A 115,343-nucleotide genomic window follows, 5' to 3' on the forward strand; every position below is an offset into this window, starting at 1 on the left:
AAATGACTATACTGATGGTTTAGCATTAAAAGCAATTGATCTCGTATTTAAATATTTACCGAGAGCATATAAAAATGGAAATGATGAAGAAGCACGAGAAAAAATGCATAACGCTTCCGCGATTGCAGGGATGGCATTTGCTAATGCTTTCCTTGGTATTAATCACAGTTTAGCGCATAAAATTGGACCGGAATTCCATATTCCGCATGGACGTGCGAATGCAATTCTTATGCCGCACGTAGTTCGCTATAATGCTATTAAGCCAAGAAAACACGCATTGTTCCCAAAATATGAGCACTTTGTGGCTGATGAACGCTATGCACATATTGCGAGAATGCTCGGGCTTCCAGCAAGCTCAACAGCGGAAGGTCTGGAATCACTCGTCCAAGCAATTATTGAGCTTGGAAAAAGCTTAAATATAAATATGAGTATTGCAGGACAAGGGGTTGCTAAAGACCAATTTGAAGGGGTTGTTGGATTATTAGCAGAAAGAGCTTTTGAAGATCAATGTACAACAGCTAATCCAAAATTACCGCTCATTTCAGAGCTGAAAGAAATCTATATGGAAGCATATAAAGGCGTATAATAGATAAAAAAGAGCCGCGAGTAAGCGGCTCTTTTTTACTTTGGAAAACATCTCCCAGATTGGTTCTATTTACTTGTCTTTAAGCTTGATAGAATGTGATAAAGTGAGGATGGGAGTGATAAGCAGATGAAAGAATTACAAGAAAAAATAGCAGATTATACCCGGTTTACACAAGTACTTTTAGCTATAAGTACGTTTTTAATGATCGGTTTATTAATTCCAAGTGGAATAAAAAGTATGGTACAGTCTTTTGTTATGATGGGGAGTATTATTGTATTTTTAGTTCTTGCTTTTTTCTTCTTTAAGCGTGTTAGAACGATGCGTGATCAATTAGAGGAGAGCGAATATGAAGAAAATTGTTAAATAGGGCGCTACGAAAAGAAGAAATCTTTTTGTAGCGTTTTTTCATTTTTGTAGAAAATGTATGCGTTTCATATTGACAATGATAATCCTTATCAATTAGAGGTGAAAGAATGAACAAATCTATTACGCTGTTCACAGCGATCTTATCTATTTTTTTCTTATTAATAGGTTGCAGTGCAAAAGAAAACGAAAAAGCATCCGCAACAAAAACAGACAAAGGAACAGACAAAATCGAAATTACCGATCTCTCAGACAGAAAGATAACATTCAATAAAGTTCCTGAAAGTTTTGCTACGTTGAGTATGGGAGACATGGGTATTATTCATGCTTTAGGTGGAAAAATAGTAGGTCGTCCTGATACAAAATTAACTCTCCCAGAGGAATTAAAGAAAGCACAAGTAATCGGGAATGCACATCAACCGAATTTTGAGCAAATTGCTAGTTTAAAACCGGATGTACTTGTTGCTAACAATGGATTCCAAAAGAACATTCCAACGGTCGAAGGACAAGGAACAAAAGTAATCATTTCTTCAGCCAACTCTGTAAAAGATATTCAAAAGGGTATTGAAATGTATGGAACAGTAATGAAGAAAGAAGATAAAGCAAAAGAGCTTAACCAAAAAATTAATAATCAAATGAAGAAATATGAGAAAAAGAGTGACGTTAAAGCGTTGCTAGTTTATGGAGCACCAGGCACTTATTTAGCAGCATTACCAACATCTCTATCAGGGGATATTTTAGAAAAAACAGGCGGGAAAAATATCGCAGCTAGTTTTCCAGAAATGAAAGAGTATCCGCAATATGCACAGCTAAGTGTAGAACGTATTATTGAAGCAAATCCAGATGTGATTTATTTAATTACACATGGAGATCCCAATAGTGTGAAAAAAGCATTTGAAGGCGAAATGATGAAAAATGAAGCATGGAAAAATTTAGATGCAGTAAAACAAAATCGTGTAGTTATTTTACCACCAGATTTATTTGGATCAAATCCTGGGACAAAAGTTACAGAAGCGATGGACTTTATGTATAAAAGTATACAAGATGTAAGGAAATGATAAGTATGGAGAGTAGTGAAATAGTAAGAGAAAAGGAACATCCTTTTGCGAGAAAAAGGTGGATAATAACAGTTACTTTAGTCGTATTAACTGTTCTAGGTCTTTTTTATGGCCTTTTTGCAGGGAGCTTATCTTTTTCTTTACGAGACATTATAGAAGGTATACAAGATGAAGGTTCGACAGTTCATCGAATTGTATGGGATCTTCGTATACCGAGAGTGCTCGTTGGTTTTATAGTAGGAACGTGTTTAGCTGCATCAGGAGCATTATTGCAAGGGGTTATGAGAAATCCTCTTGCAGATCCTGGAATTATCGGAGTTTCATCAGGAGCAGGTCTTGTAGCAATTATAATCATGATTTTATTTCCTCAACATATGGCATTCTTGCCACTAGGAGCGTTTTTAGGAGCTTTTATTACAGCAATGGTCATTTACGCACTATCATGGCAAAAGGGGGCGCCACCTTCACGAATTGTATTAGTAGGTGTTTCAATAAACGCCTTAATTGGTGCAGCGACTTCAGCGCTAATGTTATTACATAGCGACAAAGTACAATCAGTTTTACCGTGGTTAGCTGGTGGTATTGGTGGTGTTAGTTGGGCACATTTAAATATGATTATTTACTATGCGATATTCGCTATTATATTAGCTTTCTTCGGTATTAAACATATTCGAGTATTAATGCTTGGGGATGAAATGGCAAAACTATTAGGATATAACGTGGAAAGAAGTCGGTTTTATTTAATAGTAGTAAGTACAATGTTAGCTGGAATAGCAGTTAGTGTTTCTGGTCTTATTGGATTTGTCGGTCTTGTTGTACCGCATATGTTACGTTTATTAGTTGGAAATGACTATAAATATTTACTGCCATTATCATGCCTTGGCGGTGGGATATTACTTGTTTTTGCGGATGCGATAGCTCGAAGTTGGTTCGATCCAATCGAATTGCCTGTTGGTATTTTATTGTCCTTCTTAGGTGGTCCGTTCTTCTTATATTTAATCCATAGAGGAGGAAAACAACGTGATTTCCGTTAACAAAGTGTTTTACGCACATTCTGAAAGATTTCAAATGCAAAATATGAATGTACATATTAAAGCTGGAGAAATCGTTAGTTTAATCGGTCCGAATGGATCGGGGAAATCTACTTTGCTTCGTTTAATAGCACGGCTACTTAAACAAAGCGAAGGAGACATCATTTTAGATGGGGAAAATATTTATACGATGAAGAGTGCAGATGTAGCGAAGCAATTAGCGATGTTACCACAAATGCACGATCATCAATTAGATTTAACAGTGAAAGAACTAATAGAGTTCGGAAGAGGTCCTCATAAATCATGGAGTAGTCGCTTAAATAAAGAAGATGAAGAAATTGTTGATTGGGCATTGTCTGTTACAAAGCTTGAAGGGTATGAATATCGTCTTTTACAATCCTTATCAGGAGGAGAAAGGCAACGTGCTTGGATTGCAATGACGCTTGCACAACGCACAAATGTCTTACTATTAGATGAACCAACAACCTTTTTAGATATCGTTCATCAGTTAGAAGTAATGGAACTTGTTAAACGATTAAACGAAGAGTTTGGTATGACGATTGTAATGGTTTTACATGATATTAATCAAGCGGCTCAATATAGCGATCGTTTACTCGTATTAAGACAAGGGAAGATTCAGTATGATGGCGTACCAGAAGAAGTACTATGTCATCAAATGTTTCAGCGTGTATTTGGAATTGAAGTTGATATATTCCAAGGGAGTGACAAGCCATTTTTTACACCGAAACGAATTTGTGAAAAGGGAGAAGAGAGATGCAAACAGAAGAGCGTATTACCACTGAGTTAGTAAGGGAATTTGTTATGGCAGCTCACGGAGATCTAGAAAGAGTACAGGAGCTTTTGGCCGAATCACCAAGCTTACTTCATGCTTCTTATAATTGGGGTGGCTCAGATTGGGAAAGTGCCTTAGGAGCAGCGGCCCATGTAGGCCGTAAAGATATTGCTCTTTATTTACTGGAAAAGGGAGCTCGGATGGATATTTTTGCAGCAGCTATGCTGGGTGAACTTGAAGTCGTACAAGCCATTTTAGTAGCACAACCAGAAGCATTACGTGCATCTGGCCCACATGGCATCTCTCTTCTTCAACATGCACGAATGGGTGGAGAAAAAGCTCAGTGTGTATTTGAGTACTTAACAGTGCTTTCTTAATGACCGCAAAGTTCTTATGTGCGGTAAACTTTCCACTCAAAGGATTGGAAGGTTTACCGCCCGTTAGAACGGGATAAGTATCTAGTATATTTGAAAATCCTACACCCCCTCAATTGTAGTTTTCTTTATACTAGTTATGATATGGATGCAGTAGACACTCTTTTGTCTACTGCTTTTTTTTGATATAATACACTTTTATAAGATTGAATTTTCGTTCTTTTTGGTAACTTTCTTGATATGAATTATTCAACACTTACGTAGTTTGAAATATGTTGTTATGTAATGAGGTTCAAAATGATGGGAGTGAATAAAAGAGTGTTCCATACAGATCGCTTACAATTTCGCAAATATACAATGGACGATTTACCATTTTATGCTTCTTTATGGGGGGATGAGAAGGTAATGCACTATATTGGAAATGGAACGTTAAAAACATTTATGCAATGTAAAAAAAGTTTGGAGGAGAGGGTACTTCCAAATTATAAAAACGGTCTCGGTTTATTTGTAATGATTGAAAAGGAAACAGGGATAAGAATTGGTCATGCAGGACTTGTCAAGCAGAAGGTAGATGGAAAAGAGGAAATTGAGATTGGCTATTGGCTACTTCCTAAGTATTGGGGGAAAGGGTATGCGAAAGAGGCTGCGGCGGCATTTCGAGACTATGGTTTTCAAGCATTACAAATGAATAAATTAATTTCACTTATTAATCCGAACCACCCAGCTTCAATATTTGTTGCTAGAAAAACAGGGCTTAGTTATGAGAAAACAACTTCATTTCATGAGATGGATGTTCTCGTTTATTCCATTAAGCGGGTTGGATGAAAAAAGGTGAATTGCATTTTTTGGAGAATGGTATATAAAAAATAAAGGGAGGGATTACATGTATATTTATCATAATGGACTAATTATTCGTGAAGGAACGAATGGAGTGCCAGCATATGCGATTAAGACATTATTTGAAGATGCTGGCTGGAGTAATGATAATATCCCTTCTTGGCAAATTGAAAAGTTTACGATTGCATTTGAAAATTCAACATGGGCTTTCACAATTTGGGATGAAGAAGAAATGGTCGCGATGGTTAGAGTGATTTCTGATCAAATCATGGTTGCTAACATAGTAAATTTAGTTGTGAAGTGTGAGTATAGGGGGAAAGGGTTAGGTAAGAAACTTGTAGCTCTTTGTTTACAAAAGCTTCCGCATGGCGATTGGTTTGCGCATACGTCCGCTAACAATTTTGATTTTTATAGAAGTTGTGATTTTGAAGTAAGAGAGTTATCAAGAAATGGAACCTGTGCGTACTATGGGTATCAAGTGGCAAAAAAGGAAGGGCATCGATAACTTATAAGGTAATAAAGAAAAAGGATTGCTATTTTAATAATATAAACTGAACTGAGACTCATTTTGTGATAAAATAAAAGAAAATTCAGTTTATTAAACGGGGGATAAAAATGAATGTAAAAGTTGGGGATATATTTAAATACGAAAGAAGATTTACCGAGGAAGAAGTTTTTGAATTTGCAAATATTACAGGCGATAAAGGTAGACATCATATGGAATATGATGAGAATGGACGATTAATGGTCCATGGTTTATTGACTGCTAGCATTGGGACGAAAGTAGGCGAAGAGTTACATTACATAGCGAGGGAATTAGTAAGTGAGTTTATTAGACCAGTTTTTACAGGGGATACGGTTACTTGTGAATTAACTTTAACAAATATTGAGCAAATGGAAGGATATAAAAAAGTTTCAATTGAGTCAGTTTATCGCAATCAACATGAAAAGACCGTACTAGTTGGGACGAGTTATGGAATTATAAGGGAATAAAAAAGAAGCCTGTTACGAAACAGGCTTCTTTTTTATCGTTTAGTAAACACGTTTTCGATTTTCCGCATGACTAGAGATAAGTAATAATGCAGATTCTTCACCTATATTGCGAACAATATGAGGAACGCATGCATTCCAAGAGAAAGAATCACCTTCTTCTACAATCGCAATATCTTCTCCATGTTGAACTTCTAGTTTTCCGCGTAATACAAGATGACACTCTTCACCTTCATGAGCATTTGGTGAGTTTTCTTTCGGGAATCCGGCAGAAATTTCTACTAGAGATAGGCGGAGACCACCTTGCTCCGCAACATGCTCAATTCTTTGTTCATCTTTTCCATACACACTGTATTTACGCTCTTCTTTTTTTACAATTTTTAAACGATCTTTTTGTTCTAACAATAAATATGGAAGGGGAACATTTAAAAAATTAGCGATCATTTCTAAAGTTGAGATAGATGGTGATGTTTTATTATTTTCAACCTGACTCATAAAGCCTTTAGAAAGACCTGTTCCTTCACAAATTTGGGCAATCGTAATTCCTCTACGTTGACGAATTTCACGAATCGCAGAACCGATATTCATAAAATCATGCTCCTTTTTGTAAACAACTATTTGTATCATAGCAAAAAAAAAATATTTTTTCTCATGAAAAATGAATTGACGAATAAAAATAATTAGTGTATGTTTTGTAATGTGAATAAAAGTTTTGTATAACAAAACTATAAAGGAGAGAAAGAAATGAATCAACATATTGGTAACTTAATTATTCGTATCGTGTTAGGGGTAACGTTCTTTATGCACGGTTTAACAAAATTCCAATCAGGAATTGACAATATTGCAGGGTGGTTTACAAGCATTGGTTTACCAGGAGGACTTGCATACGGTGTAGCAACAGTTGAATTAGTTGGAGGTCTATTGTTAATTCTAGGTTTAGGCGTAAGGTATATTGGCTTATTATTTGCACTTGTTATGGTTGGAGCGATTGTGAAAGTAAAATGGTCAGCTGGTTTGTTAGGAGACGGGAAAAATCCTGGATTTGAGTTAGAACTTGCATTATTAGCGATGGGTGCTTACTTATTTGTTGCGAAAGCTAATGGTTTTGTAGATAATTTCTTAAAAGAGAAAATGTTAAAGAAGAATTAATTAAAATGGGGGTATAACAAAATGGGCTTTCCACTTCATCCCGAAACAACACTTGGGGTTGTTCATTTATATGTATCAAATTTAAAGAAATCGCTAGAGTTTTATACAGAAGTATTGCGTATGAAGGTACTGGAAGAAAAAAGTACAATCGTTACGTTTGGTAATGAGGACAATGAGCCACTTCTCATAATAGAAGAAAAGGAAGACGCTCTTCCGAAGCAAAGAGGTCGAACTGGTTTATATCACTATGCAATTTTATTACCAAACAGACAAGACTTAGCAAATATTCTTCGTCATTTTGTTGAGAGAGTACACCCATTACATGGTGGGGCTGACCATTACTTTAGTGAAGCTCTTTATTTAGCTGATCCAGATGGAAACGGGATAGAAATTTATCATGATCGCCAAAAAGAAGTTTGGCATGATGAAAATGGAGAGTTACCATTTGTTAGTAACCCGTTAGACGGCGAAGGATTATTACAGCAAGGAAGTACATGGAATGGGTTCCCGGCTGGTACTGTGATGGGGCACATTCATTTACATGTAGCTGACTTAGAAAAAGCGAAACGTTTCTATGTTGATGGCCTTGGTTTTGATGTAACGATTCCAGCTCGTAATGGAGCGTTGTTCGTATCAGCAGGTGGTTATCATCACCATATCGGTTTAAATACATGGCAGGGTGAAGGTATACCACCACAAATGCCAAATTCCGTTGGTTTGAAATATTTCACAATTGTACTAGCAGATGAAAAACAAAAAGAGCAAGTGTGTGAAAGTTTAAAATATATTGGCGTAGTTGCTACGTATAAAGATGGAATATTACAGGCCAAGGATCCGTTTGGACATTGTATACATTTTAAAGTGAAAGGAGAAGCCTAAAAAGGCTTCTCTTTTTTCACTTTCTTATAATAGCTTTTTCATTTTGTAAAAATAGGTCATCAAATTGCTTTGCAAGGTCAAAATCTAGTTTCGTTAAACCTTTTGCATTCCATGATGACAAAGTAATAATGACTGCTTTATACTGGATAAGGATAAATGGGTGGTGATTATGTTCTTCTGATAGTTTGGCGGCTTCAGAGACAAATTCGACTCCTTTTAAGTAGTCGGAAAACATATATTTTCTTTCAATCCATTTTTCATCTTTCAATACCCATTTATCTAACTTCGCTAATTCCTCATGTACTTCTTCGTCAGCTAATCGTAGCATCATTTTTCACATCCTTTATTGGAAGTAATGCAAGCCCGTTAGTAATAAGGCGTGTTACAGCTTTGTCAGTAGTGAAAGTAGAAAGTTGTTTTAATAAAACTGTTGATGTTTCGTGTCCTTTGTTATGTTGTAAAAGTAATTCTAAAATTTCAAGACGAAGCAACCATTCTTTCGGATAGAATGTATTTAACACTTCTTGAATGGCTATTAGTTGATCGACATGAGCGTCTTGTAATGTACCTTGATTACGAATGTCGCGAACTGTTTGATACATACGTTCAACCTCAGTTAATACAAGCGGAGCAGGAGTTTCATGTACTTCTTCATCCATCGGGAAAAATGCAGCCGCATCTGCCGCTCCTGGGAATACAGAAGTAATTGTTGAACCAACAGCCATATCAAAAGTTCCCCATGAAGGATCGAATAATAAACAATCTTTATGAGTAACTGTGCAACCTGCAAATGAGATAAGGACGATTTTTTTATCGTTCTTTACAATGTCTGTTACTGTTCCTTTTACATGGACTCCACTTGTGAAGGAAAGCTCGACGAGATTGCCAATTATAATGCCTAATGACTGTAGCTTTTCTTCTGTGCAATCTTCTAATGCGATATTACCATCTAGTAATCCGACCGGTGTACCAAATCCATCTTTGTGTACAGATGTAGAGTGATTCACCAATTGTTTATGATTAATTGCTAATGCAGTTGGTGTATTTGTTCTCATATAAATGACTTCACCAGTATCATTTTTAATTGTCTCTGTAAATGTGCCGGTAATTTGTAATCCACTACTTAGCTCAGTTGTAGCATGATTTTCGGAGCGAATTGCTTTTTCTAATCCTTCTGTGCCACCTGTTTTGAATGCCATCGTTTCAGAGAACTTCTCAAGTTCCTCAGTCAACTCTTCAAATGATTCACAAACAAATAGCTGTGGCTGCATTTTTGTCACGTCATAAGTTGTTCCTGTGCAAGCTTCAATTGAGAATGGAACTTTTTCTACAGCATCTGTTAAGCAATGCTTGCTTTCACCAACAGAAGAAAGGAGACCAGCACCGTAGATTTTAGGATCGTCTATATTTCCAATCAATCCGTATTCCACTGTCCACCAGAAAAGACGTGAAATTTGTTCTGCTTCTGATAAACCAGAAACTAAGTTTTGTTTTTCGATTACAGTATTTTCAGCAACTGCAACTTCTTCAGGTGTAGAAGTCGGGCTTTCTTTTACAATCGTTAATGTACGAACAGCTTCAAAAGCCTCATGTTCTTCTTTTGTTGAGAAAGCTTTCGCTCCAATTTGCCCAAAGCGCTTCACATATTTTGCATATGTAGAATCGAGTAAAATCGGTGCGTGTCCTGCTGCTTCATGAACGATATCAGGAGCCGGTGTATACTCGATATTTTCTACTTTACGAATATCTGTTGCGATTGGTAGTAATCCGTGCCCCTGAAAATCGAAGAATGCTACGCCGGGAATAAGTCCGTCAATCGTTACAGCTCCCCAGCCGCTTGGTGCTAAGCAGTCATTCATTTCTTCTACTTTGGGAATTGCATCTATATTAATACCAGATGATTGTAGTCCGTTAACATAGGATGGATGAGCAACATCTTTTAAAAAGCTATGGTTTTGTCTCATAATGTAACGCCAAACAGCGTGATTCACCGGCGTGTATTGATCATAATGCTGTGTAGATACGAATGGTTTTAAATGTGATGGAATTTCTGTTTTCTTTGTCATTTAGACATCCTCCTTTTTCTCTATAAAAATGAATACCTGTTTCGTCTTGTACCACCTCCCTTTATAATTGTAAGCGCTTATAAAATTTTATCATAAGATTCGGAATTATTTAACATTTGTTTGTGTGAGAAATAGAAAAAGCCCCTATCGGAAGATCCGATAGGGGCGAAAAAATCGCGGTACCACCCTATTTGTAAGTGGAAATATACTTACATCTCAACTAATGATAACGGAAAAACTCCGTCTTTTCCTTCATGCATAAAAGCACTACGAAAAAGAAGCTCCAGAATTGTAATTCGTACTTATATATGTGCTAATTTCCACCGACCATCAGCTCTCTGAAACAGGGATATAAGATACTACTGCGATTCTTTCAACGCATAATATATGAATTTATTTAAAAGGGGAAGGCGCAAAAAAGCCCCTATCGGAAAATCCGATAGGGACGATAAAAATCGCGGTACCACCCTATTTGTAAACAATTAATTGTTTACCACTTACTTTAAGATAACGGAAAGATCCGTCTTTCTCTTCATGCATAAAAAGCATTACGGGAAAGAAGCTCCAGAATTGTAATTCACGCTTGTATACGTACTGATTCACACCAACCATCAGTTCTCTGAGACAGGGATATAAGTCGCTACTAGTATTCCTTCAAAGCCGATATATAATTCGTTCAACTAAACTATGTTTTGTATTATAAAACTATATTTAAAAGCTTGTCAACAATAATTTTATTATTTCACTTCTAAATCGACGTTCAAATTAGATTTATTTCCAGCTGCATCGGTTGCTACAATGTGGATTGTATTTTTCCCTTGTTGTAATTGATTGCGATCGAAATAAATTTCAAAGTTTTTCTCCCAATGGTTCAAGAAGGCATTTTCCCATACACCATTTCCATTAATTTCATACTGTATCGTTACTGGATGTCCTGGAGCAACCCATCCAGATTCTGTCATCCAGTCTAAAAGTATATCATCTACTTTCCCTCTAATTACAAGGTTTTCTTGATCTACTTCAGGTGATAATTTCGGTGCAGTGCGATCGACGAACACAGCTCCTGTCTGTTTCGTTTCTCCACCAGAGTTAGAAGCAACAGCTTCGATTTGGTATAAGCCATCAGGTAGAGGAGATCCGTCAGTTTTCGTACCATTCCATTTGAAAGATTTATAACCAGGTGTTTCGTTTTTACCTTGATGTATCATGCCTTGATATGTTACACGGTCTTTCGTAATTAAATTAGCGTGAAATGTTACATCCTCCACTGGTGTAACTAAATAGTAATTGATCAGGTTGTCATCTAGTATTCCATCATTATTTGGACTAAAAGTAGAATTAACGATTTCAAGACCATCAATACGTTTGTATTCTTTCGGATCAATGCTAAACGTAAATGGAATACGTATTTCTTCAGTATTCCCTTGCTCTTTCACATATAGATTTCCTGTATATACACCCTGTGGTAAGGAGCTATCTACAGTAATAGTAAAAGGCTTTTCGATGTTACTATTAGGTTTCACACTAATAGAAGAAGAGAAAGAAGTCTGGACTTTTGTTTTTGTATCTAGTAATTCAATGCGAGTTGAAAAGTTTTTCTTTTTGTTAGAAAGATTTTGTAACGTAATATTTTGTGTTAACTTCACTTTGCCGCTATTAGGTTTAATAAGACCGAAACTTACATTGTTAGGTTTCACTAATGCATCTGTTTGGGCTGCTTTTGGAATGTTAATTAAACCAGATCCTTGTGCCATGACAGGATATGTATTTTCATTGACATCCTTTAATGTTTTTGCAGTGTTGGCAAGAGCTGCTTTCAATTGTTCTGTCGTCCAATCAGGATGCATTTGACGCAGCAGGGCAACGGCTCCCGCCACTTGTGGCGCAGCCATACTTGTTCCGTTGTGAGATTCATAGCCACCTCTTGGGACAGTACTAGTAATTTGTACTCCAGGTGCAACAACATCAGGTTTTATGAGCCAACTTCCTTGTGATGGTCCTCTTGAACTGAAGTTACCAATAAGTTCGGTTTGCTTTGGTTGTCCAATTTTTATATTTTTCTTTCGTTTTGTAATTAAAGTTTTTAACTCTTCGCCATTTGTATTTGATAGTTGCATAACTGGAAGAGCTACATCTTCACGTGCAAAATATTCGGGCATAAGATTAATTTCTTTTTCGTTAGAAATTAGTAGCACGCCAAGAGCGCCAGCTTGTTTCGCTTGTTCTGCTTTTACTAACGTGCTTGAAGTTCCTTGTAAAACAAGGGCGAACTTACCTTTCACATCTTGTTTAGCGTAATCACTTGAATTACCGTAGCCAACATATACAAGCTGAGCATCGTTGCCTACTTGGAAATCTGATTTTGATAACGGTAATCCTTGGTAAGATTTATTGGAACCAGCTACTTGGAATGTTGGAAATGGAATAGAAACAGTAGATGCACCAACAGAGATGACACTACTTGCGTTACCAGGAGCGTCAACAGACCAAGGTTTTGGTCCATCATTTCCATTTGAGACGACTGCAGTAACACCAAGTTTTGCTGCGCGTTCTAACGTCATTGTTACAGGTTGATCAGGTACATTCAAATCTTGACCAAGAGATAGATTTAAAACATCGGCACCATCTTGAATAGCTCGCTCAATACCTTGAATAATATCATCGGTCGTACCGGTACCACCATCATTCATGACACGGTAAGCGAGTATAGAAGCATTCGGAGCAATCCCCTTTATTTTTCCGTTACCAGCAATAATTCCAGCAACATGGGTACCGTGGACATTTCCATCCATCGGATCATTATCTTCATCGACTGTATCATAGCCACCGATATAATTTGCTTGTAAATCAGGATGGGTATAGTCGACACCTGAATCGATAATAGCGACTTTCATCCCTTTCCCATCAAGGGGTTTGCCAGTCGGATCTTTTAAATTCCAAGCTTCAGGTGCACCAACTGTAGGGCCTCCAACGTTTGGTGTTTCTTGATCTGCTAGGCTTTTTGACGTTTCATGTAATTTATATGTTAAGTTCGGATAAATTGCTTTTACTTCAGGTAAAGAAGCTAGAGAGGCAATTTGATCCCCTGGGATAGAAATAGAAAATCCAGAAAATAACGTACTATACGTTTCTTTTATGGTTGCTTTCGGTGCTTTTTCTTTTATTTTCTTTGTTGTATCCTCTTGTGCTTTTTTTAGTTGTGCATGGTATGATTGCACATTGCTATTTTGTAGGTCCGGAGCATGTTGAATGTTACTTTGTGAAGCGAGTGGAGCATGTTGCAATTCTACAATAACTGAAATTTTTTTTGATGTTTTTGTTTCAACATTTTGCGCGATTTTGTTTTCTCCCCATTGTTCAATATTTGCTTTTAACTGTGGGCTAAATTGCTTCTCTTTTTGCAGTGATTCAGCATGGGCGCTTAATGCTCCAAAGCTCGAAAAGACGAGCGCCATACTTAATAGTGTTGATGTAGTTTTCTTCATTGAAACTCCCCCTAATAAAAAGTTCCAATTTTCCGAAAATAAATATTACATTTTTATCGTTAATTATAGGAACGGATGTTGGCTAAACTATACATTCGACATAATTCATACTAAACCTCTTTGAATTGAAAATTTCTTGGGGAATTTTTTGGAATTATGTCGAATGGATAATATTTGCATATAGTAAGCGGAATATGAGGAATGCTAAAGGGGGAAATGGGGGTGCTATATGAAAAGGTTTATAGTAAGTGGAATCGTGATTTTGTTCCTTTTTTTCTGTTCAAGTTCTATTACTAGCGCAGAAAACAATGGAGTAAAAGTTGCCTTTATTCGTAATCATAATCTATGGATTAAAGTCGGTGAAAAAGAAAAACAAATTACAAAAGGAGAGTACATAACAGGGCCGAAATGGTCACACAATGGAGAATGGCTTGCATATGCAAAAGGAAAGAAGCGAAATCACTTTGAACTGTATCGGCTGAAAGATGGAAAGAAAGTTACACCATCTCAATCAGAAGCATCGAATTATCAATGGTCACCAACAGAGAATATAATTGCATTTGTATTTGCACGCACATTAAATACATTTGATGCTGAAAAAAAGAAAGCAGATTTTGAAAACGTAGCTAATGGTGTCGGTGACTATGCATGGTATCCTGATGGTAAGAAGTTCCTTGTATCATCAGAAGCGTACTTGCTTCCAACAGGATGGACAGGTGCTCAGTTATATGAAATACAAAAGGATGCAAATATGAATCCTCATAAGATGAAACATTTATATGCACTACCGAATGAGCATGATGATTTTTTAGCATTAGTTGGAAGTGGATTTAAGTGGTCGCCAGATCAAAAATGGATTTCGTTTTTGGCAGTACCAACAGCTTCTTTGTCAGCTGATAGTAATACCCTTTGCTTAATTCGATCAGACGGCAGTCGTTTTGAAACAGTAGATCAAATGTTATTAAACACACAATGGTTCAAATGGGCGCCATCAAAAAATATATTAGCCTATATTGAAGGAAGCGGGAGAGTTGCTTTAGAGAATAAGCATTTAAAAATAAAAGAATTGCCGGCTCTCCAGCAAAATACATTTACTCCAAAAGGCTATGTTGATTGGGATTTCACATGGAAGAACGAGAATGTAATTATCGTTTCAAGGGCAAAGGAAGCAGAGCTATCGGTCCCTCTAGAAAAAAGACCACTACCATCTTTATATGAAATAAATAGTACAACAGATGAACAACATCAAATTACAAAGCCATCCAATAGCCAAGGCGATTATAACCCTATTTTTAGTAAGAAAAGCAACCAATTAATGTGGCTCCGTTCAAATCGTAAGAAAGCTGATGTATGGCTTGCTCATAACGATGGAAAACATGAGAAGAAGTGGATTGAAAATATAGATGTACCAGAGTGGTATTATGAGAAATGGAATTGGGAAGATGTCGTTTCGGTTAAAGACGAGTAAAAAAACCTGCCTGAAATATAATTTTCAGGTAGGTTTTTCAATGTTATTTATGTGTTTTATTTGGCTTTTTTTTCGCAGGGTTTCCGTTCCCTTGGCGCTTTCTATTTTGTTCATCTTTTGCTTGTTTTTCATGTAATGTATCTAAAAATTCATTTGAGTTACTCATTTGTATATCTCTCCTTTTTTCATTGCGTCCTAGTTACTATAACCATTTAGGAGGATAATCATGAGATAAAAGTTAAGCGCTTAATTTTTGTTTCCCGTTCATCATCTGTAATCCAAGGGTTAGCAGTTTTATCACTATTAAAAAAGCCATTTATGTATCCCCATAGGATCACTCCGATAAAGGCAATAATCCATTTCATATTTGTATTCCTCCTCTTATTGTAAAAAGTATTTTACATGTATAATTGTAATATTTTCCAGATATTTGTGTCAAATACTTTTTACATTCTGCTGCTTAAAATAGCAGGAGTAAAGAAAACAATAGGGAAGATATATGTGAGACTATTTCCTAGTGAGAGGAAGAGGAGAATGAAACTTGTCTTTGTTCGGCATGGTGAGGGTAAGCATACAAAAGATTTACCATTAAGTTTACAAGCAGTGAATCCGCCATTGACGGGCGAGGGAAAGAAGCAGGCAAAATTGCTTCAGTACGATGTACCATTACAAGAAAAGGATATATTAATCGCTAGTCCTACACTTCGAGCCTTACAAACTGCGACAATATGGAGTGCGGAAGTTGCTTGTCAAAAAATTGTTCACCCATATATATCCCCGCGTATTTTTCCTTATCGGGAAGCCGCCAAAACATTACCGTGCGATCAATTGTTAGATCGAAAGATAATAAAAAAATTATTTCCACATTTTTCATTAGAAGAAAGTACAAATGAATTGTTATGGAATGAGGGAATCAATATCATATCAGAGAAGGAATTTCAGCAAATAGTAGATGAATTTCTGCACTGGTGCTATCAGTTAAAAGCAGAAAAAATTTGTATCGTTTCACATGATGGAACAATTACAGCCTTTAGGCAATATTTGCAGAAAGTCGCTTTAACTAGAGCTGATTTTTTGAAAGAAACGGGTATGTATGAAATGGACTTATAGGAGGGGAAATTTGTAATGGAAGAGTTAGGGGAATGTGTGTACGACTTAAATGAGCCGAGAGTATACTTTAGCGTAGCGGAAATTAAGTAATATGCAAAATTGCATATTACACATATTTTAAATGGTTGGTATAAGTTTTGGGGAGTTGAAACTAGTAGAATCTTTTTTACATAGTGATGTAAAATCATATGTCGGATTGATAGATTATGTAGATGGAAATGTAGCGCTTATGTTTATAATACGCTTATTTTACGGGCTTATTAACCATAAAAAACGTTAGAAGAGGCTTTTCAAGAAGCGAGATTAACCGATGAGGGGACACATACATTTCGATTATATAAATAGTGTGAAACACGTTTATTCTATATTCGAATAAACGCGTTTCACATTTAACTCACAGTTTTTTTACATTTTCTTCAATGAAAATGATTATCACCTGTGGTATGATATGTTCAAGTTTTTACAGGTAATAAAAGTTACTATATAAACGTTAGTATTTAATGTTTTTTATGTGTGTCACAAATTATTCACGATTAACGTTTTAAAAGTAAGTAACTAATGTTATTATATTATCTGTAACTGACTTAATTACAACTTTAGGAGGAAGATATGATTATTCAATTTTTAAGAGAAAACAAAGCAGTTTCTTTTGTATTAGCGATAATTCGAGTGTATCTTGGTTACACATGGGTAATGGCTGGAATCGGTAAACTACAAGGGAAAGGCTTCGATGCAACTGGTTATTTACAAGGTGCAATTGAAAAATCTAAAGGAGCACAACCAGCTGTTCAATCTTGGTGGGCATCATTCTTACAAGATTTTGCAATTCCAAACGTTGATTTATTTAATACACTTGTGACGTGGGGAGAAATTTTAGTCGGAATTGGTTTAATTGTAGGCTGTTTAACAAAAACAGCGGTCTTTTTCGGTCTTGTAATGAACTTTTCCTATATGTTTAGTGGGTCAATTGGTGTAAACCCTGAAATGGTTATCTTATCCATGTTCGTTCTTGTTTCTGGTATAAATGCTGGAAAACTTGGAATTGATGGCTTAGTTATTCCAAAAGTACTAGGATCGAAAATTCAAAAACGCCAAAAGCAAGCTGCTTAATATATGAAACGGGTATCTCAAAATGAGATACCCGTTTATTTTTCAGCACTTATAGGATTTTTCTCGAAGAAATCTTTTACATACCCTACAAATTCTTGTGGCTCTTGACGAAATGGAGCATGATAACCTTTTTCAATAATATGGAAAGTGCTATTTTTTAAGAATTGATGATAAGTTTCTCCTTCTTTCCAAGAAACGCTATTATCATTTCTTCCCCATATAATTAAAGTTGGTTGCTTGATTTCAGTTGCGTTGATTTGAAGACGCCTAGGCCATAATTTCATTTTATTATAATGCTCTTCATCATTACGCTTGAATTTAACTTTGCTCTCATCATAATCTGCAATAGAAGAAACGGCACTTAAATCAGTCGACAACTTTGGTTTTGGTGAACCTTGTTTATTAACGAACGTATGAGGCCCGCCTGTAGCATCAGTTAAAATAAGGTGGGTAACCGCTTCAGGGTATAAATATGTTAAATTAAGAGAAATTTCTCCGCCCATAGAATGTCCCAGTATTGCGAATGAGTCATACCCTAGTTTTTTCATTAACTTATAATACAAATTTGCATGAGTTGGGAAAGAATAATAAAAATCCATCGGTTTAGAGGAACGTCCGAATCCTAAAGCATCAACAGAAATAATCGTATGATCTTTTGCTAAATCTGAGTAAACCTTTTGAAAACCATCGGATGATCCTCCAAATCCATGGATCATAAGTAAAGGTGGTTTTTCATCACCAATCTTTTTAAAGTAAATCGTTTGACCATCTATCTCTACCATTTTTTCCTCGGTAGCCAGTTTCGCTGTAATTGTATTTTTAACTTGTTTTACTTGTTCTACTGGCTTTTCTGCTGCACTACATCCTACTAATAGTGTAAGAGTAAGACAACCTACTATAAAATAGCTAAATCGCTTCAATTAGGTGTCCCCTTTCTAACATAACGCTGCATCTATCATAGCAAATAGTATATTACGATTTCCAGGAAGTTGATTACCATTCTTTATCATAAGAGGTGAAAGGAGCGTTTCATGGAAATTTGCTGTTTGAAGAAATTGGCGGAATATGAATTGTGAGTGCGGAACATCAATGCGTATCGTCCCATTCCACGATTTATAAATCATTTTTAATAACTGAATAGCGTCTTTTTCTTTTTTTGAAATAAGCGGAGTGACACATAGTACATTTCCTTTTTGTATGCATAAAGCAAAAGCATCTATTTGATTATCCCGCTCTATTTTAAAGGAGTAAGTTGCTCTCGATAGTAGTGATAAATAAAGATTAGAACGATCTGCACCAGTCGCAGTCTGATCAAGAAAAATGAGAGATTGAAGATCGGCTTGCTGAATTTGTTTTATGGGAAAAGAATTTGTACTTATATGAGCCGCTTGTTTTTCGAAACGATGAATTGTTGTTATTGATTGAAATCCATAAGATTCATATAAGGATTCACCAGCTTTTGTTGCAATGAGCGTAATAGGGAGCGATGGATAAGTTACTTTTAAGCTATTGTTTAACAAAATACGGCCAATTCCTTTTCTTTGAAAATCAGGATGCACGATTAACATACCGATAGAAGAAAATCCAGGGGCAAACGAAAAGACCCCGCCCGCTGCAATAAGTTTATTCTCATGTACATAGCCAAAAATTGTGCCAATGGAAAGGTACATATGGAATTGCTCTTTCATAAAACTCTCATGCTGTAACCACCCGACTGATTTGCAAAGAGAGAGTAAATCTGGAATGGAAGATGCGTCTAGTTTTACTGTTTTCATAAAGTTCACCATATTTCTATTTAAATTAGAAAAAATAAGAATAATATTACGAAATGTAAAATAATAGGTTCGTATTAAAAGAAATCCAACATGTTTATATTTATCTTTGTAAAGGGGAGTATGCTTGATATGAAAAGACAAACTTATACAAATTATAACTTAAATTTACATAAGTTAACAAAAAATTTACATATAACTCATTTTCTCTTAACAGTCTTCTATTAAATTTGATAGTGGGAAATGAATAACCTAATTAGGGGGACAAGACAGTGAAAAAGTTTGTAAAAAAAGCATGGCCATTTGCAGTTGTGGCGTCGTTAGCAGTTACTTCGGTAGCAACATGGAATTTTACGCGTTCTAGTGAGGTTAATGCAGATGAGAACGGAAACAATGCAAAAATTAAAAATGTCATTGTATTAATTGGGGACGGTATGGGGCCTTCATATATGACAGCTCATCGTTATATGAAAGATAATCCAAAAACATTTGAGATGGAATCTACAGAATTTGATAAGCATCTTGTAGGAACACAAAAAACATATCCAGAAGATGAACATGAAAATATTACAGACTCTGCATCGGCAGCTACTGCGATGTCAGCAGGTATAAAAACATATAACGCAGCTATTGCAGTAGATAATGATAAAGCTGAAGTGAAAACAGTATTGGAGCAAGCGAAAGAAAAAGGGAAGTCAACGGGACTCGTTGCAACTTCTGAAATTACGCATGCAACACCAGCTGCATTCGGTGCACATGATATTAGTCGTAAAAATATGGACGCAATTGCAAATGATTACTTTGATGAGAAAATTAAAGGTAAGCATAAAATAGATGTTATGCTTGGCGGGGGCGTAAATAACTTTGTTAGAAAAGACCGCAATCTTACAGAAGAATTTAAGAAGTCTGGTTATAGTTATGTAACAGATCGTAATCAATTATTAAATGATAAAAGCGATCAAGTTCTTGGCTTATTTGCACCAGGTGGTTTAGACAAAATGATTGACCGTACTGACAAAACACCTTCATTAGAAGAGATGACAAATACCGCGATTGAGCGCTTGAACAAAAATAAAGACGGTTTCTTCTTAATGGTCGAAGGTAGTCAAATTGATTGGGCTGGACATGATAATGATATTGTCGGTGCAATGAGTGAAATGGAAGACTTCGAAAAAGCGTTTAAAGCAGCAATTGAGTTTGCGAAAAAAGATAAGAACACATTAGTTGTTGCAACTGCAGACCATGCTACTGGCGGATTATCTTTAGGTGCGAATGGTGAGTATAACTTTAAAGTAGATCCGATTAAAGCTGCGAAACGTACGCCAGACTTTATGGCAAATGAGATTGTAAAAGGTGCAAATGTAGAAGAAACATTGAAAAAGTATATTGATCTACAATTAACACCAGAAGAAATTAAAGCTGTAAATGATATAGCTCCATCAAAAGATGTAACAAAGATTGATAATGCAATTGAAGATATCTTCAATAAGCGTTCGGTTACAGGTTGGACAACGGGTGGACATACAGGTGAAGATGTGAACGTATATGCATTCGGACCAGGAAAATACTTATTCTCTGGCGTTCAAGAGAATACAAATATAGCTAAACGTGTCTTTGACATCGTTGGCGGCGGCGATCCGAATAAAGGAAGACGCTAATTATAAATGAAAGTGAGGCGAAATGCCTCACTTTTCTTTTTAGGGGATGGAAAGATGAGCGTTTTTTTAGGGAAATTAAGATTCCTTCTAGTATTCGTATTATTGCTAGTTGGATGTCAATCTCAAGAGAATAATATAGAACAAAAATCTGCTGGGAAAACTGAGGAAAAGGTACATATAACGAAAGAAGAAGAGAAATCCATTCAAGATGTTATTGAGGCATTTGTACGGACGACGAATGAAAAAAATCTTGCTGAACATATGGAGTTATTTTCAAAGAAGATGCCTAGTGCTGAAGACTTAAAAACACAAAAGGAAGCGGCATTTCAAAAGGGAAATAAGAAAATAGAGTTAGAACATATGAATATGAAAGCTCTTAAAGGTGGGCTTGTTATTGTTGAAACGGAGGAAAAAGAAGTAGATGGAGAGGTTACTCTTCAGAAGAAAATGCAGTACGCACTTGGAAAAGAAGAAGAAGGGTGGAAGATTGAAGAGGTTCGTATGATAGAGAAGAAATAAAAAGGTTCTCATAGGAGAGAACCTTTTTATAGTGGTAATAAAATTTGATTTGAACATGCTTCAATGTCATCAATATCTTGACGGATTGTTGCCATCTTATTATCGAGGTCTTCAGCTTTCATAGCAGCGTCATGTAGTTCATCTTTCAAATAGTCAGGTATATTTCCTTCATATTTGTAGTAAAGCTTATGTTCTAAACTTGCCCAAAAGTCCATGGCAAGTGTACGTAATTGAATTTCTGCAAAGACATCTTTCGTACCAGAATTTAGTGACAATGGATATTTAATAATCATATGCAAACTTTTATAGCCATTTCCTTTTGGATTAGCAATATAATCTTTTACTTCTACAATTTCCATGTCTCCACGATTTTCAATAACTCCTTTTAAATGATAAATATCTTCTACAAAGCAACATGTAATACGGATGCCAATAATATCTTGTAATTGTGTTTGAGCATTTTCAACTGTTGGTGATAAGTTTTTACGCTCAAGCTTCCTAATGATACTTTCGGGTTGTTTAAGTCTTGTTTTTATATGTTCAAACGGGTTGTAGTCTTCTAAAAATTGAGCTTCCCGGTTCATAATTTCAAATTTAGTTTTTAACTCTTCTAAAGCGAATGTATAAGGTAATACAAAAGCTTTCCAGTAGTTAACTGTTGATTGGTTATATTCCATTTCTATACACACCTTTTCTTATTTACAAGTGAAGTTGTTATTATACTAAACACCAAATCATGTAGGCGCAAGCAGCAAATGATGAGATCATAAAGCGATATTTAGTTTTCATCTTTTCAACCCCTTTCAAATGAAATTATATATGAATAAACGTCATTGTTAGTAATTTCACTATGTACAATTCTTATAGTAATAGATTCATGTGAAATTCGTATGAACTAATTGTTTCAGCTTTTTGTCTTTTTGCTAATGACTTTTGGTTTTGTTTGTTATAATTACCTTAAATTGTAATAAAGGAGAGGGTATGATGAATCCAAAAGATAAAAAAAGAAAAGAGCAAGTGGCCCATATTATTGAAATTCCAGATGAATATAGGCTTGTTGTAGATGATCAAGAAGGAGTGGATGATCCGTATCATCTATTATGGTGGGGGCATAAAGAGGATGAGGAGAAAAAGATACAAATTACATTAAATAGGCATACTGGTAATTTATTTGAATTCAGGATAGATGATGAAAATTATTTTTCGAGTGATAAAGAAGTGATAGAGGAGAATAAGGCAAGAGAGATTGCAAATGTATTTATAAAAAAATATGTGGAAGAAGAATTAGAATTTTATACATATGTGTCAGTTAAGGATGACTGGCGTGGTTGGAAAGAAATAAATTATATGCAGGAAGTGAATGGATATCCATTGCCGAATACAGGATGTGTTGTGCGAATTCATCCTTCAGGTAATGTTGTGCATTTTCATTACAATGGACAAAAAGCTATAGAGAAAAAACCGTTATGGCCAATTGAAATTGTTGAGGAGAACGTCGTTTTAGAAACTTTGAGAGCTAGACAAGATATGAGACTTGTATTTGTGGATTTAACACATTCTTCATGTAAATATGAAAATGGTGAGGAAGTAAAAGGCTATCATCTTGTATATGAACCAGAACCTAGTCATGCGTTTATTGATGCAAGTACAGGTAAAGATTTATTTGACCCAGATCATTATAAATTGTCTCCAACTGTAGCTGTTGAAAAACCGAAAAAAGTTAGTCAACAAGATGATATATTCGATTTATTTGACTGGGATAAAGAAAGTTTTACAAAAGTGGCTGAGACAGAAAATGAAGATGGAATAAGGATGAAATTTGTTTCGAAAGAGGAATTACAAAAACAGAAAGAAGAAAAGAATCCATATTTAATGAATGAATTCTTTAAAAAGCATTTACCGATGTTAAAATATAATAATTTAGTTGGCATTACGATTGATAAATCAACCAATGAATTAATTGGTTTTATAAAACTGGCAGACGATAAAGAAGTAAAACAAATACTGTCTAGAGAGGAATGTTTACAAAAAGCACTTCAATTTTTAGAACATGTTATTCCAGATGTTACACAATATCTTCGCCTTTGGGATGAACGTGACGAAGATGAAGGGATTGAAAGATTTGTCTTTTCAGTATATGTGAATGAAATTCCGATAGAGTATAGGGAATTCATGGTCAACATTAATACAGAAAATGGTGCTGTGATGCACTACTCGGGAAAACCTAGCAATATAATAGAAGAGTTACTTGCACATGAAACAGCACCAAAAGTAACAAAAGAAAAAGCGTTAGAAATATATAAAGAGGTCATTCGAGTAAAATTAGAATGGTGTATAGATCATGATGCAGAGGAAATGAAATATAAACTGCTGTATAAACAAACGAGGAGTGAAAATCATAAAGAATCCGTCGATTGTAGTCGGAAAATTCGTTACATAGATGCGCATACTGGAGAGAAAATTTGGAGTGAATATTAGTAAAAGCCAATCGATACGTTTCGATTGGCTTTTACTATGTTTATAGAAAAATTTAATGATTAGCGTTGAGTGGTTTAAGAATGCCATTAAGTTAAGAGTTCCATATTTACATCGTACAGACACAAACAACCTCATGCCCACATACACATAGTAAAGACCACTATTTTGGCGGAGGTGAAAGGTTTGAGTCTATTCGCCGCAATTGGATATATGGTTCGAGAAGTGTTTGTATTTGTTTCTTATGTGAAGAACAATGCGTTCCCGCAGCCGTTATCATCAGATGATGAGAGAAAGTACTTAGAGTTAATGGAGCAAGGTGATGCTCAAGCGAGAAATCTTTTAATTGAACATAATTTACGGCTTGTAGCTCATATTGTTAAGAAATTCGAAAACACCGGTGAAGATGCAGAAGATTTAATTTCAATTGGTACCATTGGGCTTATTAAAGCGATTGAAAGCTATTCAGCAGGGAAAGGAACTAAGCTTGCAACATATGCAGCACGCTGTATCGAAAATGAAATTTTGATGCATTTACGTGTGCTGAAGAAAACGAAAAAAGACGTTTCACTTCATGATCCGATTGGGCAAGATAAAGAGGGTAATGAAATATCGCTTATTGATATATTAAAATCAGAATCTGAAGATGTAATTGATATGATTCAGCTTAGTATGGAGTTAGAAAAAATTAAAGAGTATATCGATATTTTGGACGAACGAGAGAAAGAAGTAATTGTGAAGCGTTTTGGACTTGGGCTTGATAAAGAGAAAACACAGAGGGAGATTGCGAAGGCACTCGGTATTTCAAGAAGCTACGTATCGCGAATTGAAAAGCGTGCTTTAATGAAAATGTTCCATGAATTTGTGCGGGCTGAGAAAGAGAAAAAAGCAAAAGAATAATGTGTATTGTAAGCAGCTACACTTTAAAAGTGGCTGCTTTTCTTTCGGGAAAACGGAAAGAAAACGAGCTGTTCTAAGAAGAAATACATGTTCACTGTTGAAAATGGCGGGTTCTATCTGTAATATTAGAAGGTGCTAAACAATTTAAGAATAAAAATTATACTTAGTTTTTCTTCGTGTATAACGAGACGGCTCCATTCTATATGTGGGAATAAGAACCAATTTTACATATGATATAGAGAGAAAAGAAGGGGAAACTAAAGTTATAGGCTGATTAGGAGGTTTCGTAATTTGCGACGGACATTATATCGACTTATGATCGAACTTACAAATGGTCGTTTTACTTCTTATATATTACGTAAATTTGCACAATCTCGTTTGAGCTCTATCATTATTCCATCGTATGTGAAAGTTTTTCAAATTAATCAAGATGAGATGGAAAAGGGTTTGAAGGAATATGGAACATTGCATGATTTATTTACACGTAGGCTAAAAGAAGGAAAGCGTAGTATTGATACTGATGCATCGAGTATCGTTAGTCCTGTTGATGGTGTTTTTGCTGATCAAGGTCCTATTGAGGATACAAAAACATTCGATATAAAAGGAAAGCGTTATTCAATTGTGGATATGCTAGGTAATGAAGAGCGTGCAAAGCGATATGCAGGCGGTACATATATGGTGATTTATTTGAGTCCAAGTCATTATCATCGTATTCATAGCCCGCTTTCTGGCTCTGTGACTGAAAGATTTGTACTCGGTAGAAAATCATATCCGGTAAATGCAGCGGGTATGGAGTATGGGAAAGAACCATTGTCAAAAAATTATCGCTCTGTTACAGAAGTAAATAGTGACGGCGAACATATGGCACTTGTAAAAGTAGGTGCTATGTTTGTTAATAGTATCGAGCTCCTTCATGAAAGAAGTACTGTTCAAAAAGGTGAAGAGATGGCATACTTTACATTTGGCTCAACAGTTGTTTTATTATTTGAAAAAGATATGATTAAAGCAGTGCAGGAATTGACAAGTGGGCAAGAGCTGCGTCTTGGTGAAAAAATTGCAACCCGAGTATCTCATAAGTAAAGAAAAGGTTTTATAATATACTTATGAAGCTCTAATTAAGAAATGTGGACAAAGATGCTTAATGAAGAAATCCCCTAGATGGGAGTACTTGTTTATTCGAGAGCCATCGCAGGATGGCTCTTTTTACAGGTCAATCAGCAATCTATATGTACTCAAGAAGATTTGACGAGCTTGTCCTCTAACGAGCGTCTAATAATTTCTTGTTTTATAAGTAAAATGAAGTCGGGATTTAATTTTAGTTCTTTTGCTTTATAATAAGACTCAGTGAGTAAATCAGTAGATAACTGTTCCATGTGTTTTGTTTTCAAGGTGAGTCACCTCCTAATAATATAAGGATTGATTCGTTGTTGCATTTAATGTACCAAAAAAACATGACAGTCACAAACAAGAGGTTATCCACATAACTCAGTGGATAAAATGTGAATAGATTGTTAGTAAATTCCAAATTGACTGAAAAATTAACGTGGAAAGTGTGTACAAGTTTATCCACAGGTTATCTATCGAAAAATGTTGTCGAAAAATTTTATGGAAAATCCTCAAAGAGGTGAAAGAAATTGAAGTTATTTTTACCAAATGAATATGTGAAAAATATATATCATATTCAACCAGAAGATTTGAAAAAACGTGGAATTAAAGGAGTTATTACTGATTTAGATAACACTTTAATTGAATGGGATCGTCCAAACGCAACGCCACAGCTTGAAGAGTGGTTTTTGAAAATGAAAGAAAATGATATTCAAGTAACGGTCGTTTCAAATAACAACGAGCAACGCGTTAAAGACTTCGCTGACCCATTAGGTATTCCGTTTATTCATAGTGCGCGCAAACCGTTTGTTCGCGCATTTAAGCGTGCTATACATGAGATGCACCTGCAGCCAGATGAAGTTGTAGTAATTGGAGATCAGTTACTAACGGATGTGCTCGGCGGGAATCGTGTGGGACTTCATACAATTTTAGTTGTACCGGTAGCGCAAACGGATGGATTGGTGACACGATTTAATCGGAAAATTGAACGAAGAATTATGAGAAACATGAAGAAAAAAGGCTTAATTAACTGGGAGGAATAAAGTTTGACTGAAACAATTAAATGTATTGGTTGCGGTGTAGAAATTCAAACAGAAAATAAAAATGAAGTAGGATACGCTCCTGTATCATCTTTAGAAAAAGAACAAGTAATTTGCCAACGTTGTTTTCGTTTGAAACATTATAACGAAATTCAAGATGTATCTTTAACAGATGATGATTTCCTTCGTATTTTGAACGGAATTGGACAATCAGACGCACTAGTGGTTAAAATCGTAGATATTTTCGATTTCAATGGTAGCTGGTTACCGGGCTTACATCGTTTTGTAGGGAACAATAAAGTATTACTTGTAGGGAATAAGGCTGACTTAATTCCAAAGTCAGTTAAGCATGATAAAGTAAAACATTGGATGCGCTATAGTGCAAAGCAACTTGGTTTAAAACCAGAAGATGTCTTTTTAATTAGTGCAGCTAAAGGACAAGGAATCGCTGAACTTGCTGATGCAATTGAGCATTACCGCGAAGGTAAAGATGTTTATGTTGTTGGATGTACGAATGTTGGTAAATCAACATTTATTAATCGTATGATTAAAGAGTTTAGTGATGAGACTGAGAATGTAATTACAACATCACATTTCCCAGGAACAACGCTTGATTTAATTGATATCCCATTAGACGAAACGTCATCTTTATACGATACACCAGGTATTATTAATCATCATCAAATGGCGCATTATGTTGGGAAACAAAGCTTAAAGCTTATTACACCGACTACAGAAGTTAAGCCAATGGTATTCCAATTAAATGAAGAACAAACATTATTCTTTGGTGGATTAGCACGATTTGATTATGTAAGTGGGGGCCGTCGTGCATTCACTTGTCATTTCTCAAACCGTTTAACAATCCATCGTACAAAGCTTGAAAAGGCTGATGAATTGTACGAAAAACACGCTGGAGAATTATTGAATCCACCGACACCAGAAGAATTAGAAAATATACCTAAGTTTGTGAAATATGAATTTAATATTCGTGAGCCGAAAACGGATGTTGTATTCTCTGGATTGGGCTGGGTTACTGTAAATGAATCAGGAGCGAAAATTGTTGCTCATGTACCAAAAGGAGTAAGTGTTTCATTACGTAAATCTTTAATTTAATATGGAGAGGGATTTATGAAACAATTATATGGTGTAATCGGAAATCCAATTGGACATTCATTATCACCCGTTATGCATAACGATGCATTTGAACACTTGAATATGGATGCCCATTATCATGCGTTTCTTGTAGAAGAAGAAGCGCTAGGGGAAGCAGTAAAAGGTTTGAAAGCATTAGGTATTTCAGGATTTAATGTAACGACTCCGCACAAAGTTGCAATTATGGAGTACTTGGATGAGATTGCCCCGTTAGCAAGGCAAATCGGTGCGGTAAATACAGTAGTTCATCGAGATGGAAAATTGATTGGGTATAATACAGATGGAATTGGTTTTGTTCGTGCCCTGCAGTCAATTAGTGAAGATCCACTTCAAGAGAAACGTATTTTATTAATCGGTGCAGGTGGTGCTAGCCGAGCTATTTACTTCTCGCTTGCCGATGTAGGTGTGAAAGAAATTGATATTGCTAATCGTACGAGAGATAAGGCGAAAAACCTTATCTCTGGGTGCATGGCAAATGTTAATTCGTATGCTCTATCGTTAGAATGTGCAGCAGAAAATCAAGGGGAATATGATATTATCATCCAAACAACAACGATAGGTATGCATCCACATGTTGAGTATACGCCGCTGGAAATTCGTTCATTGAAACAAGGAACGATTGTTTCTGATATTATTTATAATCCATTTGAGACGAAAATTTTAGGCGATGCGAAAGAACAAGGTGCAATAATTCAAAATGGAATCGATATGTTCGTTTATCAAGGTGCACTTGCGTTTGAAATGTGGACAGGGTGTGTGCCGAATATTGATAGAATGAAACAATTAGTAATGAGAGAGCTTGGAGGCTAATTATATGTTAACAGGAAAACAAAAAAGATTTTTACGTGCAAAGGCACATCATTTAACACCGATTTTTCAAGTTGGAAAAGGTGGCGTGAATGAAAATATGGTGAAACAAATTGGAGAAGCATTAGAAGTTCGTGAACTATTTAAAGTGAGCGTATTACAAAACTGTGAATTTGATCGTAGTGAAGTTGCAGAAGAGCTTGCACAAGGTGCACGAGCTGAAATCGTTCAAGTAATCGGAAGCACAATTGTTTTATACAAAGAATCAAGAGAAAATAAGCAGATTAAGCTTCCTCGATAAAAGATATACGTGAGTTATTTCGTAATGGACGCTTGATATGTAGAAAGCGAAACCAATTGAACTTTTATTAACAGTGGGCTCTCTTCGAATTTGTATGGGGAGAGTTGCTGTATGTAAAAGGAAGGGGCGTTTCTTTTGAGAAAAATTGGCATTATTGGTGGCACGTTTGATCCACCTCATAATGGACATTTGTTAATTGCAAATGAAGTGTATCATGCTTTAGGGTTGGAAGAGGTATGGTTTTTGCCGAATCAAATTCCACCGCACAAGCAAGGACGTAACATTACGAGTGTGAAAAGTCGATTAAACATGCTGCAAATAGCGATTGAGGAAGAAGCATACTTTTCAATTTGTTTAGAAGAGCTAGACAGAGAAGGCCCATCTTATACGTACGATACTATGGTACAATTAACGGAGAAGTATCCGGATGTGCAGTTTCACTTTATTATTGGCGGAGACATGGTTGAGTATTTGCCGAAGTGGTATAACATTGAAAAGTTACTTAAGCTTGTGACTTTCGTTGGAGTTGCAAGACCAGGTTATACATTACATACGCCTTATGATATCGTAAAAGTGGAAATTCCAGAGTTTGCAGTTTCTTCTTCTCTGTTACGTGAGAGATATATGACGAAGAAAACGTGCAAATATTTACTCCCCGAAAAAGTACAGGTATATATCGAGAGGAATGGGTTGTATGAATCGTGAGGAAGCACTTAGTATTGTCAAACAACAAATGCATGAAAAACGTTATATACACACGGTTGGTGTAATGGAAACAGCGATTGAACTTGCCCGATTATATGGTGTAGATGAGAAAAAGGCAGAGACGGCTGCTATATTTCACGATTATGCAAAATGTAGAGCGATTCCAGAAATGGAAGAGATTATTAAGAGAGAAGCTTTGCCAAAGGATCTACTGCACTATAACAAAGAGTTATGGCATGCACCTGTTGGGGCATACTTAGTAGAAAAAGAAGTAGGCATTACTGATCCTGAAATTCTACAAGCTATTACATATCATACAAGTGGTCATGAAAAAATGACAATGTTAGATAAAGTTATTTATGTAGCAGATTACATTGAACCAGGACGTAAGTTTCCTGGTGTGGAAGAAGCGAGGAAACTCGCATATAAAGATATAAATCAAGCTTTACTGTTTGCTTTAAAGCGAACAATTCAATTTTTAATGGAAAAAGATCAAACGATTTATCCATTAACATTCCAAACATACAATGAAGTTATCAAGGAGGAAATTAATAAATGAAAGATAAAGAGTTATTAGTATTAGCGGCAAAAGCAGCTGATGATAAGAGAGCAGAAGATATGGTTGTACTAAATATGCAAGGTATTTCACCGATTGCAGACTATTTTATTATTTGTCACGGAAATTCAGACAAGCAAGTACAAGCAATTGCACGTGAAATTAAAGCGAAGGCACATGAGTTCGAAATTAACGTACAACGTATGGAAGGCTTTGATGAAGCACGTTGGGTTTTAGTAGACCTTGGTGATGTGGTTGCTCATGTATTCCATAAAGATGAGCGTAATCACTATAATTTAGAGCGTCTATGGGGCGATGTGCCGCGTGAAGATATTGCAGATGAGCTAGATCAATGAAATACGAACAATTTGCTTTGCTGTATGACGAACTGATGAATGATGTCCCTTATGATAAATGGGTGGAATTCACAGAGGAAAGTTTACAACAGGCATCTATGAAAGAGGCAAGAATCCTTGACGTAGCATGTGGAACTGGTAACGTAACACTTCCGCTTGTGCGAAAAGGTTATGACTTAATTGGTGTAGATCTTTCGGAAGAAATGTTAACTGTCGCGCAGCAAAAATTGGGGGGAGAAGGCTATTTTATTCCTTTTTACCAACAAGACATGAGAGAGCTCGATGTTCCTGGTGAATTTGATTGTGTGACAATCTTTTGTGACTCATTAAATTACGTATTGCAAGAAGATGGAGTGCAAGAAACATTTAGAAGAGTTTTCCACCATTTACGTCAGGATGGCTTGTTTTTATTCGATGTACACTCTTTATATAAAATACATCACGTATTTCAAAATGAAACATATACAGTGAACGGCGAAGAAATATCACTTATTTGGAACTGCTTCCCTGGAGAAGAATCAGATAGTGTGGAACATGATTTGACATTCTTTGTACAAGATTCAGAAGAAGATGTGTATCATCGTTTTGACGAATGTCACGTGCAACGTGCGTATTCGGTTGAAGTGTTAACAAAATGGCTTGAAGAAGCTGGGTTTACAGTGCTTCGCGTCACAGGTGACTTTGAACGAATTGAAGTGACAGAACAAACAGAGCGCATCTTTTTTATGGCGAAGAAGAATGGATAAAAGAAAAGCAACCGATAAGGTTGCTTTTGTTTTATAGAAAAGATGTAGTTTTAGTTCTAGAAAAATAAAAAGATGATATGTGTAAAGTGTAAAAATGCTAGTTTTAGTGAAAATGTAGCATGAAAAAGATAAGTATTAATAAAAAGGGTTTGGGATTACGATGGCGTATTTATTATGTGTGTTTATTGAATTGCTGCTCAACGCATTTTAAATCTTCATCAAATTTCTCATGTGTCCGTTCGATTAATTTATGAAACATATCCCCAACGTGCTCTTCTAAAATACGAATACCTTCTCCTGTAACACCGCCTTTAACGCATACCTTTTCTTGTAAAGTAGGTAATGTGAAAATTTCTTTTTCGAGTAATTTCCCCATTCCAATGACCATTTCACTTACTAAAGTAGTGGCTTCTTCATGTGTAATATTTGTTTTATCTACAGCAGCGTTAATGAAACATTGTAATAAATAACTAAAAAAAGCAGGGCCGCAGCTTGCTATATCAGATGAAACGCGCGTTATATCTTCTTCTATAACAAGGGGAGTAGAAATGTTTTTGAATAGACGAAGTAGTTTTTGTTGCCATTCTTCAGAGCAGTTATTTCCAAATGTAAATAGTGATGCGCCGGATAAGGCGCGGTTTGTGATGCTTGGAATGATACGAGCGACGTGGCAAGGTATAAGTGTTTCTAATTGTGATGGAGATATGGGGCTTGTGATAGAAACTAAGCAATCTTCGTCTGAAAAATGGTCAGCGTATTTTTTTAGAATAGGGTATATGTCTATCGGTTTTACGCAAATGAAAATAAGCTGGGATTGTTCGATTACCTCTTGGATTGTTTTGGCTATATGAACAGAAGGGTATTTTTCTTTTATATGATATGCTTTGGCAGGCGTCCGATTAATAATAGTAAGGCACGAAGGTTTGACAGCACGGGTTTCTAAAAATGCATCGATTAGTATACTCCCCATGTTCCCTGTCCCTATAATTCCTATGTTCAATGTTTCATCCCTCCTTCGTAACAGCTTTCTCCTAAACAATATGAATGATGTTATAAATTTATGATTAGAGGTGTAAAATGATCTGGGATTTTCCGAAAAAATGGTTGGGATTAGTGGTTATTATTGGCACTTTGATTTTTCTTTTTTTCTGGAAAACGAATCAGCAAACAGAGCGATCGCTCATTACAACGGAAGTTCAAGTAAAAGATGTGGAGAAAAAAAGTAAACCGAAAGTATTGGATACAAAGGAGCAGAAAAAAATAATTATAATTGATGTGAAAGGGGCGGTTTTTAAAGAGGGTGTGTATGAAATGAAGGAAGGGGACCGGGTGAAGGAGGCGGTTGAAAAAGCTGGTGGTTTGTTGCCGGATGCAGATGTGAAGAAAGTGAATTTGGCGCAAATGGTCCAAGACCAAATGCTTCTGTATGTTCCTAACAAGAATGAGCCAGTGCAAGAAGGGGCTACTTTTTCAAAAAGCGAGGGTAAAGTGCAAATAAATACAGCTTCTAAAGAGCAACTTGAAAAAATAACAGGCATTGGTTCTCGGAAAGCGGAAAGTATTTTGAAATACCGAGAAGAACATGGTCCGTTTCAGAAAATAGAAGATTTATTAGAAATTGATGGGATTGGTGCGAAGTCTTTAGAGAAAATAAAAGATCAAATTATTATTCCATAAAAGATTGACGAAGTTTTTCTTTTTTCGCTACACTACAAGTAGACAAAAAAGAAGGTGAAAAATATGGAACGAATTTCATGGGATCAATATTTTATGACGCAAAGCCATCTACTATCTTTACGTAGTACATGTACAAGGCTTGCGGTAGGAGCGACAATCGTTCGTGATAAACGAATTATTGCTGGTGGATATAACGGTTCAATTAAAGGTGGTGTGCATTGTATAGACGATGGTTGCTATGTCATTGATAATCATTGCGTTCGTACAATTCATGCTGAAATGAATGCTTTATTGCAATGTGCGAAATTTGGTGCAAAAACAGAGGAAGCGGAAATTTATGTCACACATTTTCCTTGTTTGCAGTGCTGTAAGGCGATTATTCAAAGTGGTGTTACAGCGGTTTATTATGCACAGGACTATAAAAATCATCCGTATGCCGTAGAGTTATTTGAACAAGCGAGTGTAACAGTAAAGCACGTTCCGCTAGAATACGATATTACATCGCTAGAGGAAAAAGAGCGTCATTTACAGCTAAAGGAATTATTCGCAGCTTTAGAAAAAGATAATTTATCAATGGAAGAATTACAGCGTGTATTCACTAAAGCGAAAATGATGCTATAAGGAGTGAGTATGAGTTGAATGGGCAATGGGGCTATGTTGCAATCTCGTTTATAATTGGGATTGCAATTACCTTTTCCGCATCGCATTTGTTGGCTGCTTGTTGTTTCGTTTGTTATGTTTTATTTTGTTTATATCGTACTTCGCGTAAAACCTTCATATTTTGTATAATAGCGTGTTTTAGTGGCGTTATGTACACCACGTATGTTCAGAGTCTAAATAAGCCGCTAGGGGATTCCTATGAAGTTACACGAGGGGTCGTGCAAAATACACCTCTAATTAATGGGGATCGTCTCTCTTTTCAAATTGAAGATCAGAATAAAAACTTAGTGCAGTTAAATTATAAAATACAATCTGCTTCGGAAAAGAAGCAGTTGCAACAATTACATGCAGGTATATCGTGTACATTTAAAGGGGAGGTGAAAGAACCACAAACTGCCCGGAATTTTCATGTTTTTGATTATCGTAATTATTTATATCAGCAAAAAATACATTTTATATTTGATGTGACATACATTTCTGAATGTCACAAAACATCGTTGTCACTCGTGCAATGGATTTTCCTTCTCAGGCAACAAACAATCTCGAAAGTTACAGAAATGTTCCCGGAACAATCAGGTGCATTTATGAACGCATTATTATTTGGAGATCGACAACAAATGACGTTTGAAGTAGAAGAGCAATATCAACAATTTGGTCTTATACATTTGTTAGCAATTTCAGGATCGCATATCGTATTATTAATGGTTATAATGTATTTTGTTTTGCTAAGAAGTGGTGTGACGAAAGAGATAGCAACAGTATGTCTTATAGTTTGCATTCCTCTGTATATGATCATAGCTGGGGCGTCGCCATCTGTTGTGAGGGCTTCTATAACAGGAGTTTTATTATTGGTAGCTTTCATATGCTCTGTTCGCTTATCTAGTCTAGACGCCTTAAGTATAACGGCTATATGTATGCTTATATACGATCCGTATCTTATTTTCAACATTGGATTTCAATTTTCATTTGTAGGTAGTTTTTCTTTACTACTATCTGCGCCGATATTATTAGGGCGTAGTAATGAGATAGTTCGAAATTCTATTTACATTTCTATAATTTCACAGCTCGCTAGTACCCCCATCTTGTTATATCATTTTGGTTATTTTTCTCCTTATAGCATTTTCCTCAATCTTATATATGTTCCTTTTCTATCCATTATTGTATTGCCGTGTAGCATCATTATTCTTATATGTATGCCGGTTATTCCATTTTTCGCAAAAGGAATTGCATATGTACTTTCACTATGTTTAACCATTTCTAATGATTTTCTAAGTTACTGTGAAAGTTTCCCTTTCATCCGACTTACTTTTGGTAAAACTCCTTTATTTCTTGTGGCTATATATTGTTTTAGTATCGTTAGTATATTTGTGATTTGGGAAAGGGTAATAACGAAAAAAATTTTGTGCATAGTTGTGGGTGTGTTTCTTTTTATTAGTACTTGTCATTATGTATATCCATATTTTCGCGAAAGTGGGAGTGTTACATTTCTTGATGTTGGACAGGGAGATGCGATATTAATTCGTCTTCCATACGATAAAGAGGTTTATCTTATTGATACAGGAGGAGCCCTTTCTGTCAAGAAGGAAGCGTGGCAACAGAAAAAGCATGAATTTTCTGTTGGGCATGATATTCTTGTTCCTTTTTTACAAAAAGAAGGTATAAAAACGATTGATAAATTAATTGTAACGCACGGAGATGCGGATCATATAGGTGCTGCGCTGGATTTGCTGTCATCTATTATTGTAAAAGAAGTTGTATTTGGGAGAAAGGAACAAGATGCTGTATTGGAAAAAAGTGGTGAAGAAAAAGGCGTTAGAAAAGAGCATGAAGATAAGTGTAGTAGGAGAAGGGGAAGGTTGGAGGGTAAATGAAGCGGAATTTTTCGTATTAGCTCCAAAGGGGAAAGAAAAGGGAGAAAATGACTCTTCGATTGTACTATGGGCCAGACTAGGGGGACTAACATGGCTATTTACGGGTGATCTAGAAGAAGAAGGAGAAAAGTTTATAGTATCAACATATCCTGATTTGCGGGCTAATATTTTAAAAGTTGCCCACCATGGGAGTAAAACATCGTCTACAGATCCATTTTTAAGCCTTGTACAGCCTGCTGTAGCGATTATTTCTGTGGGGGAGCGTAATAGGTATGGGCACCCGCATAAGGAAGTTATAGAGCGTTTTAAGAAGATGGGTATTGATATATGGCGTACGGATAAGCAAGGTGCTATTTCCTATGTTTTTAATGGAGAAAAAGGAACCTTTCAAAGTAAAATCACATATGATGAAACACATAGAAGATGAAAAAAAGAAGACTGCCGTTAAGCAGCAGCCTTTAAGAACCGATGAATTTAATAACAGTTGCAATAATGAAAAGTGTTGCGAAAAAACCAAATGAGACGATAAATCCTACCCCTGAATCAATAGCGTCATTGCGTTTACTTTGAACGTTTTGTTCAAAATCATTCATTTAGAATCCCTCCCCAACATTCCATTTTAGTATAAAATATTGTCAGAAAAAAATCTACAATTTCCATATGAAGTGAAATAGAGTATTTGTATACTTTTTCTAGTTAGTTAAGTAGCGTGAATTTTTCATTTCCAATCATGTTAACAGTTGGCACTTATACTAAGATTATTATTGTAAATAATAAAGGGAAGGTGATTACCGCACACCAATAAGAAATCCGGGGCTTATTGCGTGGCGTTTTATATAAATAAAGGGGCGGGTTATAAAGACCGTCCCTTTGTACTTGTAAAACAAAAGCTAGGGCATTAGTATAAATATATATTGCCAAGTTAGGGAGTAGGAAAAAATATGAGTGATATACATAAGAAGATTAAAAAGAAACAGTTCGCTCCGTTGTATGTACTGTATGGAACGGAAGCCTATTTTATAAATGAAACGATAAAGCTTATTACAACGGAAGCGCTTGAAGAGGAAGATCGAGAGTTTAATGTTGTGACATACGATTTGGAAGAAGCGTATTTAGAAGATGTAGTTGAGGATGCGCATACGCTTCCTTTTTTTGGAGAGCGTAAAGTTATATTAATAAAATCACCACTATTTTTAACGGCACAAAAAGAAAAATTAGAACAAAATATAAAAATTTTAGAAGAATATATTGGGGAGCCATCTCCTTTTTCTATTCTTGTTTTTGTTGCGCCTTATGAAAAATTAGACGAACGAAAAAAAATTACAAAACTATTAAAGAAAACAGCGGATGTAATAGAAGCAAATGCGATGCAAGTGCAGGATGTTCAGAAGTGGATTGTTTCTCGTGCGGATGAGGTGCATGTGCATATTGATAATGCAGCTGTTAGTTTATTGTTAGAGCTTGTGGGAAGTAATGTAACAATGTTGGCGAAGGAAATGGACAAGTTAACGTTATACGTCGGTATGGGCGGAGAAATTACGCCAAAACTTGTCACGGAACTTGTGCCGAAATCTGTTGAGCAAAACGTGTTTGCTTTAACAGAAAAAGTGGTGAAAAAAGATATCGCTGGTGCGATGCAAATTTTAGACGGATTATTTACACAGCAGGAAGAACCGATTAAACTGCTCGCTTTATTAGTAAGTCAGTTCCGCTTGCTACATCAAGTGAAAGAGTTGCAACAGCGTGGTTACGGACAAAATCAAATCGCGTCCCATATTGGTGTACATCCGTACCGGGTAAAGTTGGCGATGAATCAAACGAAGTTTTTCTCTTTTGAAGAATTAAAAAAAGTTATTATAGAATTGGCGGAAGCTGATTATAGTATGAAGACTGGAAAGATGGATAAGAAACTTGTGCTTGAGTTTTTCTTAATGCGGTTAAATCATATGTAGTGACACAAAAAAGTTCACGTACTTAGTACGTGAACTTTTTTGTGTATATAAAAAACGATCCGAATGGATCGTTTTTTAAACGCCTTACGCGTTTACTTGTTTCGCTAAGCGAGATTTTTGACGAGCTGCAGCGTTTTGGTGGATAAGACCTTTACGAGCTGCTTTGTCAAGTTTTTTAGAAGCAGTTTTGAAAGCTTCTTTAGCATTTTCAAGATCGTTATTAGTAACTAAAGTTTCTACAGTTTTAACAGCAGTACGCATGTCAGACTTGATAGAAGCGTTATGTGAACGACGCTCTTCGCTAAGTTTAGCGCGTTTGATAGCAGATTTGATGTTTGCCATACTTTTCACCTCCCTGGTGCAATCGAATGACTCGATTCTTACATAGAACAAGTGATATTTTATCAAACGGTGAAGAGAATTGCAATAGTATATCAATGAAATTTCACGTAAAGGAAAGAATGACCTAATATAACTTGGGGAAATCTAACGATATTTACTATGAATTACGGAGGAGATACGATGAAAGAACCATTAGATTTAAGTAAATATAGTGTTAGAACTGACCTTGCTGTAGAGGCGCACCAAATGCTACAAGAGCGCCAAGAAGAACAAAAAGGGATACAGGGAGTTATTGTAAAAGAGAGGGAAGAAGAGGGAGTTACAATTACAAAAGTAACTATTGATGAAATTGCATCTGAGTCGATGGGGAAAAAACCTGGAAGTTATTTAACTCTTGAGGTGCAAGGCATACGACAACAAGATACGGAACTTCAGCAAAAGGTAGAGCGTATTTTTGCAAAAGAATTTTCTTATTTCTTAGAAGAGGTTGGAGTTTCAAAAGAAGCGAGTTGTTTAATCGTAGGTCTTGGGAATTGGAATGTAACGCCGGATGCACTCGGACCGATAGTTGTAGAGAACGTACTGGTGACGAGACATTTGTTTAAATTGCAGCCTGAAAGTGTGGAAGAAGGGTTTAGACCTGTTAGTGCCATTCGTCCAGGGGTAATGGGAATTACAGGGATTGAAACGAGCGATGTCATTTACGGAATTATTGAGAAGACAAAACCAGACTTTGTCATCGCAATTGATGCATTAGCTGCGCGTTCTATTGAACGAGTAAATAGTACGATACAAATTTCTGATACAGGAATTCATCCAGGATCTGGTGTTGGGAATAAGCGTAAGGAACTAAGTAAAGAAACATTAGGTATTCCTGTTATCGCAATTGGTGTGCCAACTGTGGTAGATGCTGTTTCGATTACGAGTGATACAATTGATTTTATTTTGAAACATTTTGGCCGGGAACTGAAAGAAGGAAACAAACCGTCACGCTCTTTATTGCCAGCAGGTTTTACATTTGGAGAAAAGAAAAAATTAACAGAAGAAGATATGCCAGATGAAAAGAGTCGAAATATGTTTTTAGGAGCTATTGGTACGTTAGAAGAAGAAGAAAAGAGAAAGTTAATTTATGAAGTGTTATCTCCTCTTGGTCATAATTTAATGGTAACTCCAAAAGAAGTAGATGCGTTTATTGAGGATATGGCAAATGTAATAGCCAGCGGTTTAAATGCAGCGCTGCATCATCAGATTGATCAGGATAATACAGGGGCATATACACATTGATGGAAAGAGGCAGAAATAGCTTGAGTCAATTTACGCTGTTATGTATATGCGGTACAGTCTTATGTTTGCTTATGATGATAGCTGGAGTGGGACTCGCTAATCATGGTCTAAAAAGTATGAAGGGATATCGTCAGCTGTCATATGAACAAATTGCTCATATGACAGGAACAGAAGGCGCTGGGGCTGAATCGGAAATTTCGGGAGAGACGTTTTCGGCTATTGAAAAACAAAAACAGTTAGAAAGCTTAAGAAGTTTTAATGTTGTAGAAGGTATCGGTATGGCGATAGCAAGTGTTGCTCGTGATATGACAAAGTTTGGAACGGATATAGTTGTTGGGGCAATAAAAGGAATTTTTAGTTAAGGGTAGCGGGAAGGATGGTTGTCTTATGTTTGTAAGAGAGCTGTCTTTTAATTTGAAAAAGGTTTGTCTCTTATGGTTTGTTCGCATAAGATATAGATAGAGTGATTTGTATTGTAAGCAGCACGAGTTTTCATTGAATCTTTGCTGCTCTATTGATATAATCAGTGCTAGTGTATATTGGCGAGACTATTAGGAGTTGAGAACATAGATGAATAAAGAAGAAAGAGCAAAAAGACAGTCCAAAATTCGTAACTTCTCCATCATTGCTCACATTGACCACGGGAAATCAACGTTGGCAGATCGTATTTTGGAGAAAACAAACGCGTTGGCACAGCGCGAAATGAAGGCGCAATTGCTTGACTCTATGGAGTTGGAGCGTGAGCGTGGTATTACAATTAAATTAAATGCAGTACAACTAACGTATAAAGCGAAAGACGGTGAAGAGTATATTCTTCACTTAATCGATACTCCAGGACACGTCGATTTTACGTACGAAGTATCTCGTAGTTTAGCGGCTTGTGAAGGTGCAATTCTTGTAGTGGATGCAGCGCAAGGAATTGAGGCGCAAACATTAGCGAACGTATATTTAGCGCTTGATAATAATTTAGAAATCTTACCAGTTATTAATAAAATCGACTTACCAAGTGCAGACCCAGAACGCGTACGTCAAGAGGTAGAAGATGTAATTGGTTTAGATGCATCGGAAGCTGTACTTGCTTCAGCGAAAGCTGGCATTGGTATTGAAGATATTTTAGAACAAATCGTTGAAAAGGTACCAGCTCCAACAGGTGATTCAGAAGAGCCGTTACAATGTATGATTTTCGATTCTTTATATGATCCGTACCGTGGTGTAATTGCATATATCCGTGTTGTAAATGGAACGGTAAAAGTTGGCGATAAAGTACGTATGATGGCAACTGGAAAAGAATTTGAAGTAACAGAAGTAGGTGTGTTTACACCGAAAACGACGCAACGTGACGAGTTAACAGTAGGTGATGTAGGTTTCTTAGCGGCATCTATTAAAAACGTAGGTGATACACGCGTAGGTGATACGATCACACATGCGAAACGTCCGGCTGCAGAGCCGTTAAAAGGGTATCGAAAATTAAACCCAATGGTATTCTGTGGTTTATATCCAATCGATTCTGCACGTTATAACGACTTACGTGATGCGTTAGAAAAACTAGAATTGAATGATTCTGCTCTTGAATTTGAGCCTGAAACATCTCAAGCTTTAGGTTTTGGTTTCCGTTGTGGTTTCTTAGGGCTTCTTCACATGGAGATTATTCAAGAACGTATTGAACGTGAATTCAAGATTGACTTAATTACAACAGCGCCAAGTGTTATTTATAAAGTGTATTTAACAAACGGTGAAGATTTTATTGTTGATAATCCATCTAATATGCCAGATCCACAGACTATCGATCGTGTAGAAGAGCCGTTTGTGAAGGCTGCAATTATGGTTCCGAATGACTATGTTGGAGCTGTAATGGAAATTTGCCAAGGGAAACGTGGAACGTTTATTGATATGCAATATTTAGATGAAACACGTGTTACATTGACATATGAAATCCCGTTATCAGAAATCGTATATGATTTCTTCGATCAATTGAAATCAAATACGAAAGGATATGCATCATTTGACTACGAGTTAATTGGTTATAAACCATCTAAACTTGTGAAAATGGATATTCTTTTAAATAATGAACAAGTGGATGCTTTATCATTTATTGTACATCGTGATTCAGCGTATGACCGTGGTAAAGTAATTGTAGAGAAATTAAAGAAATTAATTCCAAGACAACAGTTTGAAGTGCCAATTCAGGCGACTATCGGAAATAAAGTTGTATCTCGTTCTACAATTAAGGCGATGCGTAAAAACGTACTTGCAAAATGTTACGGTGGTGACATTTCTCGTAAGCGTAAACTTCTTGATAAGCAAAAAGAAGGTAAAAAACGTATGAAGTCTGTTGGTTCTGTAGAAGTGCCGCAAGAAGCATTCATGGCTGTACTGAAAATGGATGATAACTAATGGAGTGAACTATAATTAGTGGAGATTTTTCTATTCTTCGCTAATTATTAGCCCGCACCAATCGTGATAAAAGTAGAAGCCGTTCGTTCGGCTTCTTTTTTATATGCTACTTTTTAGACATCTTATCATCTCTCATTTACAATAGTGAGAGAGCTTTTTAGTGATTGATATAGAGTTAGGAGACTATTAATGTCCGAAAATATTCGAAAAGATATTCGAGAGAAAATACAAAAAGGTAATTTTAATTGCGAAAAGGAACTGACGCTTTCTATAATTAGTGGGAAGTGGAAAGTTGTGATATTGTGGCACTTAGGTGTGGAAGGTCCGCATCGTTTTAGTGAATTGCAACGTCTGTTCCCGAGCATTTCTCATAAAGTGTTGTCAAATCAATTGAAAGAGTTAATGGAGGACGGGATTGTTGATCGAACGGTATGCCCGGAAATTCCTCCGCGTGTTGAGTACTATATGACGGAATTAGGTATGTCGCTTTTACCGATCGTTGAAATGATGTATGATTGGGGAAAAATGCGAATGGAACAAATCCGTAATACAGTAGAGAAGTAAAGAATCCTCCGGAGTGCGGAGGTTTTCTTTTTAGAAAGGTAGGAGTTATATTTGGTACAAGCTGCATATATTCATATTCCATTTTGTCAGCATATTTGTCACTATTGTGATTTTAATAAAGTATTTATTGAACGCCAACCGGTTGATCAATACTTACAATATTTAGAGAAAGAAATAATAAATACGGTTCAAAAAGTACCGTTTGAAAGTATGAAAACGATTTTTGTTGGCGGAGGAACTCCGACAGCTTTAAATATGGAGCAAACAAAAAAACTACTCGACATCATTAACCGTCGTTTGCGTCCATTTGCGCCGAATTGTGAATTAACATTTGAAGCGAATCCAGGTGATTTACCGAAAGAGAAGTTGAACGTATTGCTAGAAGGTGGAGTAAACCGAATTAGTTTTGGTGTGCAAACGTTTCGTGATGAGCTACTTGAGAAGATTGGACGCAGGCATACGAGAGAAGATGCATTCGTAGCAATTCGAGAAGCGCAGGAAGTCGGTTTTACAAATATTAATGTAGATTTAATTTATGCTCTGCCAGGACAGACGATAGAAGATGTAAAGGAAACATTAGACATTGCCTTTACGCTTGGTGTACAACATTTCTCGGCATATTCATTAATTGTGGAACCGAAAACTGTATTTTATAACTTAATGAATAAAGGGAAATTAAGACTACCAGGTGAAGATCATGAAGCGAAAATGTACGAAATGGTAATGGATGAAATGGAGAAACATGGTTATAACCAGTATGAGATTAGTAACTTCTCAAAAGGTGATAATGAAAGTAGACATAATCTCACATACTGGAATAATGAAGAGTATTATGGATTTGGAGCTGGAGCGCATAGCTATGTGAACGGGGAACGAATTCAAAATGTAGGTCCGCTCAAGCAATATTTCACTAAAATTGATGAGACAGGATTTCCATATTTAGATGTTCACACAGTGACAGAGAAAGAAAAAATGGAAGAAGAGTTGTTCTTAGGACTTCGAAAAACAAAAGGTGTTTCTAAGTTAGAATTCCAAAAGAAATTTAATGTGGAGATGGACCATGTTTTTGCAAAGCAGTTACAAAGTAATCAAGAACAAGGATTACTTGAAAACAGAGATGGACATGTTTGTTTAACGAGGAAAGGGAAACTATTAGGGAATGAAGTATTCCAGTCATTTTTGATTGATTAATTAAATGTGCCATAAGCGTGAAAAATTTTTGTTATTTCGTGACGTTTCCGTTGACAATTGAATGTCAATTTTGGTAAGTTATTAATAGATTTAGCACTCGAAGACAAAGAGTGCTAACAGAGGTGATGATGAGATGCTTACGGAACGTCAGCTCTTAATTTTACAAACAATTGTTGATGACTTTATTGGATCAGCGCAACCAGTTGGTTCGAGGACGTTGGCTAAGAAAGATGAAATTACGTTTAGTTCAGCTACTATTCGAAATGAAATGGCTGATTTAGAAGAATTAGGATTTATTGAAAAAACGCATAGTTCTTCTGGGCGTGTTCCTTCTGAAAAAGGATACCGATTTTATGTAGACCATCTTTTAGCGCCGCAAAACTTACCGACCGATGAAATTGTACAAATTAAAGATTTATTTGCTGAAAGAATTTTTGAAGCAGAAAAAATTGCACAACAATCAGCTCAAATTTTATCAGAGCTTACGAATTATACGGCCATTGTTCTTGGTCCCAAATTGAGCACAAATAAACTTAAAAATGTACAAATTGTACCGCTTGATCGTCAAACAGCAGTCGCTATTATTGTAACAGATACAGGGCATGTGCAAAGTAAAACGATTACCGTTCCGGAATCTGTTGATTTATCAGATTTAGAAAAAATGGTTAATATTTTAAATGAAAAGCTATCTGGTATACCTATGGCAGAACTTCATAATAAAATCTTTAAAGAGATTGTTACAGTCTTGCGTGGGTATGTTCATAATTACGATAGTGCAATAAAAATGTTAGATGGTACATTTCAAGTCCCTTTATCGGAAAAGATATACTTTGGAGGAAAAGCAAATATGCTTTCGCAACCAGAGTTCCATGACATTCACAAAGTAAGATCTTTGCTGACGATGATTGATAATGAGGCTGCGTTTTATGACATTTTGCGTCATAAACAAGTCGGAATTCAAGTGAAAATTGGTAGAGAAAATTCTTCTACGGCAATGGAGGATTGCAGTTTGATTTCTGCAACGTATTCGATTGGAGAAGAGCAACTTGGAACAATTGCAATTTTAGGTCCGACGAGAATGCAATACTCTCGTGTAATTAGTTTACTGCAGTTATTTACAAGACAATTTACAGACGGACTTAAAAAGTAAATGAGAGTAATACATTCGCTCAAGTGATGGAATTTTCATTGCTGTGTGTAATATATAATGCTTAGGTAATCGTGCTAAGCATGATACCTAATACCTTTTAAGGAGGTGAAAATTGTGGAAGAGCGTAACGAACAAGTGGTAGAAGAAGTGAAAGAAGCGCAAGTTGAAGAAGCTGTCACGCCAGAAAACAGTGAAAAAACTGTAGAAGAAAAAAGTGAGGCTGCTCTTTTACAAGAAAAAGTAGATGAGTTACAAGCGAAACTAACGGAAACGGAAGGTCGCACATTACGTCTACAAGCTGATTTTGAAAATTATAAGCGCCGTGTCCAAATGGATAAACAGGCTGCTGATAAATATAGAGCACAAAGTCTAGTTTCAGATATTTTGCCAGCTCTTGATAATTTTGAAAGAGCGATGCAAGTGGAAGCGACTGACGAGCAAACGAAATCCTTGTTACAAGGTATGGAAATGGTGCATCGTCAATTGCTAGAAGCGTTGACTAAAGAAGGTGTTGAAGCGATTGAAGCTGTTGGTAAACAGTTTGATCCGAATGAACACCAAGCTATTATGCAAGTGGAAGACAGTGAATTTGAATCAAACGCGGTAGTTGAAGAATTCCAAAAAGGTTATAAACTAAAAGACCGTGTGATTCGCCCATCAATGGTAAAAGTAAATCAATAATTTACATAAAAGTAGGAGGATTCGCCATGAGTAAAATTATCGGTATTGACTTAGGTACAACAAACTCTTGTGTAGCTGTTATGGAAGGTGGAGAACCAAAGGTTATCCCAAATCCAGAAGGAAACCGTACAACACCTTCTGTTGTAGCTTTCAAAAATGAAGAGCGTCAAGTTGGGGAAGTTGCGAAGCGTCAAGCAATTACAAACCCAAATACAATCATGTCTGTTAAACGTCATATGGGTACAGACTATAAAGTAGAAGTTGAAGGTAAAGATTATACACCTCAAGAAATTTCTGCAATCATTTTACAAAACTTAAAAGCTTCTGCTGAAGCGTACTTAGGTGAAACAGTAACGAAAGCTGTTATTACAGTACCTGCATACTTCAACGATGCAGAGCGCCAAGCAACGAAAGATGCTGGTCGTATCGCTGGTTTAGAAGTTGAGCGTATTATTAACGAACCAACAGCAGCAGCACTTGCTTACGGTTTAGAAAAACAAGATGAAGAGCAAAAAATCTTAGTATATGACTTAGGTGGCGGTACATTTGATGTATCTATCCTTGAGTTAGCAGACGGCACATTCGAAGTTATTTCAACTGCTGGTGACAACCGTCTTGGTGGAGATGACTTTGACCAAGTTATCATCGATCATTTAGTAGCTGAATTCAAAAAAGAAAATAGCATTGATTTAAGCCAAGATAAAATGGCACTTCAACGTCTGAAAGATGCAGCTGAAAAAGCGAAGAAAGATCTTTCTGGTGTAACACAAACACAAATTTCATTACCATTCATTAGTGCTGGAGCTGCTGGCCCATTACACTTAGAATTAACGTTAACAAGAGCTAAATTCGAAGAAATTTCAGCTGGTCTTGTTGAAAGAACATTAGAGCCAACTCGTCGTGCATTAAAAGACGCTGGTTTTGCTCCAAGCGAATTAGATAAAGTTATCCTTGTTGGTGGATCTACTCGTATCCCAGCTGTACAAGAAGCAATTAAACGTGAAACTGGTAAAGAGCCATACAAAGGTGTAAACCCAGATGAAGTTGTAGCATTAGGTGCTGCAGTTCAAGGTGGCGTACTTACTGGTGATGTAGAGGGCGTTCTATTATTAGACGTAACTCCACTTTCTTTAGGTATCGAAACTATGGGCGGTGTGTTCACGAAACTAATCGAGCGTAACACTACAATTCCGACAAGTAAGTCACAAGTATTCTCAACAGCTGCTGATAACCAACCAGCGGTAGACATTCACGTACTACAAGGTGAGCGTCCAATGTCAGCTGACAACAAAACGTTAGGTCGTTTCCAATTAACAGACCTTCCGCCAGCACCACGTGGAATTCCACAAATCGAAGTAACATTCGATATTGATGCGAACGGTATCGTTAACGTACGTGCAAAAGACTTAGGAACAAGCAAAGAGCAAACTATTACAATCCAATCTTCTTCAGGTCTTTCTGATGAAGAAGTAGATCGTATGGTACAAGAAGCTGAATCAAATGCTGATGCTGACCAAAAACGTAAGGAAGAAGTTGAACTTCGTAACGAAGCTGACCAACTTGTATTCCAAACAGACAAAGTTGTAAAAGATTTAGAAGGTAAAGTAGATGCAGCTGAAGTAGCGAAAGCAACGGAAGCGAAAGAAGCATTACAAGCGGCAATCGAGAAAAACGAACTTGAAGAAATCCGTGTGAAAAAAGATGCTCTTCAAGAAATCGTACAACAATTAACTGTTAAATTATACGAGCAAGCTCAAGCGGCTGCAGGGCAAGCAGAAGGTGCACAAGGAGCACAAGACGCTGGCGCGAAAAAAGATAATGTAGTAGACGCTGAGTTTGAAGAAGTAAAAGAAGACAAGTAATACAGTGAAATAAAATAAGTAAGATGACAAAAAGTCAAAGTCAAGCGTGCCTTGGCTTTGGCTTTTTTCACGAATAAGAAGAAATGTGTGAGGATCTTAAGTTTTTTATTTTGCATACTGTAAGTGAGGAAACTTTGTTGCAAAGCACTTTCTTTCGGTGTTAAAATTACGTTTATGTGAAAGATTCGGGGGTTGCAAATTTATGAATAAACGAGATTATTATGAGGTCCTTGGACTTAGCCAGGGCGCTTCAAAAGATGAAATTAAAAAAGCGTATCGTCGTTTGGCTAAAAAATATCATCCAGACGTAAGTAAAGAAGAAAATGCAATTGAAAAGTTTAAAGAAGTACAAGAGGCATACGAAGTATTGAGCGATGATCAAAAGCGTGCGCAGTATGATCAATTTGGTCACGCTGGTTCGAATCAAGGTTTCGGTGGCGGAGGAGACTTCGGCGGTGGCTTCGGTTTCGAAGATATCTTTAGTTCATTCTTTGGCGGTGGCGGCAGACGTCGTGATCCAAATGCTCCACGTCAAGGTGCTGATTTACAATATCAAGTTACTTTAGAGTTTGAAGAAGCTATTTTTGGTAAAGAATTAAACGTTGAGATTCCAGTGGAGGATCCATGTGATACTTGTAAGGGTAGTGGAGCAAAACCAGGGACTTCAAAAGAAACATGTAAACATTGTTCAGGATCAGGGCAAGTAAGTGTAGAACAAAATACACCATTTGGGCGTATTGTAAACCGTCAAGCTTGTGGACATTGTTCAGGAACAGGTCAAATGATTAAAGAGAAATGTACGACATGCCATGGTTCTGGTAAAGTTCGTAAACGTAAAAAAATCAATGTTAAAATTCCGGCGGGTATCGATAATGGTCAACAAATTCGTGTATCTGGAAAAGGTGAAGCAGGCGTAAATGGCGGACCGGCAGGTGACTTATATGTTGTTGTTCATGTGAGAAATCATGAATTCTTTGAACGCGAAGGGGATCACATTATTTGCGAAATGCCAATAACATTTGCGCAAATGGCACTTGGTGCGGAAGTAGAAGTTCCTACCGTTCATGGCAAAGTGAAGCTGAAAATTCCAGCAGGAACACAAACAGGAACAGAATTCCGCTTAAAAGGAAAAGGTGCTCCGAACGTACGTGGATATGGTCAAGGAGATCAATATGTAGTCGTTCGTGTTGTTGTGCCGACGAAATTAACTTCACATCAAAAAGATTTATTGCGTGAATTTGCAGGGCAAGAAGAGCAGGATGATAGCTTATTCAGAAAGCTTAAACGTGCTTTCAAAGGGGAATAATGGAAATAAAAAATGGAGTTGGTAAATTGTGAAATGGTCAGAAATTAGTATTCATACAACAGAAGAAGCAGTAGAAGCTGTCTCTCATATTTTGCATGAAGCAGGCGCTAGCGGGGTTGCGATTGAGGACCCAGCGGAGTTGACGAAAGAGCGCAAGCAACAATACGGTGAGATTTATGCACTTAACCCAGATGAATATCCAAGTGAGGGTGTTTTGGTAAAAGCATATTTCCCACAAACGGATTCTTTACACGAAACGGTTGCAGGTGTAAAATCATCTATTGATGCACTACCATCTTTCGACATCGAAATTGGTAAAGGAACTATTACAATTAATGAAGTCGATGAGGAAGATTGGGCTACTGCTTGGAAGAAGTATTATCATCCAGTTCAAATTTCTGATACATTCACAATTGTGCCGACGTGGGAAGAGTATACACCGTCTTCTCCAGATGAAAAAATTATTGAATTAGATCCAGGTATGGCGTTTGGTACAGGGACACATCCAACAACGACGATGTGTATTCGTGCTTTAGAAAAAACGGTTCAGCCAGGTGATACTGTGATTGATGTGGGGACAGGTTCGGGGGTACTTAGTATTGCTGCGGCAAAATTAGGTGCGGCTTCTGTTCAAGCGTATGATTTAGACCCAGTTGCAGTTGAAAGTGCAGAAATGAATGTGCGCTTAAATAAAACAGATGACATTGTCAATGTTGGACAGAATAGTCTATTAGAAGGTATTGAAGGCCCAGTTGATTTAATCGTAGCAAATTTACTAGCGGAAATTATTCTTCTATTCCCTGAAGATGCAGCGAGAGTTGTGAAGCCAGGTGGATTATTTATTACATCTGGTATTATTGGGGCGAAAGAAAAAGTAATTTCTGAAGCGTTAGAAACAGCTGGATTTTCAATTGAAGAAGTACTTCGAATGGAAGATTGGGTAGCAATTATTGCACGAAATGCGTAATATAGATTTTAGTCTATAAAGAACAGGGGAGTCTCTCACCGTATAAGGTGAGGGACTTGCCGTTTGTTATATGAAAATGATAACGTTTCGTTCTTTTCGTAAGTGTTGACTTACGAAAGGAACGAAACTCTACTAAGGTGATTATATGCAACGTTATTTTGTAGAAGAGAAATATGTAAATGAGACAAGTATTCGCATAATGGGTGATGATGTCCATCACATCGCAAGAGTGATGCGTATGTCAGCTGGTGACCACATTTATTGCTGTGTAAATGGTAAAACAGCAGAGTGTTCAATTGCTGAAATTACCAGTGAATTTGTGGATACCACTATTGTAGAATGGGTAGAGGCGTCAAGCGAACTTCCTGTGTTTGTGACGATTGCAAGTGGACTGCCGAAAGGAGACAAGCTAGAGTTAATTTTTCAAAAAGGAACTGAGCTTGGGGCAGCTGCATTTTTACCATTTCAAGCATCTCGATCTATTGTAAAGTGGGATGCGAAAAAAGCAGATAAAAAAGTTGAGCGTTTGAAAAAAATTGTAAAAGAAGCTGCGGAACAATCGCATAGAAGTGAAATTCCAGAAGTACACGTTCCCTCATCATTTAAACAACTGCTGTCGATGAGTAGCGAGTATGATGTTTGCCTTGTTGCGTATGAAGAAGAAGCGAAACAAGGTGAGAAATCTAATTTTGCGAAAGCTTTAGCGACGATTAAACCAGGCCAAAAACTGCTGATTGTATTTGGACCAGAAGGCGGTTTAGCGGAGGAAGAGATAACCGCACTTCGTGAACATAAATTTGTACCATGTAGTTTAGGACCAAGAATTTTAAGAACAGAAACGGCTCCGCTTTATGCGTTAAGTGCCGCTTCTTATCATTTTGAATTGATGGGGTGATAATCAATGGCAACTGTTGCGTTCCACACGTTAGGTTGTAAAGTAAACCACTATGAAACAGAAGCGATTTGGCAATTGTTTAAACAAGGTGGTTATGAAAGAACTGAATATGAAAAAAAATCTGATGTATACGTTATTAACACATGTACAGTAACGAATACTGGAGATAAAAAAAGCCGTCAAGTAATTAGACGTGCTGTACGCCAAAATCCAGATGCGGTAATTTGTGTAACTGGATGTTATGCACAAACATCTCCAGCGGAAATTATGGCAATTCCAGGTGTAGATATTGTTGTTGGTACGCAAGATCGTGAGAAGATGTTAGGATACATCGAAGAATTCCGTAAAGAGCGTCAACCAATTAATGCTGTCCGTAATATTATGAAAACACGTGTATATGAAGAGCTCGATGTACCATATTTCACGGACCGTACACGTGCATCTTTAAAAATACAAGAAGGTTGTAATAACTTCTGTACATTTTGCATCATTCCTTGGGCGCGTGGTTTAATGCGTTCTCGTGATGGAAAAGAAGTTATTAAACAAGCGCAGCAATTAGTAGATGCGGGCTATAAAGAAATCGTATTAACAGGTATTCATACAGGTGGGTACGGTGAAGATATAAAAGAGTATAACTTAGCTGGATTACTGCGCGATATGGAAGCGGAAGTAGGCGGATTGAAACGCCTTCGTATTTCTTCTATTGAGGCGAGTCAAATTTCTGATGAAGTAATTGAAGTGTTAGATAAATCAGAAGTAGTTGTACGCCACTTGCATATTCCATTACAGTCAGGATCTAATACTGTATTGAAACGTATGCGCCGTAAGTATACGATGGAATTTTTCCAAGAGCGTTTAGATCGTTTGAAAGAAGCGTTACCAGGTCTTGCGATTACATCAGACGTAATTGTTGGATTCCCAGGCGAAACAGAAGAGGAATTCATGGAAACGTACAATTTCATTAAAGAGAATCGTTTCTCTGAATTACACGTTTTCCCTTATTCGAAACGTACAGGTACTCCAGCAGCACGTATGGAAGATCAAGTTCCTGAAGACGTGAAGAACGATCGTGTTCACCGTCTAATTGAGCTATCAAATCAATTAGCGAAAGAGTATGCTTCTAGATTTGAAGGTGAAGTACTTGAAATCATTCCGGAAGAGACATTTAAAGATGGTGACCGTGAAGGTTTATATGTAGGTTATACAGATAACTACTTAAAAATTGTGTTTGAAGGATCTGAAGAATTGATTGGTAAGCTAGTAAAAGTGAAAATTACAAAAGCTGGTTATCCATATAACGAAGCGCAGTTTGTTCGTGTTCTTGAAGATGATGTAAAAAAAGAATCAGCAAGCGCATAAAATGAAACTTTAATCAGTGGGGGGTTTTGTTCATCCCTGCTGATTATCAGCCTGACCCCCGCCTAAGTTCTTTGCTTTCGTTGAATTTTGAGGTGGGGTTCTTACTGTCCTGGCAAATAGCGGGATAAAAAAGCATGCAAACGGAAACAATTTGCATGCTTTCTTTTTTTTTGTGGAGAAGTTAAGTACTGAAAAGGCAGGTACGTTGAATGAGTAGTTATTTAATGCTTTCTTGTATTAAACAAGGTGTAATGATAAAAAATATAGTTGTCTTCAGGGGAAAAGGATAATAGCTATCTACATAGCTTTTGAACAGGTAAGGGCATCTATTCTTCTTTTATTCTGCCAAATAGTTGACCTGAAGTGATAAAATGTATTATAATCGTAAAAGACATGCTGAAGAAGGGTTTCTTTTTGCATGCTGAAATTAGTATGTAAGTGTGATGTTTCGGAGGGAGGGAAAGAGAATGTCAAAAACAGTCGTTCGTAAAAACGAGTCTTTGGAGGATGCACTTCGCCGTTTTAAAAGATCGGTTTCTAAAACTGGTACACTTGCTGAAGCAAGAAAGCGCGAGTTTTATGAAAAGCCAAGTGTAAAACGTAAGAAGAAATCTGAAGCGGCAAGAAAGCGTAAGTTCTAAGAGAGGGTGTAAGTTATGAGTCTTCTCGGTCGTTTAAACGATGATATGAAACAAGCGATGAAGAATAAACAAAAAGAAAAATTAACCGTTATTCGTATGGTTAAGGCTGCTTTACAAAATGAAGGTATTAAACTGCAACATACTCTTACTGAAGAAGAGGAATTAACAGTTTTAGCTCGTGAAGTAAAACAGTATAAGGACTCCCTCCTTGAATTTAAAAAAGCTGGTCGTGAAGACCTTGTTGATAAACTGCAAAGTGAAATTCAGATTTTAAGCGCATATTTGCCGGAGCAATTAACAGAAGAAGAACTAGCGGATATAATTAAGCAAGTTATTTCTGAAGTTGGTGCTACATCTAAAGCAGATATGGGTAAAGTGATGACTGCTGTTATGCCGAAAGTAAAAGGTAAAACAGACGGATCACTTGTGAATAAGCTGGTTATCCAGCTATTAGCATAAAAAAGCGTCTCATTTCGTATGAGACGTTTTTTTATGCTTTTTTCAGTTTGGACGTGATAATACAAGCTCTTTTTTCATACATATGGGATGAGAGGGGGTCTTTTGAGATGAAAAAAATAGAACAAATGAAGAATTGGTTAACGAAGCAAATAGACCTGCCAGTGGATGTGTTAATGGATCTACCTCGGATCACGCTTGTTGGGCAAGTACATATCTATATAGAAAATCATCGAGGATTATTAGTGTTTTCAGATAAAGAGGTAAGATTGCTATTGAAACATGGTCAATTATTAATTAAAGGTCAATCCTTTGTTATTAAAACAATCCTTCCAGAAGAACTGTTGCTTGAAGGGATTATTGAACAAGTGACGTTTTTAGAAAATGAAAAGAAAGAGGAGTGAGGAGAAACTTCCGTTTGTGAAGTTTTTCTTCGTTACCTTGTATTAACAGGCGGTAACGTTCTGGCCTCAATATTCGGTTCGTACAAAGAGGATAGGTGGGAATTGAGTTCCACGTAAAAAACTGGCTCGTGAAGGTTAATAATTAGTGAGGATCAAGGAATCTGCTAATTTAAATTTTAGTAAGAGCTAGTTTGATAATCGAATTGAAAAGTAGTGTATCTACTTTTAGAAAGGTAGTGGAGATAGTCGATGAAAAATAAATGGTTTATAAAATGGCTTGGGTATGTAAAGGTGCGAATTGAAGGTAGAGGAGCGGAACGCTTTGTTAACGAGTGTGTGCGGAAGAAATTACTCGTTTGGGATGTAAAGAAGATAGCTGATGAAACGTTAGTTTTTTGTATGTTATTACGAGATGTGAAAAAGATAAAACCAATTTATAGAAAAAATGAATGTAAATTATATTTTATTGGACGTTACGGTTTTCCTTTTTGGAATAAGCGTATAATTAAAAATAGTGGATTTTTAATTGGGTTTTTAATATTTTTTTTCGGAATGATCGCATTGTCAAATATGGTGTGGAAAATTGAAATTACAGGAGCAAAACCTGAAACAGAATATATATTGATGAAAGAATTGGACAAAATGGGTATAAAAAAAGGTAAATTACAATTCCAAATGCCGAGTGTAGAAGATGTTCAACGTCATTTGACAGACAATATTAATGCGATTACTTGGGCGGGATTAGAAATAAGAGGGACAACATATCATTTTAAGATTGTTGAAAAAAATGAGCCGAAAAAAGAAAGTGAACAACAGCCACAAAACTTAGTAGCAAAAAAAGAAGGGATTATTACAAAAACATTTGTGGAAGTTGGGAAGCCGGTTGTCATGAAAAATGACCATGTAGAAAAGGGGCAACTTCTCGTATCCGGGATGTATGGTAATGAGGAGAATCCGACAGTTGTTTCGGCTAAAGGGATTGTATATGGAGAAACGTGGTATAAATCTGAGGTGGATGTTCCGTTAAAGACACAATTTCAAGTGTATACTGGTAATTCATACAATGAATATTTCCTTAAATTTGGGAGTACTAAAATAAAAATATGGGGATTTCTACAGGATAAGTATAAGCGCTCTCGTACTGAAAGTGTAAAACATGATGTGAAATTATTTGGATTTACATTACCAATTGCATACGAGAAAGATATTGTACGAGAAGAGGAAGAAGCGAACCGAGAATATACCGAAAAACAAGCAATGAAAGTAGCGAAAGAGATGGCAGAAAAAGAACTGAAGAAAAAATTGGATGAACATGCTATGATTGTAAGTGATAACATTTTGAGTAAAGAGGTTGAGGCGGATCACCTAAAGGTCACATTACATTATACAGTGATTGAAAATATTGCAGAGCCACAACCAATATCTGAATCCGATATTCAAGGAGACTGAGTAATGGCAGAACAATTAGTAGAAATGAACCAACAATTGGAAAATCCCAACGAAGCAATCGCTCTTTTTGGGGTAAATGATGCTCATTTAAAAGTAATTGAACGAGAACTTAGTGTATCGATTGTGACTAGAGGAGAATCTGTTCGTGTATCTGGGGCAGATGAAACTGTGGTGCTCGTAGAAAAAATCTTACAACAGTTACTTGTTGTTATCCGTAAAGGTGTATCAATTTCGGAAAGAGATGTTGCGTATGCGATTCAGCTTGGGCAACAAGGGAAAATTGCTCAATTCGAAGAATTATATGAAGAGGAAATTTTTAAAACGGCAAAAGGTAAATCCATTCGTGTGAAAACGATGGGGCAAAGACGATATATTCATGCAATGAAAAAGAATGATATTGTATTTGGGATAGGACCTGCTGGGACAGGAAAAACATACTTAGCCGTAGTAATGGCTGTGAGAGCTTTAAAGCAAGGGTATGTAAAGAAAATTATTTTAACAAGACCTGCTGTAGAAGCTGGAGAGAGCTTAGGGTTTTTACCAGGTGATTTGAAAGAAAAAGTAGATCCGTATTTACGTCCACTATATGATGCGTTACATGATATTCTTGGACAAGAATATACACAACGTATGATGGAACGTGGTGTAATTGAAATTGCACCTCTTGCTTATATGAGAGGGCGTACTCTTGATGATTCATTTGTTATATTAGATGAGGCGCAAAATACAACTGGTGTTCAAATAAAAATGTTTTTAACACGATTAGGTTTTAGTTCTAAAATGGTTATTACGGGGGATCCCTCACAGGTAGACTTGCCAAAAGGGGTAAAGTCAGGTCTTTCTATTGCTGCTAATATTTTATCTGGTGTATCAGGTCTTTCGTTCATTACATTGGAACAAACGGACGTTGTGAGACACCCGTTAGTGCAACGTATTATTGAGGCATATGATAAAATGGAATGATCCTATTTGTCAGGGTCATTTCTTTTTGTATGATAAGGTTGGCGAGTGGCATATTTTTTACTATCATTAAAGACGAGGGAAATGAACTATAGGTGATAGTGGATAAAAACGTTGTCCAAAAAGTATCGTTGCCTAGAAGAAATGAAAGCTATAAATAGTTTCACTTTATTTCTGGAGAGGAGAAGGTATTGAAATCATGTCAAGATCTCAAGAAATTTCTAAGTGGTTTCGTAATTTACAACATTCGAAAAAACTAAGTTGGATTTCTTACGTTTTATTAGGAGCAGTGCTGTTTTTTGCACTTATGAATAATGTAAAACCAGAGCAATTAGATGTTACAACATATTCTATTGCGAAAAAAACAATCCATTCTCCTATTAAAATTGAAGATAAAGTTACAACGGACAAAAAGAAAAAAGAAGCCGCTACAAAAGTTGAAGATCAATATACATATAAAAGTGAGTATAAACAAAATAAAGTGGATATTGTGAATGACGTCTTTGCTAAAGTAGATGAAGTGATACAAGAGATTAAAGCGGTTGGACCGGATGAGCAAAAAAAGATTACTGATGCTGAAAAAGTGGACAAGTTGAAAAAAAAATTGCCTACTGATTTAACGAAAGAATTATCTGATTCAAACTTACTAAACTTAATTAATGCAGATTCGAACCAATTAGTATTAGCGAAAGATGCAACAGTTACAGCTATTAATAGTATCATGACTGAGCATGTTAAAATGGACGAATTGAAGGATGCGAAGGAACGATATGTAAGTGAGATGAATAGTGTTAATGTTGATAATGGTTTAAAGGAATCTATTAAGGCGTTAGGGAAATATGCGATTTCTGCAAACTATTTTTATGATCCGACCTTAACAAAAGAGAAGAGAAAAGCGGAAGAAGATTTAGTTCCACCTGTTTATATTCTTCAAGGGCAAGTCCTTGTTAGAGAAGGTGAAACGATTTCAAGTGATATGTACAATCAGTTGAAATTAGTTGGCCTGTTAGAAAAAGGGAACAGTTTTCAACCCTATGTTGGGTTAGCGGTACTCATTGGTGTGCTATTGTACTTTATGCATAAGCAGTTTGAAGTGTTTTTACAGCGGAAAAGAGAAGATAGGCCGTATGTCTTAGCGTATATTACAATTTTGTCTATCACGATTGTTTTAATGAAAATCATTAGTTTGTTTCAAAAACTTGAGTATGCAGGAATCGCGTATGTTGTTCCAGTTGCCATGGGAACAATACTTGTAAAATTAATGATTGGTGATCGATTTGTATTTTTAACGAGTATGATCTTTTCTGTATGCGGAAGTATTATGTTTAATGAAGGTGTAACGAGTACACTGAATTATAGTGTGGGGATTTATGTTTTATTAAGTTCATTATCAGTTAGTATTTTCTTGAGAGAAAAAAATCGTCGTACGATGATTTTACAAGCTGGTATACTCGTTTCTGTATTAAATGTAGTCGTATTAGCGGCTTTGCTATTATTACGTAACGGGAATTTTTCGCCTCTTGAAATTGGGGTGCAATTATTAATGGCTGCTGTTTCGGGTATTATCTCTTCTGTTCTAGCTATGGGGATTTTACCGTATTTAGAAAGTGGTCTTGGGATTGTATCGAGTATGAAATTGATGGAACTTTCAAGTCCGAATCACCCGCTCGTGCGCAAAATTTTATTAGAAGCACCAGGTACATATCATCATAGTGTAATGGTAGCTAATCTCTCAGAAGCTGCTTGTGAAGCAGTTGGAGCAAATGGAGTATTAGCGCGTGTAGGGGCGTATTATCATGATGTAGGGAAAACGGTACAACCACAGTTTTTTATTGAAAACCAAATGGGTATTGAAAACCCGCATGATAGATTAGACCCTGTAACGAGCAAAGATATTATAATTGCTCATGTAACCGATGGGGTGAGAATGTTAGAAGAACACCATATACCTCAAGAAATTATCGATATTGCTGGACAGCATCATGGTACAACGTTACTTAAATATTTTTATTATAATGCGATTAAAGAAGATAAAGAGAAATATACGGAGGAAATGTTCCGCTATCCAGGATCAAAAGCAACTTCTAAAGAGTCGGCGATCGTTGGTATTGCTGATAGTGTGGAGGCGGCGGTACGTTCGATGAACCATCCAACACCAGATCAGATTAATAATTTAGTGCAAAGTATTATTAAAGATCGCCTGCAAGATGGTCAATTTAGTGAATGTGATTTGACATTTAAGGAACTACAAATCGTTGGAAAAACGTTATGTGAAACGTTAAATGGTATTTTCCATTCCCGTATTACATATCCGGAACCGCCGGAAGAAAAGGAGAAAGAATGAGTTTATTAATTGATTTTATTGATGAAACAGAAGAAGTGAAAGAAGAATATATAAGTTTGATTCGAGGTTTAGTAGAGAAAGCAGCCCAAATGGAGAACATAGAAGAAGGCGCAGAATTATCGGTTACATTTGTAGATAATGAACGTATTCGTGAAATAAACCGTGATTACCGAGATAAGGATCAGCCTACGGACGTTATTTCTTTTGCTATGGAAGAAATGGGAGAAGGCGAAATGGAAATTGTCGGTGCAGAGATGCCGCGTATGTTAGGAGATCTTATTATTTCTATTCCAAGAGCAAAAGAACAAGCTGAAGAATATGGACATTCTTTTGATCGAGAACTTGGGTTTTTAGCACTACATGGCTTTTTGCATTTGCTTGGTTATGATCATATGACAGAAGAAGATGAGAAAGAAATGTTTGGAAGACAAAAAGAAATTTTAGAGGCCTTTGGATTAGGGCGATGAAAACAGGAAAACTTTTAGATAGTTTTGGATATGCTATAGCTGGTATATACTTTTGTCTTCGTCATGAACGAAATATGAAAATTCATTATTTAGCCGCAGTCATCGTTATATGCTGCGGCTTTTATTTCCATATTACAACAATGGAATGGATTGTCGTACTTATTGTGATAGGGATTGTAATGAGTTTAGAGATGGTGAATACGGCTATTGAAAAAACAGTAGACTTAGCAACCGTCGATATTCATCCGGTTGCAAAAATTGCAAAGGATGTTGCAGCAGGGGCAGTTTTATTATTTGCAATTATAGCTGCTGTAATTGGTGCTATTATCTTTTTACCGTATATGGTATAGTTGCATTCCGAAGCTTTTATTAAGCTTTGGGAGCGCCGTGAAGGCCTTTAATGAAAGAGTGTATCTGTTCACATCTATGGACGGAAAGGATGCGGGAATATGAATAGCAAACAATTAATTCAAGAAGCAACCGAAGCGCGTAAACGAGCGTACGTACCATATTCTAAATTTCAAGTAGGTGCAGCTTTACTAACTCAGGATGGAAAAATATATCGTGGATGTAATGTTGAAAATGCATCATATGGTTTATGTAACTGTGCAGAACGAACAGCTTTATTTAAGGCAATTTCTGAAGGGGATAACGAGTTTGTAGCTATTGCAGTCGTAGCGGATACAAAGCGTCCAGTACCTCCTTGTGGAGCATGTCGACAAGTTATGATAGAATTATGTAAACAGGATACGAAAGTATACCTATCAAACTTACATGGTGATGTTCAAGAGACAACAGTCGGAGAATTGTTACCAGGAGCATTTTTAGCGGAGGATTTACATGAATAGAAAAGGTTATAAATCAGGTTTTGTCTCTATCATTGGCAGACCGAATGTTGGGAAATCTACATTTTTAAATCGTATTATTGGCCAAAAAATTGCCATTATGAGCGATAAGCCACAAACAACTCGTAATAAAATTCAAGGTGTATATACAGAAAATGATTCACAAGTAGTTTTCATTGATACACCAGGAATACATAAACCTAAACATAAACTAGGCGATTTCATGGTGAAGATGGCTCAAACGACATTAAAAGAAGTTGATATTGTTTTGTTTATGGTCAATGCAACTGAAGGATATGGTCGTGGTGAGGAATTTATTATTGAGAAATTACAAGAAACGAAACAACCGGTATTTTTGGTAATTAATAAAATTGACCAACTTCATCCAGAGCAATTGCTGGAGTTGATTGATCAATATCGTAAATTATATGAGTTCGCGGAGATTGTGCCAATTTCTGCATTGGACGGTAATAACGTTGAAGCGTTAATCGGAGCAATTAAAAAGTATTTACCAGAAGGACCGCAATATTACCCGGATAATCAAGTAACGGATCATCCAGAGCGATTTATTATTTCAGAGCTTATTCGTGAAAAAGTATTACATTTAACACGTGAAGAAGTACCGCATTCTGTAGCGGTTGTTATTGATGCAATTCAAAAGCGTGAGGGCGGAGCGGTTTATATAAACGCAACGATTGTTGTTGAACGTGCATCACAAAAAGGAATTATTATAGGTAAGCAAGGGAAGATGTTAAAAGAAGTCGGTAAGAGAGCTCGTTTTGACATTGAAGCACTTCTTGGTTCTAAAGTATTTTTAGAAGTATGGGTGAAAGTGCAAAAAGATTGGCGCAATAAGATGTCACAGCTTCGTGACCTTGGTTTCCGTGAAGACGAGTATTAATATGAAGTAAAGTTGTGATCAGTGGATGTTTTGTTCATCCACTGATTATTGGTTTTTATGAACCTTGATAAATTAGGAAAAATTTTTCTCACATGAAAATGAACAAAATGGGTCAACTTAATAACAACAAAAGAAATTGGTTTATAGGCTACGCTTATTGAGAAAGGTGGATTCTTATGCTAGATTTTACCTGGAAGTTTTTCTCCAAAACAGGAAGCATTGAAACGTATTTGCTTTTGAAAGAAATGGAAAAAGACGTAAACGATGAGATGGATCAACATGAAGAGGAGTTAGCGCATCTAGACTCTCCAATTTCTTGACCCGTTTTGTTCAAACCTTGGATGGTGACGAACATGTTTCAAAAAGTTGAGGGCATTGTTATCCGTACGACAGATTACGGAGAAACAAATAAGATTGTTACAATATACTCACGGGAATTTGGTAAGGTAAGTGCAATGGCAAGAGGGGCGAAAAAGCCGAAGAGTCGGTTAGCAGCTATTTCGCAACTTATGACACATGGTCATTTTCTTATTCAAATGGGATCTGGACTTGGAACTTTGCAACAAGGCGAGATTATTTCATCTATGAAAGAAATTCGCGAGGATATATTTTTAACTGCTTATGCATCATTTATTATCGAATTAACCGATAAAGCAACAGAAGATAAGAAGCATAATCCGTATTTATTTGAAATGTTATATCAAACGTTGCATTATATGTGTGAGGGTGTTGACCCAGAAGTATTATCATTAATTTATCAAACGAAAATGCTTCCGGTATTAGGGATGCACCCGTACTTTGATACATGTGCTATTTGTCATCAAGAAACAGATTTTGTCGCCTTCTCTGTCAGGGAAGGCGGTTTTCTGTGCTCGCGTCATGCGGAACAAGATCCGTATCGTATTCCGGTGGGAGAGGCTGTTCATAAATTATTACGTCTCTTTTTTCACTTTGATTTACACCGGCTCGGTAATGTATCGGTGAAGGATAGTACAAAAAAACAAATGCGCACAGTATTGAATACATATTATGACGAATATTGTGGAATTTATTTGAAAACAAGGCGTTTCTTGGAACAACTTGATAAGTTTCAAATATAAAAAGGGCCGTATACGGTCCTTTTTACATACTTTCTTTTTCGAATAGCATATTTAGTATATAATATTTAAGAGATAGTATAACTTTTTTCGTTGTGCATTAAAGGTGGTGATTATCATAGAGCTGAATAAACGGCAAGAGCATATCATTCAGATTGTAAAAGATCACGGTCCTATTACAGGGGAGTCAATTGCTGGGCAATTGGGTTTAACACGTGCAACGCTAAGACCAGACTTAGCAATTTTAACGATGGCTGGTTATTTAGAAGCGCGTCCACGTGTAGGTTATTTTTATACGGGTAAAACCGGGGGACAGCTATTATCTGAAGCTGTTAAGAAAATTAAAGTGCAAGATTATCAATCTAGACCGGCTGTAATTGATAAAAATGTATCAGTATACGATGCAATCTGTACTATGTTTCTAGAGGACGTTGGTACATTATTTGTTGTAGATCAAGCTACTTTATTAGTTGGCGTTGTATCTCGTAAAGATTTATTACGAGCTAGCTTAGGAAAGCAGGATTTAACCTCTCTTCCGGTTAATATTATCATGACAAGGATGCCAAACATTGCGATGTGTCGCAGGGAGGATTCTTTATATGATATTGCGATGGAATTAATAGAAAGACAGATTGATGCGATGCCGGTTGTGAAGGATACGAAACAAGGTTTAGAAGTGATTGGACGAATTACAAAAACAAATATTACACGTGCGTTTGTAAATTTAGTAAATAACGAATAAGTGTAATTTGTTTAAAGTGAGGTAATGTAATGGATAATAAAATCGTATATGTCGTATCTGACTCTGTAGGAGAAACGGCTGATTTGGTTGTTAGAGCGGCAATGGGACAGTTCCCATTCGCTCCTGATATTAGGCGTGTACCGTATGTAGAAGATACAGGGACATTAAAAGAAGTAATCTCGATTGCCAAGAGCAATCAAGCGCTTATTTGTTTTACGTTAGTAAAGCCTGATATGCGTCAATATTTATTGACAGAAGCGGCAAAAGAAGGAGTAGAGGCATACGATATTATCGGACCTCTTATCGATCAAATTGAAGAAATTACAGGGCAAGTACCAAGGTATGAGCCAGGTGTCGTTCGAAGATTAGATGAAGAGTACTTTAAAAAAATTGAAGCGATTGAATTTGCAGTTAAGTATGATGATGGTAGAGATGCACGTGGTATTTTAAAAGCTGATATCGTGTTGATTGGAATTTCACGTACATCAAAAACACCACTTTCACAATATTTAGCGCATAACAAACGTTTGAAAGTTGCTAATGTACCACTTGTACCGGAAGTGGATCCGCCTGAGGAATTATATCAAGTGGCAAAAGAGAAATGTTTCGGTTTGAAAATTATACCAGATAAGTTAAATCATATTCGAAAAGAACGATTGAAATCACTTGGATTAAGTGATGGAGCAACATATGCAAATATTAATCGTATTCAAGAAGAAATTGATCATTTTGAGGAAGTAATTAGTAAAATAAATTGTCAAGTGATTGATGTATCAAATAAGGCAATTGAAGAAACAGCAAATATTATTGTGAATGCAGTGCAAAACCAAAAAATGTTTTAGCACATTTACCAAAGGTGAATGTGCTTTTTTCGCTCGTGAGAAGGCGTTAGAGGAAGATGCGAAGTAGAGCATGAACTTTCGGCTTAGTAATAGAATATAGCGGAATGGTTATACTTATATTCTTCTGTTTTTTAATTATGCTAAAGGAACGATTTCGTTATCTTTAAGTGTAAGATGAAAATTAAAGGGATATGTAGCGTAGTTGAAGAAAATATATTATAATAAAAAATTGTGATAAAAACCTATATTTTACGTTTAGACTTTAATTTTTCAGAATAAACTAGGGATAGGATTTTCGAAAAAGACATGTATTTACGTTAAATCGACAAAATCTAGACAAGAAAACGCACATTATGGAAGGATTCACAGAAGGGATGTAGAATACAGACATATGCAAAACATCAGATAAGATATTATTTGATGCAGATGCGTATCCCGTGAAGAATGCAATTGTGCAAGTTGAAACAAAATTTTATGTCGAAATTTTGTTTGTCGTATCCTATGCTCATCGTTCAAGAAAACAGCAAGGTAATTGGGTCTATGTAGATTCTGAGCAAGATGAAGTTGACTGTTATATTTATTAACATGCAAAAGCTACAGATCTCATGATCATACAGGCTATAGTGCTTCTTGCTAGTCTTCTTGTGAAAAAGGAGTATATGTATTGTCTCCAGGAGATACATTTGTAACAGATGAGCAAATGTATACAATTTTATATAGTAGTATGTATCTGCGAATTTACGCAGACTGGGGACTTATACGAAAGGTCCAAAATCGTTTACACAATGTGATCGACAGTACTTTCTAACAAATTTAGAAAAATATTGTCGAATTATAAAGGAATCTTTTAATTTATATCGAATACAAAATACGACACGGAGATGGAGTTATGGGGAACAGAATTCCTGAAGAAGTTGTTGAACAGATTCGGACATCATCCGATATTGTAGAAGTGATTGGTGAGTATGTTCAACTTAGAAAGCAGGGGCGTAACTATTTCGGCCTTTGTCCATTTCATGGTGAGAATTCTCCTTCATTCTCTGTTTCATCTGATAAGCAAATTTTTCATTGTTTCGGATGTGGAGAAGGTGGAAATGTATTTTCTTTTCTTATGAAAATGGAGGGACTTGCTTTCACAGAGGCTGTTCAAAAGCTTGGCGAAAGAAATGGAATTGCAGTTGCAGAATATACATCAGGGCAAGGACAACAACAACAAGAAGACATATCTGATGACACTGTCATCATGCAACAGGCTCATGAACTTTTGAAAAAGTATTATCATCATTTATTAGTAAATACAGAAGAAGGAAATGAAGCACTTTCATATTTATTAAAACGTGGTATTACAAAAGAGATGATTGAGAAATTTGAAATTGGTTATGCATCACAAGCTTGGGATGCAGCAACGAAAATTTTACAAAAAAGAGGTTTGTCGCTATCTAGTATGGAACAGGCTGGCCTTCTTGTAAGAAGTGAGAAGGATGGCAGTCATTATGACCGCTTCCGCGGAAGAGTTATGTTTCCGATTTATACTTTACAAGGTAAGGTGATAGCGTTTAGTGGAAGGGCATTAGGAGATGACACTCCGAAATATTTGAATAGTCCTGAAACACCGATTTTTTACAAAAGTAAGCTGTTGTATAATTTCCACCAAGCAAGGCCGTTTATTAGAAAACGTGGGCAGGTTGTCCTTTTTGAAGGTTATGCCGATGTACTAGCCGCGGTGAAAAGTGGTGTGGAAGAAGCTGTTGCGACAATGGGAACAGCTTTAACTGAAGAACAAGCGAAACTTCTGCGACGTAACGTTGAAACTGTTGTTCTTTGCTATGATGGTGATAAAGCAGGGCGAGAAGCGACGATGAAAGCAGGGCAATTACTATTGCAAGTTGGTTGCCAAGTGAAAGTTACATCCTTGCCAGATAAGCTTGACCCTGATGAATATGTGCAACAATATGGGACAACCGCTTTTGAAAATCTTGTGAAATCAAGTATAAGTTTTGTTGGTTTCAAAATAAATCATTTGCGTTTAGGGAAAAATTTGCAAGATGAGTCTGGCAAAGAAGAATATGTAAAAAGTGTTTTAAAAGAGTTATCATTGCTACAGGATGCGATGCAGGCGGAATCATATTTAAAATCATTATCGCAAGAATTTTCGTATTCAATGGAAACACTTTTGAATCAATTGCACCAATATCGCAAAGAACAAAAGGTACAGCAAAAACAAATAAAGCAGGTTTCTAAGCCATCTCAAATTGTTCAAACGAAACCGAAATTAACAGGTTTTGAAAGGGCAGAAAGAGAAATTATTTACCATATGTTGCAAAGTGCAGAAGTGACAGTGCGTATGGAACCTCATATAGAAGATTTTTATACAGAAGAACATAAAGGGATTTTATATGAACTATACGCATATTATGAAAAGGGGAATGAACCTTCAGTCGGAACATTTTTAAGTTGGCTCTCTGATGAAAAGTTGAAAAATATTATTACTGATATTTCGACGGATGAATTTATTAATCCAGAGTACACAGAAGAAGCGTTACAAGGTCATTTGGAGGCGCTAAGACGCCATAAAGAAAAACTTGAAAAGATGGAAATTATCTTTAAAGTAAAACAAATGGAAAAAACAGATCCTGTAGAGGCTGCTAAATATTATGTGGCATATTTACAAAGTCAAAAAGCAAGAAAATAGCTTTTTCGATAAAGTTTTAGTATAATGAATGTTTGTATCTCGCGTAAGGAGGGGAACAGATGGCTGATAAACCAGCTCGTTCTAAACAAATTGAAACTGAAATGACCCTTGAGCAAGTGAAAGAACAACTCACTGAGCTCGGAAAAAAACGTGGCGTTCTTACATATGAAGAGATTGCAGAACGCATGAATGGATTTGAAATTGAATCCGATCAAATGGATGAATACTATGAATATTTAGGTGAACAAGGGATTGACTTAGTTGGTGACAATGACAACGACGAAGGTCCTAATAATCGTCAAATTACAAAAACGGAAGAAGAATTTGACCTTAATGATTTAAGTGTGCCGCCAGGTGTGAAAATCAATGACCCTGTTCGTATGTACTTAAAAGAAATTGGTCGTGTAGACTTACTATCTGCTGAAGAAGAAATTCGACTTGCGACACGTATTGAAGAAGGCGATGAAGAAGCAAAACGCCGTCTTGCGGAAGCAAACTTACGTCTTGTAGTAAGTATTGCAAAGCGCTACGTGGGCCGTGGTATGCTTTTCTTAGACTTAATCCAAGAAGGAAATATGGGTCTAATTAAGGCAGTTGAAAAGTTCGACTACCGTAAAGGTTTTAAATTTAGTACGTATGCAACTTGGTGGATTCGCCAAGCTATTACACGTGCGATTGCAGACCAAGCGCGAACAATTCGTATTCCAGTTCATATGGTTGAAACAATTAATAAGTTAATCCGTGTACAACGTCAATTATTACAAGATTTAGGACGCGAACCATCTCCTGAAGAGATTGGTGAAGAAATGGATCTTGCTCCAGAAAAAGTACGCGAAATCTTAAAGATTGCACAGGAGCCAGTTTCTCTTGAAACACCAATTGGTGAAGAAGACGACTCCCATTTAGGTGACTTTATCGAAGACCAAGAAGCAACATCGCCTGCGGACCATGCAGCGTATGAATTGCTAAAAGAACAATTAGAAGATGTGTTAGATACACTAACAGATCGTGAAGAAAATGTTCTGCGTCTTCGTTTTGGTTTAGATGATGGACGAACTCGTACGCTTGAAGAAGTTGGGAAAGTATTCGGCGTAACGAGAGAACGTATTCGTCAAATTGAAGCGAAAGCACTTCGCAAATTAAGACATCCAAGCCGTAGTAAGCGTCTTAAGGATTTCTTAGAATAGGCTACCTTTAAGTTTACTTCACTTTTGTGAAGTAAACTTTTTTATTTTGTTAATTTTTGTTAAAGTTTAGCTATCGGCAACGATTACAATTTCTTGTAATTTATTTTACAGAATTGTCTTTTGATTTGCAAATGCTCATTTTTCGATTTTTCGATTTATTTTGTTTATTATATACAAAATAATATGTAGAAAAGTAAAAAATATGATGAGAAACGTTAGTAATTATCGAAATAATATGCGATATAATAGTGAAAATCAATAAAATGAATTTACGGAATATTTTTAACAAGTAGTAGTTTGCTCTTTTCTGATAGGGCGTTTTCAAGTACAATATAAATGACTGAATCATCTAACTATTTAGTGGTATAGAGGGGGGAGAAGAGATATGAAACGTAATCCGTTGATTCCGTTCGCTCTTATTGCAGCATTAGGTATTATCGTTATGTTTGTATTTTCATTTCAGGGGCTAAATAAATCTAAAGAGTTAGCTGATGCAAAAAATGGTGGGAAACCAGCGCAAACAGCATCAAAGCCAGAGGATATTGTAAAGCAAAGCTGTACGAGCTGTCACGGTGATCAGTTACAAGGGGCAGTGGGACCTAATTTACAAAAAATTGGTGGGAAACTTTCGAAAGATGAAATTAAAGAAGTTCTTTCAAAAGGAAAAGGAAATATGCCACCAAATATAGTTCCAGCTGATCAAGCGGCAAAAGTAGCTGATTGGTTATCGAAGAAAAAATAAAGTTTCATATTACAAGCCTTTTGCTTTTGTGCAAAAGGCTTGTTTTTCTATACTTTCTAAAATACGATTAGTAATAGAGAATTGAAGTGTTGTTATGGACTTGCAACAACTACTATAAATTCATTATCATGGAGACAGACTGAGAAGAGAAGGAGTAATGGAAATACATGAATGAAGTAAAGCTTTCGAAACGATTAGAAGAAGTTGTGAGGGAGATTCCGGTAGGCTCTACAGTAGCTGATATTGGATCGGATCATGCGTATTTACCGTGTTATACAATTATAAATAATATTGCTACAAAAGCAGTTGCAGGAGAGGTTGTAGATGGACCGTTTCGCTCTGCACAAGCAACTGTAGCTGAAAGTGGCTTACAAGATAAAGTAGACGTTCGTAAAGGGAATGGATTAGCTGTTATAGTGCCAGGAGAAGTAGATGTTATTACGATTGCTGGTATGGGTGGAGCGTTAATTCGTGACATTTTAGAAAGTGGTAAAGAAAAATTAGAAGGTGTAACACGTTTAATCTTACAGCCGAATATTGCAGCACACCATATTCGTGAATGGTTTATTGAAAATGGATGGGAGCTTATCGGTGAGAAAATTGTAATAGAAGACGGAAAGATTTACGAGATTTTAGTCGGAGAGCGAGGAGATACAGCGGTACCTTACTCTGAAAATAAACAAGCTGAACTGTTTATGGGTCCATTTTTAATAAAAGAAAAAAGTGAAGCTTTTATTGAAAAGTGGGAAGGGGAATTGAAAAACTTCCAAAATATTTTAAAACAGTTAGAACGTGCAGTAGAGTCTGAAGAGACAAAAGCGAAGCGTGCAGAAGTAGAAGCGAAAATGAAAATGATAGGAGAGGTTTTATCATGAGTAAAATTCCGAATGGTCATGAAATTATTTCTTTGTTTGAAGGTATGTATCCGAAGCATTTAGCGATGGAAGGGGATAAGATTGGCTTACAGATTGGAGCGCTTAATAAACCTGTCCAGCACGTATTAATCGCGTTAGATGTAACTGAGGAAGTTGTGGACGAGGCGATCCAATTAGGAGCGAATATCATTATAGCGCACCATCCTTTAATCTTTAATCCATTAAAAGCGATTCATACAGATAAGGCGTACGGAAGAATTATTGAAACGTGTATTAAAAATGATATTGCGGTTTATGCGGCGCATACAAATGTAGATATTGCTAAGGGTGGGGTAAATGATTTACTTGCCGATGCGTTAGGGTTACAAAATACAGAAGTATTAGCTCCTACATATGCAGAAGAAATGAAAAAAATTGTTGTATTTGTTCCAGTAACCCATGTAGAAGAAGTGCGCAAAGCTCTTGGAGATGCGGATGCAGGTCATATCGGTAATTATAGCCACTGTACGTTCGGTAGCGAAGGGGTAGGTACGTTTATCCCTCGAGAAGGGACAAATCCTTATATCGGGGAAACTGGGCAGTTAGAACGTGTGGAAGAGATACGTGTCGAAACGATTATTCCAGCTTCATTACAAAGAAAAGTTATTAAAGCGATGTTGGCAGCCCATCCATATGAAGAAGTGGCATATGATGTATATCCGCTTGATAATAAAGGTGAAACATTAGGTCTTGGTAAAATAGGGTATTTACAAGAAGAAATGACGCTTGAGCAGTTTGCTTTACATGTGAAACAATCATTACATGTAAAGGGTGCAAGAGTTGTTGGAAAGTTAGATGATAAGGTGCGTAAAGTAGCTGTACTTGGTGGTGACGGTAATAAATATATAAACCAAGCGAAATTTAAAGGAGCAGATGTATATGTAACAGGTGATATGTATTATCATGTTGCTCACGATGCGATGATGATTGGTTTAAATATAGTCGATCCAGGACATAACGTTGAAAAAGTAATGAAGCAAGGTGTACAAAAACAATTGCAAGAAAAAGTAGATGTGAAGAAATTCAATGTACACATTCACGCTTCGCAGTTACATACAGATCCATTCACATTTGTATAAGAAAAATAAAAACCGTTGCTCATGTAGGCAACGGTTTTTATTATTGTTCTTTTTTCACTTTTACACGAGGTAGTATCTTTTGAAGTGGTACTTTTCGAATTCTGTCCCATGTAGCTGGATTCATTGGGTCATATTGATCTAAGAAAGCAATAACTTCTTTTGTAATTGGCGTTGGAGTAGAAGCACCTGCTGTAACAGCTACGTTTTCTACACCTTGTAGCCATTCTAATTGGATTTCACTTACGTCTGCAACGCGGTATGCTGTCGTACCAGCGATTTCTTGTGATACTTGTGCTAAACGGTTTGAGTTGTTACTTTTCGGATCACCGACAACAATTGTTAAATCTGCAACATCAGCTTGTTTAGCGACAGCTTCTTGGCGAACTTGAGTTGCTAAACAAATTTCCTTGTGGAATTCTGCTGTTGGGAATTTTTTCTGAATGTCCTCCATTAAATGTTGAACATCCCATTGACTCATTGTTGTTTGATTCGTAACTAAAATTTTATCCGTTGGAATTTCTAGTGTTTTTAAATCATCAGCTTTTTCGATAAGATGAACGATATCAGGTGCGATACCAACTGCGCCTTCTGGTTCTGGATGATTTTTTTTGCCGATATAAATGACGTGGTATCCTTCAGCTTTCTTTGCTTCGATAAGGTCATGTGTTTTTGTAACATCTGGACAAGTTGCATCAATTGTCGTTAAACCTTTTTCTTTTGCACGTTGTTTAACTTCTGGAGAAACACCGTGTGCAGTGAAAATAACAGTACCAGAATCGATTTTATCTAAAATTTCTAATCGACTTGGACCGTCTAATGTAATGATGCCATCCTCTTCGAAAGCATCTGTGACATGCTTATTGTGAACAATCATACCTAAAATATAAATGGGTCTCGGTAATGATTTATCTAATGCGGCGTTACGTGCAATAACCATTGCGTCAACAACACCGTAGCAATAACCACGAGGGGAAATTTTAACAATCTTCATGTGAGTAATCCTCTCCTTCTAAACAAGGGATACTTTTGTGCATAGTCCATTACATTATAAAGGAGGAGTGGATAGAAAACAAAGGATTGTTACACATATAGTTTTGGCTTTGTTGCTGATTGTTGAACGGGTTCTTTCGGAACCTCTTTTTCTATTACCGGTTCAAGCACTATTTTTTTTCGTTTCCTTTTTGGAGGTGGAGGAGGTGGAGTTGCTACCTCAACCTGTTCTGTTGCATCTTCAGTTTGATTTTCTTCCGTACTTTTTCCAGAGGTGAGGATTTTAACAATGCTTGGTAGACTACGCATAATGGGACCGTACTGTTCGACAACAGGACCGACAGATTGCACGACTTGAGATACTTTTTCGATATTATTTATCATATTAGTTGGGTTCGAAATTAAATTTGAAAAAAAACTACCGATGCCGCTGCTAGATGCCGCTGCAGTTGTAGCTGACGCAGCACCACGTGTATCATTTGATTCATACATTTGAGGTGGTATCATCTGCTCTGGATATTGCTGCATGTATGGCTGGTATTGTTGTGTATATTGTTGTTGGTATGGCTGTTGCTGTTGATATTGGCGCGGCGGTTGTTGGTGCATCATCGGTGGCCCTTCCATTTGTCGATAAGGAGGGACCATTTGCATGAAAGGTTCGGTTGGATCGTGTTTTTTAAAGAGTTTAGCAAGGAAACCTTTCTTTTTTTGAGCCATCGGTGGTAGTTGTGGAATCGGATATGGTGTGTAAGATTGTTGTCCTCGATTCGGATACATTTGTCTTATAGGGGATTTCGGAAACATGTGGGAAATCCTCCTTTCTTCAGTTAGGTATATACACATACAATATGCAATGGAAGGAAAGAAGGTTAGTTTTTGAGATAAAAACCTAAACTAAAGATGGATTTTACTTGTAGATTTCGATATAATGTAGACTTGACTGATTTGTGCGCAGTAGAAATTTTAGAAAGAAGGTGTAACTTATGACACTACAAACTTTTACACAGTATGATTTTAAACCATTTTTAATAGATGCAGTTCGTGAACTACGCTTTACAGAGCCAACAGGAATTCAAAAGAAAATTTTCCCGGTCGTGAAAAAAGGTGTGAGTATAATTGGACAATCCCAAACTGGTTCTGGGAAAACACATGCATACTTACTTCCTACATTAAACAGAATTGATGCAAGTCGTGAAGAGGTACAACTTGTTATTACAGCGCCTACTCGTGAGTTAGCACAACAAATTTACGAAGAAATTGTGAAACTAACAAAGTTCTGTGCAGAAGATCAAATGATTACAGCACGCTGTTTAATTGGTGGAACTGATAAACAACGATCAATTGAAAAGTTGAAAAAACAACCTCATATTGTAGTTGGAACGCCAGGACGTATTAAAGATTTAGTAGAAGAAAAGGCGCTATTTGTTTATAAAGCGGATACTATTATTGTCGATGAAGCGGACTTAATGCTTGATATGGGATTCATTCAAGATGTAGATAAAATTGCGGCACGTATGCCTAAAAATCTGCAAATGTTAGTTTTCTCTGCAACAATTCCTCAAAAATTAAAACCATTTTTGAAGAAATATATGGAGAATCCAGAACATATTCATATTAATCCGAAGCAAGTTGCAGCAGGAAATATTGATCATTACCTTGTGCCTTCAAGACACCGTAATAAAACTGAATTAGTGAAAAATATGCTACTTCAATTTAAACCATATTTAGCAATTGTCTTTACAAACACAAAGAAGAAGGCTGACGAAGTAGCCGATGGATTAGCAGAACGTGGATTAAAAGTAGGGCGTATACACGGTGATTTATCACCACGTGATCGTAGAAAAATGATGAAACAAGTTCGTGATTTAGAGTTCCAATACATTGTCGCAACAGATTTGGCGGCACGCGGTATTGATATTGAAGGAATTAGCCATGTTATTAACTATGAACTTCCACCAGATTTAGATTTCTTCGTTCACCGTGTTGGAAGAACTGCACGTGCGGGTCATTCAGGTATTGCAGTGACGATTTATGATCCAGCAAATGAAGAAGCGTTAGATAGTTTGGAAAAACAACGTCATATCGAGTTTAAACATGTAGATTTACGCGGAGATGAATGGGCGGATTTAGGTGACCGTCGTCGTCGTAAGAGCCGTAAAAAACCAAGTGATGGACTAGATGTTATGGCAACAAAAGTTGTTAAGAAGCCGAAAAAAGTAAAACCAAACTATAAACGAAAACTTGCAACAGAACGTGACAAAGTGAAGAAAAAATATAGCAATAAAAAAAGATAAGGGATTTCCCTTATTTTTTTTTATCTCACTGCTTGAGAGAAAGTCGATTAATGTAGACTAATAATTAGTGAGGGGTAGAAAAAACGTTGACTAAAGTTTCGCTTTATTGGGTTAATTTAAGTATAGAGTTCAGATTGTTTGAATAGTCTGTTTAATTTATGTAGTGCCTTTTGTGTGAACAAACAATTCGCTACATATTTCTACAAATTATGCTATCATTATATCTATTGTATATTGAAGAGGTGATTGTATGTTAAAGATTGGATCTCATGTTTCTATGAGTGGTAAGAAAATGTTATTAGCAGCAAGTGAAGAGGCTGTTTCATACGGTGCAACGACGTTTATGATTTATACAGGTGCACCGCAAAATACACGAAGAAAACCAATTGAAGAATTGAACATAGAAGCAGGAAGAAAACATATGGAACTAAACGGTATTGAAGAAATTATCGTACATGCGCCATACATTATTAATCTTGGGAATACGACGAAGCCAGAAACATTCCAATTAGGTGTAGACTTCCTTCGCATGGAAATTGAAAGAACATCGGCATTAGGTGTAGCGAAACAAATCGTTCTTCACCCAGGTGCGCACGTTGGTGCAGGAGCGGATGCTGGTATTCAACAAATTATTAAAGGGCTTAATGAAGTATTAACGCCAGAGCAGACGGTTAACATTGCGTTAGAAACGATGGCAGGAAAGGGAACGGAATGCGGTCTTAGCTTTGAAGAAATTGCGAAAATTATTGATGGTGTGAAATATAATGAAAAACTATCTGTATGTTTTGATACGTGTCATACGCATGATGCAGGTTATGACCTTGTAAATGATTTTGACGGTGTGTTAAACGAATTTGATAAAATTGTTGGGATAAATCGTTTACAAGTACTTCATATTAACGATAGCAAAAATGTACGCGGAGCTGGAAAAGACCGTCATGAAAATATTGGTTTTGGTCATATTGGCTATAAGGCATTGCATCACATTGTGCATCACCCACAACTTACGCACGTACCAAAAATTCTTGAAACGCCGTATGTAGGTGAAGATAAAAAAGATAAGAAGCCACCATATAAATTAGAAATCGAAATGCTGAAAAATGGTACTTTTGATGAAGGAATTCTTGAAAAAATTAAAGAGCAATAAGGAGGGGATTTTCCCCTCCTTATTTTAATAGCTGCTGAAATAAAATATTTACTTGTTGGGCAGTGGCAGGAGTAGTTACTTTAGCGATTTGTTTTAACAAATCTAGTCGCTCGGTATTATCGTAAATGTTAATGTTTTTCCCTTTCATAAGTAAAACGATTTTATCAGCTTGTGCAGTTGTGATTGGAACTTCGTATTCTTTACTATATTTCAATAGTTCTTTTGTAGAAATATGATTTAATTTTTTGTTCACAATTTGTTTAATGAGGTTCATCGTGTTGTCCTCCTTCACACGTTCTTCTATCGAAATATATGTACGCATAGCTTGTACATATTCGTATCAAGGTGCATTTTTTCAATGGGGAAAAGAAGCTTATGTTATAATATAAGAACAAAACTATAGATAAAGAGTATAAGGAGGGCTTATGGAAAAAAAGCAACATCGAAAAGAAAGTGTTATTCATCTTGTATATCGTTTAGTTATGATTGTCTTTGGGGCAGCGTGTGCGGCGGTAGCGATTGAACTGTTTTTAATGCCAAATAAAATTATTGATGGTGGAATTATTGGTATTTCTCTTATATTAGATTATCTTACTCCTAATATTTGGTGGTTAAGCTTTTCTACTTTAGTTGTTATCCTCAACATTCCTTTTATGTACTCCGGGTATAAGCAAATTGGAAAAACATTCATGTTATCTTCAGCATTTGGAATTGTAGCTTTAGCATTTATTGAATCAACGTTGCATGCTATCCCGCCATTTACAACAGAGCCGATTTTAGCAACAGTTTTCGGCGGTCTTATTTTAGGGATTGGTGTAGGACTTGTTATTCGTCATGGTGGATCGTTAGACGGGACCGAGATTATGGGAATTCTATTAACGAAGAAATTACCGTTTTCTGTTGGTGAATTCGTAATGTTTGTGAACTTATTCATTTTTGCATGGGCAGCATTTGTTTTTGGTGTTGAACAAGCGATGTATTCTGTTATGACGTACTATATCGCATTCAAAACAATTGATACGGTAATTCAAGGATTAGACGAAACGAAAGCAGTTTTAATAGTATCGGATCAATATGAGGAAGTATCAAATGCGATTTTACACCGCCTTGGTCGTGGAACAACAAAACTTGTTGCTAAAGGTGGCTATACAGATAAAGAAAAAGAAGTTATTTATGCAGTTGTAACACGTCTGGAAGTGACGAAGTTAAAATCAATTGTGCATGAAATTGATGAAAACGCATTTGTTACGATTATGAATACACAAGAGACAAATGGTGGTAAGTTTAAATCAGCAATTCACTAAAAAGTTAATTGTAATATCTTTTGAAAGCAGAGAATTATTCTCTGCTTTTTGTTATAATAATAAGGTTTCTTGAAATAAAGAATATATTTTTAGGCAGATTGGTTTACAACTATAATAAGCTGTACTATAATTCAAATAGAGATAAATCGGAATCATTCTGAATTAAAATAGGTGAGATGCTATGAATAATATATTGGAAATAGAAGGATTAACGTTTCGGTATGAAGATCGCAACGTGTTAGAAGATATTAATTTGCAAGTTCCGAAGGGAGCTTTTTTAGGTTTAGTTGGACCGAATGGTTCAGGGAAATCGACTTTACTTAAATGCTTATTGGGTGTTTTAAAACCAAAGCAAGGAAGTATTAGATTGTTTGGCATTGATAGTAAGAAATTTAAAGAGTGGAATAAAGTTGGTTATGTATCCCAAAAGGCAAGTAGCTTTAACTCAGGTTTCCCGGCAACTGTTTTCGAGGTTGTTTCAATGGGGCTCGTTTCGAAAAAAGGGCTTTTTCGCTTTTTTACGAAAGACGATAATGCGAAAGTAGAAAAAGCGATTGCTGATGTAGGTATGAGCGAGTTTCGAGGTCGCAACATTGGAGAACTTTCTGGTGGACAACAACAGCGTGTATTTATTGCTCGTGCACTTGTAAGTGATCCGGAATTGCTTATTTTGGACGAGCCTACTGTTGGGATTGATGTGAAGAATGTGGCAAGTTTTTATGAGATACTAGAGGATTTAAACAAAAGATTGGGAATTACGTTAATTCTTGTTACGCACGATATGGGTGCTGTAACAGAGAAGGTGACGCATGTTGCATGTTTGAATCAGCATTTACATTTCCATGGGAATGTAGAGAAATTCCGAGAGTTAGAAGATGCAGAAATGTCGATTTTATATGGACATCATGTTCATCGCTTAGAACATGAACATGGGCATCACGGGAGGATATAATGATACAGGATTTTTTACAATATGATTTTTTACGTAATTCCTTATACGCTGGTATTTTAATAGGGCTTGTCGCACCACTTATCGGCGTGTTCGTTGTAATTCGCCGCATGTCGCTTATTGCGGATGCATTAAGTCATGTGACGTTATCAGGAATTGCAGCAAGTTTATTACTTGAAAAGACAATCTTTACCGGTGGGTTTTTAAACCCTTTATATATGGGGATGTTTTTTTCAATCGGTGGAGCATTGCTAATTGAAAAATTACGTACTGTATATAAACATTATCAAGAGTTAGCAATCCCGATTATACTTTCAGCAGGGATGGGGATTGGAGTTATCTTCATCTCACTTGCTAATGGATTCAATACGGATTTATTTAGTTATTTATTTGGTAGTGTAAGTGCTGTAACAAGTGCGGATTTAATTATTATTGGTATAGTAGCAATTGTTGTTATTGCGACGATTGTTTTATTATACAAAGAGTTGTTTTTACTATCATTTGATGAGGAATACGCTGTATCAACCGGTTTAAGTGCAAAGTGGATTCACTTTATCTTCATTATATTAGTTGCTCTTGTAATTGCGGTATCAATGCGTGTTGTAGGTGTTCTTCTCGTATCATCTTTAATGACGTTACCAGTTGCAGCAAGTATTCGTATTGCAAAAGGATTTAAACAAACAATTTTCTTTTCCATTTTATTTGGTGAAATTGCAGTAATTGGTGGAATGTTTGCTTCGTATCAACTTGATTTAGCTCCAGGTGGTACAATTGTTATGATAGCGGTTCTTATTTTAATTGGTGCAATTTTATGGAAAAAGAAAAAAACTGCATAAAGTAGGGATAGGTATGAATCTAACAGAAGCTTTACGCCTAATGAAGGAAAAGGGATACAAACATACAGGGAAAAGGGAAGAAATGCTGAGATTATTCGCAGCTCATAATCGTTATTTAACTGCGAAAGATGTTTTAGAGCATATGAAGGGTGATTATCCAGGACTTAGTTTTGATACGATTTATCGTAACTTAACGGTTTTTGCTGAAGTCGGTGTTTTAGAGCAAACGGAATTAAATGGTGAAAAGCATTTCCGTTTTACATGCTCCATTATGGAACATCATCATCATTTCATTTGTTTAGATTGTGGTGGTACAAAAGAGATTAATTCCTGCCCGATGGATTTTATGAATAAAGATTTTAAAGGTTATGAGGTAACGGGGCATAAGTTTGAAATATATGGTCGTTGCCCAAAATGTGCAAAATGAGAGGGCTCGTCAGTTATATAACTGACGAGTCTTTAATTTGAATGTAAAAAAAGGTTGCTCACAAAAATTGTGGCAACCTTCTTTTTATTGTTCTTGTTTTTCTTTTTCTTTTTCTCGTTCGGCAGCCATTTCAGCAGCGATTACATCAATTTCTTTTTTCAGTTCTTCTACCATTGTTTCTTCTGGTACTTTACGAACGACTTGCCCTTTACGGAATAATAAACCTTCTCCGCGTGCACCGGCAATACCGATGTCAGCTTCACGAGCTTCACCAGGACCGTTTACGGCACAGCCGAGTACTGCAACCTTAATTGGAACTTTAAGTGTGGAGATGTATTCTTCGACTTCATTAGCAATGCTAATTAGGTCGATTTCAATACGACCACAAGTTGGACAAGAAATAAGTGTTGCGGCATTAGATGCAAGACCGAATGATTTTAATAGTTCACGTGCAACTTTTACTTCTTCAACTGGATCAGCGCTTAAAGAGATACGAAGTGTATTTCCGATGCCTTTACTTAAAATTGCTCCAAGACCGGCGGCGCTTTTTACAGTCCCAGCAAACAATGTTCCTGATTCTGTAATACCTAAATGTAATGGATAATCAAAGGCGCGAGCAGCTTTTTCGTATGCTTCAATTGCTAAGTTAACATCAGAGGCTTTCATTGATACGATAATATCGTGGAAATCTAAGTCCTCTAAAATTTTAATATGGTGCAGTGCGCTCTCGACCATACCATCAGCAGTTGGATATCCATACTTTTCTAAAATATGACGTTCTAATGAGCCGGCATTTACACCGATACGGATTGGAATGCCACGCTCTTTCGCTGCATTTACAACAGCTTCTACTTTATGGCGACGTCCAATGTTACCTGGATTGATACGTACTTTATCAATGCCGCCTTCGATTGCTTTTAAAGCAAGGCGGTAATCAAAATGAATATCAGCAACAAGTGGAATGTTGATTTGTTTTTTAATATCAGCAATAGCATTTGCTGCGCGTTCGTCTGGAACAGCAACACGAACAACTTGACAGCCAGCTTCTTCTAAACGTTTAATTTCAGCAACTGTAGCCTCAACATCATGCGTTTTTGTTGTCGTCATACTTTGTATAATTAATTCATTGTTACCGCCAATTGTTAAATTACCGACTTTAACTGGACGTGTTTTTGTGCGTTGAGTCATTTCATTCACGAATTGATCGCTCTCCTTATAAAAGAAGTTTCTTATTTTAGTCCCTTACATCAATGATAGTATGTGTGAGAAAGGGCTATAGAAACCAAAGTACTCGGTTTCACTTTTACTATTGTATCAGCGCCTTTATGTAATTGACAAGGATTAAGTGATTGCTTATTGATATAAGGGGAATTTATAAGACTTTCCAACTTGGATTTTTGTAGCAGATGTATTTTTATTTAATTGCTTAAAATCATCAATTACTTTTTCAATAGAAGGAATTTTTTTCTTATTAATCGCTTCTGTAATAGAAAGAACTGTATCGCCAGTTTTTACTTCGATTGCTTTATAAGCTGTATCCGTTTCTTTTTCTTTTTCTGTTTCTTTCTCTTTATTTTGTTTTGTATCTGTATTTTCTTTTTTTATCGTTTGGGCAGCAGATGTTTTTTTGTATGAACTTAACATCGGTAAAGTACCGATTTTTATGTCGTAATAAAATATATAACCGAGGACAAGCACGAATAAGAGTACACCTAATCTCTTCATATCCTTCACTCCTTTGCTAGGAATATATGCTTGTCCAAAAAAAAAATGCCTATTTAGGCATTTTTTTATAGTTCTTGTTTTTCTTTCGGCTTTGGAACTTCTTTAATTGTTAAGTATAGAACGATTAAAACAACTGCAATGTAAATGAATGTTGCGCCAGGTACGTTTATTTTGAATAAATCCATAATCATAAAGAAGATTGTTGGAATTGTGTAGCTGTAAGCAGTTAATGTCCAAACTTGTTTATAAGATAATTTGCGTTGACCGCTCATCGCAGAACCGATGAAGGCAAGCAATGTAACTCCTACAAAGGTAATAAATAATTGGAACAAGTACAGTAAGAACCCAATAACGAATAATAAGATTGGATAAATACTGTCAAATAACGAAATGAAATCTTGTAAATCTTTTTTCTCAAGAGATGCGCCTAATAAGTCATTATAGGAGTATGTTTGTGTTTGACCATTCCCCATGGAGACTACTTTATCTTTTAAAACAAATAAACCTGTTTTATTTTGATATTTTTCTAAGTCTGTTGAATTTGGATCAAATACGAAAAGGGCATTTCCATCTTCTTTTTCGATAGGTTGATCAATATCAGCTGTTAGCTCGCCATTTTCAATTTTAAAATCAGGTAAATCTTTTTCGATTACTTTATTTACCATGTTAACACCATCTTGAATAACGCTACCGTACAAGAAAGTTCTTGGAATAGTAGTGATTAGGCAAAGAAGCATAATATACAAAATGGTTTTACCGATTTTTTGAAAACGGAAAAGCGCCATATCTTTAGGCGAATATACGCTTTTTGCTAGCTGTGTAAAAATGGACATAGATTCACTTCCTTTATGTATGTATAAAATCATTGTAACGTACGAATCTAGAGAAGCTCAAGATATATTATATTTACATATAGTAGAGAGGACTAAATTCCTTCTTATTAATTTACTTCTTTTAGTAGAGAAAAATACAATTGACACTTTTCTTTCGTATATGGTAAATTTATCTTACATTTTTCAAACGATATATCCGATTGGAATTTAGTTGTTTTTAATGGTACATACATAATCGTGGACCCTTAGCTCAGTTGGTTAGAGCAGACGGCTCATAACCGTCCGGTCGTAGGTTCGAGTCCTACAGGGTCCATATCCATTTCATATGTTTATTATGTCAGCAGGAAGCTTCCTTGTAGAAGGAAGCTTTTTTTTCGGAATATATGAGCATTTTAATTGAAAAGAAGTGGGAATTTTGCTACTTTAATGATAGCAAGACAAAGCGATTTATTTGTTTGCACCCTATGGCAATTAGGGTAGAATGAAGTTGTAGGTCACATATGTAGTGACAATACATAAACCGGGAGGAATATAACAATGGCAAAACACGAATTACCAAATTTACCTTATGCGTATGATGCTTTAGAACCTCACTTTGATAAAGAAACAATGAACATCCATCATACAAAACATCACAACACGTATATTACAAACTTAAACGCTGCTTTAGAAGGTCATGCAGAATTAGCTGACAAAAGCGTTGAAGAATTAGTTGCAAACTTAAACGAAGTACCTGAAGCAATCCGTACAGCAGTACGTAACAATGGTGGCGGACATGCTAACCATACATTCTTCTGGACAATCCTATCTCCAAACGGCGGGGGACAACCAGTAGGCGAACTTGCAACTGCGATTGAAGCGAAATTCGGTAGCTTCGATGCATTCAAAGCAGAATTCGCAAAAGCTGGCGCAACTCGCTTCGGTTCTGGTTGGGCTTGGTTAGTAGTAAACAATGGTGAGTTAGAAGTAACAAGCACTCCAAACCAAGATTCTCCTCTAACTGAAGGTAAAACTCCAGTTATCGGTTTAGATGTTTGGGAGCATGCTTACTACTTAAATTACCAAAACCGTCGTCCTGACTACATCGGTGCATTCTGGAACGTTGTAGATTGGAACGTTGCTGAAAAACTTTACCAAGAAGCAAAATAATTAAAGTTAATACAGCTAGAAAAAAGCTAGGGGGTTTTCTCCTAGCTTTTTTCTATGTTCTCCTTTTACATAATTGAGCTTGTTTTTGGAAGACTAGAACATGAAGTAAAGGAGAGTTGTGTATGAAGTGGAAACATGTAATCGGTGATGTTGAAGTGAATCGGGATTTAGTATTATTGCTCGTTATAGGAGGTTTATACACGCTCGCAATTTCTTTATCGAATACGTTTGTAAACATTTATTTATGGAAGCAAACACAAAATTATGTGAATCTGGGCTTGTATAATTTGGCCAGCGTTGTATTGCAGCCTCTAACATTTCTTGTGGGCGGGAAATTAGCGAAACGTATTGATCGCTCGATTTTATTGAGAATCGGTGTAGGCACGTTAGCTGTTTTTTTTATCGTCGTTTTAGTAGCGGGAAAAAGTGCATCTCACTATATTTTATTAATGGGAGCCCTTTTAGGAGTTGGTTATGGTTTTTATTGGCTCGCTTTTAACTTGTTAACATTTGAGATTACAGAACCAGAAACAAGAGATTTTTTTAACGGTTTTCTAGGACTTCTTACATCGTTCTCTGGAATGATTGGACCGATAGCAGCAGGATATACAATTTCACGTATGGAAAAATGGAGTGGTTATACTGTCGTTTTCTTCCTCTCGTTAATGCTATTTGCGGTTGCAGTCGTTCTAAGCTTTTTTTTATCGAAGAGGGAATGTGAAGGACGCTATGAAATTGTGCAAGTATTGAAAGAGCGGCAAGTTGATGAAAACTGGGGAAGAATTACGCGCGCTCATTTCTTCCAAGGTTTGAGAGAGGGAACGTTTATTTTCGTTATTTCGGTATATGTCTATTTAGCATCTGGTAGCGAGTTAGCACTAGGGAAATATAGTTTAGTGAATTCTGCAGTATCATTTGTATGCTATTATTTAGTTGCTCGTATGTTAAAGAAAGAATGGCGAAAAAAAGCAATTTTACTTGGCGGTATTATTTTATACGCGGTTGTATTTTTAGTTATTTTTAATGTTACATATACGAAATTACTTATTTATGCAGCATGTATTGCGGTTGCATATCCTATTTTACTCGTTCCGTACGGCTCCATGACATACGATGTAATTGGTAGAGCAAAACAGGCGAGAGAATGGCGTGTAGAATATATAGTGGTCAGGGAATTATGGTTAAATGCTGGAAGAATTTGTTCCATTTTAAGTTTTTTATGTGCTGTCATATTTTTTCCGCCTGAAAAAAGTTTACCTTTCTTACTATGTATTTTAGGAGCTGGACATTTCCTTATTTATTTTGCAGTTAAAAATGTCAAATATGATGAGGGGAATGTGAACAAAACCAGTGTTGTAGCGCAAGGGAGCGCACAGAATCAAACTGAACCAGAAGGTTAACTTATCGTTTGTTTTATGCTAGAATAGAAAAAGATGTAAGACAGCAGTGAGGGCACCTGTATGAAGGTGTCCCTTTCACATTACATAGCTGTTGGTAGAGGGGGTTTGTATGAGCAAGAAGCAGAAAAAGAACCAGACAAAGAAAAAAACCCACGTTCCCTTTCGGTTAAACGTGTTGTTTTTTTGCGTGTTTTTAATGTTCTCCGCGGTTATTGTAAGGCTTGGATACGTACAAATTGTTCGTGGCGAGGAATATAAAAATGAAGTTGAGAAAAAAGAAAATTCAACGATAAGCAATCCTGTACCACGCGGGAAAATATTTGATCGTAATGGAGAAGCGGTCGTAGATAATGAGCCTATTCGTACAATTACATTTACAAAAATGAAGGGATCAACTGCAGCAGATCGCTTAGAAACGGCGAAAAAGTTAGCAGATTTAATTGAAGTCCCAACAGATAAGTTAACAGATCGCGATAAGAAAGATTATTGGCTTGCTTTACATAAAGAAGAAGCAGAAGCAAAAATCACAAAAAAAGATCGTGAAGATTTTAAAGCGAATAAAATTGAAGATAAAGAACTAGATGAACGTCAACGAAATCGTGTAACAGAAGAAGAGATTAATCAATTGTCAGCAAAAGATTTAGAAATATTGGCGATCAAAAGCAAGATGGAAAGCGGATATGCAATGACGCCGCAAATCGTTAAAAAAGGTGCAACAGAAGAAGAATACGCGATTATTAGTGAAAATTTAGCGAAATTACCAGGCGTAGATACAAATGTTGACTGGGAGCGAAAATATAAGTATGACGATATGTTCCGAAGTGTACTTGGTGGTGTAACTTCTTCTGATGAAGGGTTACCGAGAGAAAGGCTAGATTACTATCTTGTTCGTGATTATAATCGTAATGATCGCGTAGGAAAAAGTTACCTTGAGCAACAATATGAAGATAGCCTACACGGTACAAAAGCTGAAGTAAGAAATGTTACAGATAAAGAGGGTAATATTTTAGAAACTATTAATGTGTCACAAGGACAACGAGGTAACGATCTAAATTTAACGATCGATATGAAATTACAGAAGCGCGTAGAAGAGATTCTTGAGAAAAACTTAATGAGATTTAAAGGGAGCGAACCTCTTTTAGACCGTGCATTCGTTGTAATGATGAACCCGAAAAATGGTGAAGTTTTATCTATGGCGGGGAAACAATTAGTGGATAAAGACGGCGAAACGAAAGTAGAAGATTTTGCATTAGGAACGATGACGAGTTCTTATCCGATGGGTTCAACTGTAAAAGGTGCGACAGTACTTACGGGATATCAAACTGGCGCGATTCAACCTGGATCTGTACAGTTAGATGAACCAATTAAATTAAAAGGTACACAAACAAAATCATCATGGAAAACGATGGGATACATTAATGACCTGACAGCGTTAAAAATGTCTTCAAACGTTTATATGTTTAAAACAGCGATGAATATTGCTGGGGTTCCATATGTGCGAGGCGGTACGTTAGATATACCACAAAAATCATATGATACTATGCGTTACTATTTCGGTCAATTTGGACTTGGTGTAAAAACTGGCATTGATTTACCGAATGAAACGGCTGGACAAAGAGGTAGAACAGATCAGATACCAGGTTTCTTATTAGATTTATCAATTGGACAGTATGATACGTATACACCACTTCAATTAGCACAATATATTTCGACGATTGCGAATGGTGGATATCGTATGCAACCGCAAGTTGTAAAGGAAATCCGCGAGCCAGCTACGAAGCCAGAGGAAGTTGGAAAAGTTGTTCAATCAATGGAACCGAAAGTATTAAATCGCATTGATATGCCTGAATCGCAAATTAAACGTGTTCAAGAAGGATTTAGACAAGTGTATAATGATTCAGGTGGTACAGCTACAAAATACTTTGCAGGCGCACCATATAAAGCAGCTGGGAAAACAGGTACAGCTCAAACTGTATATGGCGGAGATAAAGAGATTGGTAGAAATGCAAAAGGTGAGCGTCGTGAAACATATAATTTAACATTAGTAGGTTATGCGCCACTTGAAGATCCAGAAGTAGCATTTTCTGTTGTTGTACCATGGGTACATGATGATAAAACAGGAATTAACGGATATATTGGTCGTGAAATTATGGATGCTTATTTTGAGTTGAAACAACAAGCAATAACTGGTGAAGCTCCAAAAGATGAAAAAGAGAAAAAAAATAAAAATCAAGATGATGAATAAAAAAGTTGTAAAAAAAGTACACTATCTGAAAAGATAGTGTACTTTTTTTTATGCTTTATGCATATGGTCTAGTAAATGTGGACAAGCGTAAAATATTGAAAAAACATGTAGTTTCAAAAACGATGAACACAACAAGATTAGTGCATACGCTCTAAGTTTGTCTTGTGTGATAGGAGATAGCAGTTTTATCCCGCTATTTGAGGGCGGTAAAACTCCCACCTCAAAATTCAGCTGGAGCAAAGAAGAGCTCTGCTGCCTGTAAACGCCCGATTGGTGAGGGTTAATAATCAGTCGAGGATGAACAAAACCCCCACTGATTAAAGTTTCACTTTATGGATGATTAGAAAATTTCCTGCATCTAAAGTAAAAAAGTGAAAATAAAGTTTGTGTATACAGTTGTTTTTGTGGAACTTTACAAAACTTTTACAAACAATTAAAACCGAATTAATAGTTTAGCAGTATTCTTATATCTGTAATCCTGTTATTTCCGGTTACTTCTAGGAGGAAGAACACGTGAAATGGATGAGCGCATCGATTAAAGTTTTGACATTATCGACATGTTTCCTTTGTTTTAATATGTCTACTGCATTCGCTACAAATGAAATGGGAGAAGTGAGAGTTGATGGATCCTCAACGGTTTTTCCTATTATAGAGGCAGTAGCAGAGGAATATACAAAGGCCCATCCAAACGTGAAAATTTCTATTAGTATTTCTGGGACAGGAGGAGGATTTAATCGTTTCAGTAAAGGAGAAGTAGATATAAACAATGCTTCGAGATTGATGAAACCGGTAGAAGAAAATGCAATGCAGAAAAAATCCATTCAATTTACACCATTTGAGGTTGCTTATGACGGTCTAACGATTGTTGTGAATCGTCAAAATACGTGGGTAAACAATATGACGATAGACGAGTTACGTCTATTATGGAGTGAAAATGGAAGATTGAAACGATGGTCACAAATTCATTCATCATGGCCTCGTGAACAAGTTAAATTTTATGCGCCAGGCGTAGACTCTGGTACTTATGATTATTTCCAAAATGTTGTCTTACAAAATAATCGCCTTGTAAAAACGGTTTCTTTGTCTGAAGACGATCAAGTTATTATGCAAGGGGTAATGAATGATAAAAATGCCATTGCTTTTGTAGGATATGCTTATTATATGGCCAATCGAGATAAGGTAAAAGCAATACAGGTGGATGGTGTATTTCCAACGAAAGAGACCATTCAGTCGGGTACGTATAAGCCATTATCTAGGCCGCTATTTACGTATGTGAATCATGCATCTATCAGAAATAAAATTAATGTAGCAAATTATGTTGAGTTTATGATTAAGCATGTTGGAAGCCTTGCTGAAGAGGTCGGATATGTAAAATTACCAAAAGAAAAATATAATGAACAGCTGCGAATGTTAACAGAAATAAAAAGGTAATGTCAGGGTGGAAAGGGGTTTTCATCTTTGGCTCATAATGACAAAAGTCAAATTACATTTTCTGTACAACATTTGATTGAGAGAAATACAAATAGAAGAAAAAAAACGCAGCGAATCAATCGAATTGTTCCGTTAATACTAAAAGCCATTGCTAGCGTGTCCATTGTAACGACACTTGGAATTATTATTACGCTGGCAAATGAAACAATCATGTTTTTTCAAAAGATATCATTGTATTCTTTTTTGACAGAGAAGGAATGGTTACCTTTTTTTGAAGATCCAAAATTCGGTATATTACCACTTATATGTGGAACAATCCTTGTAACAGCAATTGCCATGTTCGTAGCAATTCCTATTGGTTTAGGTTGTGCCGTGTTTTTAAGCGAATACGCTTTGAATGGCGCTCGGAAAATATTAAAACCGTTGTTAGAGCTACTAGCAGGCATCCCGACAATTGTATATGGTTTTTTCGCGTTAACAGTTGTCACACCACTTTTACAACGCGTTATACCAGATTTGCAGTTTTTTAATGCTATTAGTCCGGGTATTGTTATAGGGTTCATGATGATCCCGACGATTGCGTCTCTCTCTGAAGATGCGATGAGGGCTGTAGAAAAAGGAATTAAAGAAGCCTCATTAGCGCTAGGAGCGACTCGTTTTGAGATGGTAAAACAAGTGGTGTTTCCATCGGCTTTTACGGGCATAATGGCAGCGATTATATTAGCAGCTTCCAGGGCAATTGGTGAAACGATGATTGTTGTTATTGCAGCTGGATCAACACCTAATGTATCGATAGATCCGACTCATTCTATTCAAACATTAACAGCCTATATTGTACAAGTGAGTTTAGGTGATGCTCCGCACGGAACGATTACTTATTACAGCATGTATGCTGTAGGTGCAACGTTATTTATGTTTACTTTTATTATGAATATCATTTCGCAATATATTATGCGCCGTTTTAGGAGGGTGACATAATATGCGAATGTTAAACCATAAAAAAATACAAGAAAATATGGCATCGCGTTTTTTAAAGGATCGGATTTACAAGTGTTTGTTTTATATAGCAATTTTGTTTTCAGTAGTAATACTTTTTATATTGCTTTTTCAAATTTTTGAAAAAGGTATAAGTTATCTTTCAATAGATTTCTTTACAAACTTCGCCTCACGTAATCCGAAAGAAGCTGGGATTGTCGCTGCTTTGTCAGGAACAATACTATTTATGAGCATTGTTATACCGGTCTCTTTTATATTTGGAGTCGGAACAGCTCTTTATTTAGAGCATTATGCGAAGGAGTCCGTTTTTAAAAAGTTAATTGAATTAAATAATCAAACATTAGCAGGGGTACCTTCCGTTGTGTTTGGTTTACTCGGATTAACTATTTTCGTATACGCTCTCCATTTAGGAGAGAGCATAATGGCAGCGGCACTGACGATGAGTTTACTCGTCTTACCAACTGTTGTTGTAGCTAGTCAAGAAGCGATTAGAACTGTGCCGAGCTCATTACTAGAGGCTTCTTACGGATTAGGTGCTACGAAATGGCAAACGATGTATCAAATTGTATTGCCAGTCGCTTTGCCAGGGATTGTAACGGGATGTACGTTAGCGGTATCGAGAGCAATTGGTGAGGCAGCACCATTATTAGTTATTGGGGCCCTTGCCTTTGCAAATTATGTTCCGTTCAGTATGTTTGATAGATTTACGGTTTTACCAATTCAAATTTTTAATTGGATGAGTAGACCACAAGAAGAATTTCAGTATGTAGCAGCAGCTGGGATGATTGTTTTGCTAGGATTGTTGCTCTTTATAAATATATTTGTCTTATGGGTACGAAATCGAAAATAAGTTGGAAGTGGATGAAAGGGGAATTCAAATGGTAGCAACAGTAGTAAATGTACAGGTGAAAAATGAGAAAAAGATTGAGACAGCACCAAAAAAAATAGTATTTGATACGAAAAATTTAAATTTATGGTACGGAGAAGACCATGCTTTAAAAGATATCAACTTAAGTATTCATGAGAATGAAGTAACAGCGATTATCGGTCCAAGTGGTTGTGGTAAATCAACGTACTTAAAAACACTAAATCGTATGGTAGAGTTAGTGCCTATCGTTCGAACTACGGGCGTTATCGAATATAGAGAACGAAACATATTCGAAAAGTCATATCCGGTTGAAGAATTGCGTACGCATGTGGGAATGGTGTTCCAAAAGCCAAATCCATTCCCAAAATCTATTTATGAAAATGTAGCATATGGCCCGAAAATCCATGGTGTTCGTGACAAAAAAACACTTGATGAAATCGTTGAGAAAAGCTTACGCGGAGCAGCTATTTGGGATGAGTTAAAAGATCGTTTGCACGATAATGCATACGGTTTATCTGGTGGACAGCAACAGCGCCTATGTATTGCACGCTGCTTAGCGATTGAGCCAGACGTAATTTTAATGGATGAACCAACATCGGCGCTAGATCCAATTTCAACATCAAAAGTAGAAGAATTAATTCAGGAGTTAAAGAAAGATTTTAGTATTGTTATCGTAACGCACAACATGCAACAAGCAGCACGAATTTCAGATAAAACTGCTTTCTTCTTAAGTGGAGAAGTTGTGGAATATACAGATACGAACAAATTATTTACAACACCTGCAGATAAGCGTACAGAAGACTACATTACAGGACGATTTGGTTGATATCGCTAGCAAGGCTAAGAGTAAATGCCCTCTTAACAGAGGACATTTCTCATTTTCACCTCATTTTAAATAGGGGAGTAATATTTCTCTTTTCTTAAGGCTTAATAAACATACAAGAGGCTGGGTAGGGGATTTATATAAAAGGGCACATAATATTGAGGGGGAAGAAACAATGGTAAGAGAACAGTTTCAATGTGATTTAAAAACGTTACAGCAAAAGGTGATCGAGCTTGGTGAGCTAGCAAGTGGAGCTTTATTGATTGCTATGGAAGGTCTTCACAACAGGGATGTAGAGAAAGCGTTAGAAGTCATTGATGGGGATTATCGCATGGATAATTTAGAAGAGGAAATAAATGACCTTGCGCTTATGCTTATTACAAAGCAGCAGCCTGTAGCAAGTGATTTAAGAAGAATTTTCATTTCAATTAAAACAGCGACAGATTTAGAACGTATTGCAGACCATGCTGTTAATATTGCGAAATCAACAATTCGTCTTGGTGAAAAAGAAGTGGTTGTTAGTTTGCATAATCTTGAGGAAATGTTTGAGATTGCTCATAAGATGTTAAATTTAGCATTAGAAGCATATGAGCAAGAAAATTTAACTTTTGCTAAACAAATTGCTGAAATGGATGATTCAGTTGATGAAATTTATGGGAAGGCGATTCGTGAATTTATTTCATCTATCCCTGGACAACCAGAAGCGATTACACAAATTACACAACTATCCTTTGTTGTAAGATATATTGAGCGTGTAGCAGACCATGTTACAAATATTGCCGAGAATGTATTTTATGTAGTAAAAGGAAAGCATTATTTATTGAATGAGTAGGGGGAAAAGTAGGTGATGAGAAATCACCTGCTTTTTTTAGTCAAAACATGACAAAAAAAGCTCGTTGTTTCCTTTAGTCTATGATGATAAGATGTATCATAATTAATGGGAAAATAAGTACATATATGTTAGTTACGTCTTATTAATTATTTTACCAAGTTAATGGTAAGCGCTTTCTTTTTGATGGGAGTTAAAAGGTACATTTATTTATAAAGTGAGGCTTTAATTAGTGGGGCTGTCTCTCGCTGATTGTTAGATCATACCAAACCGGACTTTTACTGCAGTTAATGTGGGGTAAATGATATACGGAGTTCTTGAACATTATATAAGTGGAGGCTGAAGTATATGAAGGGGGTTATTTTAGCTGGAGGAAAAGGGAGACGCCTTAGACCATTAACATGTAATACTCCAAAACCGATGTTACCATTGTTAGAAAAACCAGTTCTTGAATATAATATTGAATTATTACGTCAGCATGGTATTCGTGAAATTGCAATTACAGTTCAATATATGAGTACTGCCATTAAGCAATACTTTGGTGATGGTAGTAAGTGGGGAGTTAACTTGTATTATTTTGAAGATTCTCCTCCGCTTGGAACAGCAGGGAGTATTAAGCAAGCGGAAAGTTTTTTAGATGAAACATTTGTTGTTATTAGTGGGGATGCACTAACTGACTTTCAATTATCAGAAGGAATTGCATTTCATGAACAGAAGAAGAGAATGGTAACGATGTTTGTGAAAGAAGTAGAAAACCCACTTTCATTTGGGTTAGTTGTAATGAATAAAGAACAAGAAATTATACGATATATAGAAAAGCCGAGCTGGAATGAGGTAGTTTCTAATATTGTGAATACAGGTATTTATATAATGGAGCCAGAAATCTTTTCTTACATACCATCCATGGAATTTTCGGATTTCAGTCATGATGTGTTTCCGTTATTGGCAAATAAAAATGCTTTATTTGCATATTTATCAGAAGACTATTGGCTAGATATTGGTACATTTGATCAATATCGGCAAGCTCAATTCGATTTGTTGACGAAAAAATTGAAGGTGCCTATTCCATATACAGAAGTATTACCAATGGTGTGGATGGGAGAAGGTGTAACGATAGGAAAAGGGACGAAAATTCATGGTCCTTCTTTTATTGGGGAAGGAGCAATGATTGGTGCAGGGGCTGTAATTGAACCGTACTCTATTATAGGGAAAAATAGTATCGTTTCAAGTTATTCTCATCTTCAAAAAAGCATCATTTTTGCAAACTCTCATATAGGGAAAAATTGTGAGTTGTTAGAAACAACAATAGGAGATCATACAATGGTCGAAGATGATGTTACACTTTTTCAAAAAAGTATTGTAGCGGATCATTGTCATATAGGGAAAAGTACAGTAATTAAGCAAAAAGGAAAAATATGGCCATATAAGGAGATAGATAGTCATTCGATAGTAGGTTCTGCCGGTGTTAAAGAGAGTGAAAAGAGTGCAGGATGGTTACAAAAAAGCCGGATTGTAGGAAGGGGTAATGTTGAAATTACTCCTCAATTTATTGTGAAAGTTGCAATGGCTTATGGATCTCTTTTTGCCAAAGGAGAGAGTATATTGATTGGAAGTCAGGAAAATATAGAAACAACTTCCTTTAAAAATTTATTCCTCCATGCCATTCATGGCAGCGGGATTCATACGATGGAATGTAAAGAAATGAATGAGTCGCTTTTTCAGTATGCCATTCATAATTTGCAATGTGCAGGTGGAGTTTTCGTTCAAGTGGAAAGCGAAAGAGGGATTGTTATACAACTGTATGGCAAGGAGGGCTCGTTTTTAACGTATAAGCAGCAAAAAGCGATAGAACAAGTATATATGTCTGAGTCGTTTTATTACGCTTCTGAGAAAGAAATGGGGCAAAATAAGCTAGTTCACGTTTCTGTAAATAATTATGTAGAAGCTGTGTTAGAGCGTATTGATATTGAGACGATACAAAAACAGAAGTTTCATCTTCTTATTAATAAGAGAAATGATATGTTACAACATTTACTTATGATCTTTCTACAAAGGCTTGGATGCACAGTTACATGGATTTACGCGAGTGAACAAAAAGATCATGTGAAAGCTCTGATGAAATCGAGTAAAGCAAATATGGCGCTTATGTTTTCTGAACACGGAAATCGCTTCGAATTATATGACACTCACAGTAATATTTACCAAGGAACTGATTTTGAAGAAGTAGATATTCCAGATTTATTACTCGAATCAGCAGATAATGTTTACCCAATGTCTTTGAAATTAGGGGAATGTTATCTCCTCTTTTATATGCATAATGAAAAAAACTTTTTTCAATTAAGATGGAAACGAGATATTTTATATCGAATTGGAAAATTATTCGAATTAATAGCGTTGCAAGGAAAAACATTACTTAGCATAGCAGAGCAATCACCGCCACTGTATCTACTTTGTGATGAAGTTGTATGTTCATGGAAGGAAAAAGGGAAAGTAATGAGGAAATTATTGGCCGATATGGAAAGAAAAGAAGAAGGTATATTTGAAGGGATACAGTTCAAATATACCGAAAAAGAGTGGTCTTATATCGTTTCTGATACAAAACAACCAAAAATTTTGGTGTATTCACATGCTAGAAACCCAGTAATAGCAAGGGAAAACATGAAAAATCTTATAGAAAAAATTAGACAATATCAAAAGGTGTAGAATTTTTATTTTAAAAGTGGTATTATAGTATAGTCTGATTTAAGTTATTAGTGACTGGAGGGAAATAAGAATGCGTGTGAATATTACTCTAGCATGTACAGAATGCGGAGATCGTAACTATATCTCAAAGAAAAATAAACGTAACAACGCTGAGCGTATCGAGCTTAAAAAGTATTGCAAGCGTGACAAGAAGTCTACGTTACACCGTGAAACAAAGTAAGCAGTAGGAATATTTTCCTACTGTTTCTTTTTTTTATGCGATTCCTACGTAAAAGTGATACACTATCTTCGTAGAGTAAAGTGTCACTGCAAGGAGGAAAAGTGTGTGAAAGAAGAGAAAATACGTTTACGCAAACAAATAATAGAACACATGAATTCTTTATCTGAAGAACAGTATACAACTTTATCGGAACAAATTGCAGTTTCGGTGTATGGACAAAAAGAGTGGGTTGAAGCTAAAACAATTGGAATCACTCTCTCGATGGAGCATGAAGTGAATACATATCCGATTATCGAAAAAGCTTGGGAAGAAGGAAAGAAAATTGTTGTTCCGAAGTGTAATAAAGGGACAAGAACGATGTCTTTTCGACAAATTAGTAATTTAAATCAATTAGAAACAGTATATATGAATTTATGTGAACCGATTCCAGCACTTACGGAAGAAGTGAATGCGTGTGAAATTGATCTTCTTATCGTGCCAGGAGTAGCTTATACACGCCGAGGAGAACGGATTGGATATGGCGGTGGCTACTATGATCGTTATCTCGTGCACTATAAAGGGAAAACGCTATCATTAGCTTATGATTTTCAAATTGTAAAACATATTCCGGTAGAGCCATTTGATAAAAATGTAGAAAAAATTATTACAGAAAAAGGAACAATGGTTATAAATGGGCTTGTATAGACAAATAAAAATTGACGAGACTTTTTCTTCTTGATTATAATAAAATATGTGAACGTTTTCTTATTATAATTTTTTTATAGTAAGTGAGCATAAAGGGTGATGAAATGATATCCATTTATGATATTCAGCAATTGCTAAAGAAATTTGGCACGATTATTTATACGGGTGATCGAATCGCTGATTTACAATTAATGCAAGATGAATTGCGTGAATTAAATCAATCACAGCTAATCGATCCACAAGACTATCAAACAGCTTTATTTTTGTTGAAGCAAGAAATTCAAAAAGAGATAAATAAGAAATAGATAAAGGTAGGTACGTAACATGGAAGAGAAATGGTTAGTTGGTGTTGACCTTGGTGGTACAACGATTAAATTAGCATTTATTAATGTGTACGGTGAAATTTTACATAAGTGGGAAATCCCTACGAATACAAATGAACAAGGAAAACATATTACACTTGATGTAGCGAAAGCTATTGATAAAAAGTTAGAAGAATTAGGTGAATTAAAAAGTAAGCTAATTGGTATTGGTATGGGAGCTCCTGGTCCTGTACATGTGGCATCTGGAATGATTTATGAAGCGGTTAATTTAGGATGGAAAAACTATCCGTTAAAAGATTTACTAGAAGTAGAAACGGGATTACCTGTTGTTATTGATAATGATGCAAACTTAGCGGCGCTTGGTGAAATGTGGAAAGGTGCTGGTGAAGGAGCAAAAGATTTAATTTGTATGACACTTGGCACTGGTGTTGGTGGTGGTGTTATCGCCAATGGTGAGATTGTACATGGTATAAGCGGTGCTGCTGGTGAGATTGGACATATTACAGTTGTTACAGAGAACGCTTTTCCATGTAATTGCGGGAAGTCGGGTTGTTTAGAAACGGTAGCCTCTGCAACAGGTATTGTACGTGTTGCTATGCAACAAATACAAGAGACAGATAAAGAAAGTGTTTTACGTTCTATGTTAGCAGAAGAAGGGCTTATTACATCAAAAGATGTGTTTGAAGCGCTTGGACAAGGTGATGAACTAGCAGGTGAAGTAGTGGAAAAAGTAGCTTCTTATTTAGGATTAGCTGTAGCGAACCTTGCTAGTACGTTGAACCCAGAGAAAATCGTAATTGGTGGTGGCGTATCTAAAGCTGGAGATTCACTATTAGAGCCAATTCAACGTTATTTCGAGCAATATGCTTTCTCTCGTGCTGTAAAGAGTACGAAGTTAGCAATTGCAATACTTGGTAATGATGCAGGTGTAATTGGAGGAGCGTGGCTTGTAAAAAAGCACAAATACGAGGCGAAGATGATATAAGTTGTGAATAATGAAAAGAGGAAGGGGCCCCCTTCCTCTTTTTATGCAAGATCTTGTTGGAGAATAAAAATGTAAATGGATTAAGCTGTTGGTGGGTACCCATTATATAGAACAGTCATGATTGTAAACCATCCGAAAACAAGTACGGTTGCAATAGCGAAGCCGCCCGCGAATAAGTTTTTTTCGCGAAGTGTTCTAAGCGTAGCAAATACAGCTAACAGAGTGACTAGCGTAAAAATAATAACAAGGCCCATACAATATCCTCCTCTGTCTACTCATTCCTTAGAATGAGTTTTTAGAATATTTACTCTTTTATATTGTACATGTTTTAAAAATGATTGTCGAGATGACACGCCTTCTTTTCCTAAGAGAAAGAAATGTTGTATCATTAAAAGTAAATTAAATAACTGGAGGAGATTTTCATATGAAATGGATACAAATGCCTTTAGGCCCATTACAAACAAATGCTTATATTTTAACGAATGATCAAAATGAGTGTATTATTTTTGATCCTGGTCATGAAGGAGAGAAACTTGTTACATATTTACAGGAAGCGCAGTTAAAGCCACTTGCGGTTTTATTAACACATGCTCATTTCGATCATATCGGTGCTGTTGATGCGGTGAGAGACGCTTTTCATATTCCTGTATACGTACATAAAGAAGAAGCGGATTGGTTAGGCGATGCAACTGTGAATGGCTCGCAAATTTTTATGATGAACCGCAGTATTACAACAAAACCAGCAGATCATATTATTGACGAAGAGGGTACATTAACGATTGGTTCTTTTAGTTTTGAAATTTTTGAGACACCAGGACATTCTCCAGGAAGTATTTCTTTTTATAGTAAAGAAGCGAATGCTGTATTTTCTGGAGATGTATTGTTCCAAATGAGTATTGGAAGAACGGATTTACCTGGTGGAAGTTTTGCTGAATTAATTGGAAGTATTGAAGAGAAATTATTTGTATTACCAGATGAAACAGCGGTGCTATGTGGACACGGTCCAGAAACAAGCATTGGTTTTGAAAAAGAAAATAATCCATTTTTACAATAAGGAGTCATTATGGGGATGGAGCTCAATTTAAGAGAATGGATGGGAAAAGAAAAGGATCATTCGATTTCATATAGTACGTATATGAACCTCGTATTATATGCAGAGGAACATGGGTATTATATGAGAGAACGTGAAAAAATTGGAAGACAGGGAGATTTTTTTACGAGTAGCAATGTATCTTCTGTATTTGCGAAGACTTTTGCTAAGTTTTTTATTCGGCTTGTTGAAAAGGGAGAAGTTTCTCCAAATATTTGTGAGATTGGTGGGGGAACAGGAAAGTTTGCCTATGATGTTTTACAAGAATGGAAACAATTATCTCCGGAAACCTTTATCAATTTAAACTATTCAATTATTGACGTGAGCCCTTTTCATAGAAGGCTACAACAGGAGAGGCTTTGCTTATTTGATAATGTGTCGTATTATACATCTTATATTGAAATGGGAGAGTCTTTCGAAGGAACTATTTTTTCGAATGAATTATTTGATGCGTTTCCTGTTGAGATAGTTGAGAAAAGAAATGGAATTTTGTATGAAGTACGTATCACGTATACAGATGAAGGAAACCTTACAGAAGTATTTAGACCGATAGAGAAAAGAGTCGGTCGTTACTTATTGAAATATAACATTCATATTGCTGAGGGACAGCGCTTTGAAGTGCCTATTGCAATGGAAGAGTATATAGAAGAGATTGCGAAATGGTTTCAGAAAGGTATATGTATTACAGTTGATTATGGATATACAAAAGAAGAATGGATGCATCCTGCACATCGTGAAGGAAGTTTAAGAGGATATTATAAGCACAAGCTAATTCGTAATCCTCTTGCATATCCAGGAGAAATGGATCTTACTACGCATGTTCATTGGGATGAGTTGAAGATGAATTTTGAGCTACAAGGAATTAATACGATATGGCATAGGAAGCAATCAGAGTTTTTGTTAGCAGCAGGAATATTAGATCAGCTTGCTAGCCATCAAGATACCAACCCTTTTTCTGAAACTCAAAAACTAAATAGAGCTATTCGCTCTATGATTTTGAACGGAGGATTAGGTAATGCTTTCGATGTTGTTATACACACAAAAGATATGAAGAATTTACTTTTGAATCAATATTTAACAATATGAAAAAAAACAAGACACAGTATTTTCTGTGTCTTGTTTTTTAATACGACTTTTAATTATGTAGCATTATATATTTTCTCTCATGATATATATTTATATTAAAGATATGAGATGAAAAATATAGAATACACTCTTTTTCTCTGTCTATAGGTCCCTAACCTAATAATACGCGAACGAGTTGAATAATTGTTTCGTTTTCTACTTTGTAGTAAATTTCCAATCCTTTTCTTTCACTAGAAACGATTTTAGCACTTTTTAACTTTGCTAAATGCTGTGAAATTGTAGATTGTGGCATGTTTAAGCCTGTGTACATTGTAGAAACGTTGCTTGGGCCACGTTCAATTAATCCCTTTACAATACATAAGCGAACAGGATGAGCAAGCACTTTCAATAATTCTGCATTGCTTTCATATAGTTCTATTTCTTTTTGAAAGGTTTCTAACATGTTCTTTTCCACCTCCGTGTGAGCTGTTATACCATACTATACATACCAAAAAATCAAAGAAAAGAAAACAGTTGTTGCAGAAAAAAAGTCCTAAAGTAAAGAAATTGTAAGAAAAGAGACCCTGATGTAAATAAAATAGATAAATTTGCACAGTTTTGTAAAATGACATTTTTGAGTGAAAATTTTGATGCGTTTCAAAAATTGAAAGATATAGATATATTCGTAACACAATTTTATCATGATTTTCTTATTCTTTCAAATGAATATACAAAATTTTTAAAATAATATGACAAAGGAATTATAATGTTATATATAGAATATATAACAGGTTAAAAGAAAAGAAGCTGATTATGATCAGCTTCTTTATAATGGTGATAATGAAATATTTGAATGTGGCTGATAAATCTTAGAATGATCAAGTTATTAGTCATTTATTCTAGAGTTCATCTTGTATCAATTTTAAAAATCTGTGATTCCATATATTTTCATAAAAATTAATTGTCTCTTTTGCGGACATAAATGGATTATTTAACGTAGAGGTTGTTTTCTGTACCATGAAGTTTTCGTATCCTAGTCCATGGGCAAATTTAATCGTAGCATCCATACAGTACTCTGTTTGGGCACCACAAAATTCAATATGATGTACAGATAATTGATCTAAAATTTCTTTTAAGTTTGTTTTATAAAATGAATTTGCATGTGTTTTTCTTACAAAAAAATCTTGTTCTTGAACATCTAGATCGGTATGAATAGCCCAAAGTTCTTTTTCGGGTACCAAATCATCATCACAATGTTGAACAAAAATGATTGGTTTATTTGATTTTCTGTATGAAGAAATTCTTTTATTTACTTTTGTAAGTAAATTTTGTAAATCGAATAAATGCTCTTCGCTATAACATACCCCATTTTGTAAATCGATAACGATTAAAATATCTGCACAAGTATCCATTATTTTTACCCCTTTTTATTTCTTAATATATCAATTAATCCATTACTTGGAAATAGATAATGCGTTTTTATTTTTTTATGGACTATAACAGAAAGAGAAACATTAAAATGAATATGCTAGACAGCATAAAAAGAAGATATAAAAACTTAATTTCATATCTTCTTTTCTCTCTATGCATTAATAGGTTCTTCGACATAAGATAGAGCATTTTCGAAATCAGATATTAAATCGTTAACATTTTCAAGGCCAACCGATAAACGGAGTAATGAATTGGAAATCCCTCTTTCATCACGTGCTTCCTGTGATAAAGCTGCATGTGACATTTTTGCTGGATATGAAAGAATAGATTCAACAGCTCCTAGACTAACCGCAAAAACGGGTAGTTTAACTTTTGATAAAAATTGGCGCAGTGCATCTTCGGATTGTAAGGTGAAAGATAAAACAGCCCCAGCTGATGTTGCTTGAGTTTGTTGAATACTATAGCCAAGATGTGATTGTAATCCAGGGTAATAGACATTTTGAACTTTAGAGTGCTCTTGTAAAAAATGTGCGATTTTGTTGGCACCTGCAGCTGAATGTTCGAGACGTACATGCAATGTTTTAATGCCGCGAAGCACGAGAGAACAATCTTGCGGTCCTAAAATAGCACCAAAAGCGTTTTGTAGAAAGCCGAGCTTTTGAGCGAGTTCTTCATCTTTTACGACAGCTAATCCGGCGGTGACATCGCTATGACCAGCAATAAACTTTGTAGCGCTATGAAGAACGACATCAGCGCCAAGATCAAGCGGTTTTTGAAATAGTGGTGTCAAAAATGTATTATCAACAAAAGTAAGAGCACCAATAGATTTTGCAAGATTAGAAACAGCACGAATATCTGTCACTTTTAAAAGTGGGTTAGAAGGTGTTTCTACATAAAAGAGCTTCGTATTTGGTTTTATGTTTTCTTTTACTTCTTCCACATTGGTCATATCAACAAATGTATGTGAAACACCATAACGGGAGAGAACTTCAGTAACAATTCGATAAGTACCTCCATATACATCTTCTGAAATAAGAACATGGTCACCTTGTGAAAGAAGGAGAAATGCAGTAGAAATGGCTGCAATGCCTGATGCAAAGGCAAATCCTTTTGTCCCGCCTTCTAATAAAGCAATGATATCTTCAAGAGCTTCACGTGTTGGATTTCCAGATCTACTATAGTCATACTTTCCGAAAGCATCTACATCAAACTGATGGAATGTTGATGTGTTATAGATGGGAACGTTAACAGCTCCTGTGTGTGAGTCATGCTTGTATTGATTATGCAGTAAAAGCGTATCTATGGAATAACTCATATTCTTACACCTTCTTTTACAAGTTTAATTGCTTGCTTTAAGTCTCGAATTAAGTCGTTGCTATTTTCGATGCCGACTGAAAAACGGAGAAGACGATTACACACACCACGTGCTGTTCGAACATCTTCTGGAATATCGGCATGAGTTTGCGTTGCTGGATAAGTCATTAAACTTTCGACACCGCCAAGACTTTCAGCAAATGTAATTAAGGATAAAGATTGTAAGAAAGGATTAATCCAAGTTTCATCTTGAAGGCGAAATGAAATCATACCACCTCTTCCTGGATAAAATACATCTGTCACACCATCTTCATCATTTAAATAAGCAACAATTGCATGAGCGTTTTCTTCATGCTGTTTCATGCGAAGTGCTAAAGTCTTCATGCCTCGAATTAATAGCCATGAATCAAACGGGCTTAAGACAGCACCAGAGGCATTATGATAATGAGCAAGCTCCTCGCAAAGAGATTTCCCTTTCGCAACGACAAGTCCGCTTAGTACATCGTTATGACCGCCTAAATATTTAGTTGCGCTATGAAGGACGATGTTTGCACCTTCTGTTAATGGTTGCTGTATATAAGGTGTATAGAACGTGTTATCTACAATAAGAAGTAGTCCGTGCCTTTTCGCTACACTTGCTACACTTACGATATCAGTTACTTGCATTAATGGATTAGTCGGTGTTTCTATGAAAATAGCCTTCGTTTGAGATGTGATTGCTTGCTCAATTTGTTTAATAGATTGTGTATCTACGTATCTACATCGAATATTCCACTTGTCTTCATGTTCGGAAAATAGACGATATGTTCCCCCGTATAAGTCTTCAGATACGATAAGCTCATCTCCGGAACGGAATAGTGAAAGGACAAGGAGAACAGCCGCCATTCCTGAACTACAGGCATACCCTTGCTCACCGCTTTCTAAGTCTGCAATTGCCTGTTCTAAAAGGCCGCGAGTCGGATTTCCAGTTCTTGAATAGTCAAATCCAGTAGATTTACCAATTCCTTCGTGACGATAAGCAGTTGAGAAATAAACAGGTGGATTAACCGTTCCTGTTGTAGTTTCGCTACGGTTCCCGATTTGTGCTAGTTTTGTTTCGATTGTTGACATGTGAAAATTCCCCCTTTTTAAAGTGAACGACTAAGTGAAAATAAAAAAAGCCTTCTAAGAAGAAGGCTTTCGGATTGAATAGAGTCTTCTTCTCATCTGTCAAATCTTTCACAATTTGCTGGAATTAGCACCTTATTAACGAATGAATGTTAATGGTTGCTGAGGCGTCAAAGGGCCAGTCCCTCTACCTCTCTAGATAAGAATGTTCGTATGAAATTTTATTATGGTTTTAACTTTACAACAAAAGATAATTGAATTGCAACTTTATTTTAAATAATTTTTATTTTTCCGCAAGTGTCATTGACTTTTATTTTAGTGCGTGCTAAATTTATAAAAAATTAACAAACATTGTTAAAAGGGGAACGTATTTCCTTTTAGCTACATAAATAAAATAATAAAGACAAACTCTTATTGAGAGCGGTGGAGGGAAAGGCCCTGTGAAACCCGGCAACCTTCAAACTAAATGTTTGAAACGGTGCTAAAACCTGCAAAACGTGTGTTTTGCATAATAAGAGGAGGAACAATTATGTCCCCCTCTTCAAAGTGAAGAGGGGGTTTTTATATTGATAGAAATGAGGGAGATTCGTGAAATTACTAGATTTATTATCAAAAGGAATTGTAATAGGTGATGGTGCGGTTGGAACGTTATTACATTCGCATGGTTTACAAAGTAGTTTTGAAGAATTGAATTTGTCTGATCCGGACTTAATTATATCGATCCATAAACAATATGTAGCTGCTGGAGCGGATGTTATTCAAACGAATACGTATGGTGCGAATGAAGCGAAACTCCGCATGTATGGTCTAGAAAATCAAGTTGTCCAAATTAATAAAGCGGCAGTGAATATTGCGAAAGCATCAGTAACAGATCGGAATGCAATTTTAGGGACAATTGGAGGTATGAAACATATTGGTGCTGTTACAACGACTGATATAGAGCGAGAATTTATGTTACTTGAGCAGGCAGGTGCTTTACTAGAAGAACAGGTTGATGGATTACTATTAGAAACTTTTTATGATGAATTTGAATTATTGCATGCGGTTAAAGTATTGCGTAAACAAACGAATATTCCGATTGTTGCTCAGTTAGCGTTACATGAGGCAGGTACGACTCAAAATGGGAATGATGTCAATGAAATATTAAAACAGCTTTTAGATTACGGTGCCAATGTTGTTGGGTTGAACTGTCAACTAGGCCCGCTTCACATGACGGAAGCTTTCAAAATGATATCGATTCCTCAAAATGGCTATTTATCAGCATATCCGAATGCAGGTCTCCCGAATTATGTGGAAGGGCGTTACGTATATGAGGGAAGTCCAGCGTATTTTGAAGAAATGACACCGAAATTTATTGAACAAGGTATTCGTTTATTAGGTGGTTGTTGTGGTACTACCCCGGAACATATTGAAGGAATGAAACGTGCTATTGCAAATGTTGCACCTGTAATAGCAAAGGAGACGATTCAAAGGCCTAAAGTGGTCCATACACATGAGAAGCGTTCGAGAGCTCATGTTACTCTAGCAGAAAAGGCAAAGAAACAAACGACAGTTGTAGTGGAATTAGATCCACCGAAAACGTTAGACACGCAGCGTTTTTTTGAAGGGGCAAGAGCACTGAAAAGGGCTGGAGTGGATGCTATTACTCTAGCAGATAATTCATTAGCATCTCCTCGCGTTTCGAATATGGCTATGGGTGCATTATTAACGAAGCATGATATTCCAGTATTAACGCATTTAACGTGTAGAGACCATAACGTCATTGGACTACAGTCTCACTTGCTTGGATTATCAGCATTAGGTATGGAGGAAGTGCTAGCTTTAACTGGTGATCCAGCGCGCGTTGGCGATTTCCCAGGTGCAACTTCTGTATATGATTTGTCATCGATAGAGCTCATTAAAATGATTAAAGAGATGAACGACGGTCGCTCTATTTTAGGGAAATCAATTGGTCCGGCAACAAGATTTTCTGTCGGAGGTGCATTCAATCCTCATGTAAGGCATTTAAAAGCAGCGGTCAAGCGAATGGAACGAAAAATTGATGCTGGTGCTGAATATTTCTTAACGCAGCCGATATATGATGTTGCTTTAATAGAAGAAGTATATGAAGCGACAAAGCATTTGGAACAACCTATCTTTATTGGAATTATGCCGTTAGTAAGTAAGCGGAACGCAGATTTTCTTCATTTTGAAGTGCCGGGTATTACTCTCCCTGAAGAGATAAGACAAAGAATGGATGGACATGAAACGAAAGAGGCAGCCATAGAGGAAGGGATTCGTATTTCACAAGAGTTGATCGATGCGGCGATGAAATACTTTAACGGTATTTATCTTATTACACCGTTTTTAAAATATGAAATTACAGAACATCTCGTGAAATATGTGAGAGAAAAGCAAGAAGTGAAAGAAGGTATTAATTGATGAAACGAATAGAAGAGAGATTACAACATGAAATTTTAATATTAGATGGTGCAATGGGAACGATGATCCAGCAAGAAGACTTAACAGCGGAAGATTTTGGAGGAGAAGAATACGAAGGTTGTAATGAATATTTAGTAAAAACAAGACCGGATGTTATTTTAAATATTCATAAAGTCTACATTGAAGCTGGAGCAGATATTATTGAAACGAATACGTTTGGTGCAACAAATATTGTATTAAGTGATTATGCATTGTCTCATTTAGATGAAGAGTTAAACGAAAGGGCAGCGCATTTGGCGAAGCAAGCGGTTAAAGAAAGTGGGAAAGAAGTGTATGTTGCGGGAGCGATGGGACCAACGACGAAAGCGATTAGTGTTACAGGTGGTGTGACTTTTGAAGAGTTAATTGAAGCCTATACAAGGCAAGCGAGAGGACTATTAAGAGGAGAAGTTGATGTATTACTCGTTGAAACGAGTCAAGATATGCGTAATGTGAAAGCTGCGTACATTGGAATTCAATCGGCGTTTGAAGAACTAAACAAAATAGTACCTATTATGATTTCTGGAACAATTGAACCGATGGGAACGACTTTAGCGGGTCAAACGATCGAAGCCTTTTATTTATCGGTAGAGCATATGAAGCCATTATCGGTTGGATTAAACTGTGCTACTGGTCCAGAATTTATGAGGGAACATATACGTTCCCTATCTGATTTATCGGAGTGTTATATTTCGTGTTATCCAAACGCTGGTCTTCCTGATGAAGATGGGCATTATCACGAATCTCCAGCGTCACTTGCTGAAAAAGTAAAACGTTTTGCTGAAGAAGGATGGATTAATATTATTGGTGGTTGTTGTGGCACAACACCAGAACATATACGTGTAATGAAATCGGCGCTTGCCTCGATTAATCCTCGTGAGCATCATGAAAGGGTTGGACATGGAATTAGTGGACTAGAAGCGTTGCAATACGATGATTCTATGAGGCCTTTATTTGTTGGAGAAAGGACGAATGTAATTGGATCGCGTAAGTTTAAAAGATTAGTAGCAGAAGGGAAATTTGAAGAGGCTGCTGAAGTGGCAAGAGCGCAAGTGAAGAAAAATGCTCATATTATTGATATTTGTATGGCAGACCCTGATCGTGATGAAATAGAAGATATGGAAAGATTCTTGGCAGAAGTTACGAAAGTGTTAAAAGTACCGATTATGATTGATTCAACAGATGAAAATGTTATGGCGAAAGCTCTTACTTATATTCAAGGAAAAGGTGTTATCAATTCTATTAATTTAGAGGATGGAGAAGAACGTTTTGAAAAAGTGACACCCCTTCTTCGGAAATACGGTGCTGCGATAGTTGTAGGGACAATTGATGAAGATGGTATGGCAGTTAGTGCAGAAAGAAAGATAGAGATTGCTAAAAGAAGCTATGAATTACTAACGAAAAAGTATGGTATACGCCCATCTGATATTATTTTTGATGCGCTTGTGTTTCCTGTAGGAACAGGTGATGAAGAATATATAGGTTCAGCGGCAGCGACTATAGAAGGAATTCGTCTTATTAAAGAGGCGTTACCAGAATGTTTAACGATTCTAGGTGTGAGTAATATATCTTTTGGTTTACCACCAGCTGGGCGTGAAGTATTAAACTCTGTCTTTCTATATCATGCAACGAAAGCAGGATTAGATTATGCGATTGTTAATACGGAAAAATTAGAACGCTATGCGTTAATTCCAGAGGAAGAAAAACGTCTTGCGGATGCATTATTATTTGAAACGACGAAAGAGACGTTAGAAAAATTCACAAACTTTTACCGTGTTGCCAAAAAGAAAGAAGTCGCTACACAAGAAACGCTAACGCTTGATGAACGACTGGCAAATTATATTGTAGAAGGTACGAAGCAAGGACTACAAGAAGATCTAAGTCTCGCGCTTACAGAAGGACGAAAACCTCTGGATATTATTAACGGGCCGCTTATGACAGGAATGGATGAGGTGGGGCGATTATTTAATGGTAATGAGCTTATCGTTGCTGAAGTATTGCAAAGTGCTGAAAGTATGAAAGCTGCCGTAAGTTATTTAGAGCCACATATGGAATCTAGTGAGAGTGCAAAAAAAGGGAAAGTATTATTAGCGACTGTTAAAGGAGACGTACATGATATTGGGAAAAACCTTGTTGAAATTATTTTATCAAATAACGGATATGAAATTATTAATTTAGGAATTAATGTTCGTTCGGATCGAATTGTTCAAGAAGTACAAGAAAAGAAACCTGATATTATTGGCCTTTCTGGTTTGTTAGTAAAATCAGCGCAACAAATGGTAACGACTGCTGAAGATTTAAAAGCAGCGAATATTGATATTCCAATTGTTGTAGGTGGTGCAGCACTAACGAGGAAATTTACAGATAATCGTATTTCTCCATCTTATAAAGGGCTCGTATGTTATGCAAGTGATGCAATGACAGGTCTTGATATTATTAACAAATTACAAAAAGAAGAAGAACGTGAAAAGATGAAGCGAGATAAAAAGGAACGCCATCTTCATATTGTGAAACAAGAGGAGAAAAAAATAGAAATTCCCGCAATTATTGAGCCGTTGCCAAAAGCAACTGTTATGATACCAGATTCGACGAAACGAGTTGTATTACGGGATATTCCTGCCCTCCATCTTGCACCGTTTTTAAATAGACAAATGTTAATTGGACACCATCTTGGGTTAAAAGGAAACGTAAAAAAACTCTTGCAAGAAGGGGATAAAAGAGCACATGAGCTAAATGATTTAATTGATGAATTATTACAAGAAGGACAATCTTGGTTACGCCCAAAAGCGGTGTATCAATTTTTCCCGGCGCAAAGTGATGGACAAAATATAATTATATACGATCCGGAAGATCACACACGTATTATAGAGCGATTTGAATTTCCGAGACAAGGGAAAGCACCATACCGTACTTTAGGAGATTATATACGCCCGATTGGAGATGAGATGGATTATGTCGCTTTCTTATCTGTTACCGTTGGAGAAGGGGTTCGAGATATTGCAGAGGAATGGAAGGCGAAGGGAGATTATTTACGCAGTCATGCGATTCAGTCGTTAGCACTTGAATTAGCAGAAGGACTTGCTGAAAAAACACATATGCTCATTCGTGATCGTTGGGGAATTCCAGATTCACCTGAACTGACGATGGAAGAGAGATTCCGTACAAAATATAGAGGAATACGCGTATCATTTGGTTATCCAGCATGCCCAGAACTTGCTGATCAAGAAAAATTATTTCGCTTAATTCATCCAGAAGAAATAGGTATTTCATTAACAGAAGGATTTATGATGGAGCCAGAAGCGTCTGTAACGGCTATGGTATTTTCTCACCCTGAGGCAAGGTATTTTAGTGTACTATAGTGTAGAAGGGGGAGACGTATGAAAAAAATAGTCTTTACAGGTGGCGGTTCGGCCGGGCATGTAACACCTAATTTAGCAATTATTCCACATTTACAAAAGCAGAACTGGGATATCTCTTATATTGGTTCTCATCAAGGGATTGAGAAAACGATTATAGAAAAAGAAGGAATCCCATACCATAGTATTGCAAGCGGGAAGCTACGTCGTTATTTTGATTTGAAAAATATAAAAGATCCTTTTCTCGTGATAAAGGGTGTTATGGATGCGTACGTAACAATTCGTAAACTAAAACCGGATGTTATTTTTTCAAAAGGTGGTTTCGTATCCGTACCAGTCGTAATAGGAGGGTGGCTAAATAGGGTGCCAGTTTTATTACATGAATCTGATATGACACCTGGACTAGCAAATAAAATTGCGCTCCGTTTTGCCTCGAAAATATTTGTTACATTTGAAGAAGCAGCGAAACATTTACCGAAAGAAAAAGTAATATATACAGGATCGCCTGTACGTGAAGACGTACTAAGAGGAAATCTTGAAAAAGGTTTAAAGTTTCTAGGGTTTTCCCGGAAGAAATCAGTTATTACTGTTATGGGAGGAAGTTTAGGCGCAAAGAAAATTAATGAAACGGTTCGATCGGCACTTCCAGATCTTCTGAAAAATTATCAAATTGTGCATCTTTGCGGAAAAGGAAATCTTGATGAATCCTTACAAAATAAAGAAGGATATAGACAATTTGAATATGTACATGAAGAGTTGCCGGATATATTAGCAGCAACAGATTTTGTTATTTCACGTGCGGGATCCAACGCGATTTTTGAATTTTTAACAATGCAAAAGCCGATGGTTTTAATTCCGTTATCGAAATTTGCAAGCCGTGGAGATCAAATTTTAAATGCTGAATCCTTTAAAAGACAAGGGTATGCATCGGTATTATATGAAGAGGATGTAACGGTGAACTCACTTATAAAGCATATAGAAGAGCTATCTCATAATAATGAGACGTATAAAACAGCATTAAAAAAATATAATGGAAAAGAAGCGATTAAAACTATCATTCAACATATTTCAGAGGCATGATTAAACAATCATGTCTTTTTTAGTAGGATGAAAGATTCCAAGAATTGATATTTTTATGTTACAATACAAATGGTTAATAGGGAAATTCCAATTGATTAAGCGTGAAAATACGAATGGATTAGGAGTGACTGTGTTGGAGCTAAGTCTCTATGAAAATACTGCACTTATTATATGCTTTGTGTTGTACGTTGGTAGTGTTATTGTTTATATTTCACGGAAATTTTCACAAGAACGAGAGCTTGAAAAATCAGAAATAACAGCTGAACTAGAAATGTTAGCTGATGAAAGTTATAAAAAACAAAAAATAAAAGAAGATCATGAGGCACCCCATCATTGAAACGCAAATAAGTTCTAAGGATGGGGATTTTTTTTGAAAAAATCCCATTAACGCTAAAAAAGGAGTTTCCCCATACATATTTAAGGAGTGAATATAAATGAAATTTTATATTGCTTCAGGATTTCAAAATAAACATCTTGTTCGTTTCGTATCAAGCCAGTTGAAAGAAGTGGGATGGCAGCATACATATGATTGGACGAAAAATGAAAGAGCAACCAATAGAGAACAATTGCAAAAGATTGGTGAAGAAGAACAAGAAGCGATACGAGAAGCTGATGTTTTCTTACTCATACTAGAGGGTGGGAATGGAAGTCATACAGAATTAGGGATGGCAATTGCTTTAGAAAAGAAAATTTATATATATCACAAGGGCAATGAGTTGCAAACGACATTCTACCATTTACGAGAAGTTGATATTTTCGAAGGAGAAATTGAGGGGCTTGTCTCATATATATTGAATAAAGTGGAATGTTAGACGTGGGAATGCAGCGAGAAATATTTCTTGCAAAAAAAGAGTGAAGGTTACCATTAGGCTATTTTGGGCACAGTTATTATAAGTAAAGCATATAAAGGAGTTATAAATATGAAATTAGAAAATGGATGGGAAACAAGTTTTTTAGAGGTTGTACAAAACAGTGAATTTAAGAAAGATGCAATTCTTAGTCAATTGCTTTTTGCGGATAGTGAAGAAGTAGAAGAGCTTGTTGATGATTACGGTTATGAAGAGATTATTGAACGCGAACATGATGATGAGTTAGCAGGAATTTTAGGAGAAGAACTTTTCAGTGAGCTGGAGCGAAACGTATTCTTATCTCCACAGCCAGAAGAAAAACTTATTTCATTCGTAAATGGATTAAGTTTTCATGTGTTAGATTGGATTGTGCTTCTTGAAACAGAATTTGGCATTGATAGCGCAAACTTCACATCGGATGCAGTGAAAATGTTAGAAAAGCGCTTTAGACAGTTTCCCTATATAGAAGAGAAGACAATTTTTGATATGACGTTTGAAGAAGCGATGGATGTATTAGAATCTGTTACAGGATTACAGCTGAAGGAGAAAATGAACGTATAATGAAAAAGAACGTGATAGCTTCACGTTCTTTTTTTTTACATAATAATAATTTTATCATCTAGCTTTGTTTGTCCAGTAAGAAGTGCATTTAAATACTCTACTTTTCGTATGCAAGCTTGTATATGTCTTTCAACCTCTTGTAACTCTGCTTGGTGATGCGTTTCAATTGGATGAATTTGTACGTTAAATTTTTCGAATTGACTACTATATGTTATTTCTGCATAGCCGCTCATAATATCGGTTTCGTTATGAAATAAAAATTGCTTCGTTTCTTCACAGAATGATACATCCTGAAAGCCATATACTTTTAATGCTTCAATTACTTTGTTAATCATGTTTATATTCATTTTTTAACCCTCTTTACGAAGTTCTACTTTTATATTATAACATAAAAAATTACGTAGAAAGCGCTTCCAAGTGTATTTTATTATAAACTTTACGTTTCAATCATAAAAATGAAACAAAGAAAAAATAATTGTAAAGAAGGAAGGACTCTTTTATTGTTTCGTCATATATATAGAGAAATAGTGCAATGAAAGGAAATTTTCCGAGGTGGAGATTGTATTTCCAATTTGAGCGCAGTAAAAGAGGTGAGAATCTTGAACTTTGATATTGTAGGACAAAAAGCATATATAAAAAATGGGCCGCATCGGAACCGAATTGGAACTGTAAAGAAAAATGAAAAACAATTAGAATCCCATTTTGCTATTGTAATTGGAGAACAAAGTATTGATGTAGAGCTAAAGGATATCGTGTTAGTTGGAGTAGATGTAGGACAATTTCATACATGGTGCGAGCAAAATGGTTATTTGTGAAAGGGACGGGCTGTGAGATAATGAAATATATTTGAGAAAAGAGAATATGTTATTATATTCTCTTTTTCTATGTGTGGGGAGACGGAAATGAAGTATAAAGAACAAGAGTTTACATTGGAGTTGAAAGAGAACATTAAATGTATGGAAAAGGAAATAGAGCGAATATCACTTGGGTTTTTTAAAGCGTATTCGCATTTATACATAGGGAAAAATATGAAATTAGATATGGGATTTGAAAGAGAAAAAGAGAATCCCTTTGAAATAGGATATTATTCATCAGTTTCTATAGCGGTATTAGATGAAGAAGGAGAGATGATTGAATTTTACATTATTCCAATTTGGAGATGCGAAAATACTTTTTTAGGGATGCCAACTCAGTCGAGAGTTTGGGGGAGTAAGAAAGTAGGGGAACTTGTTGATGAATCTTGTTATGAGATTGAGGAAGAGTTAAAAGAGCAACTAGAAGAATACTTGGAGTGATAACTTTCAAGAGAAGATGTATAGAGATGGAACATAATAAAAAAGACGCTAACAGTATAAATTGTTAGCGTCCTTTTTTATTATGAAGCAATCTCACCAGTTTTTACATCATCTTGATTGTACGTATCCTGATCTAATTCACCAAGCCATTTACTAGAAATAAGACCTGCTGTCATAGAACCACTTACGTTAAGAGCTGTACGACCCATATCGATTAATGGTTCAACGGAGATAACAAGAGCGACAATGCCGATTGGTAAGTTCATTGTAGATAGTACGATTAACGCTGCGAATGTTGCACCGCCACCAACACCGGCAACACCGAATGAGCTAATAGCAACGACAGCGATTAAAGTTAAAATGAATTGTGGTTGTAATGGATCAATTCCTACAGTTGGAGCGACCATCATAGCAAGCATTGCTGGATAAATACCTGCGCAACCGTTTTGACCGATAGATACCCCAAAGGATGCAGCGAAGTTAGCGATTCCTTCAGAAATACCAAGCTTTTCTTTTTGAGCTTCAATATTTAATGGCATTGCACCAGCACTAGAGCGAGATGTGAATGCAAATGTTAATACAGGGAACACTTTTTTCAAATATTGAATTGGATTTAAACCAGATAATGCGATTAATAATAAGTGAATGATAAACATTACGATAAGAGCTACGTAAGATGCTAAAACGAAGTTACCAAGTTTTAAAATAGCGTTAATATCGCTACCAGCAACTGTCTTTGCCATAAGAGCTAATACGCCGTATGGAGTAAGACGTAAAATTAATGTTACCATACGCATTACGATTGCATATACAGCATCAAGCATTTTCTTAAATAGCTCTGCTTGTTCTGGATATTTTCGTTTTACACCTATAAAGGCAATCCCGATAAAGGCTGCAAATATTACAACAGAAATTGTTGATGTTGGACGAGCACCTGTTAAATCAAGAAAAGGATTCGTAGGCAACAGTTCTAACAATTTGTCTGGAATTGTTGTCTTTTCAATAGAAGTAAATCTTTCTTCTACTAATTTCAGACGAGCAGATTCTGCATCACCTTGTTGTAAACCTGTTGCTGATACATCAAATCCTGCGCTTGCAGCTATACCGACAGCTGCGGCAATTCCTGTAGTAAGAATTAAAATTCCGATAATAAGACCACTGATTTTACCAAGGTTTTTCGTTAATTGTAATTTTGTAAATGCTGAAATAATAGATACTAAAATAAGTGGCATAACGATCATTTGAAGTAATTTCACATAACCGTTACCAATTAAACTAAACCAGGTATTTGATTCGATAATTACTTTAGAAGTAGGTTCATAAATAAATTGTAATATAAGACCAAAGATAATTCCGACTCCTAAAGCAGTAAATACACGTTTATTAAAAGATACATGCTTACGTTGCATATAATACAATACGCCAACTAAAATGAGCATGACTGTGATGTTAATCCCGACAAGCAGTGTATTCATGTTGATTCCCCCTAATTCCAATGTGTTATATAGAATATAAGGTAATAAAACCTATAAGTCAACTAGGGAATTGCGGAATTAAAAAAAAGATGGCAATTTGCCATCTCTTAATGCCCAGCTCCAGGGACAAGTAAAAATGTTGTGTACCATGTAAATCCGATGAAGAAAACGGTTAAATATGCCCCGAATACGTATATATACATACGCTCTGTTAATTTTAAATAACTTAAAAGTAAGAAGAATCCTGTTTGTCCTAAAAATAGTAGTGCGGTCGAATGCATATCCCCTACGTAAAACATAACCGAGAAAATTCCAGTCCAAAAGCCGAGAACGCGAAACATGCGCTCCATGCCATCTCCCTCCTTTTCTAAAAAAAGTAAAACCTCTTTTCATTATAGTTTATTTTTCTAACTATTGTAAATATTCATTCACATAAAAAAGAAGCCAATTATAATATTGACTTCTTCTTAGTTGAAAAACTAAATTTGAACTTTATCCCGCATTAACGGGCAGTAAAACTCCCACCTCAAAATTCGGCAAATGCGAGGAAGTTAGGTGGGAGATAACTGCCCGTAAAAGCCAGATTGGTGAGGGCTAATAATCAGTGGGGGAAGAACACCCCCCACTGATTAAAGTTTCACTTTATAGTTACAAGATTTGCAGCCATCTAGTAGACTATCGTTTCGTGTTAATTCCACGTTCGGGAATAGGGTTTCAAAAATCCCCTTCATCATATCTCCATGCATATTACAAATTTCAGTCGGATGATGCGCAGCAACTTCTTTAAATGGGCAATTGTGTACATCATAGAAAATTTTTGTGCCATCTGTACTTAATTCAAAAGCAGGGGATAAGCCAGCTGTTGAGAATGCTTCTTTTGCGATTAGCATTTTTTGTTCTATCGTCAATGCTTCTGCACTGACATTTAAGCGATGCATATGTTGTTGCATTAATTCTTTGCCGAATTGTTTCCCTGTTTCATATAGCGCTTTTTCACCAGCACTACCTAAGCTTAGCAGTGAATTAAATGCTATCTGCGCTAATAATTGATAATCGCGAAATGGGAATTGTAACTGGATGACATCTTGAGACAAGACGTATAGTCTGCTTGGTCTGCCACCTTTCCCAGTTTTTTTTGTTTCTGATTTGAGCATATTAACATCTTCTAATTTAGATAAATGTAAACGCGCTACGTTTGGATGAATATTAAACTCATCTGCAATTTCTTGTACAGTTACGTAATTATGTTTTTGCGAAATATATTTATAAATATAATAACGAGTAGGGTCAGATAATACACCTGTAATTTTTAAAGCTTGTTCCATGAGGATCTCCACCTTTATCACTTTATCCAAGATATTAACATTATAATACAGATAAACTTCTATATAGGTAATTTCAGACAATAATTCGGAAATTGTTCATAATTTCACAAACATATTTTTCCTTTTTCTCTTAGTGAAAATACAAAATCTCTAATTTTTCTTGTGCATTTTTTTATGATATATACATAGTGAGGAGGGAAACTTGATGAATAGTGTCGAGCTTTTTGCAAATATGATTATGAAAGAAGCTTGTAGGGTGCAAGCATCGGACTTACATATTGTGCCCAGGCAGAAGGATGTGGCGATTCAATTACGTATTGGAAAAGATTTAATTACGAAACGGTGTATTGAGAAAGAATTTGGAGAAAAGCTTGTTTCACACTTTAAATTTTTAGCATCAATGGATATAGGAGAGAGGAGAAAACCTCAAAATGGTTCGTTGTACTTACAAATTGATGGAAAAGAAGTGTATTTACGCCTTTCAACACTTCCAACAGTATATCAAGAAAGTCTCGTTATTCGCCTCCATTTACAAGCATCTGTACAGCCACTGTCTCATCTTTCGTTATTTCCAAGTTCAGCGGAAAAATTACTCTCTTTTTTAAAGCATTCTCATGGGTTACTCGTATTTACTGGGCCAACTGGTTCTGGAAAAACAACAACAATGTATGCGTTATTAGAAGTAGCTAGAAAATGGCAAACACGTCGCATCATTACACTGGAAGATCCAGTTGAGCAAAGAAAAGACGGTTTATTACAAATTCAAATAAATGAAAAAGCTGGTATCACATATAAAACGGGATTAAAGGCTATTTTGCGTCATGATCCAGATATTATTTTAGTTGGCGAAATTCGTGATGAAGAAACAGCAAAAGTAGCTGTAAGGGCCAGTTTGACGGGACATTTAGTAATGACAACCTTGCATACAAATGATGCGAAAGGAGCGATACTACGATTTATGGACTATGGTATTACAAGGCAAGAAATTGAACAATCATTATTAGCAGTAGCTGCTCAGCGGCTCGTCGAATTAAAATGTCCATTTTGCAGAGGGAAGTGTGCAACTTTATGTAAATCAATGAGGAAAGTGAGACAGGCAAGCATTTATGAACTGTTATATGGATATGAATTAAAACAAGCGATTAAAGAAGCAAGTGGAGAACATGTTACGTATCACTATAAAACGTTGGAATCGTCGGTTCGAAAAGGGTATGCTTTAGGCTTTTTAGAAGAAGATGTATATGTTTAAGAGAAAATGGAGTTTAAGTGATCAAGCATTATTATGTAAAAGATTAAGTGATTTATTAGAGAAAGGTTACTCACTTTTACAGGCGTTAGAATTTTTGCAGTTGCAACTACCATTAGGAAATAAATTACAGTTACAGCGTATGATCGAGGGATTGAAAAATGGACAAAGTTTGCACGCTTCTTTTCACCAATTAATGTTTCACTCTGAGATGTTAAGTTATTTGTTTTATGCAGAGCGACATGGTGACATTTCTTTTGCTTTGCAACAAGGGAGCGTACTTCTTTACAAGAAAGATAAATATAGGAAAGATATGATGAAAGTAATGCGATATCCTATGTTTTTATCATTTTTTTTAATGATTATGCTTTCTGTTTTTAACCTCATTTTATTGCCTCAGTTTGAAATGATGTATAGTTCTTTACGTTCTACAGCACCACCACTTACGGAGCAAATTTTAGTTGCAATTAAATTATTACCCTACTTCATTTATATGATTGTTCTTATCGTTATAACGGGATTTAGTTTATATATATTTTATTTCCGAAAACTTCCGCCTACTCAAAAGGTAAAGATTATGATCCGTATTCCCCTTATGAAAACATTTCTTATTTTAAATCATTCGCATTATTTTTCCACTCAATTAAGTGGTTTATTACACGGTGGATTGTCGGTACACGAAGCATTAACAATAATGATGAAGCAAAAGTATCATCCGTTCTTTCAGTATGAAGCAGACCGAATTGAGCGGCAATTAATTGCAGGAGAACCGTTACAATCTATTATTGATAAAAGCGGTTATTACGAGAAAGAACTTTCTTATATCATTACGCATGGACAAGCAAACGGTAATTTAGCAAATGAGCTTGGTGATTACAGTGAGCTCATTATTGAAAAGGTAGAACAAAAAATTAAACGTATGTTATTTGTGATTCAACCCATTTTATTTACATGTCTTGGGGTTATAGTCATTTTGATGTACTTAGCGATGATTATGCCGATGTTTCAAATGATGAATTCTATATAGGGGGCATTTACATGCAGAATCAGGAGGGTTTTACTCTTTTAGAAATGTTATTAGTTATGGTTGTCATAACTGTATTATTACTATTAATTATTCCAAATGTAGTTACACAGCGCTCATCCGTCCAAGGAAAAGGATGTGCAGCCTATGTGAAATCTATAGAAGCACAAATACAAGCATATCACTTGCAACATAATA

Annotated in this window: 121 protein-coding genes, 1 tRNA gene, 3 pseudogenes, 2 riboswitches and 2 other annotated features (2 of these 129 only partly in view); of the genes and pseudogenes, 97 read left to right on the forward strand and 28 right to left on the reverse strand. The window is 36.2% G+C overall.

All coding sequences use genetic code 11. The features are described 5' to 3' along the window. The 9 genes from adhE to B5P42_RS10850 form a co-directional block, all read left to right on the forward strand. A protein-coding gene (adhE, locus tag B5P42_RS10805) for a bifunctional acetaldehyde-CoA/alcohol dehydrogenase (protein WP_113734186.1) crosses the window boundary here: on the forward strand, positions 1–586 show its final stretch. It extends 2,018 nt beyond the left edge of the window; only the last 586 of its 2,604 coding nucleotides appear in the window; its start codon lies beyond the left edge, outside the window; its stop codon occupies positions 584–586. Positions 587–712: 126 nt separating this feature from the next. Then, on the forward strand, positions 713–949 hold the full coding sequence (locus B5P42_RS10810) for a YrhC family protein (protein WP_113734187.1): 237 nt from the start codon (positions 713–715) through the stop codon (positions 947–949). 110 nt (positions 950–1,059) lie between these two features. Then, positions 1,060–2,007 carry a helical backbone metal receptor gene (locus B5P42_RS10820; RefSeq protein ID WP_113734189.1) on the forward strand — a complete coding sequence of 316 codons (948 nt, stop codon included), beginning with the start codon at positions 1,060–1,062 and terminating at the stop codon, positions 2,005–2,007. A gap of 5 nt (positions 2,008–2,012) precedes the next feature. After that, on the forward strand, positions 2,013–3,041 hold the full coding sequence (locus tag B5P42_RS10825) for a FecCD family ABC transporter permease (protein ID WP_002015259.1): 1,029 nt from the start codon (positions 2,013–2,015) through the stop codon (positions 3,039–3,041). Further along, complete coding sequence (locus tag B5P42_RS10830) at positions 3,028–3,846, forward strand: ABC transporter ATP-binding protein (protein ID WP_113734190.1); 819 nt, start codon at positions 3,028–3,030, stop codon at positions 3,844–3,846. The genes B5P42_RS10825 and B5P42_RS10830 overlap by 14 nt, the downstream gene beginning before the upstream one ends. After that, entirely contained in the window at positions 3,813–4,208 is a 396-nt protein-coding gene (locus B5P42_RS10835; protein ID WP_113734272.1) for an ankyrin repeat domain-containing protein, read from the forward strand. The genes B5P42_RS10830 and B5P42_RS10835 overlap by 34 nt, the downstream gene beginning before the upstream one ends. Positions 4,209–4,502: 294 nt before the next feature. Further along, a complete protein-coding gene (locus B5P42_RS10840) occupies positions 4,503–5,030 on the forward strand; it encodes a GNAT family N-acetyltransferase (RefSeq protein ID WP_113734191.1) in 528 nt (175 codons plus the stop codon). 58 nt (positions 5,031–5,088) lie between these two features. After that, complete coding sequence (locus tag B5P42_RS10845; RefSeq protein WP_002015252.1) at positions 5,089–5,547, forward strand: GNAT family N-acetyltransferase; 459 nt, start codon at positions 5,089–5,091, stop codon at positions 5,545–5,547. 110 nt (positions 5,548–5,657) lie between these two features. Beyond that, positions 5,658–6,035 carry a hotdog family protein gene (locus tag B5P42_RS10850; protein ID WP_002015250.1) on the forward strand — a complete coding sequence of 126 codons (378 nt, stop codon included), beginning with the start codon at positions 5,658–5,660 and terminating at the stop codon, positions 6,033–6,035. 39 nt (positions 6,036–6,074) lie between these two features. On the opposite strand, the gene B5P42_RS10855 is transcribed toward B5P42_RS10850, so the two are convergent. Then, positions 6,075–6,620, reverse strand: coding sequence for a helix-turn-helix domain-containing protein (locus tag B5P42_RS10855; protein ID WP_002015249.1), 546 nt, complete (start codon positions 6,618–6,620; stop codon positions 6,075–6,077). A 156-nt stretch (positions 6,621–6,776) separates the two neighbouring features. Between B5P42_RS10855 and B5P42_RS10860 the strand changes: the two genes are divergently transcribed. Together B5P42_RS10860 and B5P42_RS10865 are read left to right on the forward strand one after the other, a co-directional pair. Next, positions 6,777–7,181, forward strand: a complete 405-nt coding sequence (locus tag B5P42_RS10860) for a DoxX family protein (RefSeq protein WP_002015248.1) — start codon at positions 6,777–6,779, stop codon at positions 7,179–7,181. Positions 7,182–7,202: 21 nt separating this feature from the next. Continuing rightward, positions 7,203–8,060 (forward strand): VOC family protein, encoded by an 858-nt coding sequence (locus tag B5P42_RS10865; RefSeq protein WP_060751083.1) that lies wholly within the window; start codon positions 7,203–7,205, stop codon positions 8,058–8,060. A 16-nt stretch (positions 8,061–8,076) separates the two neighbouring features. Here the strand turns inward: B5P42_RS10865 and B5P42_RS10870 are convergent, their stop codons facing one another. The 3 genes from B5P42_RS10870 to B5P42_RS10880 all read right to left on the reverse strand — a co-directional run bounded on the left by B5P42_RS10870 (position 8,077) and on the right by B5P42_RS10880 (position 13,611). Next, complete coding sequence (locus tag B5P42_RS10870) at positions 8,077–8,391, reverse strand: 4a-hydroxytetrahydrobiopterin dehydratase (RefSeq protein WP_060751082.1); 315 nt, start codon at positions 8,389–8,391, stop codon at positions 8,077–8,079. Next, on the reverse strand, positions 8,372–10,126 hold the full coding sequence (locus tag B5P42_RS10875; protein ID WP_060751081.1) for an aromatic amino acid hydroxylase: 1,755 nt from the start codon (positions 10,124–10,126) through the stop codon (positions 8,372–8,374). Before B5P42_RS10875 ends, B5P42_RS10870 begins: the two co-directional genes overlap by 20 nt. 158 nt (positions 10,127–10,284) lie before the next feature. Next, positions 10,285–10,512, reverse strand: a binding site (T-box leader). A gap of 52 nt (positions 10,513–10,564) precedes the next feature. Further along, positions 10,565–10,793: a binding site (T-box leader), on the reverse strand. Between the two features lie 70 nt (positions 10,794–10,863). Continuing rightward, a complete protein-coding gene (locus B5P42_RS10880) occupies positions 10,864–13,611 on the reverse strand; it encodes a S8 family peptidase (protein WP_113734192.1) in 2,748 nt (915 codons plus the stop codon). 229 nt (positions 13,612–13,840) lie between these two features. Here B5P42_RS10880 and B5P42_RS10885 point away from each other — a divergent pair, with 229 nt between their 5' ends. After that, on the forward strand, positions 13,841–15,079 hold the full coding sequence (locus B5P42_RS10885) for a TolB family protein (protein ID WP_113734193.1): 1,239 nt from the start codon (positions 13,841–13,843) through the stop codon (positions 15,077–15,079). Positions 15,080–15,122: 43 nt separating this feature from the next. Here B5P42_RS10885 and B5P42_RS10890 read toward each other — a convergent pair whose 3' ends face one another. Then, positions 15,123–15,245: a DUF4023 domain-containing protein gene (locus tag B5P42_RS10890; RefSeq protein ID WP_000071866.1), complete on the reverse strand. Its 123-nt coding sequence runs from the start codon at positions 15,243–15,245 to the stop codon at positions 15,123–15,125. 61 nt (positions 15,246–15,306) lie between these two features. Beyond that, a pseudogene (locus B5P42_RS31975) lies at positions 15,307–15,444 on the reverse strand (phosphoglycerate mutase); the annotation flags it as partial. Between the two features lie 169 nt (positions 15,445–15,613). On the opposite strand from B5P42_RS31975, the gene B5P42_RS10895 reads away from it, so the two are divergent. From B5P42_RS10895 to B5P42_RS10905, 3 genes and pseudogenes are all read left to right on the forward strand, one after another. After that, positions 15,614–16,189 (forward strand): histidine phosphatase family protein, encoded by a 576-nt coding sequence (locus B5P42_RS10895; RefSeq protein WP_113734194.1) that lies wholly within the window; start codon positions 15,614–15,616, stop codon positions 16,187–16,189. Next, a pseudogene (locus tag B5P42_RS10900) lies at positions 16,190–16,534 on the forward strand (delta-aminolevulinic acid dehydratase); the annotation flags it as partial. Between the two features lie 264 nt (positions 16,535–16,798). Further along, positions 16,799–17,299, forward strand: a complete 501-nt coding sequence (locus B5P42_RS10905; protein ID WP_044442499.1) for a DoxX family protein — start codon at positions 16,799–16,801, stop codon at positions 17,297–17,299. 35 nt (positions 17,300–17,334) lie between these two features. Here the strand turns inward: B5P42_RS10905 and B5P42_RS10910 are convergent, their stop codons facing one another. After that, entirely contained in the window at positions 17,335–18,219 is an 885-nt protein-coding gene (locus B5P42_RS10910) for an alpha/beta fold hydrolase (RefSeq protein ID WP_044442501.1), read from the reverse strand. 15 nt (positions 18,220–18,234) lie between these two features. Continuing rightward, positions 18,235–19,074 carry a GNAT family N-acetyltransferase gene (locus B5P42_RS10915; RefSeq protein ID WP_044442503.1) on the reverse strand — a complete coding sequence of 280 codons (840 nt, stop codon included), beginning with the start codon at positions 19,072–19,074 and terminating at the stop codon, positions 18,235–18,237. Positions 19,075–19,343: 269 nt separating this feature from the next. Here B5P42_RS10915 and B5P42_RS10920 point away from each other — a divergent pair, with 269 nt between their 5' ends. Next, positions 19,344–20,729, forward strand: coding sequence for an alkaline phosphatase (locus B5P42_RS10920; RefSeq protein ID WP_044442505.1), 1,386 nt, complete (start codon positions 19,344–19,346; stop codon positions 20,727–20,729). 54 nt (positions 20,730–20,783) lie between these two features. Next, a complete protein-coding gene (locus B5P42_RS10925; RefSeq protein ID WP_044442507.1) occupies positions 20,784–21,248 on the forward strand; it encodes a hypothetical protein in 465 nt (154 codons plus the stop codon). A 26-nt stretch (positions 21,249–21,274) separates the two neighbouring features. Here the strand turns inward: B5P42_RS10925 and B5P42_RS10930 are convergent, their stop codons facing one another. After that, positions 21,275–21,925, reverse strand: a complete 651-nt coding sequence (locus B5P42_RS10930; protein WP_113734195.1) for a GTP pyrophosphokinase — start codon at positions 21,923–21,925, stop codon at positions 21,275–21,277. Between the two features lie 304 nt (positions 21,926–22,229). Here B5P42_RS10930 and B5P42_RS10935 point away from each other — a divergent pair, with 304 nt between their 5' ends. The 3 genes from B5P42_RS10935 (at position 22,230) to B5P42_RS10945 (ending at position 25,703) form a co-directional block, all read left to right on the forward strand. Further along, the gene (locus B5P42_RS10935) at positions 22,230–23,726 is read left to right on the forward strand and encodes a YcdB/YcdC domain-containing protein (protein WP_113734196.1); all 1,497 of its coding nucleotides are present in this window, start codon (positions 22,230–22,232) and stop codon (positions 23,724–23,726) included. Positions 23,727–23,909: 183 nt separating this feature from the next. Continuing rightward, positions 23,910–24,623: an RNA polymerase sporulation sigma factor SigK gene (gene sigK / locus B5P42_RS10940; protein ID WP_000051382.1), complete on the forward strand. Its 714-nt coding sequence runs from the start codon at positions 23,910–23,912 to the stop codon at positions 24,621–24,623. 291 nt (positions 24,624–24,914) lie between these two features. Further along, entirely contained in the window at positions 24,915–25,703 is a 789-nt protein-coding gene (locus tag B5P42_RS10945; RefSeq protein ID WP_002129166.1) for a phosphatidylserine decarboxylase, read from the forward strand. A 152-nt stretch (positions 25,704–25,855) separates the two neighbouring features. Here B5P42_RS10945 and sda read toward each other — a convergent pair whose 3' ends face one another. Next, positions 25,856–26,011 (reverse strand): sporulation histidine kinase inhibitor Sda, encoded by a 156-nt coding sequence (gene sda, locus B5P42_RS10950; protein ID WP_002015226.1) that lies wholly within the window; start codon positions 26,009–26,011, stop codon positions 25,856–25,858. A gap of 246 nt (positions 26,012–26,257) precedes the next feature. Between sda and B5P42_RS10955 the strand changes: the two genes are divergently transcribed. The 8 genes from B5P42_RS10955 (at position 26,258) to B5P42_RS10990 (ending at position 31,390) form a co-directional block, all read left to right on the forward strand. Then, positions 26,258–26,770: a YqeG family HAD IIIA-type phosphatase gene (locus B5P42_RS10955; protein WP_002015225.1), complete on the forward strand. Its 513-nt coding sequence runs from the start codon at positions 26,258–26,260 to the stop codon at positions 26,768–26,770. Positions 26,771–26,773: 3 nt separating this feature from the next. After that, on the forward strand, positions 26,774–27,880 hold the full coding sequence (gene yqeH / locus B5P42_RS10960; protein WP_113734197.1) for a ribosome biogenesis GTPase YqeH: 1,107 nt from the start codon (positions 26,774–26,776) through the stop codon (positions 27,878–27,880). 15 nt (positions 27,881–27,895) lie between these two features. Beyond that, positions 27,896–28,729, forward strand: coding sequence for a shikimate dehydrogenase (aroE, locus tag B5P42_RS10965; protein WP_113734198.1), 834 nt, complete (start codon positions 27,896–27,898; stop codon positions 28,727–28,729). Between the two features lie 4 nt (positions 28,730–28,733). Continuing rightward, complete coding sequence (gene yhbY, locus B5P42_RS10970; protein WP_002015220.1) at positions 28,734–29,027, forward strand: ribosome assembly RNA-binding protein YhbY; 294 nt, start codon at positions 28,734–28,736, stop codon at positions 29,025–29,027. 135 nt (positions 29,028–29,162) lie between these two features. Further along, positions 29,163–29,732 carry a nicotinate-nucleotide adenylyltransferase gene (locus B5P42_RS10975; protein ID WP_002067321.1) on the forward strand — a complete coding sequence of 190 codons (570 nt, stop codon included), beginning with the start codon at positions 29,163–29,165 and terminating at the stop codon, positions 29,730–29,732. Further along, positions 29,722–30,291 carry a bis(5'-nucleosyl)-tetraphosphatase (symmetrical) YqeK gene (gene yqeK / locus B5P42_RS10980; RefSeq protein WP_002143180.1) on the forward strand — a complete coding sequence of 190 codons (570 nt, stop codon included), beginning with the start codon at positions 29,722–29,724 and terminating at the stop codon, positions 30,289–30,291. The genes B5P42_RS10975 and yqeK overlap by 11 nt, the downstream gene beginning before the upstream one ends. Beyond that, entirely contained in the window at positions 30,288–30,644 is a 357-nt protein-coding gene (gene rsfS, locus B5P42_RS10985; RefSeq protein ID WP_000653209.1) for a ribosome silencing factor, read from the forward strand. The genes yqeK and rsfS overlap by 4 nt, the downstream gene beginning before the upstream one ends. After that, positions 30,641–31,390 (forward strand): class I SAM-dependent DNA methyltransferase, encoded by a 750-nt coding sequence (locus tag B5P42_RS10990; RefSeq protein ID WP_002088700.1) that lies wholly within the window; start codon positions 30,641–30,643, stop codon positions 31,388–31,390. The genes rsfS and B5P42_RS10990 overlap by 4 nt, the downstream gene beginning before the upstream one ends. A gap of 172 nt (positions 31,391–31,562) precedes the next feature. Here the strand turns inward: B5P42_RS10990 and comER are convergent, their stop codons facing one another. Then, positions 31,563–32,390 (reverse strand): late competence protein ComER, encoded by an 828-nt coding sequence (comER, locus tag B5P42_RS10995; RefSeq protein ID WP_113734199.1) that lies wholly within the window; start codon positions 32,388–32,390, stop codon positions 31,563–31,565. Positions 32,391–32,467: 77 nt separating this feature from the next. On the opposite strand from comER, the gene B5P42_RS11000 reads away from it, so the two are divergent. From B5P42_RS11000 to B5P42_RS11010, 3 genes and pseudogenes are all read left to right on the forward strand, one after another. Beyond that, entirely contained in the window at positions 32,468–33,067 is a 600-nt protein-coding gene (locus tag B5P42_RS11000) for a helix-hairpin-helix domain-containing protein (protein ID WP_113734200.1), read from the forward strand. 63 nt (positions 33,068–33,130) lie between these two features. Next, the gene (locus B5P42_RS11005) at positions 33,131–33,688 is read left to right on the forward strand and encodes a ComE operon protein 2 (protein WP_113734201.1); all 558 of its coding nucleotides are present in this window, start codon (positions 33,131–33,133) and stop codon (positions 33,686–33,688) included. Positions 33,689–33,702: 14 nt separating this feature from the next. Next, positions 33,703–36,025: pseudogene (locus B5P42_RS11010) on the forward strand (DNA internalization-related competence protein ComEC/Rec2). Between the two features lie 31 nt (positions 36,026–36,056). On the opposite strand, the gene B5P42_RS11015 reads toward B5P42_RS11010, so the two are convergent. Further along, positions 36,057–36,191 carry a YqzM family protein gene (locus B5P42_RS11015; protein ID WP_000997609.1) on the reverse strand — a complete coding sequence of 45 codons (135 nt, stop codon included), beginning with the start codon at positions 36,189–36,191 and terminating at the stop codon, positions 36,057–36,059. 348 nt (positions 36,192–36,539) lie between these two features. Between B5P42_RS11015 and holA the strand changes: the two genes are divergently transcribed. Beyond that, on the forward strand, positions 36,540–37,550 hold the full coding sequence (gene holA, locus B5P42_RS11020; RefSeq protein ID WP_002034073.1) for a DNA polymerase III subunit delta: 1,011 nt from the start codon (positions 36,540–36,542) through the stop codon (positions 37,548–37,550). 84 nt (positions 37,551–37,634) lie between these two features. Here holA and rpsT read toward each other — a convergent pair whose 3' ends face one another. Next, on the reverse strand, positions 37,635–37,892 hold the full coding sequence (gene rpsT, locus B5P42_RS11025; RefSeq protein ID WP_002088694.1) for a 30S ribosomal protein S20: 258 nt from the start codon (positions 37,890–37,892) through the stop codon (positions 37,635–37,637). Between the two features lie 180 nt (positions 37,893–38,072). On the opposite strand from rpsT, the gene gpr reads away from it, so the two are divergent. The 32 genes from gpr to B5P42_RS11185 all read left to right on the forward strand — a co-directional run bounded on the left by gpr (position 38,073) and on the right by B5P42_RS11185 (position 69,307). Further along, positions 38,073–39,176, forward strand: coding sequence for a GPR endopeptidase (gene gpr, locus B5P42_RS11030; RefSeq protein WP_002088693.1), 1,104 nt, complete (start codon positions 38,073–38,075; stop codon positions 39,174–39,176). After that, positions 39,176–39,538 (forward strand): DUF3679 domain-containing protein, encoded by a 363-nt coding sequence (locus B5P42_RS11035; RefSeq protein WP_063607626.1) that lies wholly within the window; start codon positions 39,176–39,178, stop codon positions 39,536–39,538. Before gpr ends, B5P42_RS11035 begins: the two co-directional genes overlap by 1 nt. 208 nt (positions 39,539–39,746) lie before the next feature. Beyond that, a complete protein-coding gene (lepA, locus tag B5P42_RS11040) occupies positions 39,747–41,570 on the forward strand; it encodes an elongation factor 4 (RefSeq protein WP_002034072.1) in 1,824 nt (607 codons plus the stop codon). A 189-nt stretch (positions 41,571–41,759) separates the two neighbouring features. Continuing rightward, the gene (locus tag B5P42_RS11045; protein WP_113734202.1) at positions 41,760–42,134 is read left to right on the forward strand and encodes a winged helix-turn-helix transcriptional regulator; all 375 of its coding nucleotides are present in this window, start codon (positions 41,760–41,762) and stop codon (positions 42,132–42,134) included. Between the two features lie 51 nt (positions 42,135–42,185). Beyond that, positions 42,186–43,325 carry a radical SAM family heme chaperone HemW gene (gene hemW / locus B5P42_RS11050; RefSeq protein WP_113734203.1) on the forward strand — a complete coding sequence of 380 codons (1,140 nt, stop codon included), beginning with the start codon at positions 42,186–42,188 and terminating at the stop codon, positions 43,323–43,325. A gap of 133 nt (positions 43,326–43,458) precedes the next feature. Further along, complete coding sequence (gene hrcA, locus B5P42_RS11055) at positions 43,459–44,475, forward strand: heat-inducible transcriptional repressor HrcA (RefSeq protein ID WP_002015201.1); 1,017 nt, start codon at positions 43,459–43,461, stop codon at positions 44,473–44,475. Positions 44,476–44,589: 114 nt separating this feature from the next. Further along, a complete protein-coding gene (gene grpE / locus B5P42_RS11060; protein ID WP_000392715.1) occupies positions 44,590–45,156 on the forward strand; it encodes a nucleotide exchange factor GrpE in 567 nt (188 codons plus the stop codon). 26 nt (positions 45,157–45,182) lie between these two features. Then, entirely contained in the window at positions 45,183–47,018 is a 1,836-nt protein-coding gene (dnaK, locus tag B5P42_RS11065) for a chaperone protein DnaK (protein ID WP_002145698.1), read from the forward strand. Between the two features lie 202 nt (positions 47,019–47,220). After that, on the forward strand, positions 47,221–48,324 hold the full coding sequence (gene dnaJ / locus B5P42_RS11070; RefSeq protein WP_113734204.1) for a chaperone protein DnaJ: 1,104 nt from the start codon (positions 47,221–47,223) through the stop codon (positions 48,322–48,324). Positions 48,325–48,352: 28 nt separating this feature from the next. Further along, positions 48,353–49,291 carry a 50S ribosomal protein L11 methyltransferase gene (gene prmA, locus B5P42_RS11075; RefSeq protein ID WP_002067162.1) on the forward strand — a complete coding sequence of 313 codons (939 nt, stop codon included), beginning with the start codon at positions 48,353–48,355 and terminating at the stop codon, positions 49,289–49,291. Positions 49,292–49,436: 145 nt separating this feature from the next. Continuing rightward, the gene (locus tag B5P42_RS11080) at positions 49,437–50,186 is read left to right on the forward strand and encodes a 16S rRNA (uracil(1498)-N(3))-methyltransferase (RefSeq protein WP_002015195.1); all 750 of its coding nucleotides are present in this window, start codon (positions 49,437–49,439) and stop codon (positions 50,184–50,186) included. 6 nt (positions 50,187–50,192) lie between these two features. Next, positions 50,193–51,545, forward strand: a complete 1,353-nt coding sequence (mtaB, locus tag B5P42_RS11085; RefSeq protein WP_002015193.1) for a tRNA (N(6)-L-threonylcarbamoyladenosine(37)-C(2))-methylthiotransferase MtaB — start codon at positions 50,193–50,195, stop codon at positions 51,543–51,545. Between the two features lie 467 nt (positions 51,546–52,012). Next, positions 52,013–52,186: a 30S ribosomal protein S21 gene (gene rpsU / locus B5P42_RS11090; protein WP_000048061.1), complete on the forward strand. Its 174-nt coding sequence runs from the start codon at positions 52,013–52,015 to the stop codon at positions 52,184–52,186. Between the two features lie 15 nt (positions 52,187–52,201). Next, positions 52,202–52,645: a GatB/YqeY domain-containing protein gene (locus tag B5P42_RS11095; RefSeq protein ID WP_000054578.1), complete on the forward strand. Its 444-nt coding sequence runs from the start codon at positions 52,202–52,204 to the stop codon at positions 52,643–52,645. Positions 52,646–52,752: 107 nt separating this feature from the next. After that, on the forward strand, positions 52,753–53,046 hold the full coding sequence (gene yqfC / locus B5P42_RS11100) for a sporulation protein YqfC (RefSeq protein ID WP_002067170.1): 294 nt from the start codon (positions 52,753–52,755) through the stop codon (positions 53,044–53,046). Positions 53,047–53,295: 249 nt separating this feature from the next. Next, entirely contained in the window at positions 53,296–54,495 is a 1,200-nt protein-coding gene (yqfD, locus tag B5P42_RS11105) for a sporulation protein YqfD (protein WP_060751620.1), read from the forward strand. A gap of 3 nt (positions 54,496–54,498) precedes the next feature. Further along, entirely contained in the window at positions 54,499–55,458 is a 960-nt protein-coding gene (locus tag B5P42_RS11110; protein ID WP_002015189.1) for a PhoH family protein, read from the forward strand. Between the two features lie 196 nt (positions 55,459–55,654). Further along, the gene (locus B5P42_RS11115; protein WP_016120818.1) at positions 55,655–57,799 is read left to right on the forward strand and encodes an HD family phosphohydrolase; all 2,145 of its coding nucleotides are present in this window, start codon (positions 55,655–55,657) and stop codon (positions 57,797–57,799) included. Beyond that, on the forward strand, positions 57,796–58,266 hold the full coding sequence (gene ybeY, locus B5P42_RS11120) for an rRNA maturation RNase YbeY (protein WP_002165062.1): 471 nt from the start codon (positions 57,796–57,798) through the stop codon (positions 58,264–58,266). Before B5P42_RS11115 ends, ybeY begins: the two co-directional genes overlap by 4 nt. After that, positions 58,263–58,616 carry a diacylglycerol kinase family protein gene (locus tag B5P42_RS11125; protein WP_002143170.1) on the forward strand — a complete coding sequence of 118 codons (354 nt, stop codon included), beginning with the start codon at positions 58,263–58,265 and terminating at the stop codon, positions 58,614–58,616. The genes ybeY and B5P42_RS11125 overlap by 4 nt, the downstream gene beginning before the upstream one ends. Before the next feature lie 99 nt (positions 58,617–58,715). Then, on the forward strand, positions 58,716–59,114 hold the full coding sequence (locus B5P42_RS11130; protein WP_002015184.1) for a cytidine deaminase: 399 nt from the start codon (positions 58,716–58,718) through the stop codon (positions 59,112–59,114). Then, a complete protein-coding gene (gene era / locus B5P42_RS11135; RefSeq protein WP_002088672.1) occupies positions 59,107–60,012 on the forward strand; it encodes a GTPase Era in 906 nt (301 codons plus the stop codon). The genes B5P42_RS11130 and era overlap by 8 nt, the downstream gene beginning before the upstream one ends. A 176-nt stretch (positions 60,013–60,188) precedes the next feature. Beyond that, positions 60,189–60,332 carry a YqzL family protein gene (locus B5P42_RS11140; protein WP_000883924.1) on the forward strand — a complete coding sequence of 48 codons (144 nt, stop codon included), beginning with the start codon at positions 60,189–60,191 and terminating at the stop codon, positions 60,330–60,332. A 33-nt stretch (positions 60,333–60,365) separates the two neighbouring features. Next, positions 60,366–61,112: a DNA repair protein RecO gene (gene recO / locus B5P42_RS11145; protein WP_002088669.1), complete on the forward strand. Its 747-nt coding sequence runs from the start codon at positions 60,366–60,368 to the stop codon at positions 61,110–61,112. A 106-nt stretch (positions 61,113–61,218) separates the two neighbouring features. Next, a complete protein-coding gene (gene ccpN / locus B5P42_RS11150) occupies positions 61,219–61,851 on the forward strand; it encodes a transcriptional regulator CcpN (protein WP_002015181.1) in 633 nt (210 codons plus the stop codon). A 29-nt stretch (positions 61,852–61,880) separates the two neighbouring features. After that, on the forward strand, positions 61,881–62,693 hold the full coding sequence (locus B5P42_RS11155) for a pyruvate, water dikinase regulatory protein (protein WP_002015180.1): 813 nt from the start codon (positions 61,881–61,883) through the stop codon (positions 62,691–62,693). 664 nt (positions 62,694–63,357) lie between these two features. After that, entirely contained in the window at positions 63,358–63,501 is a 144-nt protein-coding gene (locus B5P42_RS32265; protein WP_162836445.1) for a hypothetical protein, read from the forward strand. 81 nt (positions 63,502–63,582) lie between these two features. Further along, positions 63,583–65,385, forward strand: coding sequence for a DNA primase (gene dnaG / locus B5P42_RS11165; RefSeq protein WP_002067179.1), 1,803 nt, complete (start codon positions 63,583–63,585; stop codon positions 65,383–65,385). A 59-nt stretch (positions 65,386–65,444) separates the two neighbouring features. Further along, complete coding sequence (rpoD, locus tag B5P42_RS11170; RefSeq protein ID WP_000764062.1) at positions 65,445–66,572, forward strand: RNA polymerase sigma factor RpoD; 1,128 nt, start codon at positions 65,445–65,447, stop codon at positions 66,570–66,572. A gap of 385 nt (positions 66,573–66,957) precedes the next feature. Beyond that, positions 66,958–67,314 (forward strand): cytochrome c550, encoded by a 357-nt coding sequence (gene cccA / locus B5P42_RS11175; RefSeq protein ID WP_002111879.1) that lies wholly within the window; start codon positions 66,958–66,960, stop codon positions 67,312–67,314. A gap of 167 nt (positions 67,315–67,481) precedes the next feature. Further along, positions 67,482–68,189 carry a tRNA (adenine(22)-N(1))-methyltransferase gene (locus B5P42_RS11180; protein ID WP_113734205.1) on the forward strand — a complete coding sequence of 236 codons (708 nt, stop codon included), beginning with the start codon at positions 67,482–67,484 and terminating at the stop codon, positions 68,187–68,189. After that, positions 68,186–69,307 (forward strand): Nif3-like dinuclear metal center hexameric protein, encoded by a 1,122-nt coding sequence (locus tag B5P42_RS11185; RefSeq protein ID WP_113734206.1) that lies wholly within the window; start codon positions 68,186–68,188, stop codon positions 69,305–69,307. The genes B5P42_RS11180 and B5P42_RS11185 overlap by 4 nt, the downstream gene beginning before the upstream one ends. Positions 69,308–69,347: 40 nt before the next feature. Here the strand turns inward: B5P42_RS11185 and B5P42_RS11190 are convergent, their stop codons facing one another. Both B5P42_RS11190 and vrrA read right to left on the reverse strand, forming a co-directional pair. After that, positions 69,348–70,298, reverse strand: coding sequence for a 4-hydroxy-3-methylbut-2-enyl diphosphate reductase (locus B5P42_RS11190; protein ID WP_002015175.1), 951 nt, complete (start codon positions 70,296–70,298; stop codon positions 69,348–69,350). 89 nt (positions 70,299–70,387) lie between these two features. Further along, a complete protein-coding gene (vrrA, locus tag B5P42_RS11195) occupies positions 70,388–71,101 on the reverse strand; it encodes a VrrA/YqfQ family protein (protein ID WP_016120815.1) in 714 nt (237 codons plus the stop codon). A 179-nt stretch (positions 71,102–71,280) separates the two neighbouring features. On the opposite strand from vrrA, the gene B5P42_RS11200 reads away from it, so the two are divergent. Beyond that, positions 71,281–72,591, forward strand: coding sequence for a DEAD/DEAH box helicase (locus B5P42_RS11200; protein ID WP_002015172.1), 1,311 nt, complete (start codon positions 71,281–71,283; stop codon positions 72,589–72,591). Positions 72,592–72,841: 250 nt separating this feature from the next. After that, positions 72,842–73,738, forward strand: coding sequence for a deoxyribonuclease IV (locus B5P42_RS11205; RefSeq protein WP_113734207.1), 897 nt, complete (start codon positions 72,842–72,844; stop codon positions 73,736–73,738). Between the two features lie 19 nt (positions 73,739–73,757). On the opposite strand, the gene B5P42_RS11210 is transcribed toward B5P42_RS11205, so the two are convergent. Further along, positions 73,758–74,012, reverse strand: a complete 255-nt coding sequence (locus B5P42_RS11210) for a DUF2624 domain-containing protein (protein ID WP_002088657.1) — start codon at positions 74,010–74,012, stop codon at positions 73,758–73,760. Between the two features lie 151 nt (positions 74,013–74,163). On the opposite strand from B5P42_RS11210, the gene B5P42_RS11215 reads away from it, so the two are divergent. The 4 genes from B5P42_RS11215 to B5P42_RS11230 all read left to right on the forward strand — a co-directional run bounded on the left by B5P42_RS11215 (position 74,164) and on the right by B5P42_RS11230 (position 77,254). Next, complete coding sequence (locus tag B5P42_RS11215) at positions 74,164–75,042, forward strand: YitT family protein (RefSeq protein WP_002015168.1); 879 nt, start codon at positions 74,164–74,166, stop codon at positions 75,040–75,042. 181 nt (positions 75,043–75,223) lie between these two features. Next, a complete protein-coding gene (locus tag B5P42_RS11220) occupies positions 75,224–75,994 on the forward strand; it encodes a metal ABC transporter ATP-binding protein (RefSeq protein ID WP_002015167.1) in 771 nt (256 codons plus the stop codon). Beyond that, on the forward strand, positions 75,994–76,827 hold the full coding sequence (locus B5P42_RS11225; protein ID WP_002015165.1) for a metal ABC transporter permease: 834 nt from the start codon (positions 75,994–75,996) through the stop codon (positions 76,825–76,827). The genes B5P42_RS11220 and B5P42_RS11225 overlap by 1 nt, the downstream gene beginning before the upstream one ends. 13 nt (positions 76,828–76,840) lie before the next feature. Then, on the forward strand, positions 76,841–77,254 hold the full coding sequence (locus B5P42_RS11230) for a Fur family transcriptional regulator (protein ID WP_002015164.1): 414 nt from the start codon (positions 76,841–76,843) through the stop codon (positions 77,252–77,254). A gap of 84 nt (positions 77,255–77,338) precedes the next feature. Here B5P42_RS11230 and ispG read toward each other — a convergent pair whose 3' ends face one another. From ispG to yqgB, 3 genes are all read right to left on the reverse strand, one after another. Then, positions 77,339–78,442 (reverse strand): flavodoxin-dependent (E)-4-hydroxy-3-methylbut-2-enyl-diphosphate synthase, encoded by a 1,104-nt coding sequence (ispG, locus tag B5P42_RS11235; RefSeq protein ID WP_161793976.1) that lies wholly within the window; start codon positions 78,440–78,442, stop codon positions 77,339–77,341. Between the two features lie 165 nt (positions 78,443–78,607). Further along, complete coding sequence (locus B5P42_RS31980; RefSeq protein ID WP_002088653.1) at positions 78,608–78,979, reverse strand: hypothetical protein; 372 nt, start codon at positions 78,977–78,979, stop codon at positions 78,608–78,610. A 65-nt stretch (positions 78,980–79,044) separates the two neighbouring features. Further along, positions 79,045–79,812, reverse strand: coding sequence for a protein YqgB (gene yqgB / locus B5P42_RS11245; RefSeq protein ID WP_002034056.1), 768 nt, complete (start codon positions 79,810–79,812; stop codon positions 79,045–79,047). A gap of 239 nt (positions 79,813–80,051) precedes the next feature. Here yqgB and B5P42_RS11250 point away from each other — a divergent pair. The 14 genes from B5P42_RS11250 (at position 80,052) to glcK (ending at position 94,468) form a co-directional block, all read left to right on the forward strand. After that, positions 80,052–80,125: transfer RNA gene (locus tag B5P42_RS11250), tRNA-Ile, on the forward strand. A 224-nt stretch (positions 80,126–80,349) separates the two neighbouring features. Next, complete coding sequence (gene sodA, locus B5P42_RS11255) at positions 80,350–80,961, forward strand: superoxide dismutase [Mn] (RefSeq protein ID WP_001052029.1); 612 nt, start codon at positions 80,350–80,352, stop codon at positions 80,959–80,961. A gap of 122 nt (positions 80,962–81,083) precedes the next feature. Further along, positions 81,084–82,361 (forward strand): MFS transporter, encoded by a 1,278-nt coding sequence (locus B5P42_RS11260; protein WP_113734208.1) that lies wholly within the window; start codon positions 81,084–81,086, stop codon positions 82,359–82,361. Positions 82,362–82,470: 109 nt separating this feature from the next. Next, positions 82,471–84,606 carry a peptidoglycan D,D-transpeptidase FtsI family protein gene (locus B5P42_RS11265; protein ID WP_113734209.1) on the forward strand — a complete coding sequence of 712 codons (2,136 nt, stop codon included), beginning with the start codon at positions 82,471–82,473 and terminating at the stop codon, positions 84,604–84,606. 513 nt (positions 84,607–85,119) lie between these two features. Beyond that, on the forward strand, positions 85,120–86,037 hold the full coding sequence (locus B5P42_RS11270; RefSeq protein ID WP_002138359.1) for a PstS family phosphate ABC transporter substrate-binding protein: 918 nt from the start codon (positions 85,120–85,122) through the stop codon (positions 86,035–86,037). Between the two features lie 27 nt (positions 86,038–86,064). Continuing rightward, positions 86,065–87,015, forward strand: a complete 951-nt coding sequence (pstC, locus tag B5P42_RS11275; protein WP_113734210.1) for a phosphate ABC transporter permease subunit PstC — start codon at positions 86,065–86,067, stop codon at positions 87,013–87,015. Between the two features lies 1 nt (position 87,016). After that, a complete protein-coding gene (gene pstA, locus B5P42_RS11280; protein WP_113734211.1) occupies positions 87,017–87,883 on the forward strand; it encodes a phosphate ABC transporter permease PstA in 867 nt (288 codons plus the stop codon). Between the two features lie 28 nt (positions 87,884–87,911). After that, complete coding sequence (gene pstB, locus B5P42_RS11285) at positions 87,912–88,727, forward strand: phosphate ABC transporter ATP-binding protein (protein ID WP_088034255.1); 816 nt, start codon at positions 87,912–87,914, stop codon at positions 88,725–88,727. Between the two features lie 172 nt (positions 88,728–88,899). Further along, positions 88,900–89,556, forward strand: a complete 657-nt coding sequence (phoU, locus tag B5P42_RS11290) for a phosphate signaling complex protein PhoU (RefSeq protein ID WP_113734212.1) — start codon at positions 88,900–88,902, stop codon at positions 89,554–89,556. Between the two features lie 345 nt (positions 89,557–89,901). Continuing rightward, on the forward strand, positions 89,902–92,256 hold the full coding sequence (locus B5P42_RS11295) for a sugar phosphate nucleotidyltransferase (protein ID WP_113734213.1): 2,355 nt from the start codon (positions 89,902–89,904) through the stop codon (positions 92,254–92,256). Positions 92,257–92,326: 70 nt separating this feature from the next. Beyond that, on the forward strand, positions 92,327–92,476 hold the full coding sequence (gene rpmG, locus B5P42_RS11300) for a 50S ribosomal protein L33 (protein ID WP_001265616.1): 150 nt from the start codon (positions 92,327–92,329) through the stop codon (positions 92,474–92,476). 105 nt (positions 92,477–92,581) lie between these two features. Continuing rightward, a complete protein-coding gene (locus B5P42_RS11305; RefSeq protein ID WP_113734214.1) occupies positions 92,582–93,160 on the forward strand; it encodes a 5-formyltetrahydrofolate cyclo-ligase in 579 nt (192 codons plus the stop codon). 104 nt (positions 93,161–93,264) lie between these two features. After that, positions 93,265–93,465, forward strand: a complete 201-nt coding sequence (locus B5P42_RS11310) for a YqgQ family protein (protein ID WP_002015140.1) — start codon at positions 93,265–93,267, stop codon at positions 93,463–93,465. A gap of 19 nt (positions 93,466–93,484) precedes the next feature. Continuing rightward, a complete protein-coding gene (gene glcK / locus B5P42_RS11315; protein WP_002088641.1) occupies positions 93,485–94,468 on the forward strand; it encodes a glucokinase in 984 nt (327 codons plus the stop codon). Positions 94,469–94,548: 80 nt separating this feature from the next. On the opposite strand, the gene B5P42_RS11320 is transcribed toward glcK, so the two are convergent. Beyond that, positions 94,549–94,722 (reverse strand): DUF2759 domain-containing protein, encoded by a 174-nt coding sequence (locus tag B5P42_RS11320; RefSeq protein WP_002015138.1) that lies wholly within the window; start codon positions 94,720–94,722, stop codon positions 94,549–94,551. A 170-nt stretch (positions 94,723–94,892) separates the two neighbouring features. On the opposite strand from B5P42_RS11320, the gene B5P42_RS11325 reads away from it, so the two are divergent. Together B5P42_RS11325 and B5P42_RS11330 are read left to right on the forward strand one after the other, a co-directional pair. Beyond that, entirely contained in the window at positions 94,893–95,522 is a 630-nt protein-coding gene (locus B5P42_RS11325; protein WP_113734215.1) for an MBL fold metallo-hydrolase, read from the forward strand. A gap of 9 nt (positions 95,523–95,531) precedes the next feature. After that, entirely contained in the window at positions 95,532–96,644 is a 1,113-nt protein-coding gene (locus B5P42_RS11330) for a class I SAM-dependent methyltransferase (protein WP_113734216.1), read from the forward strand. 151 nt (positions 96,645–96,795) lie between these two features. Here the strand turns inward: B5P42_RS11330 and B5P42_RS11335 are convergent, their stop codons facing one another. The 4 genes from B5P42_RS11335 to metI all read right to left on the reverse strand — a co-directional run bounded on the left by B5P42_RS11335 (position 96,796) and on the right by metI (position 100,478). Further along, positions 96,796–97,086 carry an ArsR/SmtB family transcription factor gene (locus B5P42_RS11335; protein WP_000894375.1) on the reverse strand — a complete coding sequence of 97 codons (291 nt, stop codon included), beginning with the start codon at positions 97,084–97,086 and terminating at the stop codon, positions 96,796–96,798. A gap of 436 nt (positions 97,087–97,522) precedes the next feature. Beyond that, positions 97,523–98,035, reverse strand: coding sequence for a cysteine hydrolase family protein (locus B5P42_RS11340; RefSeq protein ID WP_113734217.1), 513 nt, complete (start codon positions 98,033–98,035; stop codon positions 97,523–97,525). A 170-nt stretch (positions 98,036–98,205) separates the two neighbouring features. Next, positions 98,206–99,369, reverse strand: coding sequence for a cystathionine beta-lyase (gene metC / locus B5P42_RS11345; RefSeq protein ID WP_113734218.1), 1,164 nt, complete (start codon positions 99,367–99,369; stop codon positions 98,206–98,208). Next, entirely contained in the window at positions 99,366–100,478 is a 1,113-nt protein-coding gene (metI, locus tag B5P42_RS11350; RefSeq protein WP_016120810.1) for a cystathionine gamma-synthase/O-acetylhomoserine thiolyase, read from the reverse strand. The genes metC and metI overlap by 4 nt, the downstream gene beginning before the upstream one ends. Before the next feature lie 89 nt (positions 100,479–100,567). Further along, positions 100,568–100,681: riboswitch (SAM riboswitch) on the reverse strand. A gap of 202 nt (positions 100,682–100,883) precedes the next feature. Further along, positions 100,884–100,993: riboswitch (SAM riboswitch) on the forward strand. 70 nt (positions 100,994–101,063) lie between these two features. On the opposite strand from metI, the gene B5P42_RS11355 reads away from it, so the two are divergent. The 6 genes from B5P42_RS11355 to B5P42_RS11380 all read left to right on the forward strand — a co-directional run bounded on the left by B5P42_RS11355 (position 101,064) and on the right by B5P42_RS11380 (position 108,780). Continuing rightward, entirely contained in the window at positions 101,064–102,896 is a 1,833-nt protein-coding gene (locus B5P42_RS11355) for a bifunctional homocysteine S-methyltransferase/methylenetetrahydrofolate reductase (RefSeq protein ID WP_113734219.1), read from the forward strand. Beyond that, positions 102,896–106,294 carry a methionine synthase gene (metH, locus tag B5P42_RS11360; protein ID WP_113734220.1) on the forward strand — a complete coding sequence of 1,133 codons (3,399 nt, stop codon included), beginning with the start codon at positions 102,896–102,898 and terminating at the stop codon, positions 106,292–106,294. Before B5P42_RS11355 ends, metH begins: the two co-directional genes overlap by 1 nt. 18 nt (positions 106,295–106,312) lie before the next feature. Then, on the forward strand, positions 106,313–107,371 hold the full coding sequence (locus tag B5P42_RS11365; RefSeq protein WP_113734221.1) for an undecaprenyldiphospho-muramoylpentapeptide beta-N-acetylglucosaminyltransferase: 1,059 nt from the start codon (positions 106,313–106,315) through the stop codon (positions 107,369–107,371). A 94-nt stretch (positions 107,372–107,465) separates the two neighbouring features. Next, entirely contained in the window at positions 107,466–107,708 is a 243-nt protein-coding gene (locus B5P42_RS11370) for a DUF3966 domain-containing protein (protein ID WP_085960924.1), read from the forward strand. Between the two features lie 97 nt (positions 107,709–107,805). Next, the gene (locus B5P42_RS11375) at positions 107,806–108,183 is read left to right on the forward strand and encodes a nucleoside 2-deoxyribosyltransferase (protein ID WP_002034029.1); all 378 of its coding nucleotides are present in this window, start codon (positions 107,806–107,808) and stop codon (positions 108,181–108,183) included. Between the two features lie 108 nt (positions 108,184–108,291). Continuing rightward, positions 108,292–108,780, forward strand: coding sequence for a hypothetical protein (locus tag B5P42_RS11380; RefSeq protein ID WP_113734222.1), 489 nt, complete (start codon positions 108,292–108,294; stop codon positions 108,778–108,780). Positions 108,781–108,815: 35 nt separating this feature from the next. On the opposite strand, the gene B5P42_RS11385 is transcribed toward B5P42_RS11380, so the two are convergent. After that, a complete protein-coding gene (locus B5P42_RS11385) occupies positions 108,816–109,127 on the reverse strand; it encodes a hypothetical protein (protein ID WP_002165070.1) in 312 nt (103 codons plus the stop codon). A gap of 252 nt (positions 109,128–109,379) precedes the next feature. Between B5P42_RS11385 and B5P42_RS11390 the strand changes: the two genes are divergently transcribed. After that, positions 109,380–109,595 (forward strand): DUF3912 family protein, encoded by a 216-nt coding sequence (locus B5P42_RS11390; protein WP_002034026.1) that lies wholly within the window; start codon positions 109,380–109,382, stop codon positions 109,593–109,595. 87 nt (positions 109,596–109,682) lie between these two features. Beyond that, positions 109,683–110,075: a hypothetical protein gene (locus B5P42_RS11395; protein ID WP_002165071.1), complete on the forward strand. Its 393-nt coding sequence runs from the start codon at positions 109,683–109,685 to the stop codon at positions 110,073–110,075. 80 nt (positions 110,076–110,155) lie between these two features. On the opposite strand, the gene B5P42_RS11400 is transcribed toward B5P42_RS11395, so the two are convergent. The 3 genes from B5P42_RS11400 to B5P42_RS11410 form a co-directional block, all read right to left on the reverse strand. Continuing rightward, positions 110,156–111,550 (reverse strand): L-cystine transporter, encoded by a 1,395-nt coding sequence (locus B5P42_RS11400; RefSeq protein WP_002138338.1) that lies wholly within the window; start codon positions 111,548–111,550, stop codon positions 110,156–110,158. Positions 111,551–111,657: 107 nt separating this feature from the next. Next, positions 111,658–111,900 carry a DUF2626 domain-containing protein gene (locus tag B5P42_RS11405; RefSeq protein WP_113734223.1) on the reverse strand — a complete coding sequence of 81 codons (243 nt, stop codon included), beginning with the start codon at positions 111,898–111,900 and terminating at the stop codon, positions 111,658–111,660. Positions 111,901–112,179: 279 nt separating this feature from the next. Then, entirely contained in the window at positions 112,180–112,875 is a 696-nt protein-coding gene (locus B5P42_RS11410; protein WP_113734224.1) for a helix-turn-helix transcriptional regulator, read from the reverse strand. Between the two features lie 205 nt (positions 112,876–113,080). Between B5P42_RS11410 and comGA the strand changes: the two genes are divergently transcribed. The 3 genes in view from comGA to comGC are tightly spaced (at most 11 nt apart) and all read left to right on the forward strand, a layout consistent with a single transcriptional unit that may run on beyond the window. Next, positions 113,081–114,124, forward strand: a complete 1,044-nt coding sequence (gene comGA, locus B5P42_RS11415; RefSeq protein ID WP_113734225.1) for a competence type IV pilus ATPase ComGA — start codon at positions 113,081–113,083, stop codon at positions 114,122–114,124. Next, a complete protein-coding gene (gene comGB / locus B5P42_RS11420) occupies positions 114,111–115,148 on the forward strand; it encodes a competence type IV pilus assembly protein ComGB (RefSeq protein WP_113734226.1) in 1,038 nt (345 codons plus the stop codon). Before comGA ends, comGB begins: the two co-directional genes overlap by 14 nt. Positions 115,149–115,159: 11 nt before the next feature. Further along, a protein-coding gene (gene comGC / locus B5P42_RS11425) for a competence type IV pilus major pilin ComGC (RefSeq protein ID WP_113734227.1) crosses the window boundary here: on the forward strand, positions 115,160–115,343 show its 5' portion. It continues 116 nt past the right edge of the window; only the first 184 of its 300 coding nucleotides appear in the window; its start codon is at positions 115,160–115,162; the stop codon falls past the right edge of the window.

Origin of the sequence: Bacillus sp. SRB_331 (assembly GCF_003264175.1) — a bacterium.
Lineage (GTDB): Bacteria > Bacillota > Bacilli > Bacillales > Bacillaceae_G > Bacillus_A > Bacillus_A mycoides.

Coding starts and splice junctions, on each gene's coding strand:
- hrcA (WP_002015201.1), top strand. CDS start 43,459: ATGCTTACGGAACGTCAGCTCTTAATTTTACAAACAATTGTTGATGAC.
- B5P42_RS11210 (WP_002088657.1), bottom strand. CDS start 74,012: ATGAACCTCATTAAACAAATTGTGAACAAAAAATTAAATCATATTTCT.
- yqeK (WP_002143180.1), top strand. CDS start 29,722: ATGAATCGTGAGGAAGCACTTAGTATTGTCAAACAACAAATGCATGAA.
- B5P42_RS10825 (WP_002015259.1), top strand. CDS start 2,013: ATGGAGAGTAGTGAAATAGTAAGAGAAAAGGAACATCCTTTTGCGAGA.
- B5P42_RS10990 (WP_002088700.1), top strand. CDS start 30,641: ATGAAATACGAACAATTTGCTTTGCTGTATGACGAACTGATGAATGAT.
- B5P42_RS10865 (WP_060751083.1), top strand. CDS start 7,203: ATGGGCTTTCCACTTCATCCCGAAACAACACTTGGGGTTGTTCATTTA.
- B5P42_RS11110 (WP_002015189.1), top strand. CDS start 54,499: ATGGCAGAACAATTAGTAGAAATGAACCAACAATTGGAAAATCCCAAC.
- ispG (WP_161793976.1), bottom strand. CDS start 78,442: ATGACTCAACGCACAAAAACACGTCCAGTTAAAGTCGGTAATTTAACA.
- holA (WP_002034073.1), top strand. CDS start 36,540: ATGAGTGATATACATAAGAAGATTAAAAAGAAACAGTTCGCTCCGTTG.
- dnaJ (WP_113734204.1), top strand. CDS start 47,221: ATGAATAAACGAGATTATTATGAGGTCCTTGGACTTAGCCAGGGCGCT.
- metI (WP_016120810.1), bottom strand. CDS start 100,478: ATGTCAACAATCGAAACAAAACTAGCACAAATCGGGAACCGTAGCGAA.
- B5P42_RS11205 (WP_113734207.1), top strand. CDS start 72,842: ATGTTAAAGATTGGATCTCATGTTTCTATGAGTGGTAAGAAAATGTTA.
- B5P42_RS11015 (WP_000997609.1), bottom strand. CDS start 36,191: ATGAATGATTTTGAACAAAACGTTCAAAGTAAACGCAATGACGCTATT.
- B5P42_RS11310 (WP_002015140.1), top strand. CDS start 93,265: ATGATATCCATTTATGATATTCAGCAATTGCTAAAGAAATTTGGCACG.
- metC (WP_113734218.1), bottom strand. CDS start 99,369: ATGAGTTATTCCATAGATACGCTTTTACTGCATAATCAATACAAGCAT.
- B5P42_RS10880 (WP_113734192.1), bottom strand. CDS start 13,611: ATGAAGAAAACTACATCAACACTATTAAGTATGGCGCTCGTCTTTTCG.
- B5P42_RS10925 (WP_044442507.1), top strand. CDS start 20,784: ATGAGCGTTTTTTTAGGGAAATTAAGATTCCTTCTAGTATTCGTATTA.
- era (WP_002088672.1), top strand. CDS start 59,107: ATGAATAGAAAAGGTTATAAATCAGGTTTTGTCTCTATCATTGGCAGA.
- B5P42_RS11045 (WP_113734202.1), top strand. CDS start 41,760: ATGTCCGAAAATATTCGAAAAGATATTCGAGAGAAAATACAAAAAGGT.
- B5P42_RS10835 (WP_113734272.1), top strand. CDS start 3,813: ATGCAAACAGAAGAGCGTATTACCACTGAGTTAGTAAGGGAATTTGTT.
- B5P42_RS11375 (WP_002034029.1), top strand. CDS start 107,806: ATGAAATTTTATATTGCTTCAGGATTTCAAAATAAACATCTTGTTCGT.
- ybeY (WP_002165062.1), top strand. CDS start 57,796: ATGAGTTTATTAATTGATTTTATTGATGAAACAGAAGAAGTGAAAGAA.
- B5P42_RS11320 (WP_002015138.1), bottom strand. CDS start 94,722: ATGGGCCTTGTTATTATTTTTACGCTAGTCACTCTGTTAGCTGTATTT.
- B5P42_RS11330 (WP_113734216.1), top strand. CDS start 95,532: ATGGGGATGGAGCTCAATTTAAGAGAATGGATGGGAAAAGAAAAGGAT.
- B5P42_RS11185 (WP_113734206.1), top strand. CDS start 68,186: ATGAGTAAAATTCCGAATGGTCATGAAATTATTTCTTTGTTTGAAGGT.
- rsfS (WP_000653209.1), top strand. CDS start 30,288: ATGAAAGATAAAGAGTTATTAGTATTAGCGGCAAAAGCAGCTGATGAT.
- B5P42_RS31980 (WP_002088653.1), bottom strand. CDS start 78,979: ATGAAGAGATTAGGTGTACTCTTATTCGTGCTTGTCCTCGGTTATATA.
- comGA (WP_113734225.1), top strand. CDS start 113,081: ATGAATAGTGTCGAGCTTTTTGCAAATATGATTATGAAAGAAGCTTGT.
- B5P42_RS10810 (WP_113734187.1), top strand. CDS start 713: ATGAAAGAATTACAAGAAAAAATAGCAGATTATACCCGGTTTACACAA.
- B5P42_RS11140 (WP_000883924.1), top strand. CDS start 60,189: ATGCTAGATTTTACCTGGAAGTTTTTCTCCAAAACAGGAAGCATTGAA.
- recO (WP_002088669.1), top strand. CDS start 60,366: ATGTTTCAAAAAGTTGAGGGCATTGTTATCCGTACGACAGATTACGGA.
- B5P42_RS11005 (WP_113734201.1), top strand. CDS start 33,131: ATGGAACGAATTTCATGGGATCAATATTTTATGACGCAAAGCCATCTA.
- B5P42_RS10905 (WP_044442499.1), top strand. CDS start 16,799: ATGATTATTCAATTTTTAAGAGAAAACAAAGCAGTTTCTTTTGTATTA.
- B5P42_RS11125 (WP_002143170.1), top strand. CDS start 58,263: ATGAAAACAGGAAAACTTTTAGATAGTTTTGGATATGCTATAGCTGGT.
- B5P42_RS11260 (WP_113734208.1), top strand. CDS start 81,084: ATGAAGTGGAAACATGTAATCGGTGATGTTGAAGTGAATCGGGATTTA.
- B5P42_RS11325 (WP_113734215.1), top strand. CDS start 94,893: ATGAAATGGATACAAATGCCTTTAGGCCCATTACAAACAAATGCTTAT.
- dnaK (WP_002145698.1), top strand. CDS start 45,183: ATGAGTAAAATTATCGGTATTGACTTAGGTACAACAAACTCTTGTGTA.
- comGB (WP_113734226.1), top strand. CDS start 114,111: ATGTATATGTTTAAGAGAAAATGGAGTTTAAGTGATCAAGCATTATTA.
- B5P42_RS10885 (WP_113734193.1), top strand. CDS start 13,841: ATGAAAAGGTTTATAGTAAGTGGAATCGTGATTTTGTTCCTTTTTTTC.
- B5P42_RS11335 (WP_000894375.1), bottom strand. CDS start 97,086: ATGTTAGAAACCTTTCAAAAAGAAATAGAACTATATGAAAGCAATGCA.
- B5P42_RS11230 (WP_002015164.1), top strand. CDS start 76,841: ATGAATCTAACAGAAGCTTTACGCCTAATGAAGGAAAAGGGATACAAA.
- phoU (WP_113734212.1), top strand. CDS start 88,900: ATGGTAAGAGAACAGTTTCAATGTGATTTAAAAACGTTACAGCAAAAG.
- B5P42_RS11200 (WP_002015172.1), top strand. CDS start 71,281: ATGACACTACAAACTTTTACACAGTATGATTTTAAACCATTTTTAATA.
- B5P42_RS11215 (WP_002015168.1), top strand. CDS start 74,164: ATGGAAAAAAAGCAACATCGAAAAGAAAGTGTTATTCATCTTGTATAT.
- B5P42_RS11130 (WP_002015184.1), top strand. CDS start 58,716: ATGAATAGCAAACAATTAATTCAAGAAGCAACCGAAGCGCGTAAACGA.
- yqfC (WP_002067170.1), top strand. CDS start 52,753: ATGAAAAAAATAGAACAAATGAAGAATTGGTTAACGAAGCAAATAGAC.
- pstB (WP_088034255.1), top strand. CDS start 87,912: ATGGTAGCAACAGTAGTAAATGTACAGGTGAAAAATGAGAAAAAGATT.
- B5P42_RS11405 (WP_113734223.1), bottom strand. CDS start 111,900: ATGGAGCGCATGTTTCGCGTTCTCGGCTTTTGGACTGGAATTTTCTCG.
- B5P42_RS10855 (WP_002015249.1), bottom strand. CDS start 6,620: ATGAATATCGGTTCTGCGATTCGTGAAATTCGTCAACGTAGAGGAATT.
- B5P42_RS10895 (WP_113734194.1), top strand. CDS start 15,614: ATGAAACTTGTCTTTGTTCGGCATGGTGAGGGTAAGCATACAAAAGAT.
- sodA (WP_001052029.1), top strand. CDS start 80,350: ATGGCAAAACACGAATTACCAAATTTACCTTATGCGTATGATGCTTTA.
- B5P42_RS10820 (WP_113734189.1), top strand. CDS start 1,060: ATGAACAAATCTATTACGCTGTTCACAGCGATCTTATCTATTTTTTTC.
- mtaB (WP_002015193.1), top strand. CDS start 50,193: ATGGCAACTGTTGCGTTCCACACGTTAGGTTGTAAAGTAAACCACTAT.
- B5P42_RS10930 (WP_113734195.1), bottom strand. CDS start 21,925: ATGGAATATAACCAATCAACAGTTAACTACTGGAAAGCTTTTGTATTA.
- B5P42_RS10890 (WP_000071866.1), bottom strand. CDS start 15,245: ATGAGTAACTCAAATGAATTTTTAGATACATTACATGAAAAACAAGCA.
- B5P42_RS10860 (WP_002015248.1), top strand. CDS start 6,777: ATGAATCAACATATTGGTAACTTAATTATTCGTATCGTGTTAGGGGTA.
- rpsT (WP_002088694.1), bottom strand. CDS start 37,892: ATGGCAAACATCAAATCTGCTATCAAACGCGCTAAACTTAGCGAAGAG.
- B5P42_RS11265 (WP_113734209.1), top strand. CDS start 82,471: ATGAGCAAGAAGCAGAAAAAGAACCAGACAAAGAAAAAAACCCACGTT.
- B5P42_RS11400 (WP_002138338.1), bottom strand. CDS start 111,550: ATGAATACACTGCTTGTCGGGATTAACATCACAGTCATGCTCATTTTA.
- B5P42_RS11080 (WP_002015195.1), top strand. CDS start 49,437: ATGCAACGTTATTTTGTAGAAGAGAAATATGTAAATGAGACAAGTATT.
- aroE (WP_113734198.1), top strand. CDS start 27,896: ATGAAACAATTATATGGTGTAATCGGAAATCCAATTGGACATTCATTA.
- gpr (WP_002088693.1), top strand. CDS start 38,073: ATGAAAGAACCATTAGATTTAAGTAAATATAGTGTTAGAACTGACCTT.
- B5P42_RS11365 (WP_113734221.1), top strand. CDS start 106,313: ATGAAAAAAATAGTCTTTACAGGTGGCGGTTCGGCCGGGCATGTAACA.
- dnaG (WP_002067179.1), top strand. CDS start 63,583: ATGGGGAACAGAATTCCTGAAGAAGTTGTTGAACAGATTCGGACATCA.
- pstA (WP_113734211.1), top strand. CDS start 87,017: ATGCGAATGTTAAACCATAAAAAAATACAAGAAAATATGGCATCGCGT.
- B5P42_RS10935 (WP_113734196.1), top strand. CDS start 22,230: ATGATGAATCCAAAAGATAAAAAAAGAAAAGAGCAAGTGGCCCATATT.
- B5P42_RS10915 (WP_044442503.1), bottom strand. CDS start 19,074: ATGAAAACAGTAAAACTAGACGCATCTTCCATTCCAGATTTACTCTCT.
- B5P42_RS10850 (WP_002015250.1), top strand. CDS start 5,658: ATGAATGTAAAAGTTGGGGATATATTTAAATACGAAAGAAGATTTACC.
- B5P42_RS11225 (WP_002015165.1), top strand. CDS start 75,994: ATGATACAGGATTTTTTACAATATGATTTTTTACGTAATTCCTTATAC.
- B5P42_RS10870 (WP_060751082.1), bottom strand. CDS start 8,391: ATGATGCTACGATTAGCTGACGAAGAAGTACATGAGGAATTAGCGAAG.
- glcK (WP_002088641.1), top strand. CDS start 93,485: ATGGAAGAGAAATGGTTAGTTGGTGTTGACCTTGGTGGTACAACGATT.
- B5P42_RS11295 (WP_113734213.1), top strand. CDS start 89,902: ATGAAGGGGGTTATTTTAGCTGGAGGAAAAGGGAGACGCCTTAGACCA.
- B5P42_RS11385 (WP_002165070.1), bottom strand. CDS start 109,127: ATGAATATAAACATGATTAACAAAGTAATTGAAGCATTAAAAGTATAT.
- vrrA (WP_016120815.1), bottom strand. CDS start 71,101: ATGTTTCCGAAATCCCCTATAAGACAAATGTATCCGAATCGAGGACAA.
- yqfD (WP_060751620.1), top strand. CDS start 53,296: ATGAAAAATAAATGGTTTATAAAATGGCTTGGGTATGTAAAGGTGCGA.
- B5P42_RS11095 (WP_000054578.1), top strand. CDS start 52,202: ATGAGTCTTCTCGGTCGTTTAAACGATGATATGAAACAAGCGATGAAG.
- yhbY (WP_002015220.1), top strand. CDS start 28,734: ATGTTAACAGGAAAACAAAAAAGATTTTTACGTGCAAAGGCACATCAT.
- B5P42_RS11340 (WP_113734217.1), bottom strand. CDS start 98,035: ATGGATACTTGTGCAGATATTTTAATCGTTATCGATTTACAAAATGGG.
- B5P42_RS11220 (WP_002015167.1), top strand. CDS start 75,224: ATGAATAATATATTGGAAATAGAAGGATTAACGTTTCGGTATGAAGAT.
- B5P42_RS11380 (WP_113734222.1), top strand. CDS start 108,292: ATGAAATTAGAAAATGGATGGGAAACAAGTTTTTTAGAGGTTGTACAA.
- B5P42_RS11035 (WP_063607626.1), top strand. CDS start 39,176: ATGGAAAGAGGCAGAAATAGCTTGAGTCAATTTACGCTGTTATGTATA.
- B5P42_RS11000 (WP_113734200.1), top strand. CDS start 32,468: ATGATCTGGGATTTTCCGAAAAAATGGTTGGGATTAGTGGTTATTATT.
- B5P42_RS10845 (WP_002015252.1), top strand. CDS start 5,089: ATGTATATTTATCATAATGGACTAATTATTCGTGAAGGAACGAATGGA.
- metH (WP_113734220.1), top strand. CDS start 102,896: ATGAAACGAATAGAAGAGAGATTACAACATGAAATTTTAATATTAGAT.
- B5P42_RS10875 (WP_060751081.1), bottom strand. CDS start 10,126: ATGACAAAGAAAACAGAAATTCCATCACATTTAAAACCATTCGTATCT.
- yqgB (WP_002034056.1), bottom strand. CDS start 79,812: ATGTCCATTTTTACACAGCTAGCAAAAAGCGTATATTCGCCTAAAGAT.
- lepA (WP_002034072.1), top strand. CDS start 39,747: ATGAATAAAGAAGAAAGAGCAAAAAGACAGTCCAAAATTCGTAACTTC.
- B5P42_RS11155 (WP_002015180.1), top strand. CDS start 61,881: ATGGATAATAAAATCGTATATGTCGTATCTGACTCTGTAGGAGAAACG.
- B5P42_RS11395 (WP_002165071.1), top strand. CDS start 109,683: ATGAAGTATAAAGAACAAGAGTTTACATTGGAGTTGAAAGAGAACATT.
- B5P42_RS11115 (WP_016120818.1), top strand. CDS start 55,655: ATGTCAAGATCTCAAGAAATTTCTAAGTGGTTTCGTAATTTACAACAT.
- cccA (WP_002111879.1), top strand. CDS start 66,958: ATGAAACGTAATCCGTTGATTCCGTTCGCTCTTATTGCAGCATTAGGT.
- rpsU (WP_000048061.1), top strand. CDS start 52,013: ATGTCAAAAACAGTCGTTCGTAAAAACGAGTCTTTGGAGGATGCACTT.
- B5P42_RS11410 (WP_113734224.1), bottom strand. CDS start 112,875: ATGGAACAAGCTTTAAAAATTACAGGTGTATTATCTGACCCTACTCGT.
- B5P42_RS10840 (WP_113734191.1), top strand. CDS start 4,503: ATGATGGGAGTGAATAAAAGAGTGTTCCATACAGATCGCTTACAATTT.
- rpoD (WP_000764062.1), top strand. CDS start 65,445: ATGGCTGATAAACCAGCTCGTTCTAAACAAATTGAAACTGAAATGACC.
- B5P42_RS11180 (WP_113734205.1), top strand. CDS start 67,482: ATGAATGAAGTAAAGCTTTCGAAACGATTAGAAGAAGTTGTGAGGGAG.
- rpmG (WP_001265616.1), top strand. CDS start 92,327: ATGCGTGTGAATATTACTCTAGCATGTACAGAATGCGGAGATCGTAAC.
- B5P42_RS11190 (WP_002015175.1), bottom strand. CDS start 70,298: ATGAAGATTGTTAAAATTTCCCCTCGTGGTTATTGCTACGGTGTTGTT.